General features: G+C 62.7%; 110 protein-coding genes and 2 tRNA genes (2 of these 112 cut by a window edge). 75 read left to right on the forward strand and 37 right to left on the reverse strand.

What is annotated here, in order from left to right:
- Window positions 1-885, reverse strand: partial view of a dihydroxy-acid dehydratase gene (gene ilvD / locus ACBG85_RS11590; RefSeq protein ID WP_007729361.1) — the beginning only. Its footprint begins 957 nt before the window's first position; the window shows 885 of its 1,842 coding nt (coding positions 1-885); its start codon is at window positions 883-885; its stop codon lies off the left edge, out of view.
- Window positions 886-957: 72 nt separating this feature from the next.
- Window positions 958-1,479: a PH domain-containing protein gene (locus ACBG85_RS11595; RefSeq protein WP_030535410.1), complete on the reverse strand. Its 522-nt coding sequence runs from the start codon at window positions 1,477-1,479 to the stop codon at window positions 958-960.
- 266 nt (window positions 1,480-1,745) lie between these two features.
- Between ACBG85_RS11595 and ACBG85_RS11600 the strand changes: the two genes are divergently transcribed.
- The 10 genes from ACBG85_RS11600 (at window position 1,746) to ACBG85_RS11645 (ending at window position 12,527) form a co-directional block, all read left to right on the forward strand.
- A complete protein-coding gene (locus ACBG85_RS11600) occupies window positions 1,746-3,686 on the forward strand; it encodes an acetolactate synthase large subunit (protein ID WP_030535411.1) in 1,941 nt (646 codons plus the stop codon).
- Entirely contained in the window at window positions 3,683-4,186 is a 504-nt protein-coding gene (gene ilvN, locus ACBG85_RS11605) for an acetolactate synthase small subunit (RefSeq protein WP_003944718.1), read from the forward strand. Before ACBG85_RS11600 ends, ilvN begins: the two co-directional genes overlap by 4 nt.
- A 53-nt stretch (window positions 4,187-4,239) precedes the next feature.
- Window positions 4,240-5,241, forward strand: coding sequence for a ketol-acid reductoisomerase (gene ilvC, locus ACBG85_RS11610; protein WP_030535412.1), 1,002 nt, complete (start codon window positions 4,240-4,242; stop codon window positions 5,239-5,241).
- A 250-nt stretch (window positions 5,242-5,491) separates the two neighbouring features.
- Complete coding sequence (gene serA / locus ACBG85_RS11615; protein ID WP_003944758.1) at window positions 5,492-7,084, forward strand: phosphoglycerate dehydrogenase; 1,593 nt, start codon at window positions 5,492-5,494, stop codon at window positions 7,082-7,084.
- A gap of 74 nt (window positions 7,085-7,158) precedes the next feature.
- A complete protein-coding gene (locus ACBG85_RS11620) occupies window positions 7,159-8,172 on the forward strand; it encodes a 3-isopropylmalate dehydrogenase (RefSeq protein ID WP_003944691.1) in 1,014 nt (337 codons plus the stop codon).
- Between the two features lie 84 nt (window positions 8,173-8,256).
- Window positions 8,257-9,030 (forward strand): fumarylacetoacetate hydrolase family protein, encoded by a 774-nt coding sequence (locus ACBG85_RS11625; protein ID WP_003944722.1) that lies wholly within the window; start codon window positions 8,257-8,259, stop codon window positions 9,028-9,030.
- Window positions 9,031-9,420: 390 nt separating this feature from the next.
- Complete coding sequence (locus ACBG85_RS11630) at window positions 9,421-10,581, forward strand: alkane 1-monooxygenase (protein WP_050656958.1); 1,161 nt, start codon at window positions 9,421-9,423, stop codon at window positions 10,579-10,581.
- Window positions 10,582-10,654: 73 nt separating this feature from the next.
- Window positions 10,655-12,130, forward strand: a complete 1,476-nt coding sequence (gene gltX, locus ACBG85_RS11635) for a glutamate--tRNA ligase (RefSeq protein WP_003944712.1) — start codon at window positions 10,655-10,657, stop codon at window positions 12,128-12,130.
- Between the two features lie 156 nt (window positions 12,131-12,286).
- Window positions 12,287-12,358, forward strand: a tRNA-Gln gene (locus ACBG85_RS11640).
- Window positions 12,359-12,454: 96 nt separating this feature from the next.
- Window positions 12,455-12,527, forward strand: a tRNA-Glu gene (locus ACBG85_RS11645).
- 139 nt (window positions 12,528-12,666) lie between these two features.
- On the opposite strand, the gene ACBG85_RS11650 is transcribed toward ACBG85_RS11645, so the two are convergent.
- The 3 genes from ACBG85_RS11650 to ACBG85_RS11660 form a co-directional block, all read right to left on the reverse strand.
- Window positions 12,667-12,864: a DUF5302 domain-containing protein gene (locus ACBG85_RS11650; RefSeq protein ID WP_007729345.1), complete on the reverse strand. Its 198-nt coding sequence runs from the start codon at window positions 12,862-12,864 to the stop codon at window positions 12,667-12,669.
- Window positions 12,865-12,947: 83 nt separating this feature from the next.
- Window positions 12,948-13,451, reverse strand: coding sequence for a pyridoxamine 5'-phosphate oxidase family protein (locus tag ACBG85_RS11655; protein ID WP_003944740.1), 504 nt, complete (start codon window positions 13,449-13,451; stop codon window positions 12,948-12,950).
- 55 nt (window positions 13,452-13,506) lie between these two features.
- A complete protein-coding gene (locus ACBG85_RS11660) occupies window positions 13,507-14,208 on the reverse strand; it encodes an IclR family transcriptional regulator (RefSeq protein WP_007729342.1) in 702 nt (233 codons plus the stop codon).
- Window positions 14,209-14,366: 158 nt separating this feature from the next.
- On the opposite strand from ACBG85_RS11660, the gene leuC reads away from it, so the two are divergent.
- From leuC to ACBG85_RS11675, 3 genes are all read left to right on the forward strand, one after another.
- Entirely contained in the window at window positions 14,367-15,788 is a 1,422-nt protein-coding gene (leuC, locus tag ACBG85_RS11665; RefSeq protein WP_003944727.1) for a 3-isopropylmalate dehydratase large subunit, read from the forward strand.
- Window positions 15,789-15,816: 28 nt separating this feature from the next.
- Window positions 15,817-16,425 (forward strand): 3-isopropylmalate dehydratase small subunit, encoded by a 609-nt coding sequence (gene leuD / locus ACBG85_RS11670; protein ID WP_003944724.1) that lies wholly within the window; start codon window positions 15,817-15,819, stop codon window positions 16,423-16,425.
- Between the two features lie 157 nt (window positions 16,426-16,582).
- Window positions 16,583-17,269, forward strand: coding sequence for an HU family DNA-binding protein (locus ACBG85_RS11675; protein ID WP_149357716.1), 687 nt, complete (start codon window positions 16,583-16,585; stop codon window positions 17,267-17,269).
- A 167-nt stretch (window positions 17,270-17,436) separates the two neighbouring features.
- On the opposite strand, the gene ACBG85_RS11680 is transcribed toward ACBG85_RS11675, so the two are convergent.
- The 3 genes from ACBG85_RS11680 to cofC are packed head-to-tail and all read right to left on the reverse strand — an operon-like array spanning window position 17,437 to window position 21,425.
- Complete coding sequence (locus tag ACBG85_RS11680) at window positions 17,437-18,363, reverse strand: bifunctional NUDIX hydrolase/histidine phosphatase family protein (RefSeq protein ID WP_007729338.1); 927 nt, start codon at window positions 18,361-18,363, stop codon at window positions 17,437-17,439.
- Window positions 18,364-18,380: 17 nt separating this feature from the next.
- Window positions 18,381-20,624 carry an RNA degradosome polyphosphate kinase gene (locus ACBG85_RS11685; RefSeq protein ID WP_003942685.1) on the reverse strand — a complete coding sequence of 748 codons (2,244 nt, stop codon included), beginning with the start codon at window positions 20,622-20,624 and terminating at the stop codon, window positions 18,381-18,383.
- A gap of 51 nt (window positions 20,625-20,675) precedes the next feature.
- Entirely contained in the window at window positions 20,676-21,425 is a 750-nt protein-coding gene (gene cofC / locus ACBG85_RS11690) for a 2-phospho-L-lactate guanylyltransferase (protein ID WP_007729336.1), read from the reverse strand.
- A 126-nt stretch (window positions 21,426-21,551) separates the two neighbouring features.
- On the opposite strand from cofC, the gene ACBG85_RS11695 reads away from it, so the two are divergent.
- From ACBG85_RS11695 to ACBG85_RS11705, 3 genes are all read left to right on the forward strand, one after another.
- Window positions 21,552-22,550 carry an NAD(P)H-dependent glycerol-3-phosphate dehydrogenase gene (locus ACBG85_RS11695; RefSeq protein WP_218695159.1) on the forward strand — a complete coding sequence of 333 codons (999 nt, stop codon included), beginning with the start codon at window positions 21,552-21,554 and terminating at the stop codon, window positions 22,548-22,550.
- Window positions 22,547-23,698 carry a cystathionine gamma-lyase gene (locus ACBG85_RS11700; RefSeq protein WP_003942728.1) on the forward strand — a complete coding sequence of 384 codons (1,152 nt, stop codon included), beginning with the start codon at window positions 22,547-22,549 and terminating at the stop codon, window positions 23,696-23,698. The genes ACBG85_RS11695 and ACBG85_RS11700 overlap by 4 nt, the downstream gene beginning before the upstream one ends.
- A gap of 71 nt (window positions 23,699-23,769) precedes the next feature.
- Window positions 23,770-24,876, forward strand: coding sequence for a D-alanine--D-alanine ligase family protein (locus tag ACBG85_RS11705; protein WP_042450837.1), 1,107 nt, complete (start codon window positions 23,770-23,772; stop codon window positions 24,874-24,876).
- Here ACBG85_RS11705 and ACBG85_RS11710 read toward each other — a convergent pair whose 3' ends face one another.
- Entirely contained in the window at window positions 24,877-25,569 is a 693-nt protein-coding gene (locus ACBG85_RS11710) for a DUF3515 domain-containing protein (protein ID WP_007729332.1), read from the reverse strand. It abuts the gene before it with no gap.
- A 77-nt stretch (window positions 25,570-25,646) separates the two neighbouring features.
- On the opposite strand from ACBG85_RS11710, the gene ACBG85_RS11715 reads away from it, so the two are divergent.
- The 3 genes from ACBG85_RS11715 to ACBG85_RS11725 are packed head-to-tail and all read left to right on the forward strand — an operon-like array spanning window position 25,647 to window position 27,898.
- Complete coding sequence (locus ACBG85_RS11715) at window positions 25,647-26,696, forward strand: thiamine-phosphate kinase (protein WP_211920394.1); 1,050 nt, start codon at window positions 25,647-25,649, stop codon at window positions 26,694-26,696.
- Window positions 26,697-26,705: 9 nt separating this feature from the next.
- Window positions 26,706-27,227, forward strand: coding sequence for a gamma carbonic anhydrase family protein (locus ACBG85_RS11720; RefSeq protein ID WP_003942761.1), 522 nt, complete (start codon window positions 26,706-26,708; stop codon window positions 27,225-27,227).
- Window positions 27,227-27,898 carry a uracil-DNA glycosylase gene (locus ACBG85_RS11725; protein WP_020907272.1) on the forward strand — a complete coding sequence of 224 codons (672 nt, stop codon included), beginning with the start codon at window positions 27,227-27,229 and terminating at the stop codon, window positions 27,896-27,898. Before ACBG85_RS11720 ends, ACBG85_RS11725 begins: the two co-directional genes overlap by 1 nt.
- Window positions 27,899-27,964: 66 nt before the next feature.
- On the opposite strand, the gene ACBG85_RS11730 is transcribed toward ACBG85_RS11725, so the two are convergent.
- A complete protein-coding gene (locus tag ACBG85_RS11730) occupies window positions 27,965-28,759 on the reverse strand; it encodes an enoyl-CoA hydratase-related protein (RefSeq protein WP_003942812.1) in 795 nt (264 codons plus the stop codon).
- 145 nt (window positions 28,760-28,904) lie between these two features.
- Window positions 28,905-29,096, reverse strand: coding sequence for a 50S ribosomal protein L28 (gene rpmB / locus ACBG85_RS11735; RefSeq protein ID WP_003942669.1), 192 nt, complete (start codon window positions 29,094-29,096; stop codon window positions 28,905-28,907).
- A gap of 333 nt (window positions 29,097-29,429) precedes the next feature.
- Here rpmB and ACBG85_RS11740 point away from each other — a divergent pair, with 333 nt between their 5' ends.
- From ACBG85_RS11740 to trmD, 24 genes are all read left to right on the forward strand, one after another.
- On the forward strand, window positions 29,430-31,139 hold the full coding sequence (locus tag ACBG85_RS11740) for a DAK2 domain-containing protein (protein WP_003942755.1): 1,710 nt from the start codon (window positions 29,430-29,432) through the stop codon (window positions 31,137-31,139).
- Between the two features lie 73 nt (window positions 31,140-31,212).
- Window positions 31,213-33,474, forward strand: a complete 2,262-nt coding sequence (recG, locus tag ACBG85_RS11745; protein ID WP_003942757.1) for an ATP-dependent DNA helicase RecG — start codon at window positions 31,213-31,215, stop codon at window positions 33,472-33,474.
- Window positions 33,475-33,594: 120 nt separating this feature from the next.
- A complete protein-coding gene (locus tag ACBG85_RS11750) occupies window positions 33,595-36,999 on the forward strand; it encodes a pyruvate carboxylase (RefSeq protein ID WP_073513507.1) in 3,405 nt (1,134 codons plus the stop codon).
- On the forward strand, window positions 36,996-37,562 hold the full coding sequence (gene rsmD / locus ACBG85_RS11755; RefSeq protein ID WP_030535425.1) for a 16S rRNA (guanine(966)-N(2))-methyltransferase RsmD: 567 nt from the start codon (window positions 36,996-36,998) through the stop codon (window positions 37,560-37,562). Before ACBG85_RS11750 ends, rsmD begins: the two co-directional genes overlap by 4 nt.
- On the forward strand, window positions 37,559-38,053 hold the full coding sequence (gene coaD, locus ACBG85_RS11760) for a pantetheine-phosphate adenylyltransferase (protein WP_003942776.1): 495 nt from the start codon (window positions 37,559-37,561) through the stop codon (window positions 38,051-38,053). Before rsmD ends, coaD begins: the two co-directional genes overlap by 4 nt.
- A gap of 131 nt (window positions 38,054-38,184) precedes the next feature.
- Complete coding sequence (locus ACBG85_RS11765) at window positions 38,185-38,946, forward strand: DivIVA domain-containing protein (RefSeq protein ID WP_003942696.1); 762 nt, start codon at window positions 38,185-38,187, stop codon at window positions 38,944-38,946.
- Window positions 38,947-39,135: 189 nt separating this feature from the next.
- Window positions 39,136-39,696 carry a DUF177 domain-containing protein gene (locus tag ACBG85_RS11770; protein WP_007729319.1) on the forward strand — a complete coding sequence of 187 codons (561 nt, stop codon included), beginning with the start codon at window positions 39,136-39,138 and terminating at the stop codon, window positions 39,694-39,696.
- Between the two features lie 2 nt (window positions 39,697-39,698).
- Complete coding sequence (gene rpmF, locus ACBG85_RS11775; protein WP_007729318.1) at window positions 39,699-39,881, forward strand: 50S ribosomal protein L32; 183 nt, start codon at window positions 39,699-39,701, stop codon at window positions 39,879-39,881.
- Between the two features lie 19 nt (window positions 39,882-39,900).
- Window positions 39,901-40,674: a ribonuclease III gene (gene rnc / locus ACBG85_RS11780; protein ID WP_003942759.1), complete on the forward strand. Its 774-nt coding sequence runs from the start codon at window positions 39,901-39,903 to the stop codon at window positions 40,672-40,674.
- A gap of 8 nt (window positions 40,675-40,682) precedes the next feature.
- The gene (mutM, locus tag ACBG85_RS11785) at window positions 40,683-41,552 is read left to right on the forward strand and encodes a bifunctional DNA-formamidopyrimidine glycosylase/DNA-(apurinic or apyrimidinic site) lyase (protein ID WP_003942752.1); all 870 of its coding nucleotides are present in this window, start codon (window positions 40,683-40,685) and stop codon (window positions 41,550-41,552) included.
- Window positions 41,553-41,594: 42 nt separating this feature from the next.
- Window positions 41,595-42,047 (forward strand): OsmC family protein, encoded by a 453-nt coding sequence (locus tag ACBG85_RS11790; protein ID WP_003942740.1) that lies wholly within the window; start codon window positions 41,595-41,597, stop codon window positions 42,045-42,047.
- On the forward strand, window positions 42,047-42,970 hold the full coding sequence (locus tag ACBG85_RS11795) for an SMP-30/gluconolactonase/LRE family protein (RefSeq protein WP_030535426.1): 924 nt from the start codon (window positions 42,047-42,049) through the stop codon (window positions 42,968-42,970). Before ACBG85_RS11790 ends, ACBG85_RS11795 begins: the two co-directional genes overlap by 1 nt.
- A 5-nt stretch (window positions 42,971-42,975) precedes the next feature.
- Window positions 42,976-43,260 carry an acylphosphatase gene (locus tag ACBG85_RS11800; RefSeq protein ID WP_372027535.1) on the forward strand — a complete coding sequence of 95 codons (285 nt, stop codon included), beginning with the start codon at window positions 42,976-42,978 and terminating at the stop codon, window positions 43,258-43,260.
- 26 nt (window positions 43,261-43,286) lie between these two features.
- The gene (gene smc, locus ACBG85_RS11805; protein WP_372027536.1) at window positions 43,287-46,874 is read left to right on the forward strand and encodes a chromosome segregation protein SMC; all 3,588 of its coding nucleotides are present in this window, start codon (window positions 43,287-43,289) and stop codon (window positions 46,872-46,874) included.
- A gap of 42 nt (window positions 46,875-46,916) precedes the next feature.
- Window positions 46,917-48,344, forward strand: a complete 1,428-nt coding sequence (gene ftsY / locus ACBG85_RS11810) for a signal recognition particle-docking protein FtsY (protein WP_030535428.1) — start codon at window positions 46,917-46,919, stop codon at window positions 48,342-48,344.
- Between the two features lie 247 nt (window positions 48,345-48,591).
- Complete coding sequence (locus ACBG85_RS11815; protein ID WP_050656651.1) at window positions 48,592-49,851, forward strand: ammonium transporter; 1,260 nt, start codon at window positions 48,592-48,594, stop codon at window positions 49,849-49,851.
- Between the two features lie 56 nt (window positions 49,852-49,907).
- Window positions 49,908-50,246 carry a P-II family nitrogen regulator gene (locus ACBG85_RS11820; protein WP_003942772.1) on the forward strand — a complete coding sequence of 113 codons (339 nt, stop codon included), beginning with the start codon at window positions 49,908-49,910 and terminating at the stop codon, window positions 50,244-50,246.
- Entirely contained in the window at window positions 50,236-52,743 is a 2,508-nt protein-coding gene (locus ACBG85_RS11825) for a [protein-PII] uridylyltransferase (protein WP_372027846.1), read from the forward strand. Before ACBG85_RS11820 ends, ACBG85_RS11825 begins: the two co-directional genes overlap by 11 nt.
- 115 nt (window positions 52,744-52,858) lie before the next feature.
- A complete protein-coding gene (gene ffh, locus ACBG85_RS11830; RefSeq protein WP_003942713.1) occupies window positions 52,859-54,436 on the forward strand; it encodes a signal recognition particle protein in 1,578 nt (525 codons plus the stop codon).
- A gap of 3 nt (window positions 54,437-54,439) precedes the next feature.
- Entirely contained in the window at window positions 54,440-55,522 is a 1,083-nt protein-coding gene (locus tag ACBG85_RS11835) for an amidohydrolase family protein (protein ID WP_372027538.1), read from the forward strand.
- Between the two features lie 209 nt (window positions 55,523-55,731).
- Window positions 55,732-56,202 carry a 30S ribosomal protein S16 gene (rpsP, locus tag ACBG85_RS11840; protein ID WP_003942818.1) on the forward strand — a complete coding sequence of 157 codons (471 nt, stop codon included), beginning with the start codon at window positions 55,732-55,734 and terminating at the stop codon, window positions 56,200-56,202.
- Window positions 56,199-56,441 (forward strand): RNA-binding protein, encoded by a 243-nt coding sequence (locus tag ACBG85_RS11845; protein ID WP_003939023.1) that lies wholly within the window; start codon window positions 56,199-56,201, stop codon window positions 56,439-56,441. Before rpsP ends, ACBG85_RS11845 begins: the two co-directional genes overlap by 4 nt.
- A 14-nt stretch (window positions 56,442-56,455) precedes the next feature.
- Window positions 56,456-57,028 carry a ribosome maturation factor RimM gene (rimM, locus tag ACBG85_RS11850; RefSeq protein ID WP_050656639.1) on the forward strand — a complete coding sequence of 191 codons (573 nt, stop codon included), beginning with the start codon at window positions 56,456-56,458 and terminating at the stop codon, window positions 57,026-57,028.
- 9 nt (window positions 57,029-57,037) lie between these two features.
- The gene (trmD, locus tag ACBG85_RS11855) at window positions 57,038-57,742 is read left to right on the forward strand and encodes a tRNA (guanosine(37)-N1)-methyltransferase TrmD (RefSeq protein ID WP_003942745.1); all 705 of its coding nucleotides are present in this window, start codon (window positions 57,038-57,040) and stop codon (window positions 57,740-57,742) included.
- Here the strand turns inward: trmD and ACBG85_RS11860 are convergent.
- A complete protein-coding gene (locus tag ACBG85_RS11860) occupies window positions 57,739-58,314 on the reverse strand; it encodes a dihydrofolate reductase family protein (protein WP_372027540.1) in 576 nt (191 codons plus the stop codon). The two genes, trmD and ACBG85_RS11860, sit on opposite strands and share 4 nt — an antisense overlap.
- A 68-nt stretch (window positions 58,315-58,382) precedes the next feature.
- Here ACBG85_RS11860 and ACBG85_RS11865 point away from each other — a divergent pair, with 68 nt between their 5' ends.
- Window positions 58,383-58,961 carry a TetR/AcrR family transcriptional regulator gene (locus tag ACBG85_RS11865; RefSeq protein ID WP_042450812.1) on the forward strand — a complete coding sequence of 193 codons (579 nt, stop codon included), beginning with the start codon at window positions 58,383-58,385 and terminating at the stop codon, window positions 58,959-58,961.
- 4 nt (window positions 58,962-58,965) lie between these two features.
- Here the strand turns inward: ACBG85_RS11865 and ACBG85_RS11870 are convergent, their stop codons facing one another.
- Both ACBG85_RS11870 and ACBG85_RS11875 read right to left on the reverse strand, forming a co-directional pair.
- On the reverse strand, window positions 58,966-59,412 hold the full coding sequence (locus tag ACBG85_RS11870; RefSeq protein ID WP_030535434.1) for a GtrA family protein: 447 nt from the start codon (window positions 59,410-59,412) through the stop codon (window positions 58,966-58,968).
- Complete coding sequence (locus ACBG85_RS11875; protein WP_209921075.1) at window positions 59,409-61,607, reverse strand: hypothetical protein; 2,199 nt, start codon at window positions 61,605-61,607, stop codon at window positions 59,409-59,411. Before ACBG85_RS11875 ends, ACBG85_RS11870 begins: the two co-directional genes overlap by 4 nt.
- A 172-nt stretch (window positions 61,608-61,779) precedes the next feature.
- Here ACBG85_RS11875 and ACBG85_RS11880 point away from each other — a divergent pair, with 172 nt between their 5' ends.
- Both ACBG85_RS11880 and rffA read left to right on the forward strand, forming a co-directional pair.
- Window positions 61,780-62,766, forward strand: coding sequence for a glycosyltransferase (locus tag ACBG85_RS11880; RefSeq protein WP_003942691.1), 987 nt, complete (start codon window positions 61,780-61,782; stop codon window positions 62,764-62,766).
- On the forward strand, window positions 62,756-63,898 hold the full coding sequence (gene rffA / locus ACBG85_RS11885) for a dTDP-4-amino-4,6-dideoxygalactose transaminase (protein WP_003942806.1): 1,143 nt from the start codon (window positions 62,756-62,758) through the stop codon (window positions 63,896-63,898). The genes ACBG85_RS11880 and rffA overlap by 11 nt, the downstream gene beginning before the upstream one ends.
- A gap of 26 nt (window positions 63,899-63,924) precedes the next feature.
- On the opposite strand, the gene ACBG85_RS11890 is transcribed toward rffA, so the two are convergent.
- Window positions 63,925-64,911 (reverse strand): serine hydrolase, encoded by a 987-nt coding sequence (locus tag ACBG85_RS11890; RefSeq protein WP_007729299.1) that lies wholly within the window; start codon window positions 64,909-64,911, stop codon window positions 63,925-63,927.
- 75 nt (window positions 64,912-64,986) lie between these two features.
- On the opposite strand from ACBG85_RS11890, the gene ACBG85_RS11895 reads away from it, so the two are divergent.
- The 6 genes from ACBG85_RS11895 to ACBG85_RS11920 all read left to right on the forward strand — a co-directional run bounded on the left by ACBG85_RS11895 (window position 64,987) and on the right by ACBG85_RS11920 (window position 70,682).
- Complete coding sequence (locus tag ACBG85_RS11895) at window positions 64,987-67,326, forward strand: Tex family protein (protein ID WP_007729297.1); 2,340 nt, start codon at window positions 64,987-64,989, stop codon at window positions 67,324-67,326.
- Between the two features lie 104 nt (window positions 67,327-67,430).
- Entirely contained in the window at window positions 67,431-68,318 is an 888-nt protein-coding gene (locus tag ACBG85_RS11900; RefSeq protein WP_003942742.1) for a hypothetical protein, read from the forward strand.
- Window positions 68,319-68,407: 89 nt separating this feature from the next.
- A complete protein-coding gene (gene rplS / locus ACBG85_RS11905; protein WP_003942791.1) occupies window positions 68,408-68,749 on the forward strand; it encodes a 50S ribosomal protein L19 in 342 nt (113 codons plus the stop codon).
- A gap of 55 nt (window positions 68,750-68,804) precedes the next feature.
- Window positions 68,805-69,608: a signal peptidase I gene (gene lepB, locus ACBG85_RS11910; protein ID WP_003942787.1), complete on the forward strand. Its 804-nt coding sequence runs from the start codon at window positions 68,805-68,807 to the stop codon at window positions 69,606-69,608.
- Between the two features lie 50 nt (window positions 69,609-69,658).
- A complete protein-coding gene (locus tag ACBG85_RS11915; protein WP_019747972.1) occupies window positions 69,659-70,339 on the forward strand; it encodes a ribonuclease HII in 681 nt (226 codons plus the stop codon).
- 37 nt (window positions 70,340-70,376) lie between these two features.
- Window positions 70,377-70,682 carry a DUF2469 domain-containing protein gene (locus ACBG85_RS11920; protein WP_003942715.1) on the forward strand — a complete coding sequence of 102 codons (306 nt, stop codon included), beginning with the start codon at window positions 70,377-70,379 and terminating at the stop codon, window positions 70,680-70,682.
- 84 nt (window positions 70,683-70,766) lie between these two features.
- Here ACBG85_RS11920 and ACBG85_RS11925 read toward each other — a convergent pair whose 3' ends face one another.
- The 3 genes from ACBG85_RS11925 to ACBG85_RS11935 form a co-directional block, all read right to left on the reverse strand.
- Complete coding sequence (locus ACBG85_RS11925; protein ID WP_372027545.1) at window positions 70,767-71,948, reverse strand: RtcB family protein; 1,182 nt, start codon at window positions 71,946-71,948, stop codon at window positions 70,767-70,769.
- Window positions 71,949-72,045: 97 nt separating this feature from the next.
- Window positions 72,046-72,264 (reverse strand): hypothetical protein, encoded by a 219-nt coding sequence (locus ACBG85_RS11930; RefSeq protein ID WP_003942716.1) that lies wholly within the window; start codon window positions 72,262-72,264, stop codon window positions 72,046-72,048.
- Window positions 72,265-72,345: 81 nt separating this feature from the next.
- A complete protein-coding gene (locus ACBG85_RS11935; RefSeq protein WP_372027546.1) occupies window positions 72,346-73,353 on the reverse strand; it encodes an iron-siderophore ABC transporter substrate-binding protein in 1,008 nt (335 codons plus the stop codon).
- Between the two features lie 251 nt (window positions 73,354-73,604).
- On the opposite strand from ACBG85_RS11935, the gene ACBG85_RS11940 reads away from it, so the two are divergent.
- A complete protein-coding gene (locus tag ACBG85_RS11940; RefSeq protein WP_372027548.1) occupies window positions 73,605-74,303 on the forward strand; it encodes an AraC family transcriptional regulator in 699 nt (232 codons plus the stop codon).
- Window positions 74,304-74,418: 115 nt separating this feature from the next.
- Here ACBG85_RS11940 and ACBG85_RS11945 read toward each other — a convergent pair whose 3' ends face one another.
- Window positions 74,419-75,153 carry a hypothetical protein gene (locus tag ACBG85_RS11945; RefSeq protein WP_372027550.1) on the reverse strand — a complete coding sequence of 245 codons (735 nt, stop codon included), beginning with the start codon at window positions 75,151-75,153 and terminating at the stop codon, window positions 74,419-74,421.
- 262 nt (window positions 75,154-75,415) lie between these two features.
- Between ACBG85_RS11945 and ACBG85_RS11950 the strand changes: the two genes are divergently transcribed.
- From ACBG85_RS11950 to ACBG85_RS11970, 5 genes are all read left to right on the forward strand, one after another.
- On the forward strand, window positions 75,416-75,772 hold the full coding sequence (locus tag ACBG85_RS11950) for a YraN family protein (protein WP_037130401.1): 357 nt from the start codon (window positions 75,416-75,418) through the stop codon (window positions 75,770-75,772).
- The gene (locus ACBG85_RS11955) at window positions 75,772-77,280 is read left to right on the forward strand and encodes a YifB family Mg chelatase-like AAA ATPase (protein ID WP_372027552.1); all 1,509 of its coding nucleotides are present in this window, start codon (window positions 75,772-75,774) and stop codon (window positions 77,278-77,280) included. The genes ACBG85_RS11950 and ACBG85_RS11955 overlap by 1 nt, the downstream gene beginning before the upstream one ends.
- Entirely contained in the window at window positions 77,277-78,404 is a 1,128-nt protein-coding gene (dprA, locus tag ACBG85_RS11960) for a DNA-processing protein DprA (protein WP_269609666.1), read from the forward strand. The genes ACBG85_RS11955 and dprA overlap by 4 nt, the downstream gene beginning before the upstream one ends.
- A gap of 461 nt (window positions 78,405-78,865) precedes the next feature.
- Window positions 78,866-79,225 carry an Lsr2 family protein gene (locus ACBG85_RS11965; RefSeq protein ID WP_003942721.1) on the forward strand — a complete coding sequence of 120 codons (360 nt, stop codon included), beginning with the start codon at window positions 78,866-78,868 and terminating at the stop codon, window positions 79,223-79,225.
- Between the two features lie 293 nt (window positions 79,226-79,518).
- Window positions 79,519-80,289: a siderophore-interacting protein gene (locus ACBG85_RS11970; RefSeq protein ID WP_372027554.1), complete on the forward strand. Its 771-nt coding sequence runs from the start codon at window positions 79,519-79,521 to the stop codon at window positions 80,287-80,289.
- Here ACBG85_RS11970 and ACBG85_RS11975 read toward each other — a convergent pair.
- Window positions 80,286-81,458, reverse strand: coding sequence for a multidrug effflux MFS transporter (locus tag ACBG85_RS11975; RefSeq protein WP_193595762.1), 1,173 nt, complete (start codon window positions 81,456-81,458; stop codon window positions 80,286-80,288). The genes ACBG85_RS11970 and ACBG85_RS11975 overlap by 4 nt on opposite strands.
- An 84-nt stretch (window positions 81,459-81,542) precedes the next feature.
- On the opposite strand from ACBG85_RS11975, the gene ACBG85_RS11980 reads away from it, so the two are divergent.
- Window positions 81,543-82,469, forward strand: a complete 927-nt coding sequence (locus ACBG85_RS11980; RefSeq protein WP_003942767.1) for a tyrosine recombinase XerC — start codon at window positions 81,543-81,545, stop codon at window positions 82,467-82,469.
- A 123-nt stretch (window positions 82,470-82,592) separates the two neighbouring features.
- Window positions 82,593-83,702 (forward strand): MinD/ParA family protein, encoded by a 1,110-nt coding sequence (locus ACBG85_RS11985; protein WP_193595384.1) that lies wholly within the window; start codon window positions 82,593-82,595, stop codon window positions 83,700-83,702.
- A 25-nt stretch (window positions 83,703-83,727) separates the two neighbouring features.
- On the opposite strand, the gene ACBG85_RS11990 is transcribed toward ACBG85_RS11985, so the two are convergent.
- A complete protein-coding gene (locus ACBG85_RS11990; RefSeq protein WP_047271297.1) occupies window positions 83,728-84,228 on the reverse strand; it encodes a M23 family metallopeptidase in 501 nt (166 codons plus the stop codon).
- 307 nt (window positions 84,229-84,535) lie between these two features.
- Here ACBG85_RS11990 and rpsB point away from each other — a divergent pair, with 307 nt between their 5' ends.
- The 6 genes from rpsB to ACBG85_RS12020 all read left to right on the forward strand — a co-directional run bounded on the left by rpsB (window position 84,536) and on the right by ACBG85_RS12020 (window position 89,583).
- Entirely contained in the window at window positions 84,536-85,393 is an 858-nt protein-coding gene (rpsB, locus tag ACBG85_RS11995; RefSeq protein ID WP_003942709.1) for a 30S ribosomal protein S2, read from the forward strand.
- A 152-nt stretch (window positions 85,394-85,545) separates the two neighbouring features.
- Window positions 85,546-86,373, forward strand: coding sequence for a translation elongation factor Ts (tsf, locus tag ACBG85_RS12000; protein ID WP_007734877.1), 828 nt, complete (start codon window positions 85,546-85,548; stop codon window positions 86,371-86,373).
- Between the two features lie 200 nt (window positions 86,374-86,573).
- Entirely contained in the window at window positions 86,574-87,302 is a 729-nt protein-coding gene (gene pyrH, locus ACBG85_RS12005) for a UMP kinase (RefSeq protein WP_003942722.1), read from the forward strand.
- Window positions 87,303-87,345: 43 nt separating this feature from the next.
- Entirely contained in the window at window positions 87,346-87,903 is a 558-nt protein-coding gene (gene frr, locus ACBG85_RS12010) for a ribosome recycling factor (protein WP_003942777.1), read from the forward strand.
- 48 nt (window positions 87,904-87,951) lie between these two features.
- Window positions 87,952-88,848, forward strand: coding sequence for a phosphatidate cytidylyltransferase (locus tag ACBG85_RS12015; RefSeq protein ID WP_003942673.1), 897 nt, complete (start codon window positions 87,952-87,954; stop codon window positions 88,846-88,848).
- 6 nt (window positions 88,849-88,854) lie between these two features.
- On the forward strand, window positions 88,855-89,583 hold the full coding sequence (locus ACBG85_RS12020; protein ID WP_372027558.1) for a class I SAM-dependent methyltransferase: 729 nt from the start codon (window positions 88,855-88,857) through the stop codon (window positions 89,581-89,583).
- Between the two features lie 80 nt (window positions 89,584-89,663).
- On the opposite strand, the gene ACBG85_RS12025 is transcribed toward ACBG85_RS12020, so the two are convergent.
- Together ACBG85_RS12025 and ACBG85_RS12030 are read right to left on the reverse strand one after the other, a co-directional pair.
- A complete protein-coding gene (locus ACBG85_RS12025; RefSeq protein WP_030244636.1) occupies window positions 89,664-90,506 on the reverse strand; it encodes a CoA ester lyase in 843 nt (280 codons plus the stop codon).
- Window positions 90,507-90,601: 95 nt separating this feature from the next.
- Entirely contained in the window at window positions 90,602-91,012 is a 411-nt protein-coding gene (locus ACBG85_RS12030) for a lipopolysaccharide assembly LapA domain-containing protein (protein WP_020969349.1), read from the reverse strand.
- Between the two features lie 102 nt (window positions 91,013-91,114).
- Here ACBG85_RS12030 and rlmN point away from each other — a divergent pair, with 102 nt between their 5' ends.
- On the forward strand, window positions 91,115-92,224 hold the full coding sequence (gene rlmN, locus ACBG85_RS12035; RefSeq protein ID WP_003942816.1) for a 23S rRNA (adenine(2503)-C(2))-methyltransferase RlmN: 1,110 nt from the start codon (window positions 91,115-91,117) through the stop codon (window positions 92,222-92,224).
- A gap of 78 nt (window positions 92,225-92,302) precedes the next feature.
- Here rlmN and ACBG85_RS12040 read toward each other — a convergent pair whose 3' ends face one another.
- On the reverse strand, window positions 92,303-92,572 hold the full coding sequence (locus ACBG85_RS12040; RefSeq protein WP_003942762.1) for a DUF2631 domain-containing protein: 270 nt from the start codon (window positions 92,570-92,572) through the stop codon (window positions 92,303-92,305).
- A gap of 120 nt (window positions 92,573-92,692) precedes the next feature.
- Here ACBG85_RS12040 and dxr point away from each other — a divergent pair, with 120 nt between their 5' ends.
- The 5 genes from dxr to ACBG85_RS12065 all read left to right on the forward strand — a co-directional run bounded on the left by dxr (window position 92,693) and on the right by ACBG85_RS12065 (window position 99,152).
- Entirely contained in the window at window positions 92,693-93,850 is a 1,158-nt protein-coding gene (dxr, locus tag ACBG85_RS12045; protein WP_064073702.1) for a 1-deoxy-D-xylulose-5-phosphate reductoisomerase, read from the forward strand.
- Window positions 93,851-93,857: 7 nt separating this feature from the next.
- Complete coding sequence (locus ACBG85_RS12050; RefSeq protein ID WP_007734886.1) at window positions 93,858-95,075, forward strand: RIP metalloprotease; 1,218 nt, start codon at window positions 93,858-93,860, stop codon at window positions 95,073-95,075.
- Between the two features lie 87 nt (window positions 95,076-95,162).
- Window positions 95,163-96,320: a flavodoxin-dependent (E)-4-hydroxy-3-methylbut-2-enyl-diphosphate synthase gene (gene ispG / locus ACBG85_RS12055; RefSeq protein WP_007734888.1), complete on the forward strand. Its 1,158-nt coding sequence runs from the start codon at window positions 95,163-95,165 to the stop codon at window positions 96,318-96,320.
- 111 nt (window positions 96,321-96,431) lie between these two features.
- Window positions 96,432-97,268 carry a GNAT family N-acetyltransferase gene (locus ACBG85_RS12060; protein WP_003942692.1) on the forward strand — a complete coding sequence of 279 codons (837 nt, stop codon included), beginning with the start codon at window positions 96,432-96,434 and terminating at the stop codon, window positions 97,266-97,268.
- A 69-nt stretch (window positions 97,269-97,337) separates the two neighbouring features.
- Window positions 97,338-99,152 (forward strand): penicillin-binding transpeptidase domain-containing protein, encoded by a 1,815-nt coding sequence (locus ACBG85_RS12065; protein WP_214514394.1) that lies wholly within the window; start codon window positions 97,338-97,340, stop codon window positions 99,150-99,152.
- Window positions 99,153-99,156: 4 nt separating this feature from the next.
- On the opposite strand, the gene ACBG85_RS12070 is transcribed toward ACBG85_RS12065, so the two are convergent.
- Window positions 99,157-99,966: a LuxR C-terminal-related transcriptional regulator gene (locus ACBG85_RS12070; RefSeq protein WP_042450799.1), complete on the reverse strand. Its 810-nt coding sequence runs from the start codon at window positions 99,964-99,966 to the stop codon at window positions 99,157-99,159.
- Window positions 99,967-100,144: 178 nt separating this feature from the next.
- Here ACBG85_RS12070 and ACBG85_RS12075 point away from each other — a divergent pair, with 178 nt between their 5' ends.
- Window positions 100,145-101,767 carry an AMP-binding protein gene (locus tag ACBG85_RS12075; protein WP_003942743.1) on the forward strand — a complete coding sequence of 541 codons (1,623 nt, stop codon included), beginning with the start codon at window positions 100,145-100,147 and terminating at the stop codon, window positions 101,765-101,767.
- Window positions 101,768-101,823: 56 nt separating this feature from the next.
- On the opposite strand, the gene ACBG85_RS12080 is transcribed toward ACBG85_RS12075, so the two are convergent.
- Genes ACBG85_RS12080 through ACBG85_RS12105 form a run of 6 tightly spaced genes read right to left on the reverse strand, consistent with a single transcriptional unit; the run spans window position 101,824 to window position 107,566 of the window.
- Entirely contained in the window at window positions 101,824-102,609 is a 786-nt protein-coding gene (locus ACBG85_RS12080; protein WP_058226319.1) for an ABC transporter permease, read from the reverse strand.
- Complete coding sequence (locus tag ACBG85_RS12085) at window positions 102,584-103,486, reverse strand: 2-aminoethylphosphonate ABC transporter permease subunit (RefSeq protein ID WP_214514393.1); 903 nt, start codon at window positions 103,484-103,486, stop codon at window positions 102,584-102,586. Before ACBG85_RS12085 ends, ACBG85_RS12080 begins: the two co-directional genes overlap by 26 nt.
- Window positions 103,483-104,658 carry an ABC transporter ATP-binding protein gene (locus ACBG85_RS12090; RefSeq protein ID WP_162113634.1) on the reverse strand — a complete coding sequence of 392 codons (1,176 nt, stop codon included), beginning with the start codon at window positions 104,656-104,658 and terminating at the stop codon, window positions 103,483-103,485. The genes ACBG85_RS12085 and ACBG85_RS12090 overlap by 4 nt, the downstream gene beginning before the upstream one ends.
- Window positions 104,659-104,660: 2 nt before the next feature.
- Complete coding sequence (locus ACBG85_RS12095; protein WP_372027561.1) at window positions 104,661-105,710, reverse strand: 2-aminoethylphosphonate ABC transporter substrate-binding protein; 1,050 nt, start codon at window positions 105,708-105,710, stop codon at window positions 104,661-104,663.
- Between the two features lie 25 nt (window positions 105,711-105,735).
- The gene (locus ACBG85_RS12100; protein ID WP_372027563.1) at window positions 105,736-106,413 is read right to left on the reverse strand and encodes a phosphonatase-like hydrolase; all 678 of its coding nucleotides are present in this window, start codon (window positions 106,411-106,413) and stop codon (window positions 105,736-105,738) included.
- 25 nt (window positions 106,414-106,438) lie between these two features.
- Window positions 106,439-107,566 carry a TIGR03364 family FAD-dependent oxidoreductase gene (locus ACBG85_RS12105; protein ID WP_007734899.1) on the reverse strand — a complete coding sequence of 376 codons (1,128 nt, stop codon included), beginning with the start codon at window positions 107,564-107,566 and terminating at the stop codon, window positions 106,439-106,441.
- Between the two features lie 96 nt (window positions 107,567-107,662).
- On the opposite strand from ACBG85_RS12105, the gene ACBG85_RS12110 reads away from it, so the two are divergent.
- Both ACBG85_RS12110 and ACBG85_RS12115 read left to right on the forward strand, forming a co-directional pair.
- Window positions 107,663-108,406 carry a GntR family transcriptional regulator gene (locus ACBG85_RS12110; RefSeq protein WP_007734901.1) on the forward strand — a complete coding sequence of 248 codons (744 nt, stop codon included), beginning with the start codon at window positions 107,663-107,665 and terminating at the stop codon, window positions 108,404-108,406.
- A 102-nt stretch (window positions 108,407-108,508) separates the two neighbouring features.
- Window positions 108,509-109,360 carry an SDR family oxidoreductase gene (locus ACBG85_RS12115; RefSeq protein WP_058226315.1) on the forward strand — a complete coding sequence of 284 codons (852 nt, stop codon included), beginning with the start codon at window positions 108,509-108,511 and terminating at the stop codon, window positions 109,358-109,360.
- Window positions 109,361-109,375: 15 nt separating this feature from the next.
- Here the strand turns inward: ACBG85_RS12115 and ACBG85_RS12120 are convergent, their stop codons facing one another.
- The 6 genes from ACBG85_RS12120 to ACBG85_RS12145 all read right to left on the reverse strand — a co-directional run.
- A complete protein-coding gene (locus tag ACBG85_RS12120) occupies window positions 109,376-110,503 on the reverse strand; it encodes an NAD(P)/FAD-dependent oxidoreductase (protein WP_058226314.1) in 1,128 nt (375 codons plus the stop codon).
- Window positions 110,504-110,512: 9 nt separating this feature from the next.
- On the reverse strand, window positions 110,513-111,199 hold the full coding sequence (locus ACBG85_RS12125; RefSeq protein ID WP_372027566.1) for a TetR/AcrR family transcriptional regulator C-terminal domain-containing protein: 687 nt from the start codon (window positions 111,197-111,199) through the stop codon (window positions 110,513-110,515).
- A gap of 305 nt (window positions 111,200-111,504) precedes the next feature.
- The gene (locus ACBG85_RS12130; protein WP_372027568.1) at window positions 111,505-112,650 is read right to left on the reverse strand and encodes a serine hydrolase domain-containing protein; all 1,146 of its coding nucleotides are present in this window, start codon (window positions 112,648-112,650) and stop codon (window positions 111,505-111,507) included.
- 126 nt (window positions 112,651-112,776) lie between these two features.
- A complete protein-coding gene (locus ACBG85_RS12135) occupies window positions 112,777-113,682 on the reverse strand; it encodes a hypothetical protein (protein WP_230691733.1) in 906 nt (301 codons plus the stop codon).
- A gap of 126 nt (window positions 113,683-113,808) precedes the next feature.
- The gene (locus tag ACBG85_RS12140; protein WP_047271324.1) at window positions 113,809-115,167 is read right to left on the reverse strand and encodes an L-serine ammonia-lyase; all 1,359 of its coding nucleotides are present in this window, start codon (window positions 115,165-115,167) and stop codon (window positions 113,809-113,811) included.
- Window positions 115,164-115,343: the 3' portion of an amidohydrolase gene (locus tag ACBG85_RS12145; RefSeq protein ID WP_372027569.1), read on the reverse strand. Its footprint extends 1,035 nt past the window's final position; only the last 180 of its 1,215 coding nucleotides appear in the window; its start codon lies off the right edge, out of view; the stop codon is at window positions 115,164-115,166. The genes ACBG85_RS12140 and ACBG85_RS12145 overlap by 4 nt, the downstream gene beginning before the upstream one ends.

Consider the following 115,343-nt stretch of genomic DNA (forward strand, 5'->3'; position numbering starts at 1 on the left):
CTCGCCTTCCTGCGCCGCAGCCAGCGTGTGCAAGACGGTGTTGGTGGAACCGCCCATGGCGACGTCGAGAGCCATCGCGTTGCGGAACGCTGCCGGGGTCGCGATGTTGCGTGGCAGCACCGACTCGTCGCCGTCGCGGTAGTACTTGAGGGCAGCCTCGACCACGGTGGTGCCCGCACGAGAGAAGAGTGCGTGACGAGCCTTGTGAGTTGCCAGCGTGGAGCCGTTGCCCGGCAATGCGAGGCCGAGGGCCTCCGTCAGGCAGTTCATGGAATTGGCGGTGAACATTCCGGAGCAGGACCCGCATGTCGGGCACGCGCTGCGCTCGACCTCGTCGAGGCCCTCGTCGGACACGGCATCGTTGGCAGAGGCGGAGATCGCGGTGATGAGGTCGGTGGGGGCTTGGGCCACGCCGCCGACGACCACTGCCTTACCGGCCTCCATCGGACCGCCGGAGACGAAGACGGTCGGGATGTTGAGACGCATTGCAGCGTTGAGCATGCCGGGAGTGATCTTGTCGCAGTTGGAGATACACACCAGTGCGTCGGCCGTGTGGGCGTTTGCCATGTACTCGACCGAGTCGGCGATGATCTCGCGGCTCGGGAGCGAGTAGAGCATTCCGCCGTGGCCCATTGCGATGCCGTCGTCGACTGCGATGGTGTGGAACTCACGAGCGACGCCGCCGGCCGCACTGATGGCCTCGGCAACGATCTCGCCCACGTTCTTGAGATGCACGTGGCCGGGTACGAACTGGGTGTACGAGTTCGCTACGGCGACGATCGGCTTTCCGAAGTCGGAATCCGTCATTCCTGTGGCGCGCCACAGGGATCGGGCTCCGGCAGCATTACGTCCGATGGTGGTGGTGCGTGACCTCAACGGGGGCATGGGCGTGTTCCTTATGTGATCGTTGCTGGTCCACTCAAATAGAAGCGAGGGCCTTTCAACGCTACTCGCGTGCTACGGGCGCTTCTCTTCGGGCTGGTCCTGTGTGTTCTCGGCGACCTCGGATTCTGCTTCTGCTTCTGCAGCTGCTTCTTCCTCTTCGGCTTCCTTGGCGGCGAAGGCTTCTGCGGCGGATGCGTAGGGATCGGTGATGCGGCCACCGCTGGCGATCGCGATCTCGGGAAGCCTGACGAAGCTGACCGCAGGCAGGGTCACCTCGGTTCCGTCGGTGAGTTCCGCGCGCGCCCAACTCCGCTTCGGGAAGCGGAAACCCTTGACGTCGTCCCAGGCGAGGGTGCGCTTGGAGAACGTCGAGCGGACCTCGAGGCCGTCAGGGCTGACGGTGGTGCGCAGTCGCGCGACGAGATAGACGGCGATGATCGGAAGGATCAGCAACCAGCTGAAGGCGACGGGCCACCCGAAGATCGGGAAGCTGACCGCGAACAGAAGGAACGCGCACGCCATGTAAGCGAGCTGCGAAATGCGGATGACGTGCCGAAGTGGTTTCGGCGTGTGGGATGATTGAGCCGGTGGCACGGGCTGCTGCGAAGTTGACACCTCTACATCTTCGCATTGCAGCCGATGTATCTCAGATTCTGGGACGGTCGACTCACCAAGTTTGCCGTTCGCGACTAGCGCCTCTACTGTCGAGTGCGTGAAACAGAATGAGTTGCTCGTAATCGGCCGGCGCGTCGTCGCCTGAGTCGATTTCTCAACTCACCAGATAACGACGCGCCACCCTCGCTCAGCAGATGCTGACGGGGGTTTTTTGTTGCCCGGAGCCAGAATCAGAGGATTTCCCAGTGAGCGCACCAACAGCACGGCCTCAACCCACGCCGCGCAAGTCAGGGACACCGAGCCCGACAACCGCGGCTGCCGCAACCCAGACGGCCAACCGTCGCCAGCTCCCGCCTGAGCGGGTAACCGGCGCGCAGTCTGTGGTTCGAGCCCTCGAAGAGCTCGAGGTCGACACGGTATTCGGCATTCCCGGCGGTGCCGTGCTCCCGGTTTACGACCCACTCTTCGATTCGGTCAAGGTTCGCCACGTGCTCGTGCGCCACGAGCAGGGTGCAGGCCACGCTGCCACCGGTTACGCCCAGGCGACCGGCAAGGTCGGCGTCTGCATGGCTACCTCGGGTCCCGGTGCGACCAACCTGGTCACGCCGCTGGCCGACGCGCAGATGGACTCCGTTCCGATCGTGGCGATCACCGGACAGGTGGCGCGCTCGCTGATCGGTACCGACGGCTTCCAGGAAGCCGACATCTCAGGCATCACGATGCCGGTCACCAAGCACAACTTCCTGATCACCGACGCGATCGACATCCCGCGCATCATGGCCGAGGCCTTCTACCTCGCGGCCAGCGGTCGCCCCGGCGCCGTCCTGGTCGATATCCCCAAGGACATCCTGCAGTCGCAGACCACGTTCTCGTGGCCGCCGGAGATGCGTCTGCCGGGCTACCGCCCGGTGACCAAGCCGCACGGCAAGCAGGTTCGTGAAGCTGCACGTCTGATCGCCGACGCCAAGTCGCCGGTTCTGTACGTCGGTGGCGGCGTCATCAAGTCCGACTCCTCGCCGGAGCTGCTCGAATTGGCCGAGCTGACCGGTATCCCCGTCGTCACCACGCTGATGGCCCGCGGCGCGTTCCCGGACAGTCACGACCTCAACTGCGGTATGCCGGGAATGCACGGCACCGTTGCCGCAGTCGCCGCTCTGCAGCGTAGCGATCTACTGATCACCCTCGGTGCGCGTTTCGACGACCGCGTGACCGGTCAGCTGAATTCCTTCGCGCCCGACGCCAAGGTCATCCATGCCGACATCGACCCGGCCGAGATCGGCAAGAACCGCTACGCGGACGTCCCGATCGTGGGCGACTGCAAAGAGGTCATCACCGAACTCATCGAGGCGATCCGTGCCGACATGGCCACGGGCACCACGTTCGACCTCACCGAGTGGTGGGCGTACCTGAACGACATCCGTCGTACGTACCCGCTGAGCTACGACCGTCCCACCGACGGTCAGCTGAGCCCGGAGTACGTGATCCAGACCGTCGGCAAGCTCGCCGGACCGGATGCCATCTACTGCGCCGGCGTCGGTCAGCACCAGATGTGGGCCGCGCAGTTCGTCGGCTACGAGAAGCCGCGCACGTGGCTCAACTCGGGCGGGCTCGGCACCATGGGGTACGCGGTTCCCGCAGCCATGGGCGCCAAGATGGGCATGCCCGACACCGAGGTGTGGGCGATCGACGGCGACGGCTGCTTCCAGATGACCAATCAGGAACTCGCAACCTGCGCACTCGAAGGTATTCCGATCAAGGTTGCCCTCATCAACAACGGCAACCTCGGCATGGTGCGCCAGTGGCAGACACTCTTCTACGAAGAGCGCTACTCCAACACCAACCTCGGAACGCACGGCGCCATCCGCATCCCGGACTTCGTGAAGCTCGCAGAAGCATTGGGCTGCCACGGAATTCGTGTCGAGCGTGAAGAAGATGTCGAAGCTGCGATCCGTGAGGCGCAGTCCATCAACGACAAGCCTGTCGTGATCGACTTCATCGTCACCGCCGACGCACAGGTGTGGCCGATGGTCGCTGCCGGAACGAGCAACGACGAAATCATGGCGGCCCGGGGCATCCGGCCGCTGTTCGACGACGACGAGGCAGTTGCCGAGCCCGCCGTCATCCACGAAGCCATGTCACGCGAGCAAGCCGGACCCGCCGCGGGCACAGGGGAGGATCAGAAGTGAGCACCAGTCACACCCTCAGTGTTCTCGTCGAGGACAAGCCAGGCGTGCTGGCTCGCGTCTCCGCACTTTTCTCCCGCCGCGGATTCAACATCGAATCCCTTGCGGTGGGCGGAACCGAGATCCCCGAGATCTCACGTATGACCATCGTCGTCACGGTCGACGAGTTCCCTCTCGAGCAGGTGACGAAGCAGCTCAACAAGCTGATCAACGTCATCAAGATCGTCGAGCAGGACGGTGAAGCATCCGTCGCTCGCGAGCTCGTGCTCATCAAGGTGCGCGCTGATGCAAGCGTGCGCACGCAGGTCATCGAAACGGTGAACCTGTTCCGCGCCAAGGTGATCGACGTCTCTCCGGAGTCCGTCACCATCGAGGCGACCGGTACTCGGTCCAAGCTGGATGCACTGCTGCGGATGCTTGATCCGTACGGTATCCGGGAGATCGTTCAGTCCGGGGTCGTGGCAGTCGGTCGAGGGCCGAAGTCGATCACGGCCACCCGCTAGTACTTTTAGACACGTAAAAATCCAAGGAGAGGTTGAGAACTGTGGCAGTCGAGATGTTCTACGACGACGATGCCGATCTGTCGATCATTCAGGGCCGCAAGGTTGCTGTGATCGGCTACGGAAGCCAGGGCCACGCCCATTCGCTGAGCCTGCGTGACTCGGGCGTCGATGTGCGCATCGGCCTCAAGGAAGGCTCGAAGTCGCGTGAGAAGGCTGAAGAGCAGGGGCTGACGGTCGGTACGCCGGCAGAGGTTTCCGAGTGGGCCGACGTCATCATGGTGCTCGCACCTGACACCGCGCAGGCGAGCATTTTCACCAATGACATCGAGCCGAACCTCAAGGACGGCGACGCGCTGTTCTTCGGTCACGGCCTGAACATTCACTTCGACCTGATCAAGGCTCCGGAGTTCGTCACCGTCGGCATGGTCGCCCCCAAGGGCCCCGGCCACCTGGTGCGTCGTCAGTTCGTCGACGGCAAGGGCGTTCCCGCGCTCATCGCCATCGACCAGGATCCCAAGGGTGAAGGCCAGGCTCTCGCTCTGTCCTACGCCAAGGGCATCGGCGGAACCCGCGCAGGCGTCATCAAGACCACGTTCAAGGAAGAGACCGAGACGGACCTCTTCGGCGAGCAGGCCGTGCTCTGCGGCGGCACCGAGGAACTGGTCAAGACCGGTTTCGAGGTCATGGTCGAGGCCGGCTACGCACCCGAGATGGCGTACTTCGAGGTTCTGCACGAGCTCAAGCTCATCGTCGACCTCATGTACGAGGGTGGCATCGCCCGCATGAACTACTCGGTGTCCGACACCGCTGAGTTCGGTGGATACCTCTCCGGCCCGCGCGTCATCGACGCCGACACCAAGGAGCGCATGAAGGCGATCCTGGCCGACATCCAGTCCGGCGAGTTCACCCGTCGTCTGGTTGCCAACGTCGAGAACGGCAACACCGAGCTCGAGGGCCTGCGCAAGGCCAACGCCGAGCACCCCATCGAGGTCACCGGCAAGAAGCTGCGCGACCTGATGAGCTGGGTCGATCGTCCGATCACCGAAACCGCGTAATTCGCAGTTTCACGCTCCACGTCTCCACTGGCCTGATGCCGCGCCGGTTCAATTACGTTGAACCAGCGCGGCATTGGGCCGGAGTCGTTTTCCGGGTCGTCTGAGTCCGGATTCATATTCCGTCGAGAATTTGCCCGCGAAAGTGTCCACTATGTGGTATTGCCTACCGCGTTGTGGATTCCAAGTGAGCGCGCACTAAACTATCGGTGGTTAAACCACCTTCACACCCACCTAATCAGGGAGTTTGCACGTGAGCCAGCCTGGCCGTCCCGTTGTTCTGATCGCCGACAAGCTCGCGCCGTCCACAGTCGAGGCGCTCGGTGACGGTGTGGAGGTGCGTTGGGTCGACGGACCCGACCGCCCGGCGCTGCTCGCCGCGGTACCCGAGGCCGACGCGATTCTCGTCCGTTCCGCCACTACCGTCGACGCCGAGGTTCTGGCTGCCGGCACCAAGCTGAAGATCATCGGCCGCGCCGGTGTCGGCCTGGACAACGTCGAGATCCCCGCGGCCACCGAGCGCGGCGTGATGGTCGTCAACGCACCGACCTCCAACATTCACTCCGCTGCCGAGCACGCTGTCGCGCTCCTCATGTCGACCGCTCGCCAGATTCCCGCAGCAGACAAGACCCTGCGTGAGAACACCTGGAAGCGAAGCAAGTTCAACGGTGTCGAGATCCTCGGCAAGACCGTCGGTGTCGTCGGACTCGGCCGCATCGGCCAGCTCTTCGCGCAGCGTCTCGCTGCGTTCGAGACCACGATCATCGCGTACGACCCCTACCTGCCCGCAGCGCGCGCAGCGCAGCTCGGCATCGAACTGGTCACCATCGACGAGCTCGTCGAGCGCGCCGACTTCATCTCCGTGCACCTGCCCAAGACCAAGGAAACGGCCGGCCTGATCAACGCCGAGCGCCTCGCCAAGGCCAAGGACGGCGTCATCATCGTCAACGCCGCTCGCGGTGGTCTGATCGACGAAGATGCGCTCTACGACGCACTCGTCTCCGGCAAGGTCCGAGGCGCCGGTCTCGACGTGTTCAGCACCGAGCCGTGCACCGATTCCAAGCTTTTCGAGCTCGACAACGTCGTTGTCACCCCGCACCTCGGAGCATCGACGTCCGAGGCTCAGGACCGCGCAGGTATCGACGTGGCCAAGAGTGTTCTCCTCGCTCTGGCAGGCGAATTCGTTCCCGAGGCTGTCAACGTCTCCGGCGGCCCCGTGGGCGAAGAAGTTGCTCCGTGGCTCGAGCTCGTCCGCAAGCTCGGTCTCCTCGCTGCGACGTTGTCGCCCGAAGCTGTGCAGACCGTGCAGGTTGTCGCCACCGGCGAGCTGTCTGCCGAAACCGTCGACATCCTCGGCCTGGCTGCACTGCGCGGCGTGTTCTCCGCCAGCAGCGATGAGGCTGTCACGTTCGTCAACGCTCCGGCACTGGCCGAGCAGCGCGGCGTGACCGTGTCGGTCGAGAAGCACTCCGAGGCTCTTGCTCACCGCAGCGCGGTCGAGGTGCGTGCAGTTGCCGCCGACGGCACGGTCACGTCGGTCACGGGCGCACTCACCGGTCTGCAGCAGGTCGAGAAGATCGTCAACATCAACGGACGCAGCTTCGACCTGCGCGCCGAGGGCCACAACATCGTCGTTCACTACAGCGATCGCCCGGGCGTTCTCGGTGTCCTCGGCACCGTCCTCGGAAACGCGGGCGTCGACATCCTCGCAGCAGCACTGAGCCAGGATGCCGAAGGCGAAGGCGCAACTGTCATCTTGCGCGTCGATCGCGTCGTCGGTGACGCCGAGGTCGAGGCAATCGTCTCGCAGCTCGACGCTCGCGTCGCCCAGGTCGACCTTTCCTGATTGTTTTTGCTGTGCGCCTTTATCAACCGCCCGCGGTTGATAAAGGCGCACAGTTCTACTGAGATGAGGACTCCATGAAGCTTGCGGTCATTCCGGGTGACGGAATCGGCGTCGAGGTCACTGCCGAGGCGCTCAAGGTGCTCGGCAAGTTGGTTCCGGATCTGGAAACCACCGAATACGATCTCGGTGCCCGTCGCTACAACGCCACCGGCGAGTTGCTCCCGGCGGACGAGCTGGACCAGATTCGTCAGCACGACGCAATTCTGTTGGGCGCCATCGGTGATCCGCGGATCGTCGCACCCGGCATCCTCGAGCGTGGTCTGCTGCTGAACATGCGCTTCCAGCTCGATCATCACGTGAATCTTCGTCCCGCACAGCTGTATCCGGGTGCGCTGTCGCCGTTGGCGGCCCAGCCGGAGATCGACTTCGTCGTGGTTCGTGAAGGCACCGAGGGTCCGTACACCGGAAACGGTGGAGCGATCCGCGTCGGCACCGATCACGAGATCGCAACCGAGGTGTCGATCAATACCTGGTTCGGTGCCGAGCGCGTGGTGCGTTACGCATTTGCCTTGGCGCAGACCCGGTCCAAGCACCTCACCTTGATTCACAAGACCAACGTGCTCTCCAACGCGGGCGCAATCTGGACGCGTGCAATCGAGACCGTCGGTGCCGAGTTCCCGGACGTCGAAACCGCGTACTGCCACATCGACGCGGCCACGATCTACATGGTCACCGACCCGTCGCGCTTCGACGTGATCGTCACGGACAACCTCTTCGGTGACATCATCACCGACCTCGCCGGCGCCGTAACCGGTGGCATCGGTTTGGCCGCAAGCGGAAACATCGACGCGTCGGGTACCAATCCGTCGATGTTCGAGCCCGTTCACGGCAGTGCTCCGGACATCGCAGGCAAGGGGATCGCCGACCCCACTGCCGCGATCCTCTCGGCCGCACTGCTTCTTCGCCATCTCGGACGCGAGGACGACGCCGCTCGGGTCGAGGCTGTGGTCGCTGCCGACCTGGCTACCCGCGGCGAAGGTCCCATCTCCACAACGGAGATCGGCGACCGGATCACTGCAGCGCTGTAAGGAATTCTTTCACGAGACTGACGCGCGTGAGCCTTTCGGCTTGCGCGCGTCAGTCGTTTCCGGCACCCCGATAGACTGGCCGGCATGCGTCTTGGTCGAATTGCCAGTCCCGATGGTGTTGCGTTCGTCAGTATCGAAGGTGAAGAGGATGCCCTCGTCGCCAAGGAAATTGCGGAGCACCCGTTCGGGAACCCCACATTTACCGGCCGAAGTTGGCCGCTCGCCGATGTTCGTCTGCTGGCTCCGATTCTCGCCAGCAAGGTGATCTGCATCGGCAAGAATTATGCAGATCACATCGCGGAGATGGGCGGAGAGGCTCCCGCGGACCCCGTGATCTTCCTCAAGCCAAACACGTCCATAGTTGGCCCGGGTGCCCCGATCGTCTTGCCTCCCACCTCGAACGAGGTGCACTTCGAGGGTGAACTCGCGGTCGTCATCGGTCAACCGTGCAAGGACGTTCCGGCGGCGAAGGCGTTGAGCGTGGTCCTCGGTTACACGATCGCCAACGACGTGTCGGCGCGAGATCATCAGCGTCACGACGGGCAGTGGACGCGCGCGAAGGGCCACGACACTTTCTGCCCACTCGGCCCCTGGATCGAAACCAGTCTGGATGCGTCCGACGTCGATATCAAGACCGAGGTGAACGGCCAGGTCAAGCAGGACAGCAGCACGGCTTTTCTCCTCCACGACATTCCGAAGATCATCGAGTGGATCTCGGCGGTGATGACTCTCTTGCCTGGCGACGTCATCCTCACCGGCACCCCCGCCGGAGTAGGCCCGATCGTCGACGGCGATTCCGTGTCGGTCACGGTCTCGGGGATCGGCACGCTCACGAACCCGGTGACCGCCAAGAGCTGATCTGACCCGGTTCGTTCAGTCACGCGACTACGGAGGCCCCATCCAACCGGATGGGGCCTCCGTCGTGGTGTGAGGTCGAGAGGTGTCTGTCGCAGAAAAGTTGCAAGATGGTAACTATCGCCAGTGGATTGATCGGGATTGCCAACCGACTCGAAGAAATCAGGCTCCGGGACTGACCTGCGGGTTTCATGACCCAGGCGAAGCTTCGCCTCTGATCCTCCTGGCGTTATGTCGGATTTGGCCAGGTTGGGAGAGTTCGCCATACGGTTTGCTGTCGCGGCCCGTAACAGACCAAATTCCCTGAAATGTAACGCTGAGCAGTAGGGTGACCGATAACTGGATAGAAGCCGATGGGGCAATCGAGTGGATTGCGCAGAAACGTGGTGATACATGACGACCTTCGCGGAAGCCTCCCGGACAGCGGCAGGGCAAGCGCGGAACGGGCAGCGGCCGGTGTGGCGAGACAAGAAGCGCTACCTGTGGCCACTGGGTTTGCTGGTTCCTCTCAGCCCGTTCGCTGCGTGGTTCCTGGTCGACAAATTCAGTCTCGGGCTCTTCTGGGCCATCGGGGCGTGGCTGATCGTCATCGTCATTCCCCTGATCGATCTCCTGGCGGGCGAGGACGGCAACAGCCCACCGGACGAAGCGATCCCTGAATTGCAAGAGGATCGTTTCTACCGCTGGTGCACGTACTTGTTCCTGCCCCTCCAATACGTCGGGCTGGTGTTCGTCGCGTGGTGCTGGGTGAACGCGCCGATGGCGGCGGGGGAGAAGTTCGCGCTCGCGATGACTGCCGGCGTGGTTGCCGGTGTGGGGATCAACGCGGCGCATGAATTGGGGCACAAGAGTGAGAAGCTCGAGAAGTGGCTCGCGAAAGTAGCGCTCGCGCAGTCCTTCTACGGCCATTTCTACGTCGAACACAACCATGGTCACCACGTCCGCGTCGCGACGCCGGAGGATCCGGCCAGCTCACGGTACAAGGAAAACTTCTGGTTCTTCTTGCCTCGCAGCGTCATCGGCGGCCTGCGCTCGGGATGGCGGATCGAAAGCGCTCGTCTGAGGCGTCAGCGGAGACGGACGTGGAGTTACCGCAACAACATCCTGAACGCGTGGGCGATGAGTGTGGTTCTGTTCGGCAGTCTGATCGCCGCGTTCGGCTGGGAAATTGCGCCGTGGCTCGCCGTTCAGGCAATTGCAGGCTTCACGTTCCTCGAGACCGCCAACTATCTCGAGCATTACGGCTTGCTACGTGCGAAGCGGCCTGACGGCTCGTACGTCCGGTGCTCGCCCGAGGACAGCTGGAACAGCGACCACGTCGTCAGCAATCTGTTCCTCTATCAACTTCAGCGTCACAGCGACCATCACGCGAATCCGCGTCTGCGGTACCAGAGCCTGCGAAGTGCGGCCGAAGCGCCGCAACTTCCAGCGGGTTACGCAGTCATGATCGTCTGCGCGTGGGTGCCGCCGCTGTGGCGAAAGGTCATGGACAAGCGACTGCTGGCCTACTACGACGGCGACATGACACGCATCAACGTCCTGCCGGGTAAGTGATCGGCCGGATGGAGGAAGCGCTGCCGGACTAACCTGTAGTACGACCATCCATCATCGCCGAGCCAAGTGAGCCATGACCAACAGCGAAGTACGCGTCCGTTTCTGTCCGTCACCCACCGGAACCCCGCACGTGGGTTTGGTGCGCACCGCCTTGTTCAACTGGGCATTCGCACGACACCACGGCGGCACATTCGTGTTCCGTATCGAAGACACCGATGCGCAGCGCGACAGTGAAGAGTCCTACCAGGCCATCCTCGACGCCCTCCGCTGGTTGGGGCTCAATTGGGACGAAGGCCCGGAGGTCGGTGGGCCGCACGCACCGTATCGCCAGTCCGAGCGTCGCGACCTGCATCTCGACGTTGTTGCCAAGTTGCTGGCCGCGGGCGAGGCCTACGAGTCCTACTCGACCAACGAGGAGGTCGAAGCGCGACACAAGGCGGCCGGACGCGATCCGAAGCTCGGATACGACAACTTCGATCGCGAGCTCAGCGACGAGCAGCGCGCTGCCTATATCGCCGAGGGGCGCAAGCCCGTCGTCCGCCTCCGGATGCCCGATCATGATCTGACCTGGAACGACCTGGTGCGGGGCGAGACCACGTTCAAGGCAGGCACCGTTCCGGACTTCGCGCTGACTCGCGGCAACGGCATTCCGCTGTACACCTTGGTCAACCCGGTCGACGACGCGTTGATGAAGATCACCCATGTACTGCGCGGCGAAGATCTTCTGTCCTCGACTCCGCGTCAGCTCGCGTTGTACGAGGCATTGATTCGTATCGGTGTCGCCGATTTCACACCGTCGTTCGGGCACTTGCCTTTCGTGATGGGTCAGGGCAACAAGAAGCTTTCCAAGCGCGATCCCGAGTCCAACCTCTTCATCCACCGCGATCGGGGCTTCATTCCCGAGGGATTGCTGAACTACCTGGCTCTGCTCGGGTGGAGCATCGCCGACGATCACGATGTCTTCTCGCTCGACGAGATGGTTGCGGCCTTCGACGTCTCCAAGGTCAACTCCAATCCTGCCCGCTTCGACCAGAAGAAGGCCGACGCGATCAATGCCGAGCACATTCGTCTGCTCGAGCCGGCCGACTTCGCCGGTCGTCTGAAGTCGTTCCTGGTGGAGCACGGACACATCGGCGCCGACGTCGACGAAGCCACGTTCACTGTTGCGGCGGACCTCGTGCAGACGCGCATCGTCGTCCTGTCCGACGCGTGGGATCTGCTGAAATTCCTGTTCGTCGACGAGGCGTCGTTTGCTCTCGATCCGGCCGCGGCGGCAAAGAACTTGAAGGAAGATGCCGGTCCGGTTCTGGACGCGTCTCTTGCGGCGCTCGATGCCATCTCAGAGTGGTCGGCGGCCAGTATCGAGGAAGCACTCAAGAAGGCCCTCATCGAGGATCTGGAGCTCAAACCGCGTAAGGCCTTCGCTCCGGTTCGGGTCGCGATCACGGGCTCTCACATCAGCCCTCCGCTGTACGAGTCGATGGAATTGCTCGGTCGTGAGGTCTCGCTCGCTCGGTTGCGCGCCGGTAGGGCAGCGGTAACCGCCTAGATCGGACGGTCTTCCGGCCGAAAATGAAGCAAAAACCTCCTGTGACCATACGATTTGGTATTTGGGGCAGGGGTACTGGTAATCTTCTTTTCGGCCGGAGACGAGCCGCCGAGCACAACAGCGAAGCGGATCGAGCAAGGCTGGTGAGCAAGACCTTGGGGTATGGTGTAATTGGCAACACAGCGGTTTCTGGTACCGCCATTCTAGGTTCGAGTCCTGGTACCCCAGCGGAAATCCGGTCGATTTTGTGGCCGGACTCAGACAAGCTAAGCTTGCTGAGCATCCAAGAGCAAGACTGAAATACCACGTTTAAAAGCGTGTCCTGGCCCCGTCGTCTAGCGGCCTAGGACGCCGCCCTCTCAAGGCGGTAGCGCGGGTTCGAATCCCGTCGGGGCTACAAAGGAAAGACCCTCCGATCATTGATCGGGGGGTCTTTTCGTATGTGCGGGAAATGTATCCGGCGATGCGAAAAACGATCACCCCCAGTCGAATTCGACTGGGGGTGATCGTCATCTCACTCTGTTGTCCGCGATCGGTTATCCGCTCTTACGGCGGAACTCTCGCTTGTGATCGGCCGGGCCATGCGTGTTGTGGACCTTGGACTGTCCGTCGCGATGGTCGGTCGATTTGGCGTTCTGATGATTCTTCCGTTCGAGGGCCTCACGGAACTTTCGTTTGGTTTCCTCCGATTGGGATTCGGGTTCGGACGGGGTGTTGCTGTCGAGATCGCTCATATGCTCACTCCTTGTTGTTGGGCCTGTTGGTGAAACTACGCCGGCCCGAATTCGATTGCTCGTGATTTTTCCGCTCACGAATCTCAGGGCTGCGGCGGCGGTGCGGTAGAGCCGGAAAGAGGCATCGCAGGCATCCCGAGCTTGCGGTGATCCCACGAACGAGTTCGATCGGGAACGAACCGTACCGCGACGCGCTTGTGGAGCATCGCGTCGACGGCCGGGCGGAGATCGTCGGTGTACGGGCCCGTGTACCGCTCCCAGACGCTGATTCCCACAGCGAAGAGGGCTTCCGGATCTTCGACGATGACCCCGGTACCCTCCATCGAGACTCCTCGGAGCGTGTCGTACGTCTGACCGTCTTCGATCAGGACGGACATTCGGGCGTCCCGGCGAAGATTGACGGCCTTCTGCGACTTGGCTTTGGTCTCGAACCAGATTTCGCCGTCGACTATCGCGAACCACATCGCGATCAGGTGAGGCATTCCGTCGGCGCTCAACGTCGCCATCGTTGCCGTACGGCTCTTTTCGACGAAGCTCGAGATTTCGGCCTCGGTCATCGTGATCTGACTACGCTGCTTTCCTGCCATGGTCGCGTCGTACTCCTACGTGCTCGAGGATCTGAAGGCCTTACTGTGTCACGAATTACAGACGCTTGTGGAGCGCTTCGGCAGCTGCGAGAAGGTCCGCCGCCCAGCGGGCTCCCGGTCGTCTACCCATCCGATCGATGGGGCCGGAGACCGAAATCGCGGCAATGACAGCGCCTGCCGAGTCTCGGACGGGAGCCGCGACGCTGGCGACACCGGGCTCACGTTCGGCCGCGCTCTGTGCCCAGCCGCGCCGGCGAACCTCGAGGAGCACTCGTTCGCCGAACGACGCATCGGCGAGGACGGTCCGTTGGGTTTGTGGATCTGCCCATGCGAGAAGGACCTTGGCGCCGGATCCGGCGTTCATCGGCAGTCGGGCTCCGACGAGCACCGTGTCACGCAGGCCGGTCGGTGGTTCCATCGACGCGACGCAGATGCGTTGTGTGCCTTCGCGACGGTACAGCTGGACGCTTTCGCCGGTGATTTCGCGAAGGCGGGGGAGGATGAGTCCGGCCGCAGCAATGAGTGGATCATTAGCGGTGGCAGCGAGTTCGGCGAGTCCGGGCCCTGGGCACCACTGACCGTCCGAGTCGCGAGTGAGGAGTCGATGGACTTCGAGACCGACGGCGAGTCTATGGGCGGTCGCGCGCGGCAAACCGGTTCGTGCACAGAGTTCGGTGAGGCTGCACGGTTCCTCAGCTACTGCATGAAGCACGCCCATTGCTTTGTCCAGGACGCCGATGCCGCTATGCTGTCTCATAGGTCGATACCAGTTTCTCGCATAGTGGGATGCTACCGCATTTCCTGGAGGGATAGCGCATTTCCTCGGGACAGTCTGCATCTGCTGTGAAGGCTGGGGACCTACTTCACGCGCGGCGGGCCAGCCCGTAGTCCGCCGACGCGAGGCTACGTACAGAGGTGGAAGACATGGCACAGAAAGCACGCACTCTCGCCGAGAAGGTGTGGGACGACCACGTTGTCGTGAAAGGGGAGGGGCAGGATCCCGACCTCATCTACATCGATCTCCACCTCGTTCACGAAGTGACGAGCCCCCAGGCATTCGACGGACTTCGCCTGGCGGGACGCCAGTTGCGCCGTCCCGATCTGACGATCGCCACCGAAGACCACAACGTTCCGACGATCGACATCGACAAGCCGATCGCAGATCCCGTGTCCAAGACTCAGGTCGACACCTTGCGCCGAAATTGCGAGGAGTTCGGAGTTCGCTTGCACCGCATGGGCGATCTCGATCAGGGCATCGTGCATGTGGTCGGACCGCAGCTCGGCCTGACGCAGCCCGGAACCACCGTGGTGTGCGGCGACAGTCATACGTCGACGCACGGCGCATTCGGTGCGCTCGCAATGGGAATCGGCACCAGCGAGGTCGAGCATGTGATGGCAACGCAGACATTGTCGTTGCGCCCCTTCAAGACCATGGCGATCACGGTCGACGGCGAGCTGCCTCCCGGCGTCACGAGCAAGGACTTGATCCTCGCAGTCATCGCCAAGATCGGCACCGGCGGCGGCCAGGGCTACGTACTGGAGTACCGCGGCGAGGCCATTCGCAAACTGTCGATGGAAGCTCGTATGACCATCTGCAACATGTCGATCGAGGCCGGAGCCCGCGCGGGCATGATCGCACCGGACGAGACCACTTACGAGTTCATCAAGGGCCGTCCGCATGCACCGTCCGGCGCAGAGTGGGACGAAGCCGTCGCCGCGTGGGAGTTGCTCAAGACCGACGAGGGCGCGGAATTCGACAACGAGGTTCACATCGACGCAAGCGCATTGACGCCTTTCGTCACGTGGGGAACCAATCCGGGACAGGGTGCGCCGCTCGGCGACCGTGTGCCTGATCCCGAACTGATCGTCGACGAGAGCGAGCGTCAGGCAGCCGAGAAGGCGCTCACCTACATGGGTCTCGACGCCGGTATGCCGCTTCGGGATGTTTCTGTCGACACCGTGTTCGTCGGTTCGTGCACCAACGGACGCATCGAAGACCTGCGCGCAGTGGCGGAGGTGCTCGAGGGTCGCCATGTGGCAGAGGGCGTTCGGATGCTCATCGTTCCCGGCTCGATGCGGGTGCGGGCTCAAGCCGAAAGCGAAGGTCTCGGTGAAATCTTCACAGCGGCAGGGGCTGAATGGCGCCAGGCCGGTTGCTCGATGTGCTTGGGAATGAACCCTGACCAGCTTGCTCCCGGCGAGCGTTCGGCATCGACGTCCAACCGGAATTTCGAAGGCCGACAGGGTAAAGGTGGCCGGACCCATCTGGTTTCCCCGCTCGTCGCGGCTGCCACGGCGGTCCGCGGAACGCTCTCGGCACCGGCCGATCTGGTCTGACCCACTTACCATCTCGAGGAGAATTTCGATGGAATCCTTTACCACGCACAAGGGTATCGGCGTCCCGCTGCGACGCTCGAATGTCGATACCGACCAGATCATCCCTGCCGTGTACCTGAAACGGGTGACGCGCACCGGATTCGAGGACGGACTGTTTGCAGGCTGGCGTACCGACCCCAACTTCATTCTCAATCTGGCTCCGTACGACAAGGGAAGTGTCCTCGTGGCCGGTCCCGATTTCGGCACGGGCTCTTCGCGTGAGCATGCCGTGTGGGCTCTCTCCGACTTCGGATTTCGGGTCGTCATCGCATCCCGGTTCGCCGACATCTTCCGCGGAAACGCCGGAAAAGCCGGTCTCGTAGCGGCACAGGTCGAGCAGAGCGACGTCGAATTGCTCTGGAAGTTGCTCGAAGAGCAGCCCGGACTGGAATTGACAGTAGATCTCGAGAATCGGACCGTCAGCGCCGGAACTACGGTGGTGCCGTTCAATATTGACGACTACACACGGTGGCGTCTGCTGGAGGGTCTCGACGACATCGGACTGACATTGCGGCAGGTAGACGCGATTTCCGAGTTCGAAAAGTCAAGGCCTTCATGGAAACCGACTACCCTTCCAGCCCGAATTTCGCAGGGCTGAACCGAAATCCGCAACTCCGCGCGGGAAGAGAAATAGGTCACCATTTCGCAGTCACGTTGAATGAGAATTGGCGTGGCACATAGACTCTTGCCGTTATCAGGTTTACCGTGGTTCTCAGTCGGTCCGACGGTGGACCACAATTAGCGGAGGAATTTCAATGAACAAGGCAGAGCTCATCGATGTTCTGACTGAAAAGCTGGGTTCGGACAGGCGCACAGCGACCGACGCAGTGGAGCACGTCGTGGACACCATCGTCCGCGCCGTCCACCGTGGCGAGAGCGTGACCATCACCGGCTTCGGAGTCTTCGAGCAGCGTCGTCGTGCAGCACGTGTTGCACGCAACCCGCGTACGGGCGAGACCGTCAAGGTCAAGCCGACGTCGGTTCCGGCTTTCCGTCCGGGTGCGCAGTTCAAGGCTGTTATCGCTGGTGGACAGAAGCTTCCGGCCACCGGCCCGGCAGTCAAGCGTGGCGTAGCAGCACCGGCCACCAAGGCTGCAGCCAAGAAGGCTGCTGCCAAGAAGACCGCAGCCAAGAAGGCTCCGGCCAAGAAGGCTCCGGCCAAGACCGCAGCCAAGAAGACGGTTGCCGCGAAGGCTCCCGCCAAGAAGGCTCCGGCCAAGACCGCAGCCAAGAAGACGGTTGCCGCGAAGGCTCCCGCCAAGAAGGCTCCGGCCAAGACCGCAGCCAAGAAGACGGTTGCCACCAAGGCTCCCGCCAAGAAGGCTCCGGCCAAGACCGCAGCCAAGGCTCCGGCCAAGAAGGCTCCGGCCAAGAAGGCCCCCGCCAAGACCGCAGCCAAGAAGGCTCCGGCCAAGAAGGCTCCGGCCAAGCGCGCAAAGTAGTCGCGTTCGGGTGAAAAACCCGATGCCGTAAGACAAAGAGGTGCAGCCGCGGATCAGATCCGCGGCTGCACCTCTTTTTTGCTGTCTGGGAGAAGTGTGAATTCTCCTGTGTTTCAGTGCTTTGCAAAACTACCGAATCGAGCTGGGTGTCGGTTGGTCCAAATCCCTCAGGAGTTGGCGACTTTGGGGAGCGGGCTGTCGAGGTGATCCGCGGCTACCAGACGGCCGTCGAGGAACGAGAGCACCCAAGTGCTCGCCTTACGGTTGCGCGCCGAGGGCAGTGTTACACCGGCCGTATCAGCCCACCAGCGCATCAAATCGGGGATGACGCCTCCTTGGCTGCAGATTACGGGAGTGCCCTCCAGCGCGGCGATCTGCAGCGCACGCGCCCTGGCGGCGTCGGGATCGGCCTCGTAACCTTCTTCGGTCAGAAGAGGTTCCGTCGAAATCTCTACACCCAATGCCTCCGCCAATGGCATCACAGTGTCGATGCAGCGCGTACGGTCAGCCGCGAAAACCGAATCGGCTCCGAAGATTTTCAGCTGTTCGACCAAGGCGGCGGATTGCTCTTTGCCCTTGGCGTCGAGTGGACGCACATTGTCGTCGCCCTTGTATCGCTTACGGCTTCCAGCTTTTGCGTGGCGGACGAGTAATACCGTTTTCGTGTCAGGCCGAAGGGAAACGAAGCGGCGAAGAATCATTCGATCCATCGGGTAGGAAAGATGATCGGCTACCTCGGTGACCGGAAGCCAATAGAGAACATCCACTTCGCTATTCGGCCCGAAATCTCCGTCCACTGCTTCGGCCGACCAGTATTCGACCCGTTTGAGTTTGCGATGTCCCGGGATCGGGTACGTCACGCCACCGAGGTGCCTTCCGAAACGTCCAGTGATCGAGGTCTCTTCGCGGACCTCGCGAACTGCTGCGGTCAAGAAGGTCTCGCCGGGATCGAGCTTTCCTTTGGGGAATGACCAGTCGTCGTACTTCGGTCGATGTACGACGGCGATCTCGATGGCGGAAGGATCCTGAGGAGCCTTCCGCCACAGAACCGCGCCTGCGGCAAAGATGTTGGCTTTGACCGGCTTGTCGCTCATTGTGTGATCCGAGCCCGTCAAGACCCGCTGGCGGTGCGGCTGCGCATCAACGACTGTTGATGCTCACGTACGTCCTCACCGCGTTCGGGGGCAGCGACCCAACTCCCGTCCGGATGCAGTACCCAGCAGCGAGTTCGGGGATCGAGCGCGGAGTCGAAGATGTCACCGAGTTGCTTCGACAGTTTCGGGTCCTTGACCTGCACCATGACCTCGACGCGGCGATCGAGGTTGCGGTGCATCATGTCTGCGCTGCCGATCCAGAATTCGTCGGCCGAGCGGAAATGGAACATTCGCGAGTGTTCGAGGAAGCGTCCGAGAATGGAACGTACTTCGATGTTTTCGCTGAGGCCGGGAACGCCCGGCTTGAGCGCGCAGATTCCGCGGACCACTATCTCGACGGGGATACCGGCCTTGGATGCGCGGTACAATGCGTCGATGACCTGCTCGTCGACCAATGCGTTGGCCTTCAAGCGGATACCGGCATCGCGGCCTGCGAGCTTGTGAGCGATCTCGTTGTCGATCCGCTCGATGATCCCGCGGCGAACCCCGTACGGCGCTACGAGAAGGTTGCGGTAGCTCGTCTTTCGGGAGTATCCGGTCAGCGAGTTGAAGAGGTCGGTGAGGTCTGCACCGATCTCCGGTGCTGCGGTGAGCAATCCGACGTCCTCGTACATGCGCGCGGTCTTCGGGTTGTAGTTGCCCGTGCCGATGTGGCAGTAACGACGAATGGTCGAGCCCTCTCGCCTGACGACGAGGCACGTCTTGCAGTGAGTCTTGAGACCGACGAGACCGTAGACGACGTGAACGCCGGCCTGCTCGAGTTTGCGTGCCCACTTGATGTTGGCCTGCTCGTCGAAGCGGGCCTTGATCTCCACCAGCGCGACAACCTGCTTGCCGGCTTCGGCGGCGTCGATCAGTGCGTTGACGATGGGGGAGTCGCCGGAAGTGCGGTACAGGGTCTGCTTGATCGCGAGCACCTGGGGGTCGGCGGCGGCCTGTTCGATGAAGCGTTGAACGCTTGTGGAAAACGAGTCGTATGGGTGGTGGACGAGCACGTCGCCTTCGCGCAGGGTCGAGAACACGCTCTTCGGAGTCTCGCGTTCACCGAACGCCGGATGCGTCGCCGGGACGAACGGAGCGTCTTTGAGAGCCGGGCGGTCGACGGCGTAAACCTGCCAGAGGCAGGACAAGTCGAGGAGACCGGAAACCTCGATCACGTCGGCCGGATCGACGTCGAGTTCACGCAGAAGCAGTTCGAGCATGTGCTCGGTCATGTCGTCGGCAACTTCGAGGCGGACGGGTGAACCGAAACGACGACGCGCCAATTCACGTTCGAGTGCCTGCAGCAGATCCTCGTCCCGATCTTCTTCGACCTCGAAATCGGCGTTGCGTGTGATTCGGAAAGCGTGATGTTCGACGATTTCCATTCCAGGGAACAGCACGTCCAGATGAGCCGAAATCAGTTCTTCCATCGGGAGGAAAGAATCGATGGTGGACGAAGATGTCGTGCTCTTGACTCGCACGAACCGGCCGACGTTGTCGGGAACCTTGACGCGAGCGAAGTGTTCGCCGCGGGTGACGGAGTCCTTCACTGTCACGGCGAGGTTGAGGCTCAGTCCGCTGATGTAGGGGAACGGGTGAGCGTGATCGACTGCCAACGGCGTCAGTACCGGGAAGACCTGCTCGTGGAAATGCGCCGAGAGTCGGCCGTGATCGTCGGCGCTGAGGTCGGCCCATCGAACGATTGAAATGCCTTCTGCCGCCAGGGCAGGGCGGACCGAGTCGAGAAACACGTGCGCGTGCTTGTCGGCGAGTTCCTGGGTGCGACGCGCGATGAGCGCCAATTGTTCGCGTGGGGAGAGGCCGTCGGCGGACCTGACCGACAGTCCCGTCTCGTCGCGGCGCTTGAGTCCGGCGACCCGGACCATGAAAAATTCGTCGAGATTGGAAGCGAAGATGGCGAGGAACTTTGCGCGTTCGAGCAACGGCAGTGACTCGTCGGCGGCCAATGCGAGAACACGGGCATTGAAATCGAGCCAGCTGAGTTCGCGGTTGAGGTAACGATCCTCGGGAAGTCCGACGAGCAATTCGGGTAGCTCTGCCTTGGTAGCTGCAGGGGGAGCGCCCGGGATGTTGGTGGCGACCGCGACGGCCTGAGATCGCGGCGAGGTGGCCGCGCCGTTCTCGTGGCGGCCGGAGCTGTGGTCTCCGTCCGACTGGTCTTCGGAAATACGGTTTTCGAGTGCTTCGCCATTGCTCACTCGTCGATCATCCCCCACAATCGCGCGGTCCGACAATCGATGAAAGAAAATTCATCGACTGTTCGACGGCGTGGCCTTGAGTCTGGTCAACGAAGCCGATGTCGCGGGGCCTACTCCCAGTGCTCTCACAGTGCCGAGATCGGCATGGGTGTCGACGTCGGTGCGCAGTCCCGGCCATTGGCCATTGAGTGGACGAGCACCTGAATTGGCATGTCCAAGTGCGGATTCCGGCCCGAACCGAGGGTCGAGTGCGCTTTCGCCGCACGCAAACAATGCGGAAGTGCCGGTGCCGTGGTGATCGACGACGACTGAACGTCCGCCGCTTCGGGCCGCGGCCACGGCCTCCGTCAGTTCGCTCGGTTGCATCGCGGGCAAGTCCGCTTGCAGCACAACGAGGTCGACCACTCCGCGCTTGGCTCGGATATCGGCGGCCGCTGCACTCAACGCCGCGTTGAGGGTTTCCTCCGTGCGCGGTGTTGCGCCGTTGGTTCGGGCGGCGTCGGGAGCTGGATCGGCGTAGACCGTCACGCCTACGGAATATGCAAGGGCGGCAACGGTGGGGTCCGGGGTGACCACTGTGACGCTGTCGATGGCCGAGACGGCTGCAACTGTGGCGAGGGTGTCGTGAAGCATGGCCAACACGAGGTCTGCACGCGCGTCCGAGTCGAGTTCGCCCGCGAGGCGGGACTTGGCCGATCTCAAGGACTTGACGGCCACTATCGCATGCATGGGGCGTTCGATCTCCGTGCGCGCATGCGGTGTCTCCACGGCGTGTGGGTACGGGGGTTCCGCGCTGTCCATCCCTCGATCTTGCCAGTCATCACGCTCGGTGTCCGCGGCTGCCCACCGCAGTGCACCACAGGCGATACTCTGTGCAGACGATTTTTCTGGCGGCGACCCGCTTCGCCGGGTAGACGGGGTGAGCGTGTGAGTAAGGCAGCTGTATTGGGCGCAGGTTCGTGGGGAACGGCGTTGGCGAAGGTGATGGCCGAGGCCGGAACCGACGTGACGATGTGGGCCAGGCGTGAAGAGGTCGCGAAGCGCATCGACACCACGCACGAGAACAGCGACTATCTGCCAGGCATTGCTTTGCCTTCGTCGATTCGCGCGACCCACCACCACGAGGAGGCGATGGCAGGTGCTGACTTCATCGTGCTGGCGGTTCCCTCGCAGTCGCTACGAGCAAACCTGGAGCAGTGGAAAGGCTCGATCGGACCCGATGCGACTCTGCTGAGTCTGGCCAAGGGAATCGAGACCGGGACGCTCATGCGCATGAGCCAGGTCATCGTGTCGGTGACCGGCGTGGAACCGGGGCGCGTCGCGGTGCTCTCGGGCCCGAACCTTGCACACGAGATCGCCGGCGGGCAGCCCGCGGCGACGGTGATCGCCTGTTCGGATTCCTCGCGTGCCCTCGCTCTCCAGGATGCTTGTGCTACCGGCTATTTCAGGCCGTACACCAACTCCGACGTCATCGGATGCGAGATCGGTGGTGCGTGTAAGAACGTGATCGCGCTGGCCTGCGGCATGGCCGCCGGCAGTGGATTCGGCGACAACACGGTTGCCAGCATCATCACCCGTGGGCTCGCCGAGACGATTCGTCTCGGCGTTGCGCTCGGCGCCAAGGCGTCGACTCTTGCAGGCTTGGCGGGCGTCGGTGACCTGGTAGCGACCTGCACGTCCGAGTTGTCGCGAAACCGGACGTTCGGAGAGCGGCTCGGACGAGGCGGGTCGATGGAGTCGGCACAGACGGCAACCAACGGTCAGGTCGCCGAGGGCGTGAAGTCGTGCACGTCGGTACGCGCACTCGCTGCCGGATACGACGTGGAGATGCCGTTGACCGACGCGGTCCACCGGGTGTGCCACGAAGGCATGGCCGTCAGCGATGCGATCGGTCAGTTGCTCGGACGCCGGACGAAGCCGGAATGAGTGAAATCGGTGTGGGTCGCTTCGAGGATTACGGGGATTCGACGCGCAGCGTGAGCGCCGTCGCGCGCGAACACGCCGCGGGTCAGCCCATGCAACTGGGCCCGATATTCGCTGCGCCGTACCAACTTTCGGCGGACGAAGGTTCCGAGTCCGATACCTATGCACGTGCATCGAACCCGGGTTGGCGCGGACTCGAATCCGCGCTCGCGGCGCTCGAGAGAGCGGACCACGCCCTCGTCATGGGATCGGGGATGTCCGCGATCACCGCTACCTTGCGCAGCGTCCTCGTCGCGGGGGATACCGTCGTCGTGCCCTCGGACGGGTACTACCAAGTGCGGTTGTACGCGAACGAGCGCCTCGCGCCGTTGGGAATCACCGTTCGCGAGGTTTCGACTCTGCAGATGGGCGACGCGAGCTTCGTAGATCTGCTCGACGCGTCACCGGGCCGCGTGGTCGTCGTCGCCGAGACGCCGTCCAACCCGGTGCTGGACGTGGTCGACCTTCGCGTGCTCGCCGACGTGTGCCACCGTTCGGGTGCGCTGCTGATCGTCGACAACACGACCGCGACACCGCTGGGTCAGCGCCCGCTCGAATTGGGTGCCGACGTCGTGGTGGCCAGCGGTACCAAGGCTCTCAGCGGGCACAGTGACCTCCTGATGGGTTACGTCGCCACCTCCGATGCGGCAGTGAGTCGGCGAATCGAGCGTGAGCGACTTCTCTCGGGAACGGTGCTCGGCCCCTTCGAGACGTGGCTTGCGCACCGGAGCCTCGGCACGGCAGGCCTGCGATTCGGGCGTCAGTGCGACAACGCGCTGGCGCTTGCCGAGATGTTGGTAAATCACAAAGCAGTCCGGTCCGTTCGTTACCCCGGCCTTCGCGGTGACCCGTCCTATGCAACGGCATCCGGTCAGATGAATCGATTCGGCGGATTGGTGAGCGTCGAGTTGGATTCGGCTCAGGCCTTCCACTCGTTCGTCGAAGCGAGCGCTCTCGTCACGGCTGCTACCAGCTTCGGCGGGATCCACACGACGGCGGATCGCCGTGCGCGTTGGGGCGATCCGGTCAGTGCGGGGTTTGTCCGAATCGCTTGTGGCATCGAGGACACCGCCGATCTCCTGGCCGACATCGAGCGCGCACTCGACGCGTAAACGGGCCGGGTCGACGAAATCGGTCCGGCCCGATCGCGTGCCGCAGTCGATTCGGCGGTACGGTTTGACGCGTGAACAGCAGTCGTACCCGCGTGGCCGTGATCTTCGGTGGCCGGAGCAATGAGCATTCAGTGTCCTGTGTTTCCGCCGGAAGCGTCCTGAGCAACCTCGACCCCGATCGGTACGACGTCGTACCGATCGGCATCACCGTCGACGGTTCCTGGGTGCTCGGTTCGAGCGACCCCAGTTCCCTCGCGATCAGCGGGCGCGCGCTGCCGTCGGTCGACAAAGACGGAACGTCGGTGGTCCTCAGCGCGGACCCCACCCGCGAGGGCGAGGTCATCTCCTTCGACGGCTCCGACGCCGGTGCTGTGCTCGCGTCGGTCGACGTCGTGTTCCCCGTTCTTCATGGGGCTTACGGCGAAGACGGCACGATCCAGGGTCTGCTCGAACTTGCCGGGGTTCCGTACGTCGGACCCGGAGTTCTGGCCAGCGCCGCCGGCATGGACAAAGAGTTCACGAAGAAGCTTCTTGCTGCTGAAGGACTTCCCGTCGGAGTGCAGGTCGTGCTTCGACCGGGAACCGCAACGCTGACCGAAGAGCAGAAGGCGGAATTGGGCCTTCCGGTTTTCGTCAAGCCCGCTCGTGGAGGCTCGTCCATCGGCATCACTCGGGTGAGCAATTGGGACGGTCTGGACGGGGCGATCGCTCATGCACGCCTGCACGATCCCAAGGTGATCGTCGAAGGCGCGATCATCGGCCGCGAGGTGGAATGCGGCGTCCTCGAATTCCCGAACGGCGACGTCAAGGCGAGTGTGGTCGCCGAGATCCGGATGCCGGATTCCGACGCCGATTCGGACGCATTCTACGACTTCGACACCAAGTACCTCGACGACGTCTGTGAATTCGACATCCCCGCGAAACTCGACGAGTCGGTGAGCGACCAGATTCGAGAGCTTGCTGTCCGCGCGTTCAAGGCACTCGATTGCCAGGGACTCTCGCGGGTCGATTTCTTCGTCACGGCTGACGGCCCGGTGATCAACGAGATCAACACGATGCCCGGGTTCACTTCCATCTCGATGTACCCGAAGATGTGGAACGCCACCGGAATCGATTACCGCACTTTGATTTCGACTCTGGTCGACACCGCCGTCGCTCGCGGCACCGGCCTTCGCTGATCAGGGAACCGCGACCGGCGCCGGGTCGAGAGGCTTCTGTTCGAGAGTCGCCGTGATGGTGTCGGAGATTTCCTGAATCGGCGTCGGACCGGTCCCGTCGGGGATCGTGATACCGATGTATTCACCGCGGTCTACGGCAAACCAAGTGCTCGCCGCCAAACCGATGTCGGTTCCCGAGACCTGGAACCACTGGACACCGTTCACAACCTGTAGTGCTGCAGCCTGGTCGAACTCGGACGGACGGTCGAGTCCGCAGCGCAAGACGATCGGCTCTCCTTCGCTGCGCTGCCACGCTGCCGCACCGGCCGGAGCAGGTTCTACCAATTCGGCTTTCGTGAAGTCGTCGATCTTGTCGGGGAGCGCGCCGAGAAGGGAAACGCAGGCCGGCGACTCCGCTGCCGGTGCCGGCACGGGTCCCAATGCAACCGGCGAGAGTTCAGCGTTGTTTCCCGCGACGACGGCCGCGATCACTACTCCGACGATCAGGGCTACCGGGAGTGCGATGGCGGTGGCGATCAGCGCCGGACTGCGGCGCTCTGACGGATCGTCGTCGCCGTCGGGGTCGATGTCGGCGTTGTCTGCGGTGGAGGTGTTTTCTGCCATGCTCAGTTCTTCGCTCGGGTCCTGGTCCAGTCGATCAGCGGTCTTGTCACTTCTGAGAGCATGTCGGTGAATCGGTAGGATTGCCGACACACGCGTGAGCTTGCAGAAGCATTCACGACCACAGCTAGAAGGTACCGCAGGCCGCTTACGAGCGAATTGCGTCGGCATTGGAGAGACTCATCGCATCATCGGAGTTCACTGCATCATCAGAGTTCACTGCGTCATCGGAGTTCGGGTCGGAGCCCACTGTCGAGCAGGTGGGGGAGTTCGACGTGATCGCGCGATCTCTTCTCGGCCGAATCCAACCGGTCACCACTGAATTGGGGCCGGGTGACGATGCCGCCATCGTGACTTCCGGAGACGGCCGTGTGGTTGTCTCGTCCGACATGTTGGTCGAAGGTCGACATTTCCGAATGGATTGGTCTTCACCACGCGACATCGGCCGGAAGGCAGTGGCACAGAACGCTGCTGATGTGGTCTCGATGGGAGCGCGGCCGACGGCCTTCACGGTGTCTCTGGGGTGCCCGCCTTCGACACCCGTCGACGTGGTCGACGCAATCTCCGCGGGAATCTGGGACGCGGCAACCGATCTGGGCGCCGGTGTGGTCGGCGGTGACCTGGTCCAGTCACCGGTGATCGTGGTGTCGGTGACCGTGCTCGGCGATCTCGGTGGCCGTGCGGCAGTTCTGCGTTCGGGAGCAAAGATCGGTGACAAGATCGCGGTCGCCGGGTTGTTCGGTTGCTCGGCAGCAGGGTTGGCACTACTGCTCGACGAAGCCGTACTGCTCGACAAGCCCGCAAACTTTCCAGATTTGCTTGCCTCCCATCGCGTTCCGAATCCGCCGTATCAATCGGCATGGGACGCCGCAGAATCAGCACATTCCATGACGGACGTGTCCGACGGATTGATCGCGGACCTTCGACATCTCGCAGAGGCCTCGCACGTGCGGTTCGACATCTTCTCGGCTGCGGTTCCGACCTCACCGGATGTCGCATCGGCGGCCGAGGCGCTCGACGTCGATCCGCTGGACTGGATCCTCTCCGGTGGTGAAGATCACGGATTTGCAGCAACTTTCGGGCCTGAGGTCGAGATTCCGTCGGGTTGGATCGTGATCGGTGAGGTTGCCGCCGGTTCGGGCGTGAGCGTCGACGGTTCGCTTCGCGAGAGCGGCGGGGGCTGGCACAGCTTTTCGACCACCGGTACCACCGCGGTATAGGTTGCTTTCATGGCTGTATACGCACTTGGAGACAGAGTTCCGGACATTCACCCGGACGCATACGTCCACCCGGACGCGGTGGTGATCGGCGCCGTGACTCTCGCAGCGGGTACCTCGATCTGGCCGCAAGCGGTATTGCGTGGTGACTACGGAACCATTTCGGTGGGAATCGGATCGAACATCCAGGACGGAACCGTCATCCATTGCACCGCCGTCGATGCGACTGTCATCGGTTCCGGTTGCGTCGTGGGCCACAACGCGCACATCGAGGGATCGACCATCGAGGACCATTGCCTGATCGCGTCGGGGTCAGTTGTTCTCAACGGAACGGTGATCGGGACGGGGTCGATCGTCGCCGCTGGTGCGGTGGTGGCCAACAAGATGCAGGTTCCGCCGCGCAGCATGGCACTCGGTGTCCCCGCCAAGGTCCGTGCGGGATACGAGGTTCCGCTCGGTCACCTCGACGGCAACGTCAAGATGTACGCAGCCAATGCGGCGTACTACCGCGACGCGTTGCGCAGGCTCGACTGATGGCGCCGCTTGCAGAGATCGTCGATCCAGGGTGGGCGCGGGCACTCGAACCGGTCTCGGAGCAGATCTCCGCGATGGGTAAGTTCTTGCGCGAAGAGATCGCTGCGGGACGGGAGTATCTGCCTGCGGGAGAGAACGTCTTGCGTGCATTCACGAATCCGTTCGACGACGTTCGGGTGCTCATCGTCGGTCAAGACCCCTATCCGACGCCCGGTCATGCTGTCGGGTTGAGCTTTTCGGTTGCCCCGGACGTGCGGCCGGTTCCGCGAAGTCTCGGTAATATCTACAAGGAGTATCACCAGGATCTCGGGTTGCCGATACCGCCGAACGGCGATCTGACGCCGTGGTCGAAACAAGGTGTGCTGCTTCTCAATCGCGTACTCACCGTGCAGCCGGGTCAAGCCGCTTCTCATCGTAAGAAGGGCTGGGAGCCGGTGACCGAGCAGGCTATCCGCGCTTTGGTGGCGCGGTCGTCACCGATGGTGGCGATCTTGTGGGGTCGTGACGCGGCCACTCTCGCGCCGATGCTGGGCGACACACCGATCATCGAATCAGCGCACCCGTCACCGCTTTCGGCTTCGCGCGGGTTCTTCGGTTCGCGCCCGTTCAGTCGTGCGAACGAACTCTTGACCGGACTCGGAGCTGACCCGGTGGACTGGAATCTGGGCTGATCGATCAGCGTCTGCACTCACCCGGCATGCCGAACGTCGTGACACGACATTCGGCATGCCAGCTGACTAGGCCTGCTTTGCGGAAGTGAAATCGGGCCGACGCTTGTCGACGAACGCGTCGACGCCCTCGCGTCCGATCGGGCTGTTCGCTGCGATGGCGATGGACGCGGCTTCGGCGTCGAGTTGCTCGGCGAGCGAGTTCGTCCGCGACGAACGCAGCAGTGCTTTGATTCCCGAGTACGACGTACTCGGTCCGTTGGCCAGAGCGCGGGCGAGGCGAGCTGCCTCTTCTTGGACCTCGTCGTCACCGACGAGTCGGGTGAGGATCCCCAGGCGGACGGCTTCGTCGCCACCGATCACCGAATCGTTGAGAAGAATCTCGCGAGCGCGTGCCACGCCGACGATGCGTGGAAGCGTCCACGACATTCCGCCGTCCGGGGTGAAACCGATGGAGGGGTACGCGGGGCGAAGCTTGGTGCCGGTGCCGCCGATTGCGACGTCGGCGAGGCAGACCAGGCTCATTCCGGCGCCGGCAGCCCATCCGTGGACCCCGGCCACCACTGGAGCGGTCGCAGCGTCGAGCGCGCGAACGAACACGTGGAAGACGCGGGCAACCTCGGCCACGTACTCGCCGCGGTCAGGGGCTGCGGCGAACGCACGGACGTTGCCGCCGGCACAGAAGTTTGCGCCTTCGCCGACCAGAAGGATGCTCCCGATGTCGTTTCCGACTGTCTCGAGCGCCTGCGCGCCCTGAACCAGTCCTTCGTCGTCGAGGGAGGTGCCGTTGGCGGCGGTGGAAATGGTGATGCGGAGTACGCCCTCGTCGAGGGTCACTTTGCTCAGGTCATCGATGGAAGTCACTCAACGCACATTACGGGTGTCCGACAGCCATACGAAACACGGGGACACATAGATACAGCCACATAGATACAGCCACATAGATACAGCTCTGCCCCCGTCACCGAAGTGACGGGGGCAGAGCCTGCAATAGTTTGTGCTCGGGCAATCAGCCCCGAGCGACCTTGCCTGCCTTCAGGCAGGAGGTGCACACGTTGACCTTACGGGTGTTACCCGGGGCAACCTCGGTACGAACAGACTGAATGTTCGGGTTCCAGCGACGATTGGTACGCCGGTGCGAGTGCGAGACCGACTTACCGAAGCCGGGCCCCTTGGCGCATACGTCGCAGACGGCAGCCATAGTCGCGAACTCCTTGTTAGAAATGAATATTGAAGTGGTTACCCTACACGGTAGGGCAGCCAGAATTACAATCCGAATATACTCGACTTCGAACCGATCCTTGACCGCTCACTGTGCAGTCGAACGTGAAAACAGTCAATCAGCAACAAACAAAGTGCAGCATTATTTCGTGTAGCCCGTTCGAGGCAACCGTGTAAGAGTAACCGCTTCCGGCCCGAATGGCCAAACCGCCCGGTAATGACGGTTGCGCAGAAGCGTCGGACTACCCTCGACTGCACCGATCACCGATCTCTTTTTCATCGTCAGTCTTTCCATCGTCGAGGGGAACCGTCAGTGGGGGAAGTGCAACGCGTCGCCGAGGAAGCGGAATCCGTCGCGGACGGACATCTGCTGCGGCGCTGGGCCCGCCGGGCGGTCGACAGCCTCCAGAAACGTCGCGGTGAGATCAACAGCCTCAACGTCTTTCCCATCCCTGATTCGGATACCGGCACCAATCTGCTGTTCACGATGCGGGCTGCACTCGATTCCGCCGAGACGATCGAGGACGACGTCCGCAGTGCGGGCCGCGTCGCCAACGCTCTGGCTCGGGGCGCCGTGTCCGGTGCTCGCGGTAATTCCGGAGTGATCCTCTCCCAGGTGATCCGGGGCATCGCCGAGAGCGTTCAAGGTGAGCACATCGACGGCCGAAGCTTCGCGAACTCGCTGACCACGGCGACGACGCTGGCCTCTCGGGCTGTCTCCGATCTGGTGGAAGGCACCATCGTCACGGTATTGCGCGCATCGGGAGAAGCAGCGCAGGAGTGCGTCGACACCAGGACACCGAGCGGCGAGGATCTTGCATCCGTGGTTGCCGCCGCTGCCGACGCCGCTGCGGTCGCACTGAACAAGACGCCGGAGCAACTGGACGTTCTCGCGTCCGCCGGGGTGGTCGATGCCGGGGGATTCGGTCTGGTTCTGATCCTCGACGCTTTTGTCGAGGTGCTGACCGGGAAGCCGCAGGTTCGCGAAGATCTGGGGACGCCGGACCCGAGGTCGAGCGCAGTTGTCGACGTCAGCGCATTCGATCACGATTGGGCTCACAAGAGCCCGATCGAATGTGGTGATCACTCGGAACAGGATTTCGAGGTCATGTACCTCGTCGACGACTCCGACGACGATCGCATGACGGCGCTGCGCACGCGGCTGTCCGTCCTCGGAGATTCGACGGTCATCGTCAGCGACGGTTTCGGCGGCTGGTCGGTGCACGTGCATTGCTGCGATGCCGGTGCAGCCGTGGAAGCCGGCCTCGAGGCCGGGAAGGTTCACGGTATTCGCATCAGCAGTTTTCTCGTCGACGAACGCGACCAGTTGGTGGCACGGGCGGAGAGGCGATTCCCCGGGGCCGGCGCGCGCGGCGTACTGGCCGTCGTTGCCGGTGACAGCGCGGCGGCGTTGTTCGAGAGTGAGGGTGCGACGGTTCTTCGGTGCGACGATGCGCCGGTGACACGCGCACAACTGCTCGGCCGCATTCGTCAGATGGAACGCAGCGAAGTTCTGGTGCTTCCGAACGGAGCTTTGACCGCTCAGGAACTCGTCGCAGTCAGTGCCGCTGCACGCGATCCGCTTCACCAGGTTCTGCTGCTGTCGACGTCGTCGATGGTCCAGGGCCTGGCAGCACTTGCCGTTCACGACCCTCAGCGCAACGTCGCCGACGACGGCTTCACGATGTCCGAGGCGGCGGCCGCCACGCGCTGGGGATCGTTGCGGATCGCGGTCGAGCGTTCGCTGACCTACGTCGGGACATGTGATCCGGGTGACGCGATCGGTCTGATGGGGCACGAGGTGGTGCTCATCGGTCCCGACGTCGCGGAGTCGAGTGCGCGACTGGTCGACCTCGCGCTCGGATCCGGCGGCGAACTCGTGACCCTACTCATGGGCGCCGACGCGCCGGACGACCTGGCCGGGCAGCTCGAGGCGCACGTCGTCGCGCACCACCCGGGCGTCGACGTGCTCGTCTATCAGGGTGATCAGCCGGGTGACCTGTTCCAGTTGGGTGTGGAGTGATCGAACCTGGTCTGTCGGTGACTGCTGATATACGAACACATGTGCTTACCGCGACACTGTGCTGGAGGAACTGATGGCGACGCTCGCCGACCCACTCGATCGGCTGCTGGGAAAGAAGACCGCGGACGCGCTCGACGAGGCGTTCGAGATCCGCACCGTCGAGGACCTGCTGCGTCACTACCCACACCGGTACGCGTCGGCAGGCAAGGAACTCGCCGAGAAGGAGCCGCCCGAGGGTGAGCACATCACCATCATCGCGCGGGTGGCGTCGGCCGCCGTCGTGAAGATGAAGAACCGTCCGGGGCAGATGTTGCGAGTATCGCTGGCGACTGATTCGCAGACCGTCGACGTCACGTTCTTCAACCCGCAGAAGGTGCGGCACGTCATCAAGCCCGGCGTTCGGGCGATGTTCTCCGGGACGGTGAAGTACTTCCGCGGCAAGTGGTCTCTCACTCATCCGAGCTACCTGATTCTCCCGGAACCTCGTGTCGGCGAAGAGGATTCGGTAGTTCCGCTTGCATCCATCAAGGGGGCCGGTGACCTTGCGGGCCTGGCTCGCGCAAATCAGGATCCCGGCGCCGAACTCGATCTGTCCGTCTTCGATCGCGCATTGATCCCGCTGTACCCGGCGACCCGCGAGGTCGAGAGCTGGACCATCATGCGGTGCGTGCGGCAAGTGCTCGACCAACTCGATCCGATCGAGGAGCCGTTGCCCGCCGAGACTCGGGCCGAGCACGGATTCATCGGTTTGGACGAGGCGCTGCGCACCGTTCACCTGCCAGATACCAAGGAAGACATCGAACGAGCACAGGATCGTCTGCGTTTCGACGAGGCGCTGTCTCTGCAGTTGGTCCTCGCGATGCGTCGTCACGACAATTCCGAGCGTGTGGCTCCGGCCTGCGCTCCGGTCGCCGGCGGGATCGCGGACCAGTTCGAGGAGATGCTCCCGTTCACTCTGACGGAGGGACAGCAAGCAGTCGCGGAGGAGATCTCCACCGACCTTGCCCGCCCACACCCGATGAGCCGCCTTCTTCAGGGCGAGGTCGGGTCAGGCAAGACGATCGTGGCTCTGCGCGCGATGCTGCAGGTCGTCGATGCGGGTTATCAGTGCGCGTTGCTCGCACCCACCGAGGTCCTGGCAAATCAGCACGCGCGATCACTGCGCAAGATGATGGGCTCGCTGGCTGCAGGTGGTGAACTCGGTTCTGCCGAACATTCCACCCGTATCGCCCTTCTTACCGGCTCGCTGCCTGTCGCTGCGAAGCGCGCAGCGCTGCTCGAAGCCGTGACCGGCGACGCCGGGATCGTCATCGGTACCCATGCGCTCATTCAGGACAACGTCGAGTTCTTCAACCTCGGCATGGTTGTCGTCGACGAGCAACACCGCTTCGGCGTCGAGCAACGTGATCAGTTGCGATCACGTGCCCGTGAAGGACTGAGTCCGCATCTGCTGGTGATGACGGCAACGCCGATTCCGCGAACCATCGCCATGACCGTGCTCGGCGACCTCGAGGTCTCGACCCTGCGAGAGCTTCCACGTGGGCGAACCCCGATCAAGAGCAGTGTCGTGCCCGCGAAGCAGAAGCCGCAGTGGGTCGATCGCGCATGGGAACGAATCCGTGAGGACGTCGCCGACGGCCGTCAGGCGTATGTCGTGTGCTCGCGGATCGGTGACGGCGAGCAGGGTGCAGGCGAAGATCAGTTCACCGAGGAGAAGCAGCCCGAGACCAAGTCGGCGGTTGACGTCTTCGAAGAGCTGTCGAGTGGTCCGCTGGCCGATCTGCGAGTCGGGTTGCTGCACGGTCGACTGCCTTCCGACGAAAAGGACGTGGTGATGAGCGCGTTCAACGTCGGTGACATCGACGTCCTCGTCTGTACGACCGTTGTCGAAGTCGGTGTCGACGTTCCGAACGCGACGGTGATGGTGATCGTCGACGCCGAGCGGTTCGGCGTCAGTCAGCTCCATCAGTTGCGTGGCCGCGTCGGTCGAGGGAAACATCAGGGACTGTGCATCCTCGTCACCGGAAGCAATCCCGGGGGACCGGCGTACGAGCGGCTCTCGGCGGTGGCAGCGACCAACGACGGGTTCGAACTGGCTCAACTCGACCTCGCGACCAGACGTGAAGGAGACATCCTCGGTGCGGCGCAGTCGGGCACAACCTCGAATCTGCGGCTGCTTTCCCTCATGGCCCATGGAGACATCCTCGAGTCCGCCAGGGAGTTCGCTCAGGGAATCGTCGACTCCGATCCGTCGCTCGACGGTCATCCCGCCCTCGCTTCCATGGTGACCGCTGCCCTGGACTCCGACCGGATCGAGTACCTCGAGAAGTCGTGAAGGGTATGACGACAAGCTGAAATCGAATAGCACGAGGACCGCCGGGTTGGTTTCTCGATTCAGTCCGAAATATGAGACTCCGCATGTAGACGCAAGATGAAATCGGGGTAGTTTTCTCGAATGTTCTCCAAAGTGCTCGTCGCGAACCGCGGCGAAATTGCGATCCGTGCCTTCCGCGCCGCCTACGAACTAGGTGCCGGAACCGTCGCGGTGTTCCCGTACGAGGATCGGAATTCGATCCACCGTCTCAAGGCAGACGAGAGCTACCAGATCGGGGAGAAGGGTCACCCCGTTCGCGCGTATCTCTCGGTCGAGGAAATCGTCGCCGCCGCCAAGAGCGCCGGAGCCGACGCCATCTACCCCGGTTACGGCTTCCTCTCCGAGAACCCGGACTTGTCGGCGGCGTGTGCCGAGGCAGGCATCAAGTTCGTCGGCCCGTCTGCCGAGATCCTCGAGTTGACCGGAAACAAGGCTCGGGCCATCGCAGCGGCAAAGGCCGCCGGTCTCCCGGTGCTCGCGTCTTCGGAGCCGTCAGCGGACATCGACGAGTTGCTCGCAGCCGCCGAGGACATGACCTTCCCGCTCTTCGTCAAGGCTGTCGCAGGCGGCGGTGGGCGCGGAATGCGCCGTGTTGCGGAGCGCTCACAGCTCAAGGAATCGATCGAAGCCGCAGCGCGCGAAGCGGAATCGGCCTTCGGCGATTCGACGGTCTTCCTCGAGCAGGCCGTCATCGACCCCCGGCACATCGAAGTGCAGATCCTCGCCGACGAGCAGGGCAACGTCATCCACCTCTTCGAGCGTGACTGCTCGCTGCAACGTCGCCACCAGAAGGTGATCGAGCTCGCTCCGGCGCCCAATCTCTCGGAAGAGTTGCGTGCCAAGATCTGTGCCGACGCCGTCGCCTTCGCGAAGGAGATCGGATACACGTGCGCGGGCACCGTCGAGTTCCTTCTCGACAAGCGCGGCAACCACGTCTTCATCGAGATGAACCCGCGAATTCAGGTCGAGCACACTGTCACCGAAGAAGTGACGGACGTGGACCTGGTCCAGTCGCAGCTCAAGATCGCGTCCGGTTCGACGCTTGCAGAACTTGGTCTGTCACAGGAGACGATCAAGCTTCGCGGCGCGGCGCTGCAGTGCCGCATCACGACCGAGGATCCGGCAAACGGATTCCGCCCGGACACCGGCCGTATCACCGCGTACCGCACCCCGGGCGGAGCCGGTATCCGCTTGGACGGTGGCGCCACACTCGGCGCCGAGGTCGGAGCGTACTTCGATTCCATGCTGGTCAAACTCACTTGTCGCGGTCGCGACCTCGAAGCCGCTGTGGCGAGAGCTCGCCGCGCGGTCACCGAGTTCCGCATTCGTGGTGTCTCGACCAACATTCCGTTCCTGCAGGCGGTTCTCGACGACCCGGACTTCCGGGCGGGACGCGTGACAACCTCCTTCATCGAGGAACGTCCTCAGCTGCTGACTCTGCGTTCTTCGGCAGACCGCGGCACGAAGATCCTGACCTACCTCGCGGATGTGACTGTCAACAAGCCGCACGGGGAGCGGCCCTCGGCGGTGTACCCGCAGGACAAGCTGCCCAAGATCGATCTTTCGACGCCTCCTCCTGCCGGTAGCCGTCAGCGCCTGCTCGAACTCGGACCCGAAGGTTTCGCGAAGGCACTGCGTGAGCAGAAGGCCGTCGGCGTCACCGACACCACCTTCCGTGACGCGCACCAGTCGTTGTTGGCCACGCGAGTTCGGACCAGCGGACTGCTCGGAGTAGCCGGGCACGTTGCGCGGTTGACGCCGGAACTGCTCTCGATCGAAGCCTGGGGCGGCGCGACCTATGATGTGGGACTTCGCTTCCTGCACGAGGATCCGTGGTACCGGCTCGCCGCACTCCGCGAGGCGATCCCGAACATCTGCCTTCAGATGCTTCTTCGCGGCCGAAACACGGTGGGCTACACGCCGTATCCCGAAAAGGTCACGCGCGCATTCGTTCAGGAAGCCACCGACACCGGTATCGACATCTTCCGAATCTTCGACGCGCTCAACAACGTCGACCAGATGCGGCCTGCCATCGACGCGGTGCGTGAGACCGGAACGGCCCTCGCGGAGGTGGCGCTGAGCTACACCGGTGATCTGTCGGATCCGAACGAAACTCTGTACACGCTCGACTACTACCTGAAGTTGGCCGAAGAGATCGTCGATGCCGGCGCTCACGTGCTCGCGATCAAGGACATGGCAGGCCTGCTGCGCGCTCCGGCAGCTACCAAGCTGGTGACCGCGCTACGCAGCAACTTCGATCTGCCGGTTCACGTTCACACGCACGACACTCCCGGTGGACAGCTGGCGACGTACTTCGCCGCTTGGCAGGCGGGCGCCGACGCAGTCGACGGTGCTTCCGCGGCACTGGCCGGAACCACCAGCCAGCCTGCGCTCTCGGCCATCGTCGCCGCTGCCGCGCACTCCGAGTTCGACACCGGACTGAACCTGCAGAACGTGTGCGACCTCGAGCCGTACTGGGAGGCGCTGCGAAAGGTGTACGCGCCGTTCGAATCCGGATTGCCGGCGCCGACGGGTCGCGTGTACACGCACGAGATTCCGGGAGGCCAGCTCTCCAACCTCCGGACCCAGGCCGTTGCTCTCGGTCTCGGCGACCGGTTCGAAGAGGTCGAAGCCAAGTACGCCGACGCGGACCGCATGCTCGGGCATCTCGTGAAGGTGACGCCGTCGTCGAAGGTCGTCGGCGACCTCGCCCTCCACCTTGTCGGCGCCGGCGTGCCTTCGGAGGAGTTTGCCGCAGATCCGGCGAAGTTCGACATTCCCGACTCCGTGGTGGGCTTCCTGCGCGGTGAACTCGGTACGCCTCCCGGTGGTTGGCCGGAACCGTTCCGCAGCAAGGCACTCGAAGGACGTGGCCAGGCCAAGCCCGAAGCGACGTTGTCCGCTGAGGACGAGGTGCTGCTCGAGGGCTCGTCGAAGGACCGTCAGGCGACGCTGAATCGTCTGCTGTTCCCCGGCCCGACAAAGGAATTCCTCGAACACCGCGAGAAGTACGGTGACACGTCGCGGCTTTCGGCGAACCAGTTCTTCTACGGTTTGCGGCGCGGCGACGAACACCGCGTCGAGTTGGCTCCCGGCGTTGAGCTGATCATCGGTCTCGAAGCGATCTCCGAGCCCGACGAGCGCGGCTACCGCACTGTCATGTGCATCCTGAACGGCCAATTGCGCCCGGTCTCGATCCGCGATCGCTCCATTGCCAGTGACGTACCGGTGGCGGAGAAGGCCGACAAGAACAACCCGGGCCACGTGGCGGCACCGTTCGCGGGCGTCGTGACGCTCGCGGTGAAGGAAGGCCAGAAGATCGAGGCCGGCGACACCGTGGCCACGATCGAAGCAATGAAGATGGAAGCGGCGATCACCTCGCCGCGCGCCGGCGTCGTCTCTCGGATCGCGATCAGCTCCGTCCAACAGGTCGAGGGCGGAGACCTGCTGGTAGTCGTCTCGACGGGGGAGAGCGCCGCAGAGTGACACGCATCATCTCGGGACTCGCGGGCGGTCGACGCCTGCGAGTCCCGCCGAGCGGCACCCGTCCGACGTCGGATCGGGTTCGTGAGGCGCTGTTCAGTGCTCTCGAAGCGCGCATCGATCTCGAAGGGTGCGCGGTTCTCGACCTCTTTGCGGGTTCGGGTGCTCTCGGCCTCGAGGCGCTCTCGCGGGGAGCCGAGCACGTTGTTCTCGTGGAATCGGATGCCAAGGCTGCTGCCGTCATCAAGGCGAACATCGGCACTGTCGCGTTGCCTGGGGCGACGGTTCGCGCAGCTCCGGTTGCGGCCGTGGTCTCGGGTCCGAGCGCGCGTGAATACGACATCGTGATCGCGGACCCACCGTATGCGGTGACCGACGAGGCCGTCGTGTCCATGCTCACCGATCTGCAGGCCAACAAATGGGTGGGGGAGGGCACGATCGTGGTACTCGAACGATCGTCGCGCTCGCCGGAGACCGTGTGGCCTCAGGGCTACGAGCCGATCAAGGCCAAGAACTACGGTGAAGCCCGCATCGAGCTGGCCACCTGCTACGGTCTGGACTCATGACTGGCGCCGTCTGCCCCGGATCCTTCGACCCTGTGACCAACGGTCACCTCGACGTAATCGGAAGAGTTGCTGCGCAATTCGACGAGGTCGTGGTCACCGTGCTGATCAACAAGAGCAAGCGTGGCATGTTCACGATCGACGAGCGGATCGAGATGCTCGAAGACGCGACGAGTCACCTGCCCAACGTTCGCGTCACGTCGTGGCACGGATTGTTGGTCGACTACGCGAAACAAGAAGGTCTCAGCGCGATCGTCAAGGGTCTGCGCGGCGCGAACGACTTCGATTACGAGCTGCAGATGGCTCAGATGAATCAGAAGCTCACGGGCGTCGACACACTGTTCGTCGCCACGAATCCGACGTACAGCTACCTGTCGAGTTCTCTGGTGAAGGAAGTCGCGACTTTCGGCGGCGACGTCTCCGACATGTTGCCGGCCAAAGTGCATTCTCGGCTACTCGCACGTATCGCCGAGCGAGCAGCCGAAAACAGCTGATCCCCGACACACCGACCACGACGACACCCCGTTGGCCGTTCTTCCGGCAAACTTGGACAGGAACGGGCACAGGTCCGAGTGGACCGGTGACGATGTGGGCCGATTTCGGCCGGTAGAGATTGGGGTTGCTTGTGTACCGCGTATTCGAGGCACTGGACGAACTGGTCGCAATTGTCGAAGAGGCGCGCGGTGTTCCCATGACCGCAGGGTGTGTTGTGCCTCGCGGTGACGTACTCGAGCTACTCGACGACGTCCGGGACGCAATTCCGAGCGAGCTGGACGACGCTCAGGACGTCCTCGATCATCGCGACAAATTGGTCGGTGACGCGCGAGCAAACGCCGAGAAGACGGTCAGCAGCGCCAATGCCGAGGCAACCTCGACTGTGGAGAACGCACGCGACGACGCCGACCGGATTCTGTCCGATGCCAAGGCTCAGGCCGATCGCATGGTTGCCGAAGCGCGTGCGCACGCCGATCAGTTGGTCGAGGACGCCGAAGCAGAAGCGGAACGGACCGTCACCGACGGCCGTCGTGAGTACGAGGCCGTCACCGGACGGGCGCGTGCCGAGGCCGATCGGATGATCGAGTCCGGCCAGGCCTCGTACGAACATTCGGTGGCGGAGGGAACGGCGGAGCAGGCTCGTCTGGTGTCGCAGACCGAGGTTGTCCAGTCAGCTCACGCGGAATCCGCGCGAGTGATCGACGCCGCTCATGCCGAGTCCGACAGGATGCGTTCAGAGTGTGACCTGTACGTGGACACCAAGTTGGCCGAGTTCGAAGAGTTCCTCACCGGAACGGTTCGATCGGTCGGGCGTGGTCGTCAACAGCTTCGAACGGGTTCGGGGGTTCCCGACTACCAGGACGACGATCGTCGTTCCGAGCGGCGCCGATAGAGCAGACAAGTCAGTCGAGGGTGGGTCGTCCGATATGGGGCGGCCCACTTTTTCGTGGATCGAATTGGGATTTGCCTTGTAGCTGCCGTATTGTGGAGTGGTTGCCCATACCAGTTTCAACAGTTAGGTGAGTTCTCTTTGTCAACGCATCGTCGTAGTTCGTCGCATCAGTCAAGTGATGCGGGATTTTTGCTGGACACGGTCAAGCTCGGTCGTCGTCCAGGGTCGATGCGTACCGTCGAGAGAACAATTCAGTCCCCGAACCGTATCGGTCTCGATCTGATCGCGATCGAAGCGGGCGCGGACATAGATCTCGATCTTCGTCTCGAAGCAGTGTCCGAAGGCGTTCTCGTCACCGGAAACGTGCACGCACCCACCAAGGGTGAATGCTCGCGGTGCCTTGAACCTTTCACCGACACCGTGGACATCTATCTCACGGAGTTGTTCGCTTACCCGGACAGCACCACCGAGGAGACGACGGAAGAGGGAGAGGTCTACGCGGTCGAAGACGACGAAATCGACCTCGAACCGGTCATCGTCGATGCAGTCGGGCTGGCGCTTCCGCTCCAGCCTCTGTGCAGTGACGATTGCCTGGGATTGTGCTCAGAATGTGGCATTCGCCTGGCGATTGCGGAATCTGGGCATGGGCATGACATACTTGATCCTCGCTGGGCTGGTCTCGCGGCCAAATTTGGCGTGGAATCAAACACCAGCGAAAATCTTGTGATCACCGAAGCCGAGGAGAAGTAGAAGTGGCTGTCCCCAAGCGCAAAATGTCGCGATCCAACACGCGGTCGCGTCGTAGCCAGTGGAAGACCACTGTGCCCACCCTCGTTACCTGCCCCAACCGTGGCTGTGGCGAGCAGACCCTTCCCCACATCGCATGCCCGTCATGCGGTACGTACAAGGGCCGCCAGGTAACCGCTGCTGTCTAGTTCTCCCCGGAGAAAGACTATGACGAGCGAAAATACAGTTTCAGCCGCCGGCGGCGAGGGCAATCACGACAAGCTCCTCGCCGCTGTCGGCGTAGATATAGAGCCCGGTCTTCTGACCCTGGCCCTCACGCACCGCTCGTACGCGTACGAGAACGGCGGACTGCCCACGAACGAGCGCCTCGAGTTCCTCGGGGATTCCGTTCTCGGCGTCACGGTGACCGAAAATCTCTACCTGTCCCACCCGGACAAATCCGAAGGTGATCTGGCGAAGATCCGTGCCAGCGTGGTCAACATGCATGCACTCGCCGAGGTTGCCAGGACTCTGGGTGAAGGTGGACTCGGAGCACACCTGCTGCTGGGTAAGGGCGAGGAAATGACGGGCGGCCGTGACAAGCCGTCCATTCTCGCCGACGGTATGGAGTCGATTCTCGGCGCCATCCACCTGCAGCACGGCATCGAGACTGCGCGACGCGTCGTCCTCGATCTGTTCGACGATCTCCTCACTCGCGCACCGCTTCTGGGCGCGGGTCTGGATTGGAAGACGAGTCTGCAGGAACTGACCGCAGAACACGGTGCCGGAGTTCCCGTTTACGAGATCACCGCCACAGGACCCGATCACGACAAGGAATTCACGGCCACCGTTCTCATCAGTGGCAAACCCTTGGGTGTCGGTGTCGGTCGTTCCAAGAAGGAAGCCGAGCAGAAGGCAGCAAGTTCGGCATGGAAGACGATGTCGGAGAATGCCGCTGCTACCGCAGTCGCTGCTGACGACACGCCTGATCTTGCCGGCTGAGTTCACTCTTGCCTGAGCTTCCCGAAGTCGAAGTCGTTCGCCGCGGCCTACAGTCTCATGCTGTAGGTGCGGCGATCGAGGCCGTCGAGGTACTCCATCCCCGCGCGATCAGGCGCCACATTCTCGGGTCCGAGGACTTGATCGGCCAACTCACCGGGCAGACCATCGCTTCGGCAGAGCGTCGCGGCAAGTACCTGTGGCTGGTTCTCGAGCCTGCCGGTGTCGGACTGGTGGTTCATCTCGGGATGAGCGGACAGATGCTGGTCCAACCCCCGACAGTCGACTGGGAAAAGCACCTACGCATTCGGTTGGCCCTCGATTCCGGGGCCGATCTTCGATTCGTCGATCAGCGGACCTTCGGTGGCTGGTCGATTTCACCCCTCGTCGAGGTCGACGGAACGATGCTGCCCGAGTCGGTGGCGCACATCGCCCGCGATCCCATGGATGCGGCGTTCGATCTCGAATCCGTCGTGAAAGTCCTGCGGGGCAAGCACACCGAGATCAAGCGCGCGATTCTTGACCAGACGGTGGTCTCCGGAATCGGAAACATCTACGCCGACGAATCATTGTGGCGCGCCAAGATTCACGGCAACCGAATCGCCGAAACGCTTACCAGGCCCAAACTTCGAGAACTGTTGACCGCGGCACACTCGGTGATGGGTGAAGCGCTCGATCAGGGCGGTACGTCCTTCGACGCGCTGTACGTGAACGTCAACGGGGAATCGGGCTACTTCGACCGGTCGCTGTCGGCGTACGGGCAGGAAAACCTCCCGTGCCCGCGATGCGGCGCGCCGATCAAGCGTGAGAAGTTCATGAATCGATCGTCGTTCAGTTGCCCGCGGTGCCAGCCGACCCCGAGGGCACGGCGAATCGCCTAGGTCTCCCGCCCCTTCGGTTCGGCGGAGTGGCAAGATTGCGTCATGGCTGAACAGACTCCCGACACCACTGCAACCGCCCCGGCTCACACGGAGCTTTGGGTCGAACGAACCGGAACCCGCCTCTACACCGGCAAGAGTTCGCGCGGCGCAGAGGTTCTCATCGGCTCCGAATCGGTGCCAGGAGTCTTCACGCCCGGCGAACTCCTCAAAATTGCACTGGCCGCATGCACGGGGATGAGCTCCGACTTCCCGATCTCGCGCCGGCTCGGTGACAACTACGACGCGACGGTCCGAGTGTCCGGAGCCGCCGATCGTGAAAACGAGGTCTACCCGCAGCTCGACGAGGTCCTCGAGCTCGATCTCAGCGAGTTGGATGCCGAGGCACAGCAGCGCCTCATCACTCTCGTCGAGCGTTCCGTGGACAAGGTATGCACGGTCGGGCGCACGCTCAAGGCCGGAACCAAGGTCACTCTGTCGTTCGACACGGAAGCCTGATGTTCCGCGCCGGCAGCGTTGTCGCTGCGATCGCACTGGGTTCCGTTGTGGCGCTGAATGCTCCAGCGCAGGCCTCGGTCCCGGCCGACGGCTCGGCCGGTAGTTGCGGCACATGGACGTCGAGCGTCGTGACGACTGGTGCCGGAATGCTCGAGAACCTCGAATTCGACGGCAACGGATCGATGGTGTTGTCGCAGTCGGCTCTGATCGGGCCGGGTGCACTGCTGAAAGTGGCGCCGGACGGAACACGGACAACTTTGGTCGGTGACGTCACCGGACCCGGCGGTCTGGTCGCGCGTGAGGGATCCGTGTACTTCACCACGGGCAACTCGACTGTCTCGGGACTGTTCGGAATCGCCGACGGCAGCCTCCGCAAGGTCGACGTCGCAGACGGGTCGGTGACAACGATCGCCGACGGTCTGGTGATGCCGAACGGGCTTGTGCAGCTGGACGATAACCGTTTCCTCACTGCCCGCACACTCACCAGGCCGGGGCTCACGGTCGTCAACAGTGACGGAAGCAGTTCGATCGTTCGTGAAGACCTCGGCACCGTCGACGGCCTCGCACGCTCCGGTTCGACGATCTACGTGAGCACGACCTTCGACATGGTCACCGCCGTCCACATCCTCGACGCAAACGATCTGGGCGGGCCGGTGCGAACGATCACGCTCCCCGGGTTCGGTCCGGCAAACATGGCGGACGATCTGACCGTCGGACCGGACGGCGCGTTGTACGTCGCATTCAATGCAGGCGGCAAAGTTGTTCGCGTCGATCCGGATTCGGGATCTTCGTGTGAGATCGCCTCGGGTCTGCCGTTCACATCTGCGGTCAAGTTCGGCGCCGGACCGGGCTGGGATCCCAACGCGCTCTACACCACCGGATTCCTGGGTGACGTTCACCGTCTCGAACGTGTGGCGGGCTGAGCGTCATGGCTGAAGCAGCGCCTGTGCGGTTGACGGCGTGGGTTCACGGATACGTTCAAGGCGTCGGGTTCCGGTGGTGGACCAGGGCCCGCGCTCTCGAACTCGGATTGATCGGATATGCGTCCAATCAGCGTGACGGTCGAGTGCTCGTCGTGGCGGAAGGCCAACGCACGCGGCTCGAGCGATTGGTGGAGCTGCTGCGCTCCGGCACTACCCCGGGCACGGTGGATCTCGTGGTCGACAGCTGGGACACCGCCAGGGGCGACCTGACAGGGTTCGTCGAACGCTGACCGGTTTGGCGGTAAAGTTTCCCCCCATGCACCTCAAGAGTCTGACACTCAAGGGATTCAAATCCTTTGCGTCGGCAACGACTCTTCGGTTCGAGCCGGGAATTACCTGTGTGGTCGGCCCGAACGGCTCGGGTAAATCCAACGTCGTCGATGCGTTGACCTGGGTGATGGGCGAGCAGGGCGCCAAGGCCCTGCGCGGCGGCAAGATGGAAGATGTCATCTTTGCCGGCACCTCCGGCCGCGCGCCGCTGGGCCGCGCCGAGGTGACCTTGACCATCGACAACGCCGACGGGGCGCTCCCGATCGAGTACTCCGAGGTGTCGATCACGCGCCGCATGTTCCGCGACGGCGCGGGGGAGTACGAGATCAACGGCTCGTCCTGCCGTCTGATGGACGTCCAGGAACTGCTCAGCGACTCCGGCATCGGCCGCGAAATGCATGTCATCGTCGGGCAGGGACGGCTCGCCGCGATCCTCGAATCCCGTCCCGAAGATCGACGCGCCTTCATCGAAGAAGCCGCGGGAGTCCTCAAACATCGCCGCCGCAAGGAAAAAGCGGTGCGCAAACTCGATTCCATGCAGGCCAATCTCGCTCGCCTCAGTGACCTCACCGCGGAACTGCGTCGGCAACTCAAACCGCTGGGACGCCAAGCCGAGGTTGCTCGGCGAGCACAGACGGTCCAGGCTGACCTGCGTGATGCAAAGATGCGTCTGGCCGCTGACGATCTGGTGACCCGTCGAAACCAGTTGAACGACCAGGCACAGGACGAGAAAGCGGCCCGTGAACAGCACAACCAGGTGGCGGCTGCGCTCGACGAGGCCAACCTCGAACTCGGGCGCCAGGAGCAAGCTCTCGCTCGTCTGACTCCGGGATCGGAAGCCGCTGCGCAGAGTTGGTTCCAGCTTTCCGCGCTTGCCGAACGCGTGAACGCCACTGTGCGCATCGCCCGCGAGCGTGCGCGTCATCTCGACTCCGAACCCGTCGGCAACCGCGGCCAGGACCCGGACGAGATGGAGGCGCGCGCCGAACGTCTTGCTGCCGAGGAGGCCGAACTCCTCGAAGGCGTTGAAATCGCGCGAGCGGCCTCGGAAGCTGCTCGGGACCAGCTCGCAGCCACCGAAGATGCTGCAGCAGAAGCGGAACGGGCGCACATGGCGGAAGTTCGTGCCGTCGCCGACCGCCGTGAAGGTCTTGCTCGACTCTCCGGTCAGGTCGACACTCTGCGTACCCGCGTCGAATCCGTCGACGCGGAAGTGTCTCGGCTGACCGAGGCGATCGACGAGGCTCGTCTGCGTGGCGATGCCGCACAGGCCGAGTTCGACACGGTGCAAGAAAGCATCGGGGACCTCGACGCCGGTGAAGTCGGCCTCGATACCAATCACGAACGCGCCATCGAGGCTCTCGAGATGATCGACGCGCGCGTCGAAGAGCTTCGTGAGGAAGAAAAAACGAGCGGGCAACGCATCGCTTCGCTCCGGGCGCGCATCGAGGCACTGTCGATGGGTTTGCAGCGCAAGGACGGTGGCGGCTGGCTGCTCGAACACCGCGGCGACGACGGCATCACCTCGCTGGTCGGATTGATTCACGTCGAACCCGGCTACGAGGCCGCGATCGCTGCCGCGATGGGGCCGGCGGCGGACGCCGTCGTGGCGCAGTCGCTGGACTCTGCTCGTTCCGCTGTCACAGCACTGGCCGATCAGGACGGTGGACGTGCATCACTGATCGTGAGCGGTGAACCGGCGATCAAGCGCGAGGCCGAGATCGCGCCGGGTAGTCGTCCGGCCGTCGACGTCATCGACTGCCCTGACGAGTTGCGTGCCGGATTGACCGCCATCCTCGATGGCGTCGTCCTGGTCGAGACTCTCGATGACGCGATTCGAGTTGTTGCTGACCACAAGGGAATTCGCGCAGTGACGCGTTCTGGCGATCTGCACGGTTCGGGGTGGATGATCGGTGGCTCGGATCGGCAACCGAGCACGCTCGAGGTGCAGGCGGCGATCGACGCGTCAGCAGCGGAACTGGCGGCAACGGAGAGCCGATCCGAGGAACTCGACGCGGCGCTGTCCGGCGCTCTGGCCGAACAGGCCGCCCGACGCGAGACCGCGGAGCAAACTTTGGCCGCGCTCAACGAGTCGGACGCCGCCATGTCCGCCATCTACGAGCAGTTGGGCAGATTGGGGCAGGCAGCACGAGTCGCCCACGCGGAATCCGAGCGGTTGACCGCCCAGCGAGTGCGTGCCGAGGAGGGCCGCGGTGAGTCGCTGACAAAGCTCGCGGATCTGGAGGAACGTCTGCGCGTCGCCGAAACAGACGGCAGTGCACCGGGACACCGTGCGGAATCGACCGCTGCCGATCGCGAAATGGCCGCAGCAGCGCTCGCCGAAGTGCGCATCGTCGAAATGGATGCTCGCCTTGCCGTGCGCACCGCCGAAGAGCGTGCGGAATCCGTACGCGGAAAGGCCGATTCGCTTCGGCGTGCGGCCGCCGCGGAACGAGAAGCGCGGATTCGCGCCGAGCGGGCTCTGCGCGCCAGAGCGCACGCTGCGGAAGTTGCAGCTGCCGTCGCCGAGTCGGGACAGCGCGTGGCGGCCGAACTCGAGACCGTCGTCGCCGCGGCTCTTGCTCACCGCGACGAGTTGGCTCGGGCCCGCACCGAGTGCACGGCCAAGCTGGATCAGGTCCGCGAGACAGTCCGAGCACTGACTGGACAACTCGCTTCGCTCACCGACGCCGTCCACCGCGACGAGGTAGCGAAGGCACAGGCAGCGCTGCGCATCGAACAACTCGAGGAGTCGATCCTCGATCAGTACGGTATCGGCCTCGACGATCTGATCGCCGAGTACGGGCCCGAGGTCGAACTGCCGCCGACCGCTCTCGAAATCGAGGAGTACGAGCAGGCCAAGGAGCGTGGGGAGCAGGTCACCGCCCCCGCTCCGCTTCCGTACGACCGCGCGACTCAGGAACGGCGCGCCAAGCGGGCCGAGAAGGACCTCGCCACTCTCGGCAAGGTCAATCCGCTGGCGCTCGAGGAATTCGCAGCTCTCGAGGAGCGGTACACCTTCCTCTCCACTCAACTCGAGGACGTCAAGACCGCACGCAAGGACCTTCTTGCTGTGGTCGCAGACGTCGACGCACGAATTCTGCAGGTGTTCACCGAGGCCTATGCCGACGTCGAGCGTGAGTTCGTGGGAGTGTTCGAGAAATTGTTCCCCGGGGGAGAAGGGCGGCTGGTCCTCACCGATCCCTCGGACATGCTCACCACCGGCATCGAAGTCGAGGCGCGTCCGCCCGGTAAGAAGGTCAAGCGGTTGTCGTTGCTGTCGGGCGGCGAGAAGTCGTTGACCGCGGTGGCCATGCTGGTCGCGATCTTCCGGGCACGCCCGTCCCCGTTCTACGTGATGGACGAAGTCGAGGCGGCGTTGGACGACACCAACCTGCGGCGGCTGATCGGACTCTTCGAACAATTGCGGGAGAAGTCGCAGTTGATCGTGATCACTCACCAGAAACCGACGATGGAAATCGCCGATGCGTTGTACGGCGTCAGCATGCGCGGCGACGGCATCACCACCGTGATTTCGCAGCGACTTCGCGGTCAAGACATGGCCTCGACGTAAGCCCTGCTCACTTTCCGGGTCGGAGCCTGAAACAATGGGCCGGTGACTACCCAGGCTTGGATCATCATCGCGGCTGTAGCGGCCGTACTACTCGTCGTTCTCGTTGCCGGATTCCTGCGCTACCGCAAGGGGCAGGTATCGCTGAAGGCACCCGAGACGAAGCCGGAGCTCGGCGCCCCCGAGAAGGACAAGTCAGGCGGCTACAAGGCCGGTGGCGGGTTCAACTTCAGTCAGGGGTCGACGGCAACGGCGCCACCTCCGGTGGTTCCGACACCGCCGGTCGCCGAGATGCCGCCCGTCGTCGAAGAACCTGTCGTCGAAAAACCGATCGTCGAAGAACCGGTTGCGGAGAAGCCGGCCGTTGTCGAGGAGCCGGTTGTCGAAGAACCCGCTGTTGTCGAGGAACCGGTTGTCGAAGAGCCGGTAATCGAAAAGCCGGTCGTAGAAGAACCAGCGGTAGCAGAACCTGTTGTCGAAGAACCTGTCGTTCCCGAACCTGTCGTCGTTCCCGCGCCAGTCGAGCCTGCACCGCGCGTGCTGGACGAGATCGACCCGACCGAGGGTCGGTTGGACCGACTGCGCGGGCGCCTTTCCCGCTCGCAGTCAGCAGTCGGCAAGAGCTTGCTGGGTCTGCTCGGTGGCGGCGATCTGGACGAGGACTCGTGGGAAGAAGTCGAGGACACCCTCCTCATCGCAGACCTCGGCTCCGCGACCACGGAAAAAGTCGTCACGAAGCTTCGTGAGCAGATGGCGGCCCGCAGCGTCCGGACCGAGGCTGCCGCCCGCGCCCTTCTGCGCGAGGTGTTGATCGCCGAACTGCGTCCCGAACTGGACCGCTCCATCCGCGCATTGCCGCACGATGATCACCCGGCTGTTCTGCTCGTCGTCGGCGTCAACGGGACCGGCAAGACAACGACCACCGGCAAGCTGGCTCGCGTGCTCGTCGCCGACGGTCGTCGCGTCGTGCTCGGTGCCGCGGACACGTTCCGCGCCGCCGCCGCCGATCAGCTCCAGACGTGGGCCGAGCGTGTCGGCGCTGAAGTTGTTCGTGGCAAGGAGGGTGGCGATCCCGCTGCGATTGCCTTCGACGCGGTCTCACGGGGCATCGCGGACGGCGTCGACGTGGTCCTGATCGACACCGCCGGCCGTCTGCACACCAAGACCGGTCTGATGGACGAGCTCGGCAAGGTCAAGCGGGTTATCGAGAAGAAGGCCTCGGTCGACGACGTTCTGCTGGTTCTCGATGCGACGGTCGGCCAGAACGGACTGGCGCAGGCTCGAGTGTTCGCGGAGGTCGTGGACATCACCGGCGTCGTACTGACCAAGCTGGACGGAACCGCCAAGGGCGGAATCGTCTTCCAGGTTCAGCATGAACTGGGTGTGCCGGTGAAGTTGGTCGGTCTCGGTGAAGGTGCCGACGACCTGGCGCCCTTCGAGCCGGGTGCGTTCGTCGACGCCCTCCTGGGCTGACGCCCCCGTGCGCCTTTTCGGTAGCGCGAACTACCAAAAAGGCGCACAGGGTTGGTAGAACCCCCTGGCGAAACCTGTTTGCAACAAAGTTGGGCAATTGGTTCACGTCTGCGAAACGCGACAGCGCCATGGACGAAACACCAGCCCAGCACTCTTCTCCTTAACGACGTGCTGCCCGGCACGTGCGACTAGGAGGTAGTAAGTGAGTACCGACGATTTGTTGGCGAACTCCGGTAACGCCGCATGGATGCTGATGGCTGCATCTCTGGTCTTGCTGATGACACCCGGCCTCGCTTTCTTCTACGGCGGGATGTCTCGGTCCAAGTCCGTCCTGAACATGATGATGATGTCCTTCGGGGCCATGGCCGTCATCGGCGTCATCTACGTTCTGTGGGGATGGTCGATGTCCTACGGCTCTGAGAACATCGGGGGCATTTTTGCCAACCCGTTCGAGTTCTTCGGCCTCAAGAACAGCATCACCGATGCTGACGGCAACTTCATCGCCGGCGCCTGGGGCTACCCCAACGTCATCGACATCGCGTTCCAGGTGACATTCGCGATCATCACCACCGCCCTCATCAGTGGTGCCCTGGCCGAGCGGGTCAAGTTCGGCACCTGGCTCCTGTTCTCGGGTATCTGGGTCACCGTCGTCTACTTCCCGCTCGCACACATGGTGTGGGGCGGCGGACTCCTCTCGGGCTCCGAGGACGGCATCGCGGCAAAGCTCTTCGGCACCACGGTCAACGACGACGGAGTCACCGTCGCCAACGTCGCTCCGATCGACTTCGCCGGTGGCACAGTCGTTCACATCAACGCGGGTATGGCCGGTCTGGTCCTCGCACTCATCGTCGGCAAGCGTCTCGGCTTCGGCAAGACCGCCTTCCGTCCGCACAACCTGCCCTTCGTGATGCTCGGCGCCGCACTCCTCTGGTTCGGTTGGTTCGGCTTCAACGCCGGCTCGGCATTCGCCGCCGACGGTAACGCCGGTCTCGCCTGGGTCAACACGACCACCGCGACGTGTGCCGCAGTCCTGGCCTGGCTCGCTACCGAGCGTATTCGTGACGGCCACGCCACCAGCCTCGGCGCAGCGTCCGGTGCGGTCGCCGGTCTGGTCGCCATCACCCCTGCTGCCGGTGCGCTCAACCCGGTCGGTTCCATCTTCCTCGGCGCAATAGCCGGCATCCTGTCCGCTCTCGCAGTCGGCCTGAAGTTCCGCTTCGGCTTCGACGACTCGCTCGACGTCGTCGGTGTTCACCTTGTCTCCGGCCTGTGGGGCACGATCGGTATCGGATTCTTCGGCACCGCAACCGGCCTCTTCTACGGCGGCGACTACAAGCAACTGGTGGTTCAGATCGTGATCGCACTCGCAGCACTCGTCTTCACCGGCGTTCTGACGACGATCATCGGCTTCGCACTCAAGCCCCTGGGCTGGCGAATCTCGGCCGAGGACGAGGCACGCGGCATCGATGAGACCGAACACGCAGAGACCGCATACGACCTCGCGTGATCAGCACGTGATTAAAGTGAATTCAGGCACTTCAGAGTTTGGAAAGGGATGAGCACATGAAGCTGATCACAGCAATCGTCAAGCCGTTCACGCTCGAGGACGTCAAGACCGGACTCGAGCAGGCCGGAGTGCTGGGTATGACAGTCAGCGAAGTTCAGGGCTACGGCCGACAGAAGGGCCACACCGAGGTGTACCGAGGCGCGGAGTACTCCGTGGACTTCGTACCCAAGGTCCGGGTCGAGGTCGTCGTCGACGACGCGGCCGTTGACAAGGTGGTCGAGGTGATCGTCGAGGCCGCTCGAACCGGCAAGATCGGTGACGGCAAGGTGTGGGTCTCGCCAGTCGAGTCGGTCATCCGGGTTCGCACCGGGGAACGCGGTGGCGATGCACTCTGACCCGAAAGGGTCCGAGAACTTCGGCCCTGGTTCCGTCGCGAAAGCGACGGGGCCAGGGCCGGTCTCGTCAGGGGGATCCGACGAAGCTGCGGACCTGGCCCGCGCACGCAAGGCCCTACTCACCGGAGGCGTCAAGAACAGGAGGCTCGACGCCCCCGCGCTGCGACATGCACTGGTCGATCTGCACGAATTCTGGTTGACCACCAAGGGGACCGAACTGGGCATCAAACCGGATTGTGGGTTTGCCATCGTCGCCGTGGGTGGTCTCGGCCGACGCGAACTGCTGCCGTATTCCGATCTCGATCTGATTCTGCTGCACGACGACATGGACCCGGCGGTCGTGGCCCAGGTCGCGGACAGCCTGTGGTACCCGCTGTGGGACGCGCACATCAAACTCGACCACAGCGTGCGGACGCTTCCGCAGGCGCTTCAGGTTGCGGCCACCGACATGACGGCAGCACTCGGAATGCTCGAAGCACGCCACATTGCCGGCGACGTGGAGCTGAGCAACCTGTTGATCAGTGGTGTCCGACGACAGTGGCGCATGGACATCCGCAGCCGATTCGACGAATTGATCACCCAGACCCGTACGAGGTGGGAGCGCAGCGGCGAGATCGCCCATCGCGCCGAACCGGATCTCAAGAGCGGTCGTGGCGGGCTGCGAGACGTCCAACTGCTCAACGCCCTGTCCATCGCGCAATTGACCGACGGGATGCCGGGGCTGGGACCCAACTCGCCCGGCGGCGGTCTGGCACTTGCGCACAGGCGGTTGCTCGACGTGCGCACCGAACTTCACCGCGTTGCCGGTCGCGCCCGCGACCAACTGCGAGCACAGGACGCCGACGAGATCGGTGCGGCGCTACGGATCGGTGATCGCTTCGATCTGGCGCGACTTCTCAGCGAATCGGCGCGCACCATCAGCTATTCGGTCGACGTCGGTATCCGTACCGCCGGAAACTCCTTGCCCCGGCGTGGTTTGTCGCGGCTGCGTCGCGCGCCGGTGCGACGGCCACTGGACGAGGGCGTCGTCGAGCATGCCGGCGAAGTAGTTCTGGCGCGCGATGCGAGACCGAAGAAGGATCCCGGTCTGGTGATGCGGGTCGCGGCAGCGGCGGCCACCAACGGCATGCCGATCTCCGCGTCGACGCTCAATCGCCTGGCCGACAATGCCCCCGAATTGCGTGAGCCGTGGCCGAAAAATGCAGTCAACGATCTCTTGGTCGTGCTGGGTTCGGGATCGCGTGCGGTTCCGGTGATCGAGGCGATGGACCGGACCGGGCTCTGGGGTCGACTCCTGCCGGAGTGGGGGACCATTCGCGATCTTCCGCCGCGCGACGCCGTCCACACGTGGACGGTGGATCGGCACCTGGTCGAAACCGCCGCGTATGCAAGCGGATTCACCACTCGCGTCGCTCGGCCGGATCTGCTCATGCTCGGTGCGTTGATCCACGACATCGGGAAGGGGCGAGGGGGAGACCACAGCGTCGTCGGTGCCGAATTGGCCACCGCGATCGGAAATCGCTTGGGACTCTGGCCTTCCGACGTCGCGACGTTGACGGCGATGGTGCGCTACCACTTGCTGTTGCCGGAAACCGCCACCCGTCGCGACCTCGACGATCCGGCAACGGTGCAGCGAGTGGTCGACGCACTCGAGGGAGACGGGACCCTTCTCGATCTCCTGCATTCGTTGGCGGAAGCGGATTCGCTGGCCACCGGGCCTGGTGTCTGGGGCGACTGGAAGTCGTCGTTGATCGGCGAGCTGGTGCGTCGTTGTCGTTTGCTGATGGCAGGGGAGGAGCTCCCGCAACCCGATCCACTCGCTCCCGAGCAATTGGCCATCGCCGAGGAGGGCGGGGTTCACGTCTCGCTCGTTCCGGCCGAGAATGCGCACACCTACGTCGTGACCGTCATCGCGCCCGACGCTCCCGGGCTGCTGTCTCGGGCTGCCGGAGTTCTGGCGCTGCAGTCCTTGCGGGTGCATTCCGCATCGCTGGGGTCGCATGCAGGTTCGGCGGTCAACTCGTTTGTCGTGACGCCGAGGTTCGGCACACCCCCGCAGGCGGTGCTGCTCCGGCAGGAATTGATCCGGGCTTCGGCCGGTGAACTGAATTTGCTCGAACTTCTCGACGCGAAGGACGAGGAGGCACGGGCAGAGCAGTGGGACGACCCGATCCAGACCAACAAGGATTCCGCGGTTCCAGTGCTCTATGCGCAGGCGCCACCGCGGGTCATCTGGTTCGACGCGCCCGGTGACGGTCAGGCGATCCTCGAATTGCGTACCGAGGACCGCGTCGGCCTGCTCTGCCGACTGGCCGCAGCACTCGAACACAGTGGAGCCGACATCCGGTGGGCGAAGGTCGCCACCTTGGGTTCCTCGGTGGTCGACGCGTTCTGCCTCGACTTCGGTGAGGCCGATACCCGCGCGGCGCGAGAGCGCGTCGAGGAGGCGGTGCTGGCGGTGGTTCCGGTGCCACAACCCAAGAAGAAAGGGGATTGACGGACCGGTTTCGGCAGTTACGCCCGCATCGGCTGGGATCGGTGCGGGCGTAGCGGCTAGGCTGGTGCCCGAGAATATCCACGGCTAACTCGCACGACCTTCAGGAGCGCACTCGGTGTTCGAATCCCTTTCCGACAGATTGACCGGATCTCTCAAGGATCTGCGTGGCAAGGGTCGTCTGTCCGGCGCCGACATCGACGCTACGGCCCGCGAGATCCGCCTTGCCCTGCTCGAGGCCGACGTCGCGCTTCCCGTAGTGCGCAGCTTCATCGCCAAGATCAAGGAACGCGCCAAGGGCGCCGAGGTCTCGGGTGCACTGAACCCGGCTCAGCAGGTCGTCAAGATCGTCAACGAAGAACTGGTCGAGGTTCTCGGCGGCGAAACTCGTCGACTGCAGTTCGCCAAGACGCCGCCGACGGTCATCATGTTGGCCGGTCTGCAGGGTTCCGGTAAGACCACGCTGGCCGGAAAGTTGGCCAAGTGGCTCAAGGATCAGGGGCACACGCCCCTCCTCGTCGCCTGTGACCTTCAGCGTCCCGGCGCCGTCACTCAGCTTCAGATCGTCGGTGAGCGTGCAGGCGCCGCAGTCTTCGCGCCGCACCCCGGCACCTCCATCGGCGGCGGCGAGAACGCACTGGGCGTTTCCGCAGCCGACCCCGTCGAGGTCGCCCGCGCCGGCGTCGAAGAAGCACGCAACAAGCATTACGACGTCGTGATCGTCGACACCGCCGGTCGCCTCGGTATCGACTCGGAGCTGATGGCGCAGGCCGCCGGTATCCGTGACGCCGTCAACCCGGACGAGACCATCTTCGTCCTCGACGCCATGATCGGTCAGGACGCGGTCAGCACGGCCGACGCTTTCCGTGAGGGAGTCGGCATCACCGGTGTCGTCCTCACCAAGCTCGACGGCGACGCCCGCGGTGGTGCCGCGCTGAGCGTCCGCGAGGTCACCGGCCAGCCGATCCTCTTCGCGTCCACCGGCGAGAAGCTCGAAGACTTCGACGTCTTCCATCCCGATCGCATGGCCAGCCGGATCCTCGGCATGGGCGACGTCCTGAGCCTCATCGAGCAGGCCGAGCAGGTGTTCGACGCCGATCAGGCCGAAGCGACCGCAGCGAAGATCGGTTCCGGTCAGCTCACCCTCGAAGACTTCCTCGATCAGATGATGGCCGTCCGCAAGATGGGCCCGATCGGCAACCTCCTCGGTATGTTGCCGGGTGCAGGCGGCATGAAGGACGCGCTTGCCAACGTCGACGAGAAGCAACTCGATCGCATTCAGGCCATCATCCGCGGTATGACGCCGGCCGAGCGCGACGATCCGAAGATCATCAACGCCTCACGCAGACTGCGCATCGCGAACGGTTCGGGCGTCAAGGTTTCCGACGTCAACCAGTTGGTGGACCGTTTCTTCGAAGCCCGCAAGATGATGGCTGCCATGGCCGGCCGTATGGGTATGCCCGGCGCGCGTAAGCAGGTTCGCAGCAAGAAGGGCAAGAAGGGCAAGAAGGGCGGCAAGGGCCCGACGCAGCCCAAGATGCGCGGAGGATTCCCCGGCATGGGCGGATTCCCGGGTATGCCCGGCGGAATGCCGGCCGGTATGCCCGACCTGTCGAACATGCCCAAGGGTCTCGATCAGTTGCCGCCCGGACTGGAAGGCATCGATCTCTCCCAGCTCAAGCTGCCCAAGAAGTAGTCGGTGGCTGCGCTTCATCTGCGGGGTATCGGTCTGCCCGATGCCGAGCCGATCGAATTGTGGATCGTCGACGGGCTGATCTCCTTCGAGCCGGTGTCCGGTGCGGAGACGATCGTCGAATCGGGTTGGATCACACCGGGTCTCGTGGATGCGCACTGTCACGTCGGTATCCGCTACGGCGGTGGCGGCGGCGAAACCGTCGACGGCTTGCTGGGGCAGGCGAAGACCGAACGTGACGCGGGCGTGCTGTTGCTTCGTGACGCCGGATCGCCGGTCGACACCAGGTTCATCGACGAGCGCCTCGATCTGCCGCGGATCATTCGCGCAGGCCAGCACATCGCAGCACCGAAGCGGTACATCCCGGGCCTGCCGGTCGACCTGGACGACGAATCTCAGTTGCCGGCCGAGGTGGTGCGTCAGGCACGCGCCGGTGACGGTTGGGTCAAGCTCGTCGGGGACTGGATCGATCGTTCCATCGGTGACCTCGCCCCGTTGTGGAGCGACGAGATTCTGGTCGAGGCCATCGCTGCCGCCCATGCCGAAGGCGCAAGGGTCACCGCTCACGTCTTTGCCGAGGATGCTCTGCCCGGCCTGATCAACGCCGGCATCGACTGCATCGAGCACGGCACCGGATTGACGGACGCAACCATCGAGTTGATGGTCGCTCACGGCACGGCCTTGGTTCCGACGCTGATCAACATCGCAACTTTCCCCGAGATCGCGGACTCCGCCACGCGGTATCCGATCTACGCGGCGCACATGCGGGATCTGCACGCTCGTCCACATCGGACGATCGGTGCCGCTCACGAGGCCGGGATTCCGATCTATGCCGGAACGGATGCCGGCGGATCGATCAGGCACGGGCGGATCGCCGACGAGATCGCCGAACTCGAAGTTGCCGGTTTGACGGCGCATCAGGCGCTGGGCGCAGGCTGCTGGGACGCGCGGAGTTGGTTGGGTGCGCAGGGGATCGAAGAAGGAGCGCCCGCCGACCTGGTGGTTTATTCCGAAGATCCGCGCGGAAACCCCGATGTGCTCGCGAAGCCGATGCGTGTGATCCTCCGCGGAACCCCCGTGAGCGGTTAGGGAGTCCCCGCTCTCTCGAAGCGCGCACAGGGTGGTTTCCGAACGAGCCCACCCATCTGGCACAATGGACCATTGTTCGTCGCAACCGGTTACGTACCGCTGCGACGGTCACAGGATAGAGGCAAAACCGGGCTCACAAATCGTGTGGGTCGCTGAATTGCACGTGACATGCGCAGCACTGTTGTGCGCGCTGAAGGAGAACTGCAGCTGTGGCTGTCAAAATCAAGCTCACCCGCCTCGGCAAGATCCGCAACGCTCAGTACCGCGTTGTCATCGCCGACTCGCGCACCCGTCGTGACGGCCGTGCGATCGAGACCATCGGCAAGTACCACCCCAAGGAAGAGCCCTCGCTGATCGACATCGATTCCGAGCGCGCTCAGTACTGGCTGTCCGTGGGCGCACAGCCCACCGAGCCCGTCGAGGCACTCCTCAAGATCACCGGTGACTGGCAGAAGTTCAAGGGCCTGCCGGGCACCGAAGGCACCCTGCGCGTCAAGGAAGCCAAGCCCACCAAGCTCGAGCTCTTCCAGGCTGCGCTCGCGCAGGCCGAGAACGAGCCGGTTGCAGAAGCAATCACCCCCAAGAAGAAGAAGGCTGCAAAGGCTGACGAGGCCAAGGCAGAAGACACCGCGGCTGACGCCGAGGCTCCCGCTGCAGACGCCGAGGCTGCTGACAAGTGAGTGCCGTCGTCGCTGATGCGGTAGAGCATCTCGTGCGTGGCATCGTCGCCAATCCCGACGATGTGCGTGTCGAGCTGATCACCGGACGTCGGGGACGGACCGTCGAGGTGCACGTGCACCCCGACGATCTCGGCAAGGTCATCGGTCGGGGTGGTCGCACGGCGACCGCTCTGCGGACCTTGGTCTCCGGCATCGGTGGCCGCGGTATCCGTGTTGATGTCGTCGACACCGATCAGTAGACGGCAGTAAACAGGTGGAACTCGTAGTCGGTCGTGTCGCGAAGTCGCATGGCATCAAAGGTGAATTGGTAGTCGAGGTTCGTACAGACGAGCCCGAGGATCGTTTTGCCGTAGGTTCCGTGCTGCGTGGGCGCAAGCCGCGCGAGTCCACACTGAAGTCGTACACAGTGGAAGCCGCCCGGGATCATTCCGGGCGGCTTCTGCTGCGCCTGGAAGGCGTCAGTGACCGTGGCGACGCAGATGCGTTGCGCGGCACACTGTTTGTCATCGACAGTTCCGAACTCGAGCCTTCGGATGATCCGGACGAGTTCTACGATCACGAACTCGAAGGACTGAAGGTCGTCCTCACGGACGGCACCGAGATCGGTTCGGTCATCGAGGTATTGCATTCCGCCGCAGGCGAATTGCTATCGATTCGCCGCGCCGGTGAGACGTCCGGTGAATTGCTGATCCCGTTTGTCGCAGCCATCGTCACCTCGGTGTCGATCGCCGACGGCGTCGTGGTGATCGAGCCCCCCGAGGGACTGCTCGACCCGGACTTCGGTGACAAGTCGAACAGCGACAATTCGAACGCCGACAGCGACTGATCGCTTGTCATGCGTCTCGATGTAGTCACCATCTTTCCCGAGTATCTCGAACCGCTTCGTGCTGCCTTGCTGGGCAAGGCAATCGAACGCGGCTTGATCTCGGTCGACGTCCACGATCTGCGGTCGTGGACCCATGACGTACACAAAGCCGTCGACGATTCCCCGTATGGCGGCGGACCCGGCATGGTCATGAAACCCACCGTATGGGGCCCGGCACTGGACGACGTGATCGGGCGCTCCGATTCTTCCGGCCCCGATGATGCCGAGACCATTCTGGTGGTGCCCACTCCCGCCGGCGTTCCGTTCACCCAGGAGACCGCGCACCGCTGGTCCAACGCCAAGCACCTCGTCTTCGCCTGCGGCCGATACGAAGGTATCGATCAACGGGTTTTCGACGACGCCGCCAAGCGGGTCAGAGTCGAAGAAGTCAGCATCGGCGATTACGTCCTGATCGGCGGCGAAGCAGCCGTGCTGGTGATGGTCGAGGCTGTCGTGCGACTGATGCCCGGCGTTCTCGGCAATCAGCTTTCACACCAAGAGGATTCGTTTTCCGACGGCCTTCTCGAAGGGCCTAGCTACACTCGCCCGGCTGTGTGGCGCGACCTCGAAGTTCCGCCGGTGCTTCTCTCCGGTGATCACGCGAAGATCAAAGCGTGGCGCCATGAGCAGTCGCTGCAGCGCACGGCCGAGCGTCGACCGGATCTTCTTCCTTAGGTATTTCGCTTCAACCAGGTGATGCTTGCGCCGTCGTCGAGCGATTCGGTTGCAGTCGGTGTGAACGGTGTCGGCTCGAAGTTACCTCTGATCATCGGTATGCCTGCGCCGGCGACTACCGGATACCTCTTGATGATCAACTCGTCGATCTCCGGTAGTAGTTCGCCGGCGAGAGTTCCGCCGCCACACAGCCAGATATCTTGTCCTTCTTCCTCTTTCAGAGATCTGACTACCCCAAGCGGATCGGCGCGAACGATGGTGACGGGGGGATCCTCGGCGTCAGGGATGGTTGTGGAGACGACGAACTGACGCAGGTGCGCGAAGGGGCTTTTCACTCCGGCGGCCAGCCCGGGCTCGTAGGAGCCGCGGCCAATGACGACCGTGTCGAAGGTCCTGTTGGGCGCGTCCTCGATTCCGAGAGCGGGCCGCACATGCGTTGGCACGGTTTCAGGATATCGATCGCATATCCAGGCCGTGATCTGTTCGGAGACCGGGAGGAAATCGAATTCGCCACCAGGCCCCGCGATGTATCCGTCGAGGGAAGCTCCCACGTAGTACACAAGCTTTCGCATATAACGCTCCGTTCGTAGTACTATGTTTGTAGTGGTTTAACTTAGGGTCGTGTCAGGAGTGATGTCAAGTGCGAAAGAACCCGGAACGCCGGCTTGCCCTGATCGACGCGGCAATCGAGGTGTTGGCCCGAGAGGGTGCTCGAGGCTTGACGTTTCGAGCCGTCGACGCCCAGGCAGCAGTGCCGAACGGGACAGCGTCGAACTACTTCTCCAATCGCGACGACCTGCTCACTCAAGCGGGTGGCCGGATCTACGAGCGACTGATTCCGGAGGACCTCGAAGGGATGATCGATCCCGTCAACGGCACCGATCGTGAGCGCCTGGTGACGCTCATGCTCGACGTGGTCGAGCGCGTCACCTCGTTCGGAACGGGTTTCCTCGCGCTCATGGAGTTGCGACTGGAGGCGACGCGTCGACCGGACCTGCGAGCGGTGCTGACCGTCCGCATCCGAGAAGACTTCGATCTGAACGTAGCCAATCATCTGGCGTCGGGCGTGCCGGGTGATGCGATGACCGTTCGCCTGCTCTATTTGTCGCTGAACTGGCTCGCACTGGATCGACTCACATTGCCGGACCTGTTCGGAGAGGAAGATATTCGGACGATCGTCGAGGCGGCGGTGGATCGAGCGTTACCCCGCGAATCGTAGAAGGTCAGTGTCGTTCGGCAGGCTTGCGGCGGAACGAGAAGTATCGATGACCGAAGAAGCTCACACCGGCGACGATCAGCATGACAACCGCCTGGGCGGGAAGCGGCGGGGCATGCAGAATCGACACCGCGATTGTTCCGAGTATCAGATTCAGCACCAGGCCACCGGAATTGACGACGATGAACGCTCCCAGGTCGCGTGCCACATGTCCGCGGACGCGGAAAACGAGAGTCCGATGCAGAACGAAAGCGATGAGGACGCTGATGGAGTACGCGCCGATCACAGCCACTTGATACAGATCCTTGTTGTCGAGGATCAGTGTCCAGATCACGAAGAGCACGTATCCGATCGCCGTATTAGCCACTCCGACAATGGCAAATGCGATGGGTTGATGCTTGACCACCCGAAGCAGTGGGCCGGGATTCTCGGGTGATGCGATGTCTTCGGTCATGAAGACTCGGTTTTCACGGTGTTGATCCCGTCCTTGCGTCGGGTCCGCAGATACATCCACTCGAGCACGCCGAGTCCGAGGACTCCGGCGACCATCGAAGCGCCGCCGACCTTCCATCCCGGGGGACGCCACGTCAGGACAAGCTCTGCGTCCTTCGTCCCGGCGGGAATGTCCACGGTGACAAAGGACTTCGCGACGACGTCGATCGGGACAGGCTGACCGTCGATGCTCGCCCGATATCCGGGCCAGCCGAGCCGTGCGAACACAACCTTGCCGCCGGTCTCCGAACTGACACGAAGGGTGCTCGACATGTTCGATTCCGCGGTCGAAACAGCTTCGACGCCACGGGTATCGGCGATGCGGCCGTTTCGTGTCGAGACGGGGCCGTCGACGCGTTCGAGCACGGAGATGTAGTTCTCGTGACCGGGGTAGTCCACCCATGTCCACCCGTCGGGAGCCGGGTTCTTGCGTGCATCGGGGTAGAGAGCGTTCTGAAGTACGACGCGGTCCACGTTCATCAGGTCGACGATGGTGCGGCCGGTGGTGGGTTCGACGGTGAATGCGCGCCGAAAGGCGTCGGGGCAGACGCTCATGTCCCAGCGCATGCAGAGCAGATCACCGAAGTAGAAGTGCCCGTTGGGGGTGTAGCCGCTGGTGTAGGTCAGTTCGAGGTCTTTGGGGTAGTTGCCGAAAGCCAGGGAACCGTACGCTCCGTCGAGGGTTTTGTCCCCGGGTGCGATGAGTGCACGGTCGCCCAGTTGCAGTGTCGTGCCGTCGAAGTCGGGGAAGGCCTCTTTCATCTCCGAGCGGGATTCGGGCAGGTTCCAGCTCATCGGGGTTGGTTGCGCGGCCCGAACCTGGGCGTAGGCGATGGGGGAGACCGCGACGATCGCTACGAGGCATGCGAAAGCAGTGCCTTTGGTACGGCCGAGCCAGACCATCGCGGCGCCGAGTGCGGCAACGAGCAGGGCTGAGATCACATGCCATTTCGCGAGCCCGGGAGCTGCCGAGGCTGACCGAATCAGAAGCAGGCCCACGAGGATTCCCGCTGCAACGCAGCGCCCGCGCAACTTGTCGGTCGTGGCGTAACGCCCGAGCAGGATGCACACCAGAAGCAGGAGTCCGATGGCCACCATCGGAAGCACGCGAGCGGGCCACCGCAGTGGGCCGATCGTGCTCGGCCCGGCAGTCCACATGAGGACGGCGACCGTGAAGATCCCGACGGCGGTCAATTCGCGTGCCGCGGCGCGTGCCTTGCCCCAGTCGATGAATGCCAGGGCGGGTATGAGGAACCAGGCGATGTAGACCATGGGCATGGTCTGGATGTATCCCCACCACGAGGTGAACGCGGGCATCGTGCTCGGCAGGCTCGCGTTCAGCGATTCCGACCACGGGACGGCGAGGAATGCGTCGTTCTTGACTTCGGATGCACCGCGCCAGGTGACGTCCGCGGTGAGCAGGCTCGGCAGATACGTCGCGAGACCGGCCAGAGCGGCACACGCGGACACCGCCAGAAGCCGCAGTGACGGCAGCCAACGCCGCTGATAGACAACTTCGCCGATTGCGACCGCGCCGATCATCAAGCCGGATTCGACTGCGGGGAAAACATATTGGACCGACATCGCGAGATACAAGAACACGAAGGTCGGGATCGGACCGCTCTTACCTCGGGCGTAGCGGATTGCCGACGCCCACGCCTGAACCATCCAGGCAGTGCCGGTGAAGGCAGTCATCCAACTGGCCGAGTCGAAGAACAGCAGGAAACCGGTGAACGGAATCGAGACGCCGGCGACGGCAGCCCACGTGGGCTTCGAGCCGTACTCGAGGCAGATCCGATAGACGCCGAGTGCAAGGATGATCGCGAAGATCAACTTCACGATCGTCGCGTACAACGCCAGGTTGTCGAAGGACGGTGCGATCAGGTCGATCAGGAGTTGCGGTGGATTGAGAAGGCCTGCTTCCTCGATCGCGTAGTTGCCCGCCATCCAGTTCTCGGGGACGAGCACCGGGAGGTGTCCTTCTCGCAGACTGCGGCCGAGCATGACCCACAGCGGCGCGTATTGGGACTCGGTGTCGTCGGTGTAGAAGTGACGAGCATTCGCGAGCACCACGGCCAGATAACCGGCGATGACACCGATCGCCGTGACGGCGCCCCACTTGTACACGTCTGCCCGGGCGAGAGTGCGAGTTTCCACCACGAGTTCCAGACCTTAACAGGGCAGGTGGGGCGTACGGAGACGCGAGCGCGTCACGCGCCGCCGGCATCCGAAGTCAAGACATCTCTGCGTGTTAAAGTTCGCGACGGTGTGGGCCCGATCGTGCCTGTCTCTCGGCGCCAGTCGAGCCCCCTGAAGGGAGTGGAAGCGAGTGCACTCGATTTCCGTCGTAGTGCCCGTTTATCAGGGCGAAAAGACGATCACGGCGCTCGTCGAGGAGTTGGACGGCCTGGGCACACCGAGTGCGACGCCCGGTGGTGCGCAGTTCTCCGTCGACGAGATCGTGCTGGTTCACGACAACGGCCCGGACCGCTCCGACGTCGTGTTACTCGAATTGGAGCGCCGTTTCGAGCAGGTGCGTGTCGTGTGGCTCAGCCGCAACTACGGCCAGGACGCGGCGACCATCGCCGGCATGGCCGCTGCAACTGGACAGTGGATCGTGACGATGGACGAGGACGGCCAGCACGACCCGGTGCACATCGGGGCTTTCCTCGACACCGCGCTGACGGAGCGATCCGATCTCGTGTATTCCAAACCCACGAACACACGCCCGCACGGATTCTTGCGGAACCTGACCTCGCGCGGCGCAAAGATCGTCTTGGCGACGGTATTCGCGTTCCCTGATTCGACGAGATTCGAAAGTTACCGCCTGATCCGCGGTGACATCGGCCGACAGTTGGCCGGCGTCGCGGCCAACGGCGTGTATCTGGACGTTGCGCTGACGTGGGTTGTCGGTAACACGGCCACGGCGCCGGTGACACTTCGAGCCGAAGGCCGCGAAGAATCCGGGTACAACTACCGCCGTTTGTTCTCGTTGTTCTGGAAGATGGTGTTGTGTAGCGGAACACGCGGTCTGCGGCTGGTCAGCCTGCTCGGAGTCACCCTGGCGTCGGCCGGTGTGATCATGGCCGCGGTGATCTTCATCGGGGCCATGACCGGCGACAACAACGATCCCGAAGGATGGGCGTCGATCATCATGGCGCTGTTGGTCTGTTCGGGTGCGATCCTGTTCTCGCTCGGACTCATTGCCGAATATCTCGGTGTGGCACTGCACGTCCTTGTCGGAAAGCCGCTGTATCTGACTGTCGACTCCCCGCGGCCCGGAACCTCGATCGATCGGCGTAGTCGTGAGCACTGATCGCATCATCTTCTCCCGCCCCTATCGGGCATCGAACGAATTGTCGAATCTGGCAACGGTTCTGGAGTCCGACCACATTCACGGTGACGGACGTTTCACCAAGTCCGCGACTGCAGCGCTCAAGGCGATCACCGGATCCACGCATGCTCTGCTGACCACCTCGTGCACGCATGCACTCGAATTGGGTGCGCTGCTGCTCGAATTGGGCCCGGGCGACGAGGTAATAGTTCCGAGCTTCGCGTTCAGTTCGGCGGCAACCGCCGTCGCGTTGCGCGGGGCCACTGTTGTTTTCGTCGACATCGATCCGAGTACCGGCAACATCGACCCGGCGTGCGTCGCGGCGGCGATCACCGAACGCACCAAAGCTGTACTGGTCATGCATTACGGCGGAGTCGCCGCGGACATGGAACCTCTCCTCGACCTCGCGGAACTCCACGGCGTTGCGTTGATCGAAGACAACGCTCACGGACTCGGCGGAAAGTGGCGCGGGCGCTCGCTCGGCACCATCGGAACAATCGGAACGCAGAGTTTTCACGACACCAAGAACGTTCACTGCGGTGAGGGCGGCGCGCTGTTGCTCTCTGACGATCAGTTGATGACTCGCGCCGAAATCATCCGTGAGAAGGGGACCGACCGTGCGCGTTTCCTGCGCGGCCAGGTCGACAAGTATTCGTGGCAGGACATCGGGTCGAGTTATCTGCCCAGTGAACTCAATGCCGCCGTCCTCGACGCACAACTCTCCGAGTTCGACGCGATTCAGGCGGCCAGGCATCGCGTCTGGGATGCCTACAGCGTGAGTCTGGGCGAGTGGGCGGCCGCGAACGGTGTCGTGCCCATGGCGGTGCCCGATGATCGCGAGCACACTGCGCACCTGTTCTATCTCAAGATGCCGACCGAAGAGAGCCGTGACGGCTTGATTCGGCACCTTGCCGGTGACGGAATCGTGGCGCCGTTCCACTACGTTCCGCTCGATACGAGTGCGGCCGGTGTGCGCTACGGACGAACACCGCAGCCGTGCGTGCGTAGTGCCGAGTTCTCCGCGTCGATCCTTCGACTGCCGCTGTGGCCCATGCTCACGTTCGAACAACAGGACCGGGTCATCGGTTCGGTGCTCGAGTACAAGCAGGCTTGAGGACGAACACGACCGCGTGGATCGACTCAGGGCCCGGAAGCTTCGGGCATCGCCGAATCCGCGGTCGTGGATGCCGCTGCCCAGTCGTCGATGCTTCCGCTCGGGAAGAGAATCTGCGTGACGCCGGTGACCGTGTCGCGAGCGTGCAATGCACTTTCGTCGTCGACGGCATCGGTGAACGAGGTGTCGGGATAGAAGCTGTCCTCATCCGTGTACTGGACGTCTTCTCGCGAACCGATTGCGATGATGTATCGGTTGTCGTCACCGACGATGCCGGTGGACAGATGGATCCACTTGTCCTCGACACAGCACATCCAGCCCTGTTTGACTCCTATGACGGGCTCGCCGAACAAGGCCTCGGGCAGGCCGAATCTCTGGTCGTAACCGTCGGTTCCTTCGGGAGTGGATTGCCGCAGGTACTCGACGAACTGCTCGACCCGTTCAGGTCCGAGTTGATCGGAGTCGTCGAGGACACCGCTGTAGAAGGTGACCAGGTCACGTGTCGTGGTCTCGGTGTTCCACCACATTCCGTCCCAGGGCGGCGTCGTCGCGGTCAGTGCATAACGCTCGGCGACGCGGGTGATCACCTCTTGGCCGCCGACCTCGTCCCACAGGAGGTTGGCTGCGGTGTCGTCGGAGGATTCGAGCATCGCCGCCATGAGGGTGCGATCGTCGTCCGTGATGGGTCGCTCACCGCGCGCATCCTGATGAAGTAGATCCTCGGCGATGAAAAGTTTTGCCACCGAGGCTGTTTCGATCTGCTGGTCACCGGCGACGTCGAGGTACTTGTCCGAGGAGCGGTCGAGGATGGCGATGGAGACGTCCGCACCACGCCCGAGCGCAGCTACCTGAGCCTGTCCCAGACGGCCGTCGAGGGTCTCGGCTACCGGAACATTGGTGTCGGGAAAGGCGGGGGTCTGCATCGGATCATCCGGGTTCTGTCCACCGCTGCACGAAGCCGCAAAAGTAACTGCGGCCACCATTGCGGCAATCCGGACGTACCGCGTACTCATTTGTTTCCCCCGGTAGCCCTGACACGGCACTGTTGCCGATCTTCTTGTCTCAGGATAGCGGTAGGGTCGGATCTCGTGATTCTCAAGACCGTGAACCAGCGCATTGCCGAGGAACTCGACGTCCGCGAAGGCCAGGTTGCAGCAGCAGTCGACCTTCTCGACGGCGGAGCCACGGTGCCCTTCATCGCCCGGTACCGCAAGGAAGTCACCGGCACGCTCGACGACGCCCAGCTGCGACTCCTGGACGAGCGGCTGCGGTATCTCCGCGAGCTCGACGACCGTCGTGACGCCGTGCTCACGGAGATCGACTCTCAGGGCAAACTCGACGATCAACTGCGCGGTCAGATCATGCTGGCCGAGACGAAAGCGCGGCTGGAGGACATCTACCTCCCCTTCAAGCCGAAGCGGCGCACCAAGGCGCAGATCGCCCGCGAGGCCGGCCACGAGCCCGTCGCCGATGCTCTCATCGGAGATCCCACCACCGATCCCGCGAAGTATTCGGACGAGCAGCTCGACGGTGCCCGGTCGATCCTCGTCGAGCGCTTCGCCGAGGACGCCGATCTGGTCGGTGAATTGCGTGAGCTGATGTGGAATCGCGGCCAGGTCGTCTCCTCGGTCCGCAAGGGCAAGGAAACCGATGGCTCGAAGTTTGCTGACTACTTCGAGTTCTCGGAACCGTTCTCCAAATTGCCCTCGCACCGCATCCTCGCCGTCCTGCGCGGCGAGAAGGAAGAAGTGCTGTCGCTCAACATGGCGGCAGACACCGAAGAACTCGCGCCGGGGGAGCGCACGGTCTACGAAGGCCGCATCGCGTCGCGGTTCGAGATCGCCGACCGTGGTCGGGCCGCCGACGGGTGGCTTCTCGACACCGTCAAGTGGGCGTGGAAGACGAAGTTCGCCGTCACGCTCGGTATCGACACTCGGATGCGTCTGCGGCAGTCGGCCGAAAAGGACGCCGTCGACGTCTTCGCCACCAACCTCAAGGATCTACTCCTCGCAGCTCCCGCCGGCGCCCGACCCACCATGGGACTCGACCCCGGATTCCGCACCGGAACGAAGGTTGCCGTCGTCGACGGAACCGGCAAAGTTGTTGCCTACGAGACGATTTACCCGCACCAGCCGCAGAACAAGTGGGACGCGGCTCTCGCGACGCTTGCCGGACTGGTCGCCGAACACGGCGTCGAACTGATCGCCATCGGCAACGGCACGGCCTCACGCGAGACCGACACGCTCGCTACCGAACTGATCAAGAAGACCGGCGCGCCCAACCTGACCAAGATCGTCGTCTCCGAGGCAGGCGCATCGGTGTACTCGGCTTCGGCCTACGCGTCGCAGGAACTTCCCGACCTCGACGTCTCGATTCGCGGTGCGGTGTCCATTGCGCGTCGCTTGCAGGATCCGTTGGCGGAGTTGGTCAAGATCGATCCCAAGTCCATCGGCGTCGGTCAGTACCAGCACGACATCACCGAATCGCTGCTCTCGCGTTCCCTCGACGCCGTCGTCGAGGATGCCGTCAACTCGGTCGGCGTCGACGTCAACACCGCGTCCGTGCCGCTGCTTGCTCGGGTGTCCGGAATTGCAGGATCCCTTGCAGAGAGCATCGTCGCGCATCGGGACCAGAACGGTCCGTTCAAATCCCGCAAGGGTCTCAAGGATGTCTCCCGCCTGGGACCCAAGGCATTCGAGCAGTGCGCAGGCTTCCTGCGGATCACCGACGGCGACGACCCTCTCGACGCGTCGAGCGTCCACCCGGAGGCATATCCGGTGGTTCGCAAGATCGTCGCGAGTGCAGGCGGGGACGTGCGCACCGTGATCGGAAACTCGCAGGCACTTCGATCGGTCAAGGCGTCCGACTACGTCGACGAGCGATTCGGTCTACCGACCGTCACCGACATCATCTCCGAGTTGGAGAAGCCGGGACGAGATCCACGACCCGAATTCAAGACCGCAACCTTTGCCGCAGGTATCGAGAAGGTCGCGCATCTCAAGCCCGGCATGACCCTCGAAGGCGTGGTCACCAACGTCGCAGCCTTCGGTGCCTTCGTCGACATCGGAGTTCATCAGGACGGTCTGGTTCACGTCTCGGCGATGTCACACAACTTCGTCAAGGACCCACGCGAGGTCGTCAAGTCAGGTGACGTCGTCAAGGTGAAGGTCCTCGAAGTGGACGAGGCACGCCAACGCATCGGGCTGACGCTTCGTCTCGACGACGAGGTGGGAGCGCCCCGCAAGTCCGAAGGCCAGCGAGGTGGGCAACCCCAGCGTCAGGGCCAGCCGCAGGGCCAGCGTCAGGGGCAGGGTCAGCAACGAGGAAATGGCGGACGCCAGGGCGGACGCGAGCAGCGACCGGACAACCGCGCGCCTGCTGCCGGGTCGATGGCCGACGCTCTGCGCAAGGCGGGCTTCGGCAAGTAAATCCGTCCGCCGGGTTTTCGAAGTCCGTATCGTCACAATCGAGTCGGTTGGCGGTATGAACCCGATCAGGGTCGGATCATGAATTCGGTGAAGGGAGGACAGTGATGCGGGAGTGGCTCGAGCGCGAGATCATCGCCCATGGCCGATTGCCGTTGCTGTTCTTCCTGCTCGGGTTCCTGTCCGCCTTCCTTTTCATCCGCCTCAGCGTCCGGATGATTCGCGCGCAAGTGAAATGGTGGCCGGGCAACATCGCGCCCGGAGGCCAGCATGTGCATCACGTCGTGTTCGGTGTGATCGCCATGATGATCTCCGGTGGTGCGTTGATCGCGGTCTACGTCGATGGTTCGCAGACCACCGGTGCCGTCCTGGCGGCGATCTTCGGTATGGGTGCGGCGTTGGTGCTCGACGAGTTCGCACTGATCTTCTATCTGAAGGACGTGTACTGGTCCGAACAAGGTCGGACCTCGGTGGATGCGGTCTTCGTCGCGATCGCCGTGACCGGCCTGGTGCTGCTGGGTTTCCGCCCGCTCGAACTTCTCGACGTCGCCGGATTCCGTGAAGAACGCGATCCGTGGATCAAGTTGGTCTTCGTTTTCGTCGCGTTGATCAACTTCGCCTTGGCAGCCATCGTGATTCTCAAGGGGAAGATCTGGACGGGGCTCGTCGGTCTGTTCGTTTTCCCGTTGCTGGTAATCGGAGCGGTCCGCCTGAGCCGGCCGGGTGCGCCGTGGGCTCGCTGGCGGTACACGCGCAAGCCTAAACGGATGAACCGCGCGCTCGAGCGTGAGCGGAAGTGGCGGCGACCGGTCATCAGGGCCAAGATCTACGTCCAGGATCTGATAGCCGGATCGCCGAGCGTCGAACATGCGATGACCGCGGCCGAGCAGGAACTGGACCACACCATCCACGCAGCTCCGCCGCCACCGATTTCCCCGCTGGTATCCGCGTCTGGCACAATGGACGGGTTGCCTGGACCAGGCAGCAGCACTTGATCTGGGCACGAACCAGACGAGCGCCGTTTCGGGAGACCGAAACGCGTGCCGCTCGGTTCCTCTGCTCCTGCGAAATACAAGGATGACATATGAACACCCTGGACTTCCTGGACAAAAAGTCGCTCCGCGACGACATCCCCGAGTTCCGTCCCGGCGACACGCTCAACGTGAACGTCAAGGTTATCGAAGGCTCCAAGGAGCGCGTGCAGGTCTTCAAGGGCGTCGTTATTCGTCGCCAGGGCGGCGGCGTTCGCGAGACCTTCACCGTCCGTAAGGTCTCCTTCGGCGTCGGCGTCGAGCGCACCTTCCCGGTTCACAGCCCCACGCTGGCCTCCATCGAGGTTCTGACCCGCGGTGACGTCCGTCGCGCCAAGCTGTACTACCTCCGTGAGCTTCGTGGCAAGAAGGCGAAGATCAAGGAAAAGCGCTGATCTTTCCGATGAGCCCGGCACCGCGTACGCGCGGTGTCGGGCTAATCTGGTTTCTGTGGCAGATTCTTCGAAGGAGCAGGCATTGTCGTCCGGACCCGAGAATCACGAGGGATCAAGCGGTTCCGCGGAACCGACCTCACATCGGCCGCAGAAGAAACAGCGATCGTTTCTGCGAGAACTCCCTGTTCTGATCGGCGTAGCGCTGGTACTCAGCATCGTCCTTCAGGCATTTGTCTTCAGAGTTTTTCTCATCCCATCCGAGTCGATGGAACCGACACTGCACGGCTGTGCAGGATGTACCGGTGACCGCATCGTGGTGGAGAAGATCGGATACCGCTTCGGCGATCCGGAACCCGGCGACGTCGTCGTCTTCAAGGGACCCGATTCGTGGAACACGAAATATGTGTCCAATCGGTCCGACAACGTTGTCGTCCGCGGCATTCAAGAGGTCGGTTCGTGGGTCGGCCTCGTTCCGCCGGACGAGAACGACTTGGTCAAGCGAGTGATCGCTACCGGCGGCCAGACCGTCGAATGCTGCGACGATCAGGGCCGAGTCCTGGTCGATGGCAAGCCGCTCGACGAGCCGTACATCAAGATGGATTTCCCGTTCACCCCGGGAACACAGACGTGTGACACCGAACTGAAGTCGGGCCGCTGCTTCGGGCCGATCACCGTTCCCGAGGGCCACGTGTGGGTCATGGGTGACAACCGCAGCAATTCCGCCGACTCGCGCTACCACGTCGACGACGAGTTCCAGGGAACCGTCCCGATCGACAACATCATCGGTCAAGCTCGTTTCATCGTCCTTCCCCCGTCGCGAATGGGCGGCATCGATGCGCCTGATATTCAGGGCAATTGAGTTGTCGGACCGCACACATGGATTCGCGTAGTTCCGAGTAGGCAGAGACAGTGAGTAGTTGGCCCCCTCGCGTTGTCATTCGCAGATCGGCAGGTCTGCGGACGATGGAGTCTGCGTTGGCGCGAACCGGACTCGGTCCGGTGGCCGGCGTCGACGAGGCCGGGCGCGGAGCGTGCGCTGGTCCACTTGTCATTGCAGCGTGTGTCCTGGCGCCGAAACCGCAAGCAGCCCTCGCGCGGCTCGACGATTCGAAGAAGCTGACCGAACGTGCGCGCGAGGAGCTTTTCCCGGCGATCAAGCGCTTGGCGTTGGCGTGGAGTGTCGTTTCGGTACCCGCTGCGGAAGTCGATCAGATCGGTATCCACGTCGCCAACATCGAGGGGATGCGTCGAGCAGTCGCGGGCCTCGATCTCGAACCGGGCTACGTTCTCACCGACGGATTTCGGGTTCCGGGTCTGACGGCTCCGTCGCTACCAGTTATCGGCGGTGACGGCGCCGCTGCATGCATCGCCGCGGCGAGCGTTCTCGCGAAGGTGACCCGAGATCGTGTGATGACCGAGATGGACGACACTCATCCGGGATACGGCTTCGCGATTCACAAGGGATACAGCACGCCACTGCACATGGACGCACTCGACGAGCTGGGGCCGTGCCCCGAGCACCGCATGACCTATGCCAACGTGGTGGCTGCGGGAGTCCGGTTGGAACAACGCGCGGGCCGTACGGGATGATGGACGTTCAGACGAACTGGGAGGACTGGCTAAACCGATGAGTGCCGAGGATCTCGAGAAGTACGAAACCGAGATGGAGCTGTCGCTCTACCGTGAATACCGGGACATCGTCGGACAGTTCTCCTACGTCGTGGAGACCGAACGACGTTTCTACCTGGCCAACACGGTCGAGTTGCTGCCCCACAATTCAGACGGGGAGATCTACTTCGAGCTGCGGATGTCCGACGCCTGGGTGTGGGACATGTACCGCCCGGCGCGATTCGTGAAATACGTACGCGTCGTGACCTTCAAGGACGTCAACATCGAAGAGCTGGACAAGCCGGATCTGCGCCTTCCTGACTGATCTGCGCTTGCCGGACTGATCTCGACAACGAAGTGCCCCGCCGATATCGGCGGGGCACTTCGTATTTCGCGGAGTTGTGCGGGGTCAGTTGCACTTGACGTTCACAATCTGACGCAGCGTGTGTCGAATCTCGACCAAGTCCTTCGCGTCGTCCATCACGACGTCGATGTCCTTGTACGCACCCGGGATCTCGTCGAGGAACGCCGCGGAACGCTTGTATTCGATGCCGACCATTGCCTTGTCGAGATCTTCGATGGTGAAGGTCTTGCGTGCCTGGTTACGTCCGTACACCCGACCCGCGCCGTGGGGGCTGGACTTGAACGACGGTACGTTTCCCTTCCCGACGACGACGTAACTCGCCGTCCCCATCGAACCGGGGATGAGCCCGGGCGTGCCCTCGTCTGCCTTGATCGCACCCTTACGGCTCAGCCACACACCCCTGCCCATGTGGAACTCCTTCTGGGTGAAGTTGTGGTGGCAGTTGATCCGCTCGACTTCGTCGATGATCGCGGGCTTGCCGTCTCCCATGAAGTGCGCGAAGTCCTTCACGACGCGGTCCATCATCTCTTCGCGGTTGAGCAGAGCGAAGTGCTGAGCCCAGTTGAGATCGGTGATGTACGAGTCGAATTCGGGTGTCTTCTCGACCAGGTAGGCAAGATCCGGATCGGGAAGGTTGATGTACCACCGCTCGCACAAGTCCTTGGCGATCTTGATGTGATGCTGCGCGAGCTTGTTTCCGATACCGCGGCTTCCCGAGTGCAGGAACAGCCAGACGCCGTCGCTTTCATCGAGTGTCACCTCGATGAAGTGGTTACCAGAGCCCAGCGTTCCGAGCTGAAACCTCCAGTTGTTCTTGAACTTGTCGTAGAAGGCCAGGCGATCGCCCGCCATTGCCTCGAGTTCTGCGATGCGGATTTTCGCCGTGTCGCTCAGCGTCTTGTTGTAGACACCTGCCGAGAGCGGAACGGAGCGTTCGATGCTGTGGCGAAGTACGCTCAGGTCGCGGCCTTGAAGGTCGCGTGCGTTGAACTGGGTTTTGACCGCGATCATTCCGCAGCCGATATCGACTCCGACGGCGGCGGGCATGATTGCGCCTTCCGTCGGAATGACCGAACCCACCGTCGCTCCCGCACCGAGGTGCGCATCCGGCATCAATGCCAGATGTGGACGGACAAAAGGCATCTGGGACGTGCGCAGCGCTTGCTCCCGAGTGTTTTCGTCGAGTATCGATGCCCAGTTCCACAACCTCTTGGTGATCTTCTCCATCAGATTTCTCCCACATAGTTCACAGCCGAACCGATCGGTCCGGTGTGTCGTGCAGGAATGACCATGCGCTCGGTCAGTGGTTGTGTGCAACCCCTTTTCAGGTTCGCAGGCCGTCTGCGAGTTCGTAGATTCGTCCGACGTACTTCTCCTGGAAGGCTTTTCGGGCAGCATCTGCTTGTTGCCGTGCGCCCATCTGGGAGTAGAGGTACTCGAGATGAACCAAACTCTCGCCGATGTCGACGCGTCGCTGGTCGAGAACCGTCAGCTCGTCGACCAGTCGAGCCAGATCTAACGCGGTGTCCGGTACCTCGTCCATGGTGATCCTCGATGTCCGTGAGTGCTTCCTGACCCCGAGGCTAACACTCTTCGAACATATTTTCGATACCTGCTCTGTTGTTTACTTCGACAACGTGGCTGTCAGTTGGTCGATGGCATACGGAATGCTCAGGACGGTATTGCCGGACATCGCCGCGCCGACTGGGGGATCTGCGGTGTACCGCACGACTATCGCATTTCCGCTCTTCACGGCGGGTAGTCGCTGGTAGAGCGTGTTGTTGGCGAGGGCCTTCTCTCCCTCTGGATCGGCCATCACGATCAAACGATCAACGGGTTCGAGGATGTCGTATCGCTCGTTCGGCAGCCAGTCGCCGAACTGGTCGCCGACGAATGCGTCGACGGTCGCAGGGAGGGTGAACCCGAGTGACGAGAGGAAAATGCCGCGTGGGTCGTGCGACGAGAACGCGTATCCATCGGGAGTGTCGAGGTTGACGATCGTTGCGGTTTGCCCGGAAAACTCCGGGTGTGCAGCGCGAGCGGTGGCAAACGCGTTTTCGGTATCCGTGATCAGTTGCTGAGCTTGTGGTTCTTTGCCGAGGGCGCGCCCGGCGGTGAGTGTCATGTCGGTCCACGGCGTTGTGTATGCGTCGTAGTCCTTGCTCTGCGCGACAGTCGGCGCAATCGAGGTCAGCTTCTTGTAGGTCTCCGTGTCGATGTCGGCGTACAGCGCGAGGATCAGATCTGGTGCGAGGGAGGCGATTTGCTCGAAGTTGAAGTCTCCGCCGCTGTTGATGTAGGTCGGAGTCTTTCCTTTCCAGTAGTCCTTCGTCCACGGCCAGCTTTCATCCATGCCGGAGCCCCACCATTCGGCCATTCCGACGGGTTCAACCCCCAGGGCAAGCAGTGGTTCGTGATCGGTGTATCCGAGTGTGACGACGCGCTGTGGTGCGGCGTCGATTGTCGTCGAACCCAGTGCGTGCTCAATCGTCACGGGGAATGCGTCGTTGGTCTGGAGCGCTGATGCGGTGTCGACGCCTTGCGAGGTTCCGCAGGCGGTCGAGAACCCGATGATCGCGGCCGTAGTGAGTAGGGCGGCGAGGATTCGGGTGCTACGTGAGGGCACGTGCATGCTCCTTCGGGGTGGTGGGCGAATGATCTGAGTTCCGCATGAAGTAATGAACTGGTAGCGTCGGCAATAAAGTGAGGCTAACCTTTGCGGAATCGTCGGTCCATCCTTCCGGATGGACTCGGATACGCCCAGAAAGACGCGAAATGTCCACTATCGAGTACTCGACTCGCCCAAAGTCATTGCTAGCGCTGCCCGATAGTCGCGGACGGACATTCAAAGATTTTCAGGTTTACGCCAACGTAGTCGAGGGCGTGACCGCGTACGGGGCTCACCGCCACCCGGAGCATCAGATCGCCTGGATGAGTGAAGGGACGATGCAGATCGCCGCCGGGGGCAATGTGTGGCACCTGCACAGCGAGCACTTGGTCTGGTTGCCGGGCACCGTTCTCCACGACATGACGCTTCTGTCGGCGGGATGCATGATCGCGGCCTATGCGCGTCCGGATCTACGCCCTGGCGGGCCCAGGTGGACTCAGCCACTGGTTCTCGAAGTCGATGCTTTGTCCGCTCAATTGCTGCGCCATCTCGCAGATCGGACCATCGACGATGCTCGGCGGTTGATGAGTCAGGAGTTGCTCTACGACATTCTTGCTGCCGCGCCCGAACGGCACGACGTCCTCGCGGTTCCTCGTAATGCTGCGGCGAGTTCGGTTTCTGCACGGATCCTCGCCGATCCGGCAGACTCACGGACGCTGGGGGAGTGGGCGGGTGAACTCGGGGTCAGTTCCAAGACCTTGATGCGCGCCTTTGTTGCCGATACCGGGATTACCTTCGGACAGTGGCGGACTCGCGCCCGAATGTATGCGTCGCTCGAGATGCTCGCGCGGGGTGAGGGTGTCAACGACGTTGCCCCGCAGGTGGGTTACCGAACCAGTAGCGGGTTCATCGCCGCATTTCGGGAAACCTTCGGTACAACGCCGGCCCGGTACGGCGGAAAGCTGACGCGGTGATTTGCTGATGATTTCTTGAACTCGGTTGACGGCAAAGCTTTGTTCGGCAACGTAGAAATGGGCCGAGCTACCAGCATCTGCTGGTAGCTCGGCCCATTTACTAATCTGAACTGAGTCAGCTCATGTTGCCGAGCACATTGCCCAGGACACCGCTGATGACATTGGTCATCGACCCCTGCGGGTCGGTCAGGGAGCCGAATACCTGGCCCGATCCGGAGTTGAGTGAGCCGAAGCCCATGTCCTCGAGGCTTCCGGCGCCCGCCTCGACGGGGTTCGGCTGCCGGATGGTGACGCAGACGCCCATCGGATTGATGTTCCAGTCGCCCGCCGCCAGCACAATGTTGGTGCCGGCGCCGCTGTCGAGCTGCGCGCCTACAACTGCGTTATCGGGAACTTTGTAGGTGGTTTCCAAAGCGATGACGCCGCCGCCCGCAGTGGTCCATCCGCCGCCCTTTGCCACCACGGAGTTGTTGCCGACGACGACGGTCTTGGTGACGTCGTCCCACTTCTGGTCGCCGATAAGCCATTTGACGTTCAGGCGAGCCTTGACCAGCTGGAATCCTGCCGGGTGGAAATCGCGGATCTGATTGACGAGTGCTCCCGAACCGGAAACCTTTGTCAGGTAGGTGACCGTCTGTCCCGGGGCGACCTTGCCGTCGCCGACAACCTCCTTGCTGACGGTGTACGGCGTCCCGAGGGAACCGGCCCAACTGTCGGTGACCGACTGGTTGAGCGCGCATGCCGGTGCTGCTTGCGCCACCGAGGCTCCAAGTCCAACAGTGACGCCGGCGGCGATGAGAACGAGGGATGTAGTGGTTGCTACTGCGTGGCGAAGTGAGCGGCGGGCCATGTAGAACTCCATTCAGCGGGGTGCGTGACGGTTTGAGCAAAACTGTAACTAGTTCTACTGGACTTTCGTCCAAGATGTGGCTGATTTCAGAAAATTGTCAGGTTTCGGGTCGCCGTTGGTGTGTCGCGCTGCCGAATTCCACAGGTTCCGAGTTGTGAACAGGTTGTTTTCGGATGGCTTGGTTTTGTGGTGGTGGGTTGAGGGTGGTGGTTGGGACGCGTTTCGTATGGGCGGGCGCGGGGTGTGAGTGGTGGGGGCTGCGATGGCGAGGAATATGGCGTTGGGGGCTCGGGGCGAGGATGTGGCTGTCGAGTTCCTGATTGATGCGGGTTTGGAGATTGTCGAACGCAATTGGCGTTGTCGGTACGGCGAGTTGGATGTTGTTGCGACGTCCGGTGATCGAATTGTGTTCGTGGAGGTGAAGACTCGCTCTGGTGTCGGGTACGGGAGTCCGGCGGAGTCCGTGACGTTCGCGAAGCAGCGTCGGATTCGGGTGTTGGCGATGCAGTGGCTCACTGATTCGGGTCGGTCGTGGTCGAGGGTGCGTTTTGATGTGGTGGCGGTGTTGATCGGCCGGGACGGCGTGCCTTCGGTCGAGCATTTTGTGGATGCGTTCTGATGGCGTTGGGGCGGGCGCATTCTGTTGCGGTCAGTGGTGTGGACGGGCAGATCGTGGAGATCGAGGCGGATATCGGGCGCGGGTTGCCTGCGGTGCATTTGGTGGGGCTGCCTGATACGGCGTTGCACGAGTCGCGTGATCGGATTCGGGCCGCGGTGACCAATTCTGGTGAGGAGTGGCCGGATAGCAAGGTGATTTTGGCGTTGTCGCCGGCGACATTGCCGAAGGTGGGCAGTGTTTACGATTTGGCTTTGTCGTTGTCGGTTCTCGATGCGGCGAAGAAGTTGCCGCGGAAGTTGTTGCGGGAGACTGTCTTTTTGGGGGAGTTGGCGCTCGACGGTCGACTGCGGACGGTGCGTGGCGTGTTGCCTGCGGTGCTTGCGGCGAAGCGGGCGGGGTGGGGGACTGTGGTGGTTCCGACTCGGGCGTTGGCTGAGGCGGGCTTGGTGAAGGGGATCGAGGTGTTGGGTGCCGATGATTTGTCTGCGGTGATCGGCTGGTTGCGTGGGGAGTTGGCGCTGGCTGTTCCTGATGTTTTCGAGCGTGCTGGTGTGGTGGCGGTGCGGGATTTGAGTGAGGTTGTCGGGCAGACGGATGCTCGGTGGGCGATCGAGGTTGCTGCGGCGGGTGCGCATCATTTGATGTTGACGGGTCCGCCGGGGATCGGGAAAACGATGTTGGCGCAGAGGCTTCCGGGGATTCTTCCGCCGTTGACGGAGGGGGAGTCGTTGGAGGTGACGGCGATTCATTCGGTGGCGGGGGTGTTGCCGGAGGCTCGGCCGTTGATCGATATGCCGCCTTTCATTGCGCCGCATCACAGTTCGTCGGTCAGTTCGCTGGTGGGTGGTGGTAGTGGGATGGCTCGTCCTGGTGCGGTCAGCCGCGCCCATCGCGGCGTGCTGTTTCTCGACGAATGTGCCGAGATCGGGGTGAAGGTGCTCGAAGCGCTACGCACACCACTCGAAGACGGGGAAGTGCGAATCGCCCGGCGGGACGGAGTTGCTCGGTACCCGGCGCGGTTCCAGCTGATCCTGGCCGCGAATCCGTGCCCATGCGCGCCGCCGCGAGACGCGGACTGCGTCTGCGCACCCGCGGCGCGTCGCCGTTACCTGGGGAAATTGTCTGGCCCGTTGTTGGACCGAGTCGACATCAGGGTCCGGATGCAGGCGGTAGCAACCGGAGCGCTGATCGACGAAGTGGGGGAAAGCACCAGCGATGTTCGTGCGCGCGTGGCGGCGGCTCGAGACACTGCAGCCCAGCGGTGGAGTGAGTACGGGTGGCGGACCAACGCGGAGGTACCAGGGCCGGCGTTGAGACAGAAGTTCAGACTCTCGCGTGCAGCGCTGGCACCGGTGGAACGGGCGCTGCGTAAAGGTGTCATCACTGCTCGTGGGGCGGACCGAGCGTTGCGGGTTGCCTGGAGTGTCGCTGATCTGGCAGGTGAGCCGATGCCCGGACCAGACCAAGTTGTCACCGCACTCGACTTTCGAGACAGGGGATTCCAATGACTGCACACGATCCACGACTACTCGCTTGGGCATATCTGTCCCGCGTCGTGCAGGGTCCTAGCGCGTATATGTCCATGTTGATCGACGAGCTCGGGGTCGAAGAAACTGCGAGGGCGGTTCGCAACGGCGATCTGCCACCCGCGATCGAGGAGAAGACGCGAGCCCGCGCTCACATCGACACAGCCCAACGAGACCTCGACCTGATGGAGGCGATGGGTGGCAGACTTGTAACACCGAACTGCGCCGATTGGCCGGCGTGGCGAATGCTTTCCTTTGACGGACTCGATCCCTCCGGGGGTGAGACGGCGCCATTTGTGTTGTGGGTGTTGGGGTCCGGGGATTTGGTTGATCTGACCGAGAGATCGGTTGGAATTGTGGGCACGCGGGCATCTACTGCGTACGGCGAACACGTGACGGCAGAGATTGCCGGTGACCTCGCTGTCGACGGATGGACCGTGATTTCCGGGGCGGCCTTCGGTATCGACGGGGCCGCGCACCGCGCTGCATTGGGCGTAGGTGGAAACACACTGGCTGTCTTGGCCTGTGGGGTGGACCGGGCGTATCCGTCAGGGCATGCGCGACTACTCAAACAGATAGCGAGTTCGGGTGCAGTGATAAGTGAATATCCGCCGGGCACAACACCTGCAAAGTTCCGGTTTCTGGCAAGGAATCGACTGGTAGCTGCGTTGTCGGACGGAGTAGTGGTGGTCGAGGCGGGTTGGCGCAGTGGTGCACGCAATACCGCCAATTGGGCTCGGAAGTTAGGCCGTCCCGTGATGGCGGTGCCCGGACCGGTTACCTCGGCATCGTCGACCGGATGTCACCGGATGATCCGCGAAGGTGAAGCGCAACTCGTTTCCAATGCCGTGGATGTAGTCGAAGCGTCAGGCCCATTTGGTGTCGGGGATTCCGCGGAGGATGCAGCCGCGACGCGTGACATCGACGCATTGCGAGGCAATTCTCGATTGGTATACGAAGCATTGCCGGGAACGGGGTCTCGCAGTACGCGTGAGTTGTCCGAGGAATCGGGATTGCTCATAGCTCAGGTTCGTGCCACTCTTCCTCTGCTCGAACTGGAGGGATTTGCAAGTTCTGATTCCAGTGGTTGGTTTCGGACGCGGTAGTACGTGAACTACTTCTGCGCCCGTCAGACCATGCGTGGCGATGCTCACTAATCGTTTGCGAAGACCGTGAATCGTCAATACCCGCAGCGCATCGGAAATGCCACGTCAGGGCTATTTTTCACGAATTTGCTCGACTGTGTGCAATGTAATTCTCGATGCGTTTCGCCGACCCGACCTGCAAGTTCGACGGGTCTCAGGAAAGCCTCAGGTCAATGTGCATGGAAGTCCGATTAGTCTGGATCACGATGACGGCGGGCATTGATTGACACCCGGCATCCGAGGGATGAATGTGTAGAATTTTCAGGGTCGTGTTCGTTCGAGGCAATGCCGCTAACCCGCTGCTAATTCGGACCATTGAGTCTGTTCGGAAACGGTGAAGGCTTTCGAACTTCTTTTGTTCATCAACGCTCTATCTGTGTATTGTGAAGGAGAATTGAATCGATCATTGAAAGAGGAGTGCAATGGCTGAGAAGCTGATTCGGCAACTCATCGACGACCTTGATGGTAAGCCGATTGACGATGGATTCGGTGATCGAATTGAGTTCTCTTACCAGGGAACGGATTACGTGATCGATCTGCGCGCCACCAATGCAGAGAAGTTCGACGCTGCGGTGAAGCCGTTCGTCGAGGCTGCTGCGAAGGTGAGCGGGAAGCGCGGCAAGAAGGCTCAGGCTGCATCTCCGCAGGCCACATCAGGTTCCGGACGCTCCAAGGAGACGCTCCAGGCCATCCGTGACTGGGCAGGTAAGAACGGTTACGAAGTTGCTCCGCGTGGGCGTATCAAAGCGGAAATCATCGACGCTTTCGACGCTGCACACTAGATTGAATTAAATACACCTCTGGCTCTCGGCGAACTCGCCGGGAGCCAGAGGTGTATTTTACTGTTGCTTTGCCGAGTTCTCGGACAGCTTTGTCCGACAGGTCGTCCGTGTGAAGCAGATCAGATAATTCGTCTAAACAGCACCGAATTTACCCAGCAGATTGGTCGGTTTCTTCCGCTCTGTACAAAGGTCGACAGAGCGCTGCGTGGAGTCGCCGGCGAGGTATTTCGCCCTCGTGCTGCAATTGTCGTGTACATTAGTTAGGTAACACTAACTTTCGGAAGGATCTTTCTGTGGCCAAGCCGACAACTGCATTGACGGTTCTGCGGACCGAACAATTGACCCCCCATATGGTACGAGTGTTTCTCGGGGGACCAGGTTTCGAGTCGTTCACTCCCAGCGAATACAGCGATTCCTATGTAAAGATCGAATTCGGCACTCGTGATCAGCCGACACTGCGCACCTACACGATTCGATCGTACGATCTTGATGCCAAAGAGATTGCAATCGATTTTGTCGTCCACGGCGACATGGGTGTTGCAGGTCCGTGGGCCGCGTCAGTTCAGCCGGGCGCTGAGATTACCCTGCGGGGACCAGGTGGCGCGTTTTCGCCGTCACCAACCGCTGATTGGTATCTCTTCGTCGGAGACGAGACCGCAATACCCGCTATTTCCGCGTCGATAGCGCGATTGGCGCCGAATGCGGTCGGCTACGCCGTTGTCGAAGTCGGGGGACCGGAAGACGAAATCGCGCTCGATGCCCCAGAAGGTATTGCCGTGACCTGGCTGCATCGCGGGGCATCGTCCGACGCGGTCGGCGAAGAATTGGCGGGCGACAACGCTCCGGTTGTCGCCGCGGTCAAGGCGCTCGAGTGGTTGCCGGGCGAACCGCACGTGTTCATTCACGGTGAAGCGCAAGCCGTCATGCACAACCTCCGGCCGTACATTCGCAAGGAACGAAATGTCCCGGCGTCGGCTGCTTCTATTTCCGGCTATTGGCGTCGTGGTCGCACCGAAGAGGGCTTCCGGGTCTGGAAGTCCGAACTCGCTGCGGCCGAAAACTAACTCGCGGCGGCCGTGCCGCGAGTCAGCAACACGAGCGCAACGGCCGCGAGAACTCCGAAGGTGGGAATTGCGATTGCCATCGGAACTGCCGTGTCTTCTCCCGCAATTCCCACCAACGGCGAAACCAGCGCCGCCAAGCCGAACTGGCCCGCTCCCATCAGCGCTGAACCGGTCCCGGCTGCGTTGGTGACCTCTCCTTGGGCGAGAGCGGTCGCATTGCCCATGATGAACCCGATGCTCGAAATTGCCACGAACAGTGGGACCAAGATCAACCAGGTATTCGTGGAACTGAAAACCACGCTGGTGCAGAACAATACGGCGCCGCCCATGAGGAGTAGGCACACCCCGAATCGCAGCAGCGTGCGTGCTCCGACGCGACCGAGCAGGCGAGTGGTGATCATCGCTGCCGTGACCATTCCGGTGGCGTTCACTGCGAACACGATCGAGAATTGTGACGGACTCAGCCCGAGAACGTTCTGAACGACGAACGGTGACGCGGAGATGTACGCGAACAAGGCGCCGAATCCGAAGACGAATGCGAGCGCATATCCGAGGTAGTGCCGATTGCGGACCACGTATCGCAGATTCGAGATCAGGGCCTTCAATCCGCCGCCGTGGCGTCGCTCGGGCGGAAGTGTCTCGGGAACGAGCAAAACGACACCAGCCACCATTACAGCGCCCGCGACCGCCAGGACCCAGAAGATCCCGCGCCATCCGACGGGGCCGAGAAGTGCGCCGCCGATCAGTGGCGCGACCACGGGAGCGATACCGCCGATGATCATCATGATGCTGAAGAGCTTCGCTGCGTCGTCGCCACGCGCTCGGTCGGCAATACAAGCGCGGGCAAGAACGATGGCAGCGCCTCCACTCAAGCCCTGGACGAGTCGTGCACCGATGAGAAACTCGATGTTCGGCGCCACCGCGCATGCCGCGCCGCTCAGTGCCGTGATGATTGTCGCGGCCAGCAGTATTCGTCGCCTGCCAAGTCCGTCGGAGATCGGACCGATGATCAGCTGGCCGATTCCGAGGCCTGCCATGAAGGTGGTCAGCGTGAGCTGAACGCTGGCCGCAGTAGTGTCGAGTGCATCCGCCATCAACGGTAGGCCGGGCAGGTACATGTCGATGGACAGTGGAGCGATTGCGGAAATCAGTGCCAGTACGCACAACATCTTCAGAGGAATTGCTCGATTCACCGATCAACCCTATCGGCGAGGGAGCTTGCGGTTTCAATCGCGGCGAGCGAGCGTGTGTTCATGACTGACGCATTGCCGGCGAGCTTGAGCGTTCACCTCGATGCGTATGCCGAGCACCTCCGACTGAGCCGAGGCCGGTCGGAACACACGATCCGCGCCTACGTCGGTGACGCGCGGGCATTGCTGACCCATTTCTCCGCGGGTTCGGAGAATGCAGATCTCGACCGCCTCGACCTAAGTGTCATGCGTTCGTGGTTGGCCGCCCAGAATGCCGTAGGAACAGCCCGTACGACGGTAGCTCGACGGGCTTCTTCGGCGCGTGGGTTCACTGCGTGGCTCGCGCAGACCGGACGCATTTCCGTCGACCCGGGCACACGTCTGGCGGCTCCACCCGCTCGCCGGACGCTGCCGACGGTGCTGCGTCAGAGTCAGGCCCTCGACGCAATGGATGCGGCGGAAAGCGGTGCGCAGCAACAAGAGCCGCTCGCCCTGCGAGACCGACTCATCGTGGAATTGTTGTACTCCACCGGAATTCGCGTCGGCGAGTTGTGTGGACTGGACGTCGAGTCGGTCGATGCCGATCGACGTTTGCTTCGTGTTCTCGGCAAGGGGAACAAGGAGCGGTCGGTGCCATACGGCCTGCCCGCAGAATCGGCACTGAACGGCTGGCTGGAGCACGGACGACCCGCGCTGTGTTCGGATCGGTCCGGGCGAGCGTTGCTCCTCGGAGTTCGAGGCGGCCGGCTCGATCAGCGTCAGGCGCGTTCGGTGGTCCACGAAACCATGGCTGCAATTCCAGGGGCTCCCGACATGGGTCCGCACGGGCTTCGGCACTCGGCTGCGACACATTTGCTGGAGGGTGGTGCGGACCTTCGTGTGGTCCAAGAACTCCTCGGTCATGCGAGTTTGGCGACCACTCAGCTGTACACGCACGTGTCGGTCGAACGGCTTCGATCCGTCCACGATCAGGCCCATCCGCGCGCCTGATTTGTGGAGCGACGCGAGTTCTCGGCCGGTATTTGGTAGCGTCGCAGCTCAGAAGAGTGAACAATCGGCAAAGTTCGATCGTCGTGTCGAGACACTCGATTACATGCGATATCCGGGGGATTCGTGAACCGCCAAGATGTGAAGCACCTGCCGAACAGCGGCCAACCAGCCTGGCTGTCCGAATCGCCGCAACCGGCTCCCGGGCCGGCGCCGACGCCGGAGCCTGTGGCGCGACTGCAAGAGGTCTGGTCCGCGCCACCGCCACCGTCGAGCCAACAGCAGGTGACAAACCAGGATCTGGTTGCCGAAGCTTTACTGAAACGCCCGAAACGGACGCCGCGTGGCGGCTGGCGTAGGGGATTGCATCGTGCGACCGGAGGTGTGGTCAATCTGGGGGATTCGACCAACGAACAGCGCAACCGTGCACTGGCCGCCCGAATCGAGCAGCCGATCCGCAACGACTACCGAGTCGCTCTGCTCTCGCTCAAAGGGGGCGTGGGCAAGACGACGGTCACGGTCGGACTCGGTGCGACGTTTGCTTCGCTGCGTGGTGACTGCGTCGTGGCGGTTGACGCCAATCCCGATTTCGGGACTTTGGCACAACGTGTTCCGCTGCAGACCAATTCGACAGTGCGCGATCTGATTGCTGCTAGACCGGACATAAAGAGCTATTCGGACGTTCGAGTGCACACATCCCAGTCGTCGAGTCGTCTCGAGGTGCTGGCGAGTGAGCAGGATCCGGCGATTTCGGAGGCATTCAGCGAGGCCGACTATCGCCAGGTCATCGACATCTTGCAGGTCTACTACAACATCATCCTCACTGATTGCGGTACCGGGATCATGCACTCGGCGATGAACGGCGTTCTCGATCTTGCCAATTCGTTGGTTCTGGTCAGTTCGCCGGCAATCGACGGAGCGCGCAGTGCAGCGGCAACGCTCGACTGGCTTCAGTTGCACGGATACGGCCATCTGGTCGAGCGGACCGTCGTCGTCATCAGCGCCGCCAGACCAGGGTCGAGCGTCATCGACATGGACGCGTTGGTGGACTATTTCATGCGTCGATGCCGCGCCGTCGAGGTCATTCCTTTCGACGAGCATCTCGCGGAGGGGTCGGTGATGGACCTCGAATTGATGCGACCGGCCACCAGACGAGCGTTCATGGAACTGGCAGCGATGGTGGCCGACGACTTCGCGGACGCTGTGGGTCGGCACGCCGTTTCCGAGTGGCACTGATTCTGCGACCGATTTCTGCGACCGATCAGCCTCCTTTCAATGGCTTGAGCCTGAGCGGTTGCGACCGAACCAGTCCGAGTGGATCGAGATACTCGCGTCCTCTGCGCAAGCCCCAGTGCAAACATGCTTCGACAGCGCACCCTTCGTGCCCGGTTTCGAGGGTTCCGATCACTGACCTGGCTGCGACGCGTTCACCTGTGCGAACGACTGCGGTGACGGGTTCGTAGGTCGTGCGTAGGCCGCCGGAATGATCGATCGACACCGTCGGCTTTCCGGCGACCACTCCCGCGAACACCACGATGCCGTCACCGGCCGCGAGGACGGATTGGCCGGCGCTGCCGCCGAGATCGACCCCGCGATGACCCGGCAGCCAGTTCTCGGCCGGTTTGTCGAAAGCGCGTTCCACGTGCGGCCGAGGAGCGAGCGGCCAGTCGAATCGCGTGTCTGCTGACGCCGTGCCTACGGCGACACAGCAGGAGATCACGGCGAAGGCCACGCCTCGTCGAGCTCCGCGCAACATCGTCATTCCTTGATCTTGCGTGGAGTAGCGCACGCTTCAATGCAGATCAGACGGGTAATCCACAAGGTAGCCGCCGATCCACAACCGCCGGTTCGGTCTGTTGCTTCCGGGGTGGTTATGGCATCGGGGGACGAGGACGTACACTTGTCGAGCGGTCTGTGCTCGCACAGTCCGACTTCGCGCGCCCGCGCACGTTTTCCGGCCTCGGCTGGTCCTGGTTCTCACGAAACAGGTCCGACGGCCGTGCGGGTGCCAGGGCAGGGATCACCCGATCGCCTGCATCAACCGGATTGAAAGTTTGAGGTACACAGCCATGGCTGTCGTAACCATGAAGCAGATGCTCGATAGTGGAACCCACTTCGGACATCAGACCCGTCGCTGGAACCCGAAGATGAAGCGATTCATCTTGACCGACCGCAACGGCATCTACATCATCGACCTCCAGCAGACGCTGACGTACATCGACAAGGCGTACGAGTTCGTCAAGGAGACCGTTGCCCACGGCGGCACCGTTCTCTTCGTCGGTACCAAGAAGCAGGCGCAGGAGTCCATCGCTTCCGAAGCGACTCGCGTCGGAATGCCCTACGTTAACCAGCGTTGGCTCGGCGGCATGCTCACCAACTTCACCACCGTTCACAAGCGTCTGCTTCGCCTCAAGGAGCTCGAGGCAATGGAGCAGACCGGTGGATTCGAAGGTCGCACCAAGAAGGAAATCCTCATGCTCACGCGTGAGATGACCAAGCTGGATCGCACCCTCGGTGGTATCCGCGACATGGCCAAGGTTCCTTCCGCGGTGTGGATCGTCGACACCAACAAGGAGCACCTGGCAGTTGCCGAGGCTCGCAAGCTGAACATCCCGGTCATCGCGATCCTGGACACCAACTGCGACCCCGACCTCGTCGACTACCCGATCCCGGGCAACGACGACGCCATCCGTTCCGCAGCACTGCTGACCAAGGTTGTCGCTTCCGCGGTTGCCGAAGGTGTGCAGGCACGTGCAGGACTGAGCGCCGACAAGGACGCGAAGCCCGAAGCCGGCGCAGGCGAGCCCCTCGCCGAGTGGGAGCAGGAACTGCTCTCGCAGGCAGCTCCGGCCGCAGAGGCTGAGGCAGCTCCGGCTGCAGAGGCTGAGGCAGCCCCCGCCGCAGAGGCACCGGCTACCGAGGCCTGATTCGTTGAAACCGGCCCTGACCAAGAGTTCTTTTGGTCAGGGCCGTTTCACCGTTAGGCCCGAGCACCACCGTCAGGCCGTGCTTCACCGTTAGGCCGTGCTTCACCGTTAGTCCTAGGTCCGAAATAGACACATGAGGAGGCTCGCTAATCATGGCGAACTACACCGCCGCTGACGTCAAGCGGCTCCGTGAGCTCACCGGCTCCGGAATGATGGCATGTAAGAACGCACTCGCAGATGCAGACGGCGATTTCGACAAGGCCGTCGAGCAGCTGCGCATCAAGGGCGCGAAGGATGTCGGAAAGCGCGCAGAGCGCACCACCGCTGAGGGTCTCGTCGTCGCCAAGGACGGCGTCATGATCGAGATCAACTGCGAGACCGACTTCGTCGCCAAGAACGACGAGTTCATCAAGCTGGCCGACGAGATCGTGACCGTCGCTGCTGCTGGTAAGCCTGCTGACCTCGACGCTCTCAAGGCGCTCGAGCTCGACGGCAAGACCATCGACACCGTCATTGCGGAGCAGTCCGCGAAGATCGGTGAGAAGCTCGAACTGAGCCGCGTCGCTTCCTTCGACGGCCCCGTTGCCGTTTACCTGCACAAGCGCAGCTCCGACTTGCCGCCCGCTGTCGGCGTTCTCGTCGAGTACACCGGTGAAGGCGATGCTGCTGCTGAGGCCGCTCGCGGCGCTGCAATGCAGGTCGCAGCACTCAAGGCGAAGTACGTCACGCGTGACGAGGTTCCCGAGGAGATCGTCGCTTCCGAGCGTCACATCGCCGAAGAGACCGCCCGCGCAGAAGGCAAGCCCGAGCAGGCACTGCCGAAGATCATCGAAGGCCGCGTCAACGGTTACTTCAAGGACGTCGTTCTGACCGAGCAGTCTTCGGTCACGGACTCCAAGAAGACCGTCAAGGCGATCCTCGACGAGGCAGGCGTGACCATCAAGCGCTTCGTGCGTTTCGAGGTCGGCGCCTCCGCTTAATTCGGAGCCCGCACACATGGACCCCGCCTGAAGAGCATTTGCTCTACCGGCGGGGTCTACGTGTACCTGGGGCCTCCGATGAGGCAGGATGAGAGTGCCTCGGGACGAGTCCCGGGGGCTTTCCTATGCCGCGGTGTCCGATTCGGCGGCAGAAGAAGAATGAAGGACCTACAAGGTCTTGTATCGAACTGAGGAGAACAATGTCCGAACCAGCCAACGAACGTCCAGGATTCAAGCGGGTCCTGCTCAAACTCGGCGGCGAAATGTTCGGAGGCGGCAAAGTCGGTCTCGATCCCGACGTGGTCACCAAGGTGGCTGAGCAGATCGCAGAGGTCGTTCGATCGGGCGTACAGGTTGCAGTGGTCATCGGCGGCGGAAACTTCTTCCGCGGAGCGGAATTGCAGCAGCGTGGCCTCGATCGCGCGCGCTCCGACTACATGGGCATGCTAGGCACCGTCATGAACTGCCTCGCTCTGCAGGATTTCCTGGAGAAGGCGGGCGTCGATTCTCGCGTGCAGACGGCCATCACCATGGGCCAGGTCGCCGAGCCGTACCTCCCCCTTCGCGCACGCAGGCACCTCGAGAAGGGGCGCGTAGTCATCTTCGGTGCCGGGATGGGTATGCCCTACTTCTCGACTGACACCACTGCTGCGCAGCGCGCGCTGGAGATCGGTGCCGAGGTAGTGCTGATGGCCAAGGCTGTCGACGGCGTCTACTCGGCCGACCCGCGTCTCGACCCGGACGCGACGATGTACGAACAGATCACGCACCGTGAGGTCATCGAACGTGAGCTCAAGGTCGCGGACGCGACGGCATTCAGCCTGTGCATGGACAACTCGATGCCGATGATGGTGTTCAACCTCCTCACCGAAGGAAACATCGCTCGCGCGGTGTCCGGTGAGAAGATCGGCACCCTGATCAAGTCGTGAGTGACACCCAAAAAATGATGCAGAACAACATGGAGGAACAGCCGTGATCGATGAAGCGCTCTTCGAGGCAGAAGAGAAGATGGAAAAGGCTGTCACGGTAGCCAAGGACGATCTCGGCTCGGTTCGCACCGGACGCGCGAACCCCGGTATGTTCTCGCGCATCGTGATCGACTACTACGGTTCGATCACGCCGATCACGCAGCTCGCGAGCATCAACGTCCCCGAGGCCCGCATGGTCATCGTCAAGCCGTACGAGGCTTCGCAGCTCAACGCGATCGAGACGGCGATCCGCAACTCGGATCTCGGTGTGAACCCGTCCAACGACGGCAGCATCATCCGCATTTCGGTTCCGCAGCTCACGGAAGAGCGTCGACGTGAACTGGTGAAGCAGGCCAAGTCCAAGGGCGAGGATTCGAAGGTCACGCTGCGCAACATCCGCCGCAAGGCGATGGACGAACTCGGCCGGATCCAGAAGGACGGTGAAGCCGGCGAGGACGAGGTCGGTCGCGCAGAGAAAGAACTCGACAAGACGACGGCGAAGTACGTGCACACGGTCGAGGAACTCGTCAAGCACAAGGAAGCAGAGTTGATGGAGGTATAGCCTCCTCATTTGCAGTGTTTGTCGTCGGGAGTAGATCAGGGAGTTTGGGTGCACGCACAAGAGGGAACCGCCGGTGGTCCCGTCACGGACGGGCCTACGGGCGGCGCTGAGGGCGCGCAACCGCCGAAGTCGAAGGCGGGCAGGAACCTACCTGCCGCCATCGGCGTCGGAGCTGGCCTCGGCGCCTTGGTCATCGGCACTTTGATCTTCCTGCCCCCCGGATGGATCGCCGTCGTTGCGATCGCGATGTTCATCGCGACGTGGGAGGTCACCACGCGGCTTCGTGAAGCCGACATCGAGGTGCCGCGAATTCCGCTTCTCGTCGGCGGGCAAGCCACGATCTGGCTCGGCTGGCCGTGGGGACCGGTCGGGGTGCTCAGCGGATTCACCGCGACCGTCCTGGTATGCATGGTGTGGCGGTTGTTCGACCACGGCCTCAAGGCGACCCCGAAGAACTTCCTGAGAGACACCTCCATCACGGTGTTCGTTCTGGCGTGGATCCCGCTGTTGGCGTCATTCGGTGCGTTGATGGTGCTCGAAGACGACGGCCCCGGTCGCGTCTTCGTCCTGATGATCGGTGTCGTGTGCTCCGACATCGGCGGCTACGCGGCTGGAGTGCTGTTCGGGAAGCACCCGATGGTGCCGGCTGTGAGCCCGAAGAAGTCCTGGGAAGGATTCGTCGGCTCCCTCATTTTCTGCGTCATCGGCAGTCTGCTTTCGGTGACGTTGATACTCGACGCGAATTCGATGATCGGCGTCCTGCTCGGTGTCGTCCTGGTGGTAGTCGCGACGGTCGGCGACCTGATCGAATCGCAGATCAAGCGTGAACTCGGCATCAAGGACATGGGAACCTTGCTTCCCGGCCACGGCGGAATCATGGACCGCCTGGATTCACTCCTGCCGTCGGCATTTGTCACCTGGCTGATTCTGTACGCACTCGTCTGATTTCTCGTGCGTGATTTTTTCTCCGGCCGATCCAAGCCCATTCCCAGTCCGAACATCTGGCATTGGCCGGACGTCTACGAGGTCGAGAACCGCGCGCAGGACGTCGACGGTTCCCTCTGGGCCGCGATGGGAGCCCAGGTCGACTGGTCTGGACGCGATGTCGTCGATGTCGGCTGTGGGGCAGGGTTCCATCTACCGGAGTTCGCTCGTACTGCCCGTCGTGTTGTCGGAGTGGAGCCGCATGCACCGCTGGTGAAGTCCGCACGGGAACGAACCCGCGATTCGGCATCGATCGACGTAGTCCAGGGTTCAGCAGAGTCCACGGGTCTGGTGGATGCTTCAGTCGATCTCGTCCATGCCCGTACGGCGTACTTCTTCGGAAAAGGCTGCGGCCCGGGAATTCGTGAAGCAATGCGCATCCTGAGGCCCGGGGGAGCCCTGCTGATCGTGGATCTCGATGTGAGCGCCGGCCCGTACGGGGAGTGGATGAGGGCGGATCTGCCCAAATACGATCCCGCGGCGGTCGAAGCGTTCTTCGAGGCTCAAGGATTCTCGCTCACGCGCGTCGACACCCGGTGGGAGTTCGAGAATCGAGACGATATGCGGCGGGTGCTCGGAATCGAATTCACCGAGAAGACTGCCGAGCGTGCGTTCTCGCAAGTAACAGGGCTTGCCTTCACGGTGCGATACCGAATCCATGTTCGGTCCAAACCACGATCACTCGAACTTGCGTGAAAGGCGGGCTCGAAAGACGAACGTCAGGCGCTCCGACTTGAGCGCCTGACGTTTTCTGCACCGATTCAGTAGTAAAAAAATCAGTGATCGGTGGGGATGTGGAACAGGGTGGCGAGCTTGTGAATCTTCTTCGCCTTGGCGAGCTTGGGCAGGTCGCTGCCGTCGCGCACGCGTGAGCCGTCTTCGCCGAGATCGTCGATGACATTCTGAGCCCAGATCGCGTCGGCCACGGATGGACTCAGTCCCGCGTTGACGGGGGCAGTCTGCGCGGTGGTCATGCAGAGTTTGCCGGCCATACCGAGTGACAAGGTGATCGCACAGTCTCGGGCGAGCAGATCCAGATCGGGGCCGAGCGTGGGACCGTCGATCGGCGGAGCGATGCGTGCCGCGCGGCTGGCGATGGTGAGCCGCGAACGCGGGTACGACATCGACGTGGGGGAGTCGTCCATCCCAGTGTCGCGCCGGAAGTCGCCGCTGCCGAATGCGAGACGGAAGATGCCGTCTGTGCGTGCGATCTCGGGCGCAGCCTCGAGTCCCACCGCGGATTCGACGAGAGCAAGAATCTTGGTGCCTTCGGGAAGTCGCTCGGCCGTGGCGTCGGCCTGCTGACCGCTTTCGGTCTTTGCGAGCATGACACCCTCGAGTCCGGGGAGGCCCGCGAGTGCGGCCAGATCCTCTTCCCAGAACGGTGTCGTGGCGTCGTTGATCCGAACCCAGGCGTGATTGTGTTCGCTCAGGAATGCGGCGACGTCGCGGCGGGCCGCCGGTTTGTTGGGTGCGGTGACGGCATCCTCGAGGTCGAGAATGACGGCGTCGGCCGCACTCGCGAGTGCGGCGTCGAAGGTGTCCGGTTTGGACGCGGGGACGAGGAGCCAGGATCTTGCCTGCTGTGGGGCAATTCGCGAGGTCACAGGTCTCTCCATGTGAGTAGTCACATCAGGGCCTTTCCGGTGATTTCCACGACATCAATGATGCCTGCTGGCCCATCGATCGACCCAATTGCGTAACTAGATTTCAGTCACATCTGCCGCTTCGCTGCGCGCCGGATCTGAATGATGCGAACCCCGCCTGCCAACGCCATGATCAATGCGCCCGCGATCGCGGAGAGCAGGATCGTGATTCCGAGCGGAAAGTCGATCTGCCAGGCGAGGATCTTGACGGAGACGCTCTCGAGGTTCTGCAGGATGAACACCAGCAGTAAGATCAGCACAATTGCGCCTATGACCAGGCCAACCCAGGTCGTCGCAGCTCTGGTTCGGTCGGTGACCGACGTTCCGGTCGGCACCGGTTCAGGCGTCGGTGTCGGTTCCGGATCGTGTTTTTCCACTGCCTTGTCCTCGCCCACCTTCGGAAGTTCCGGATCGGGACCGAAACCGTCGGCTGGGCCGTACACGGGGGAATTCGACGGATCCTCTGGTGTGGTTGACATGACATGATCATCACTCAACCTGCGCGAAGTTGCACGGGTAATCCGGCCACAATCGGGTGGCAGTGGGGTAGCACCCCAAAACAATGGGACAATGGTGTAACTATGGCTGCCTCTCTTCCCCTCGTTTTCACTGCACCCAAGCGCGGAATGCCTCCACGGCACCTCGCCGATCTCGATTCCGCCGAGCGCAAAGAAGCGGTGAAAGAGCTCGGCCTTCCGGCTTTCCGGGCCGATCAGCTGGCGCGTCAGTACTACGCGCGGCTCGAAGCCGATCCGGAGAAGATGACCGATCTCCCCGCATCGGTGCGCGAGAAGGTTGGGGAGTCGCTGTTCCCGACCTTGTTGACCCCGATCAAGCACCTCGCGTGCGATTCGGGCGACACTCGCAAGACCCTGTGGAAGGCACATGACGGAACGCTGCTCGAAAGCGTCTTGATGCGCTATCCCGACCGGGCAACACTTTGCATCTCGAGTCAGGCAGGCTGCGGAATGGCCTGCCCGTTCTGTGCGACGGGTCAGGGCGGCCTCGACCGCAACCTCTCGACCGCCGAGATCGTCGATCAGGTTCGCGAGGCAGCGGCTGCCATGCGCGACGGTGAAGTTGCCGGCGGCCCCGGACGCCTCTCGAACGTCGTGTTCATGGGTATGGGCGAGCCTTTGGCGAACTACAAGCGCGTGGTGGCAGCGGTACGACGGATCACCTCGCCTGCACCCGACGGCCTCGGCCTGTCTCAGCGGTCCGTCACGGTCTCGACCGTCGGCCTCGCTCCCGCTATCCGCAAGCTCGCTGACGAAGGCCTGAGCGTCACGCTGGCGGTATCGCTGCACACACCGGACGACGAACTGCGCGACACTCTTGTCCCGGTCAACAATCGCTGGTCAGTGTCGGAGGTACTTCAGGCTGCCCGGTACTACGCAGACAAGACCGGTCGCCGTGTGTCCATCGAGTACGCGATGATCAAGAACGTCAACGATCAGCCGTGGCGCGCGGACATGCTGGGCAAGAAGCTGAAGAAAGCACTCGGCGGGTTGGTGCACGTCAACCTGATTCCGCTCAACCCGACTCCGGGCAGCGAGTGGGACGCGAGCCCCAAGGACGTCGAGCGTGAGTTCGTGCGTCGGGTCATCGCCCAGGGCGTCTCGTGCACGGTGCGCGATACGCGCGGTCAGGAAATCGCCGCAGCCTGTGGCCAGCTGGCAGCCGAGAACTGAAACGTTCCAGGCCTGAAACACGTAAAGAGAAGGCCTCCACGAACTTTCGTTCGTGGAGGCCTTCTCTTTGTCAGGTTTCTAGCGCGGGCGGCGACGGATGACGATGTCGCGGACCAGAATGAAGATCATCAATCCGGCGGTGCCGATGAGCCACAGATCCTCGACCTTGCCGTGATGGTTTCCGATCATCATCAGAAGCAGGAATATTGCGAAGAACCATCCGAGGAAACGGAAAAACTTGAGTCCTTCACCACTCCACCCCCATGCGGCAGAGGGAACCTCGGCCTCATCGACGTGCGAGACCACGACGGGGGCGCTGGACTTGACGTCCAACTGGGTATCGGCCACGGTCGATCCTCCTGCTCATTCGGTTGCACTACTGCCCAATATGGTGACATACGACTGCCTGTCGTACGTAGTTGGGCGTCGATAAGGTTGTTCTCAGGTGTTATCAGGAACAATGGGCGAGTGCAGGAAACCACACGTACCCGCGTCCTCCTCCTCGGCAGTACCGGTTCGATCGGTACCCAAGCGCTGGAGGTCATCGCTGCCAACCCCGACCGTTTCGAAGTAGTCGGTCTTGCAGCGGGCGGCAACAACGTCGAGTTGTTGGCCGAACAGATTCGTGCAACCGGCGTCACGGACGTCGCCGTCGCCGATCCTGCAGCGGCATCGGCGCTGGAATCGGTAACCGCCCGTTCGGGACCGAGCGCCGTGACGGAACTGGTTCGGGACAGCGGTGCCGATGTTGTCCTCAATGCGCTCGTCGGTTCTTTGGGACTCGAACCGACACTGGCGGCTTTGAACTCGGGAGCGCGCCTGGCGCTGGCGAACAAGGAATCGCTTGTCGCCGGCGGAGCGCTGGTGACGAAAGCCGCCGCCCCCGGTCAGATCGTGCCGGTCGACTCGGAGCATTCGGCGCTTGCCCAGTGCCTACGTGGTGGAACAGGCGACGAGGTGGCCCGGTTGGTTCTCACCGCTTCGGGTGGGCCGTTCCGTGGCTGGAGCGCCGAGGAGCTCGAAAGTGTGAATCCGGCTCAGGCAAAAGCGCACCCCACCTGGTCGATGGGCCCCATGAACACCCTCAACTCGGCAACTCTGGTCAACAAGGGCCTCGAGTTGATCGAGACGAACCTGCTGTTCGGGATCGACTACGACCGCATCGACGTCACCGTGCATCCGCAATCGATCGTGCACTCCATGGTGACCTTCTTCGACGGATCGACGCTGGCACAGGCGAGTCCACCGGACATGAAGCTCCCGATCGCTCTCGCTCTCGGCTGGCCGGACCGCATCGAAGGTGCGGCGTCGGCATGCGACTTCACCACCGCCTCCACCTGGGAATTCGAGCCGCTCGATTCGTCGGTGTTCCCAGCCGTCGATCTGGCGCGAAGCGCAGGAAAATCCGGAGGTTGCTTCACCGCGATCTACAACGCGGCCAACGAAGTGGCGGCTCAGGCATTCCTCGACGGTGTCATTTCCTTCCCGGCGATCGTCCGCACGGTGGCTGCTGTTCTCGACGATGCAGGTCAATGGTCCGCAGAACCGGTTACCGTGGACGACGTTCTGGCCGCAGACGGCTGGGCACGCACACGAGCGCGTCAGCTCGTGAAGCAGGAGGGCTAGAGCTTTCATGGTTTTTGCACTGGGCGTAGTGCTGTTTGCCCTCGGCATCGGCGTGTCCATCGCCCTGCACGAAGCCGGTCACATGTGGACGGCCAAGGCTTTGGGAATGAAGGTTCGCCGCTACTACATCGGCTTCGGACCGAAAATCTTCTCGTTCCGTCGAGGTGAGACCGAGTACGGCCTCAAGGCGCTGCCGCTGGGCGGATTCTGCGACATCGCGGGCATGACGGCCCTCGACGAGATGACGCCTGAAGAAGAGCCGCACGCGATGTACAAGAAGGCGGCGTGGAAGCGCGTCGTCGTCATGTCCGGCGGTATCGCGATGAACTTCATTCTCGGGTTCCTCCTGATCTACGCATTGCTCCTCGGTTGGGGTCGAACCAGTACGGAGCCGGCACCGCCTGTTGTCAAGGGCGTGACGTGTGTTGCTCCGACGCAGCTCGGACAGGATCAGGGGTGGAAACTCGCGGATTGCACCGGTACCGGCCCGGCGGAGGCAGCCGGAATTGCTGCCGGCGATCGGATCGTCGCGGTGGACGGTCAACCGACGGACACTTTCGCCAAGGTTTCCGCGGCGATCCGCGACAAGTCCGGGACAGTCACGCTCACAGTCGAGCGCGGCGACGAGACTGTTCAAGTTCCGGTCGACGTATCGCCGGTTGAGCGTTACGTAGCCAAAGACGGCAGCACAACGCCGGAACTGGCAAAGGTAGGCGCTGTCGGAATTGAGGGTGTCAGCAATCTGATCGAGTACAACGCGCTCACTGCTGTTCCGGCCGCCTTCGACTTCACCGGCCAGATCATGGTCGACTCGGTAAAGGCGTTGGCTGACATTCCGTCGAAGGTGGGGGCTCTGTGGGAGTCGATCACGGGCGGCGAACGCGCCCAGGACACACCGATCAGCGTGGTTGGTGCCAGCGTGATCGGCGGTGAAGCGGCGGACCGTGCACAGTGGGCGACGTTCGTCGGACTGCTCGCATCGATCAACTTCTTCCTCGGTGTTTTCAACATTCTGCCGCTGTTGCCGCTCGACGGCGGTCACATCGCGGTGGTCTTCTACGAGAAGATCCGTGATTGGTTCCGCGCCCGCCGAGGCTTGATTCCCGGCGGCCCGGTCGACTACACCAGACTCCTTCCGATTACTTACGTATTCATCGTGATCGGTGGCGCGTTCATGTTGCTGACACTCACGGCTGACATCGTCAATCCGATCAAGATCTTCTGACCGTGTGAGAAGGGTGACGGTTGCCGCGCGGTAGTGCGGCGATCGCCCGGCTAAACTTGCAGTGAAGCTATGAAAGAAGGCACAGACGTGACCATCCCTATCGGACTGGGAATGCCCTCGGCACCCGCAGCGATTCTTGCTCCTCGACGCAAGACACGGCAGCTGCAGGTCGGCACGGTAGGTGTGGGCAGCGATTTCCCCATCTCGGTGCAGTCCATGTGCACCACGAAGACGCACGACGTCAATGCAACGCTGCAGCAGATCGCGGAACTGACCGCGTCCGGTTGCGACATCGTTCGTGTCGCCTGCCCGCGTCAGGAAGACGCGGACGCGTTGTCGATCATTGCGAAGAAGAGCCAGATCCCGGTTATCGCCGACATCCACTTCCAGCCGCGCTACATCTTCGCGGCAATCGATGCGGGATGCGCTGCGGTGCGCGTCAATCCGGGCAACATCAAGGAATTCGACGGCCGTGTCAAAGAGGTGGCCAAGGCTGCCGGTGACGCAGGCATTCCGATCCGTATCGGTGTCAACGCGGGATCGCTCGATCCTCGGTTGATGGAGAAGTACGGCAAGGCGACGCCCGAAGCGTTGGTCGAGTCCGCGCTGTGGGAGGCCGGGTTGTTCGAAGAGCACGGCTTCGGTGACATCAAGATCTCCGTCAAGCACAACGATCCGGTGATCATGGTCGAGGCTTACCGCCAACTCGCCGCCAAATGCGATTACCCGTTGCACCTCGGCGTCACGGAGGCAGGGCCGGCGTTTCAGGGCACGATCAAGTCCGCGGTCGCCTTCGGTGCGCTGCTCGCGGAGGGTATCGGCGACACGATCCGGGTTTCGCTCTCGGCCCCGCCGGCCGAGGAAATCAAGGTCGGTAACCAGATTCTGCAGTCTCTGAACCTGCGTCCCCGCAAGCTCGAGATCGTCTCTTGCCCCTCGTGTGGCCGTGCACAGGTCGATGTCTACACGCTTGCCGACGAGGTCTCCGCCGGCCTCGAAGGCATGGAGATTCCGCTGCGCGTGGCAGTCATGGGTTGCGTCGTGAACGGACCGGGTGAAGCGCGTGAGGCCGACCTCGGTGTGGCGTCCGGCAACGGCAAGGGCCAGATCTTCGTCAAGGGCAAGGTCATCAAGACGGTGCCCGAGGCGCAGATCGTCGAGACGTTGATCGAAGAGGCGATGAAAATTGCCGAAAGCATGGAGGGTGACGCCTCGGAGGGTGCGCCGGTCGTCACCGTGAGTTGAGTGATTGCCGGATGAATCTTCCCCGTCGGTGTCAGGTTCGTGGCAATCTGAGTGCATCATGATCGGGTAGTGATATTCGTGGACGCGCAGTCGAGTCGAGGGGGTTGACGGATGCTCAAACTCCTCGGAGCCAAGCAGGTCGGAAGTCGAGATCTCGAAGACGTCCGACGGGTACTCGACGCCGATCCGGTGGCGGCCTGCATGATTGCCGCGCGCGTCGAAGAATGCGGCGTCGACCCACGAATGATTCACGGCGAGCTGTGGAGTCGAGGCGGGCCGTTGTCCTCACTGTGCTTTGCCGGGGCGAATCTGGTTCCGCTTCGAGGCGATCCGGATGACATTCGGGCATTCGCCGACCGTGCCTGTCGGATTCCGCGCATGTGCTCGTCGGTGGTCGGCCGCGCCGAATTGGCGTTGCCGCTGTGGGAGATGCTCGAGCTCGACTGGGGAACTGCGCGGGAGGTGCGCCCCGAACAGCCGTTGCTCGCGGTTTCCGAGCCGCTGGCGTGCCCGTCGGATCCACTGGTCCGGCAGGTTCGCTCGGACGAACTCGAGATCTATCTGCCTGCCGCGATCGCGATGTTCATCGAAGAGGTCGGAGTCGACCCGCGTGCCAACGACGGTGGGCGCGGATACCGGCACCGTGTCGCTAGCCTGATCGCCGCTGGTCGAGCGTGGGCGCACATCGAGGACGGCCAGGTCGTTTTCAAGGCGGAGGTCGGTTCGATGTCTGCTCGCTGTGGCCAGATCCAGGGTGTGTGGGTCAACCCGGAATTTCGTGGGCAGGGCTTCGGCGTGACCGGTACAGCGGCTGTAGCGGAGTCGATCATGGCGACCGGTCGCATTGCGAGCCTGTACGTCAACAGCTTCAATACGATTGCGCGGTCGACCTATTCGCGGGTGGGGTTCCGACAGGTCGCGACCTTCTCGACGGTGCTGCTCGACTGACCGTACAAGCTGCGTGCAATGGTCGCGCCTACGCTGGGTGGAGCATTTGTCGCCCTACTATGGGGCTCGATGAACACTCGGCATTTCTCTCGTAGTCGCTCGGCCCAACTGTTGGCCTCCTGCACCGTGATTTTCTTGGCGGTGGGGATCAGCTCGTGTACTCCGAAACCCGCCGGCCCCGAGCCCGTCGCGCAGCAGTTCCTGAGTGCGTTCGGTGACAGGGATTTCGACGAGGCAGCAAAACTGACGGACCGGCCTGATTCCGCGGGTCCTGTATTGAGTGACACCTGGGATGCGCTCCAGGCCGAGTCGATGACTGCCGAGACGACGTCGGTGAAGATGAACGGTGACACAGCGACGGTCGGCTACACCTACGAGTGGCACCTTCCGAAAGACCGTGTGTGGACGTACGACGGCGAGCTGCAGATGGGACGCAAGGACGGTGACTGGTCCGTCCGGTGGAGTTCGACGGACGTTCATCCGCGCCTCGGTGACAAGCAGACGATGTCGTTGCGGGCAACCGCGGCGCCGCGAGCGCGGGTCAACGAGCATTCGGGCACGGATGTCCTGGTGCCGGGAATTGTCTACCGAGTGAAGTTCGATCGCTCCAAGAGCAACGACATCATCGGTTCCGCGAACAGTCTCGCAAGTGTTCTCGGTCGGTTCGATTCTTCGCTGACGGGTCAATCGATCGCCGAATCCTCGACGGCCGTCAAGGGCGACTATCTGGTGACCCGCCTGCGCAGTGACGACTACGACCAGGTATCGGCGCAACTGGGAGCCATCTCGGGAGTATCTGTCTCGGACGAATCGGATCTCGTCTCGACGGACCCGGAGTTCGCGCCTGACCTTCTCGGGCAGATCAAGAAGACGATCATCGACGAGGTCGACGGCAAAGCCGGCTGGAGTGTCGTCACGGTCAACCAGAACGGCGTCGACACCGATGTGCTGACCGAGACTGCGCCGCAACCTGTTCCGTCGTTCAGTATCAGTTTGGACCGCAACATTCAGATCGCTGCTCAGCGTGCCGTGAACGTGAACAAGGATCAGGCGATGATGGTGGTCATCGAACCGTCGAGTGGGGCGATCCTGGCTGTCGCACAGAACAAGGCAGCAGACCGCGACGGACCGGTCGCGACGATGGGTCAGTACCCGCCCGGTTCGACGTTCAAGATCATCACGGCAGGCGCCGCAATTTCGACCGGTCAGGCGACCCCCGACACGATGGTGCCATGTCCTGGCCGGATCGAGATCGGTGAGCGCAGCGTCCCCAACTACAACGAGTTCTCACTCGGCACGGTGCCGATGGCAACGGCCTTCGCGCGTTCGTGCAACACGTCCTTCGCCAAGCTGGCCAGCGAGATGCAACCAGACACGTTGACCACTGCCGCAGCGCAGTTCGGCATCGGCCAGGACTACAACGTGGTGGGATTGCCGATCGATTCCGGTTCGGTGCCGCCGGCGTCGGACCTGGTGCAGCGGACCGAAGACGGGTTCGGTCAGGGAAAGGTCGTGGTCAGTCCGTTCGGAATGGCGATGGCAGCGGCGACGGTCGCGAACGGTTCGACTCCGGTGCCGCAACTGATTTCAGGGCGCGAAACCACCATCGACGGCGAGCGCCCGGCGATCTCGCCCGCCATGGTCGACGGCCTGCGCGGAATGATGCGACTCGTGGTCACCAGCGGTACTGCAGAACGCGTCGAAGATCAGGGTGAGGTGTACGGCAAGACCGGGGAAGCCGAGGTCGAAGGGGGATCGCACGCGTGGTTCGTCGGCTATCGCGGGAACCTGGCCTTCGCGACTCTGGTTGTGCGGGGCGGAAGTTCGGACAACGCCGTCGCAGTCACCCGCGACATGCTCACCGCCCTGCCTGAAGGCTACTGACCCGTCAGGGGAGCAGTCCCAACCTCCGGGCGGTCACCACGGCTTCGTGGCGTGAGCTCGCGTCCAGCTTTCCCATCGCGCTTCGCAGATAGCTCTTGACTGTTTCAGGGCGAAGGGAAAGCCGTTGGCCGGCTTCGATGTTGGTGCAGCCGAGTGCGACCTGAGAGAGAACATCCACTTCACGCGGTGTGAGCGTGACGTCGGATTCGGCGTCGGCGGTGGGACGCAGCAGGTTGGCCAAACGCTGGGAGAGTCCGCGGAGTTTGGTCTGCAAGTCGGTGTCGGTGACGGTCTGGGCGACACTGCGTAGTTCGGCGTGGACTCCGCGGATCTCTTCCGAAGACATACCGTCGGCGGTAGTCGCGGCGGCGGCCTGCAGTAGTTGCAGGCGACGATCGACTTCGTCGCGGATGGCGAACTCCATCCCGAGACGCCGGGATGCGCCGACCATGACGTCTGCTGTGCGGTCACCCAACGGAGCGGAATCGCGGATCGCGGCGTAGAGCACAGCGCGCGATTTTCCCGAAACCATGACCGGAACGGCGATGATCGAATGCAGGCCCTCGCTGAGAACAGGACGGTCGAAGTGATGAGTGATGGACTGCGAATTGCCGTAATCGTTGACGGTGATCGGTGAACCCTGGGCTACGACGCGTCCGCCCATGCCCGAGCGCGGCGGGATGGCCAAGCCCTTGAGGTTGTTGGTGCGGGTGCCGACGAATTCGCTCAGGTGCAGGGTTCCGTCCTGGACCTCGCCTCCGAACAGCACGGGAACAACGCCCTGAGCTGCGATTGTTCGGAGTTCACCTCGCATTGCGTCCCCGTCGCGGGGGCGCAGAAGTGACGAAGCATGTCGGTTCACGCAGGTACCCCTTTCTGGGGGTAGTGAAGTTCTCTTGTGAGCTAGATCATAGGGGGTGAACAGTACGTATGACGAGCCGCCAACGTAACCGGTCGGGCCAACCATACGACGATCGATAAGGAGCAAGTTGATGAGCACCGATCCCACCGCACGGGTGCGCGAGCTGCTGGACCAGTACGACACCCCGCATGCCAGCGCCGCAGAATTGCTCTGCGATCGGCATCCCGCGGATGGCGTTGCATTCACCGTCGTCGAGGCAGACCTTAGCTCGGTGGACCTCACTTACGGTCATCTACGTGAGCAGTCGGCGCGTTTCGCGGCAGCTCTGGCCGACCTCGGAGTCGAGCCGGGTGACAACGTCGCGACCTTGATGGGTAAGTCTGCGGACCTGGTGGTCGCGCTCCTCGGAATCTGGCGCCGCGGAGCGGTCCACGTGCCCTTGTTCACGGCGTTCGCTTCGCCGGCCATCGCTTTCCGCTTGACGGCCAGTGGCGCGAAGGTGGTCATTTCCGACGCCAATCAGCTCGAGAAGCTCGCGCCGGGAGAGGACATCCCCGCCGACGCAGCGTGGCAGGTCATCGTCGCGGGCGGCGCGGCCGGTGACGAGTTGGACTTCGACGCACTTGTCGCAGCTCAGGATGCCGAAGACCCGAAGGGCGCTGCTCAGGCAGTCGGCGGCAACGCACCGATGGTGCAGTTGTTCACCAGTGGCACCACGGGAACACCCAAGGGCGTGCCGGTTCCGGTGCGCGCGCTCGCCTCGTTCCACGCATACCAGGAGTTCGGCCTCGACGTCCGAGAGGACGACGTGTTCTGGAACGCCGCAGACCCGGGCTGGGCGTACGGGCTGTACTACGCGTTGCTCGGCCCGCTTGCCGCCGGCACGCGAAGCTTGCTGCTGCACGCCGGATTCTCCGCGCCGCTGACGTGGCAGATCATCGAGAAGTTCGGTGTCACCAATTTTGCCGCCGCTCCGACTGTCTACCGCAGTCTGCGTGCCGACAAGGCTCCCGTTCCGGAAGGCATCTCGCTGCGCCGCGCTTCCTCGGCCGGTGAGCCCTTGACTCCGGATGTTGTTGCGTGGTCGAAGAACTCGTTGGGCGTCGAGGTCCGTGATCACTACGGCCAGACCGAGCACGGCATGTTCATCGTCAACGCCTGGGCCGACGGACTTCGCGACGATGTCCGTCCCGGATCCATGGGTCGTCCGTTGCCGGGTTGGTCTGCCGCTGTGCTGGAAGACAATTCGGATGACATTGCACCGGCCCGCACTCAGGGCCGCGTGGCGATCGATACTCACAACAGCCCGTTGATGTGGTTCACCGGGTACGTCGATGCGCCGGAGAAGACGAAGCAGCGATTCAGCGAAGACGGCCGCTGGTACATCACCGGTGATGCGGGAATGACGGACGAGGACGGATTCTTCTTCTTCTCCTCGCGCGACGACGACGTCATCATCATGGCGGGCTACCGCATCGGTCCCTTCGACGTCGAGAGCGTGCTGGTCATGCACGAGCACGTCATCGAGGCCGCCGTGGTGGGCATGCCCGACGAGTTGCGCGGTGAGGTTCTCGAGGCGTTCGTCGTTCTTCGCGAAGGCGTCGACGGCGACGACGAACTCGAGAAGGAACTGCAGACGTTGGTGAAGAAGAAGTTCGCCGCGCACGCGTACCCACGCACGGTGCACTTTGTTCCGAACCTGCCCAAGACCCCGAGTGGCAAGGTTCAGCGGTACATCTTGCGGAAGGGATAAACCCCTGCTGTGCGCCTTTATTAACCCCCGGCGGTTAATAAAGGCGCACAGCAAGGTCAGCGCCGACGAATTCTGCCGACCACCATGAGGGCGACCAGGGTGACTGCAAGCAGCAGTGTCGTATTTGCTGCGGCAAGAAATACCTGGCCACGGTCGGTGAGTCCGAAGATGCTGACCGGCAAGGTCTTCCATGTCGCCGGGTAGACCATGACCGTTGCGCCCAGCTCACCCATCGACAGTGCGATGGAAAGCCCGGCGGCCGCACCCAACGCTGGGAGCAGCAGCGGTAGCGTTACCCGTGTCAGCACCCGCACCGGGCCGGCGCCGAGTGATTCGGCAGCTTGACGGTAGGCGGGATCGAGCCGTTCGAGCGCGGCCGATACGGAACTGAAGGCAAAGGCAAGCACCAAAACCGTGTGAGCGAGAATCACGATCCACTTGGTGCCGCCGAGCAGTAGCGGGCGCTCGTTGAAAGTGATGAGCAGACCCAAGCCGATCGCGACCGACGGAACCGCAATCGGTAAATGGAATACGGCATCGGTGATGCGCCGCAGCCACATCGGTGCCTCACGCGCGGCCAGCGCGGCCCACGTTCCGACGATCAATGCCAATGCCCCCGCGATGAATGCAGTCTGCAAACTGACGATCAGGCTGGCGAAGTTCTCGTCGGACAGCGCCGTGGAGAAGTTCTTGCCGCCGAGATTCGACGGAAGTGGACCGGTCCACGATCCGGCCAAGGCAGCCGCGACGACGGTGGCGATGGGCGCGACAAAAACCACCGCGACGACCAGGGTGAAGAATCCGAGTACGAGGGCCCTAGAGCTTCGTGTCCACAGCAGCACGGCTGCCTCCCATCAATCTGTTGAAGGTGAATCGGTAGAGGCAGTACAGGCCGAGTGAGAGTGCGACCTGGACCGTCGCGATCACTGCTGCGCCGGGCAAGTCGAAGGTGACAATGCCGCGGGTGTAGATGAGGACCGGCAGAGTTACGACGTCTTTAGCCCCGGTGAAGAGCACGATGCCGAATTCATTCAGCGTCATCAGAAGCACGAGCGATCCACTGGCCAGGAGGGCCGGCCACGCTTCCGGCATCACCACCTGCCGCAGAACTCGGACGGGTGACGCGCCGAGACTGGCTGCCACGTCGAGTTGTTCACGCGGAATCTGGGTGAACGCTGCCAATAGTGGACGCACGACAAAGGGTGTGAAGAAAGTGATTTCGGCCGCGATCACACCGAACGGAGTGTTGAGGAAATTCAGTGGGCCGCTCGCATCGCCGGTGATGCGGACGATCAAGGCGTTGACGGCGCCGGCTGTCCCGTACAGGAACGTGAACGCCAGCGTGATCAGGAAAGACGGCAGGGCGAGCACCGTGTCGATCAATCGCCCCACCACCTTGGATCCGGCGAACGGAACGAAGGCAAGCACCAAGGCGAGGAAGGTTCCCAGGATCAGGCAACCCAGGGTCGACGCCACGGCGATTTGGATGGTCCGCCAGAGCGCGGTTCTGAACAGTTCCGAACCGAGCACCGAAGACCACGTGGACAACCCGGTGCCATCTGCGGTGCTCAGAGATTCCGTGAGGACACGTGCGGTGGGATAGACAGCAAACACGAGGACAAGAAGCAGTGGTGGCAGCGTCCAGCCGATCCGGCGCCACGGGATCGGGTCTTTGTGCTGGGGCGCAGCGGTTTCGGGGCGTTCCAGGGTTGTCGTCATGGGTGGCGATCCGCCGGAACCAGGACACTGCCGTCCGTGGGCAGGACGACGCCCACTTCGGTGTCGACCGGTCGTTCGTCGTGCCCTGGAACATCCGCGTCGACGCGGACATCGTCGAGGCCACGTACAGCCAGCGTCAGACGCGTCGTGGAACCGCGCCAGACGCTCGAGACGATGCGCGCCGGGAATGATCCTCGTGCGCCGAGGCCGGTTACGGCTACCGCGTGTGGACGAACACACAGGTAGGCGTCCATGTCGGACTCCCATTCGATGTGCCCGATCTCGGGCTGCGGGGCGTGAGCAGTGAACGGCGTGCCACCGATCGAGACCAGCGCGGAGGTGCCGATAACGCGTGTGACGGTGCAGGGCAGCAGGTTGGCACCCCCGAGGAACGCCGCGGTGAAGCTGGACGGCGGACGTTTCCACAAGGTCTCAGCGGTGTCGATGTCCGCGAGTCTGGCGTTGCGCATCACTGCGATTCGGTCTGCGAGCGCCAGGGCTTCACTCTGATCGTGCGTCACGTAGAGCATGGCTGTGTCAGGTAGTGCTGCGCGCAGTCTCGCCAGTTCGCCGAGCATGCTCTCGCGAAGTTGAGCATCCAGGGCGGCCAGTGGTTCGTCGAGGAGGAGTACTCCAGGGCGAATTGCCAACGCTCGGGCAATGGCGATTCGCTGCTGTTGACCGCCGGAAAGTTCACGGGGAAGCCGCTTTCCGTACGCCGACATCCCGACCATGTCGAGGGCTTCGGCCACGCGAGTGCCGATCTCCGACCGCGGCACGCGATGGGCTCGGAGTCCGAAGGCTACGTTTTCGGATACTCGCATGTGCGGGAAGAGAGCGTACGACTGGACGACGACGCCGATACCGCGTCGTGCGGGAGGCAGATTGGTGATGTCTCGGGTGCCGAGCTTGACGGAACCGGACGTGGGGCGGACAAATCCCGCGAGGGCCTTCAGGGCGGTCGACTTGCCGGATCCACTGGGCCCCAGCAGTGCCACAGTTTCACCCGGCGCCACTCGTAGATTGAAATCGACGAGTGCATGGGTTGCGGTCTTCCCGCGGCCGTAGGCGACGTTCACACGATCGAACGTGATGGCCGGAGCGGAATGTTCGATCGCTCCGTGAACACCGACGGTCTCGGGGAGCGTCCGCCCCAGTCTGGTTCTTGCCATGATCAGCTCCCGGTGGCTTTCTGGTAAGCGGCGATGTCGGCGTCGAGCGAGCTGAGGACGTCGTTCCAGTTCGGGGTCCACACGTTGACGCCCTGCAGAACTCCGGAAGGCGTGTTCTTGTCGGTGGATTCACCGGCAGCGCTTCGGACGTCCTCGCGGACCGATACGCCGAGTGCATCGGTGGCGACGGTCTTCTGGGATTCTTCGGAGAGCAGGAACTCCATCAACTTCTTGGCTTGTTCGCTGCTCGGTGCGCTCTTGGTGAGGCCCATTACGTAGGGCAGTGCAATGGTGGTGCGAGTGCCGTCGGCTCCAGCGGGGAAGAAGATGTCGAACTTCGATCCGTCGTCGGCGATGGAGGCGAGGTTCATCTGGACGTCACCGTTGGCGACCAGCAGCTCTCCGTTACTGACCTTGGGCTGGAGCTTTCCGGTGGAGGACGACGGCCCGACATTGTTGGCCTGGAGCTTTCCGAGGTAGTCGAGTGCTCCTTCCTTACCCATCAGGTGCTGGAGCAGCAAGAGCACCGCGGTACCGTCGCCGGCCTGGCCGGGCGTGGAGTACTGCAACTTGCCCTTGAACTGGTCAGTGAGCAGATCGTCCCAAGATTGTGGGGCGGGTGATGCAGTCGGATTGGCGATGAACGAGAGGTAATTCTCGACGACGGGTACGTACTTGCCGGCGTCGTCCTTCTCGTCGGTAGGAACGGCGGAGGTGTCGATTCCGCTGGGCTCGAGCAGACCTTGGGCGTCGGCCTTCTGGATGAACGGGGGCAGCGTGATGATCACGTCTGCCTGTGGGTTGGACTGCTCCTTTTCGACGCGGGAGACGACCTCGCCGGATCCGGCTTCCACGAGGTTGACGGCGATACCGGTCTGCGCGGTGAAGGCGTCGAATCTTCCCTTGTACCAACCGGACAGGCCGTCGGCGCTGTAGACGGTGACGGTCTCGGTATCTGATCCGGCAGCAGTGCCGGTGCCACCGCAGGCAGTGGTGAACGAAAGGACGGACACGGCGAGAGCGGCCGCAGCGATGCTCGGGCGTAGACGCATGACGATTCCTTTTTCGGAGGTGAGATCAGGAGTGGGTGAGGAGTTCGGCGAACTCCGTCACGGACGGGACGATGTGGGTGGCTCCGGCGTCGCGAAGCTGTTGCTCGTCGTGTGCGCCGGTCAGAGTTCCGGCGACGACGGATGCGCCGGAACGAATGCCGCTGAGCACGTCGTTGGACGTGTCGCCGAGTACGCCGATCTGGTGGACGTCGTCGATCGAAAGTTTGAGCAGGGCAGTCAGAATCAGGTCCGGGTACGGGCGACCGCGACCGGCCTCGGCGGGGGAGAGGGTGAGATCGGCGAGGGTTTCCCAGCCGAGCGCGACGAGGAGTTTGTCCTGCGTCGATCGGCTGAACCCGGTGGTCAAGGCAACTTTGATGCCGGCCTCGCGCAAAGTGGTGATGGCTTTCTCGGCGCCGGGGATAGGCTCCGCCAGGCCCTGGTCGATGAGGGAGTCGTACGTGGTTTCGAAGGCCGCGTTCGCGGCCTGGGCGCGGTCTTCGTCACCGATGATCGCCCGGAACACGACGATCTTCGACTGGCCCATCGTGTCGAGGACGTACTGGCGAGCGGCGTCGGCTTCCGGGCCTTCGGCGGGCAGTCCGCCGGCTTCAGCGGCGGCAGCGAAGGCGCGAAGAACCAGTCCGTCGTCGGCGACGGTGGTGCCGGCCATGTCGAGAACGGCAAGGGTGATCGGAGACATGAGAAGTCTTTCTTGTCGGAGAGATTCAGAGACCGAGCTGGTCGGCGGTTTGTTCCGCCAGTGCCGGGCCGAGCGTCATACCGCGGCCACCGGGGCCGGCAACCACCCAGACGTTGTCGGCGGCTTGTGCGCGGTGAACAAGTTGTGAGGGGTCGATGCACTGGCTGTAGACGCCCGCCCAACGCTTGACGATTGGCGGAAGATCGCGTCCCAGAAGTGTTTCCACGACTCCGGACAGATGGCGATAGGGCGCCTCGTCGACATCGAAGTCGAAGGGTTCCTCGTATTCGTGGGTGTCGCCGATGGTCAGCCCGCCGTGCAAGCGCTGCACGCACAGGAGTTGCATGCGGTGCTCCTCGGCAGTCGGTTCCTGCGGCTGCACTGTGCGGAGGTGATCGAGGGCAGATCCGGCGAAACCGGGGTAGTAGCGGAAGCTGTCACCGTCAGCGATTGCGGTGGTGAGCTTTTCGCCGAGTGGGGCGCTCTGCATCATCTGCAGGCGCACACGGCGCAACGGGAGATCGCCGGCGAGATCGCGAGCCAATCCGCCGAGTGTTGCTCCGGGGCAGACGATCACGAGATCGGCGTCGAAGCTGCGACCGTGGTCGTCGCGGATGTGTGCGCCGGAGGTGGTCGTCGTGATCTCGCGGGCTTCCGTTCCGGCGTGGAAAGTGTAACGGCCGGTGGATTCGAGGTAAGAACGGATGGCGGGGAGCGCTTGCCGTGACTCGACAGCGGCGTCCAGCGTGCAGTGCAGTCCGCCGAGAAACTTGCCCCGGAGCGCGGGGTTGACGACGCGAACGGCGTCGGGATCCAGAAGCGCGAACCCTCGGTTGTCGGCGTCCGGCCGAGAGAACGCTTCCTGCGCGACCGCGACCTCCTCCTCGGTGCGCATGAGGGTGATGGAGCCGGCTGGGCGGTATCCGACGCCGGGGACACGGGCGGCAAGGTCTGCCCACAGTTCGCGCGAGCGCAGCGCAGCTTCGAGTTCGTGCGGGGCTCGCCCGGATACCCAGACGAGGCCGAAGTTCCGTACCGTGGCACCGCGGGCTTCGGGCTCACGTTCGAGATGGATGACGTCGTGTCCCCGACGGATTGCCTCGTCGGCGTGCGCCGTTCCGAGGATCCCTCCGCCCACAATCAAAATTCGCATGTAGAGATAGTGACGTTTGGTCTAGACCAATAGGGGGAATCGAGACGAACTCCAGGTTAACAATTGGTATAGACCGAATTCTTGTACGCTTGCGCCATGAATCAGCAGACGTCCACCGGGCCGGGGACCTCGAGCGTCGTGATCGAACCGGAGTTGAAGTACTACCGGGTGCGCACCGAGATCGAGACCATTCTCAGTGGGCTCGAGGAGGGCGACGCAGTCCCGTCCGAGCGGGAATTGGCGGCGCGGTTCACAGTCGCTCGCGAGACGGTCCGTCAAGCGCTTCGTGATCTTCTTGTCGAAGGGCGAATCGAGCGGCGGGGGCGGGGCACTGTCGTCGCGAGTCCGAAGTTGGTTCAGCCGCTATCGATTCGTTCCTATACCGAGGGTGCTCTGAGCGCTGGGCGAGTGCCCAGTCGTAAGGTTGTGACCTTCGAACGAATGTCGGCCGACGACGGTCTCGCCACGGAATTGGGTATCGAACCAGGTGACAGCGTCGTTCATCTCGAGCGTGTTCTCTTCGCCGACGGAGAGAAGATCGGACTCGAATCAACGTTCTTGCCGGACAGCAGGTTCGGTGAGATGCTCGACGCTTTCGATGCGACGACGTCGCTGTACGCGGCTATCCGTTCCATCGGCGTGGTCTTTGCCTCCGCAACCGAACGGATCGAGACGGTGCTCGCTTCACCGCGGGAGGCAACGCTCGTCGAGTCCACCACCTCGATGCCGATGCTTCTATTGCACCGGACGTCTGTCGACCCGGATGGTGTGCCGATCGAGCGGGTTCGCTCGCTCTACCGCGGCGACCGCATTGCCTTCTTGACGACTCTTCGCGAGTAGGAGGGGCGTCGAGGGGGTCTGCTGTTACCGGGAACGATAGGCACTCCCAGGCCCGTGGAATCTGTTCTGTACTGGACTCCATCAAACGGGAGGACAGTGAACATGGGTGACAAGAAGGTCTGGTTCGTAACCGGCGCAGGCCGGGGGATGGGAGTCGATATTGCTCAGGCGGCTCTTGCCGCCGGGCACGCGGTGGTGGCAACGGGGCGTGATGCGGACCGTGTTTCTGCAGCGATCGGTGCGCATGACGACCTGTTGGTGATTGCCTTGGACATCACCGACGAACAAGCCGCATATGCTGCGGTGGACACGGCAGTTGCACGATTTGGTGGAATCGATGTACTGGTGAACAACGCCGGAAACTTCTACGCCGGGTTCTTCGAGGTTGTCAGTCCGGCGCAACTTCGCGCTCAGATGGAGACCAACTTTTTCGGGCCGATCAATGTGACACGGGCGGTGTTGCCGGTAATGCGTAGGCAACGGAGTGGACGTGTCGTGACTGTCAGCTCGCTTGCGGGCCTGGTTGGTCAGGAGTTTTGCGCAGCCTACGCGGCGTCGAAGTTTGCGCTGGAGGGTTGGATGGAATCATTGCAATTCGATGTCGAACCGTACGGAATCGGGACGATGATCGTGGAGCCGGGATTCTTCCGGACCGAACTGCTTGTCGAGGGTGCGTCGTCGGTCTGGCCGGAATTGTCGATAGACGATTACGACGCTCGGACCGGCGAGACCGTCGAAGCGTGGAAGAGTATGAACGGTGCCCAGGGCGGGGATCCGGTGAAACTTGCCGCGGCACTTGTGGCACTTGTCGATTCGCCGCTACCCCCACGTCGTTGGGTCGCCGGTGCCGATGCAGTGTCCGTGGTCGAGCAGAAAGCCCACCAACTACTCGATCAAGTTGAAGCCCATCGCGGTTTGTCCTCGTCGCTTGCCCACGTGGACGTGACGACCTGATCCGAGTTTGTCAGGTCACGGGAGTGAGGTGAACATGTCCACGAGCCCCTGGGGTGCGTTCTCGCCGAAGCACATGTCCAGTCCATCAGCGGACTGTTGTGCCGCCGCGGCGCTGCGTGGGAAGAGTCGCTCTTCGTAGACAGCTAGCCCTTCCTCCGTGCTGCTGTGCGAAGCGATCGCCTGGCCGAGTTCCGCGCCGTCGAGCATTGCCAGGTTCGCACCCTCTCCGGCAAACGGCGACATAACGTGTGCCGCGTCCCCGAGCAGAGTGACCCCGGGAGTACGGCTCCAACTGTGGCCGATGGGAAGGGCATGGATGGGGCGAGGGGTCAGCGAGCTGTCGGCTTCGACGATCAGTGAACGCAGTGACTCGTCCCAGTCCGAGAAGTGTTCCAGCAGAACCTTCTTCGCGATGTGATCGTCGGAGAAGTCGACACTCGCTGCCCAGCTCTCGGGAACTCGGAGGGCGGCATAGATGTGCAGACTGTTGTCGGTCTCACGGTGGGCAAGGAAGCCCTTGTCGGCACTGAGTGCGAACATCATTCCGCCGCCGACGGTTTCAGCGGCATCCACGTGCTGGTTGTCGGCGTCGTGAAGGTCGAACTCCACGAAAGATATTCCGGTGTACGCAGGAGTGTCGTTTGAAACCAATGGACGGATTTTCGACCACGCACCGTCGGCGCCGACCAGGAGATCGGTGGTGAAGTGGGTTCCATCCGCGAGGTGAACTTCGTGTCGACCATCCGGCAACGGATGAGCACTGCGGACCTTGGCTCCCCAGTGGATTGTTTCCTTCGGAATTGAGCTGAGCAGTAGGTCACGCAGCTGGCCGCGGTCGATTTCCGGGCGGTCGCCGTCTCCGGTGTCCTGCTCGCTCAGGTGCACGACGGCATTTCGATCGAGGACGCGTGTCTCTTCCCCGCCTTGATGAACGAGGGCGCGGAACTCCTCATAGAGGCCGGCGGCACGAAGCGCGATCTGACCCGAGTCTTCGTGGATGTCGAGCATCCCGCCTTGAGTTCTGGCTGTCGGTCCGGATTCGAGATCGAATACCGCCGAATCGATTCCGCGGAGATGGAGGACTCGGGCGAGGGTGAGGCCACCGAGGCCGGCGCCGATGATTGCGATGGGGTAGTGGTTCATGGTGGGTTCCTAAGAAGTGAGTGGGGTGTTCTCGATGCCCGTGATGAGCGTGCGGAATCCCCAGGAGAGGCGCGCGGTGGGTTCACCGGCAAGTAGAGCTGTTGCATGGCCTGCGACGAGTGGGTGCGTCTGCGGGTTTGCGTTCTGGATTGCGTCGGTCAACGCGCTCCATCGGGCATCCGCGTCGGCGGAATTGTTCGGCGCAGAGTGTTCGGCGGCAGTGGACGTCGCGTACTGCAGTAGCAAGTCCACGCCCCACGCGGCCTGACCTGGAGGGACTTCGCCTTCGTCGAGCAATGCCAGCAGGCGCTCGAGCAGGCGCACGTAGTGAACTCCGCTGGGCCGGGAAACGAGAGCCGACTGGGCGAGACCGGGATGATCGAACAGCACGGCCGTGTACGAGGTCAACACCCGTTCAAGGCGAGCTTGCCAAGTGCCGGAGGAATTTTCGGCGAGGTCCACGACTCCGAGGAGTTCGTCGAGAACCGCGGCATGCAGTTCGACTGTGTTGCGCACGTACACATACATCGATGCCGGCCCGGTGTCGAGTTCGAGGGCGAGTCGACGCATCGTCAATTTCTGCAAGCCCTCCGACCGCAAGATTTCCACCGCGGTACTGACGATGCCCTCGCGTGTCAGAGCGGGTTTGGCCGGACGATTGCGACGGCTCGACGTACCTGTTGGCTGAGTGGGCATGATTTCACCGTACACGAACATGTTCGTAACGAACATGTTCGTTGGATCACGCACTGAACGTCCACCCTGTGCGGAGCCATATCGGGAGCGGTGGGTTACATGCCTGAACCGCCGGAGAGCATTGCGATCGTCAGTAGGATGCCACCCACAATCCCCACGAGCGGGCTGTCGCTGTCGAGAAGCCAGTCGTTCAACGATCCCATGAGTGCCTCTTTCGGGTTTCGATCTGTCGACGGTCGAGCCTATCGACAGATCGAAACCCGAGATGTCACTTTCGTCCGAATTGTCGATCGGACCCGAGGTGATCAGCCGTAGACGTTGCCCGGGCTGATCAACTTGGTGATCGGCACCATCAAAGCGCTGGTCAGGTCGGTCTCTCCGTCGATGTCGGTGTTGATGAAGACGACCAGGGTGGTGTCCTTCTCGGGCAGGTAGACCGAGACTGTTTTGTAGCCGGGCAGGCTTCCGTTGTGACCGATCCAGCCGCCGCTGTTGAACAATCCGAGTCCGTACCCGGAGTTGTCGTCCCCTTCGCCCAGGGGCTCGGTGTGCAGGCGCTGCTTCTGAGTGTCGTCGGCGAGGAGATCGCCCTTGGCCAAGGCCGGAACCCAGATGCGCATGTCGTCCAACGACGAGATCATTGCGCCCGCGGCGCCTCCCCACGACGGGTTCCAGTCCGTTGCTGCGGTCACGGATTCGTCGAGTGTTTGGTTGGTGTATCCCTGTGCGTGGGGGTTCGGGAACGCGTTGGTGGTGGGAAAGCTGGTGTGCTCCATTCCGAGTGGTGTGGTGATCTTGGTGTCGATGACGTCCGACAGTGTTGAGCCGGTGACCTTCTCGACGACCATGCCGAGCAGAAGGGTGTTGGTATTCGAGTAGTCGACAGTGGTTCCTGGTCGAATTTGGAGTGGGAGGTCCTTGACGTATCCGAAGAGCTCTTCGGATGTGAATGATCGGCGAGGGTCGGAAAGAACATCCATGACAAACTGTTCGGACGTCGTGTAGGCCACGAGGCCGCTGCGCATCCCCGCCAGCTGGCGCAGGCTGATCGCATCGCCTTCCATGACGCCGTCGACGTACTTGGAGATCGGATCATCGAGACCGATCTTTCCCTCGTCGACCAATTGCAGCAGGGCGGTCACGGTAAATGTTTTGGTGACGCTACCGATCCGGTGGTAGAAGTCGGTTTCCATCGGCGCTTTGGTTGCCGTATCCGAGACTCCTGCAACCTTGACGTAGTTGCCGTCGGGCCCCCAAATGCCCACCATCGCACCGGGAATCCCGGTCGAATTCACCGCTGCGTCGACGATCGAATCGAGCTGGTCGGTGATGGTCGAGTCCATGATCTTGTCGGATGTGTCTGTGGATTTGTCCGTGCTGCAGCTGATTACAGCTCCAACCATGGCGCTGCACAGGCCGACAAGCAGGATGCGTCTTGCTCCGGTTTTCATGAGTCGAACTCTGCCTGCCCGAGGGCACTCACACATCGACCCCGGGTACGGCAGACGCAGTCCCCAGGTACCTCCTCAACCGGTACCGGGGGACTACGGAACCCTGGCCTGAACCCTTGACTTGGGTCAGAGTCCGCCGTTGAAGAACGCCGCCAGCGCGGGTGCCGGGTCTGCCGCGGTGCCCATATTTGCTACGCCGACAACGATCAATCCCAGCGTGAACAGTGCAGCGAGAAGACCGATCGACCCCGACACGAATCTCGTCCGTCGCTCGGATCGCGCCGTTCTCGCGAAGCGTGCCCACACGACCACAGTCACGATCAGTGATATTGCTGCCGCGATCAGCGCGATCACCGCCATGGCCAAGTGATACCGCGCGAAGTCGCTGATCATCAGTTCGAGGACAGGGCTTTGCTGGTTTCCGGTGCCCGTCGACTGAGCGAGCTGTTGGCGGACCTGCCCGACAGTGTCGCCAGGTGCCCCATCCGCCTGGGCCACGGGCAACATCGAGATCAGCGAAGAGAAGGGTGCAACGACACCTTGGATATTTGCCATCACGAGTACCGAGGAAAACATCGCGAGGAGCGTGACCAGCCCTCCCGCCGAGACGAATGCGAGTTTCTTTCCAGCCGTCAGAGGGCCGGCGTTCACGAACGACGCCTTGAGCATCCGGCCGAGTGCGAGCAGAACCGTCAGCAGGATTACCGCGATCACGGCCTTGGCCACGTGGTACCGCAGCCAGTAGTCGACAGCGGACTCCAAGCTCGGCGAGAAGGCTTGGACACCGGAACTCCAGTATTCGACGAACGCGGCGCGGACCGTCTCGACGAGTTCGCCCTGGTCTGCGTACCCATCACCCGGCCTACTCGTCAGCATGCCCGGGGCGAGAACGAAGGCAGCGGAGAAACCGGCGACCAGCGCGATCAACGCGGCGATCTTGCGACCTGAGGACTGCGTCGAGCGCGACGGCCCCGCAGTGTTGTGCCGTGAAGAATTGTGCAGTGGGATTCCTCCAGCGTGATGAGCGATCATCTGGTCACCGTCCACAAAGTCATGTCACCGAGTGTAGAAATCGGTACACCGGACTTCATCGTTCGAGAGGATGATATTTCCGGCGACGGCGTCCGCCCGCCCTCGCCGCTGCCGTCGACATCCTCCTCAGCACTCGACGACATTGACGGCGAGCCCGCCTTCACTGGTTTCCTTGTAACGCACGGACATGTCGTTTCCGGTTTGGCGCATGGTTTCGATGACGGTATCGAGGCTCACCACATGCGTCCCGTCGCCGAGGTATGCGAGCTGAGCTGCGGTGACTGCAGTCGAGGCGGCTACGGCATTTCGTTCGATGCATGGGATTTGGACCAGGCCACCAACCGGATCGCAGGTCAGCCCCAGATGGTGTTCCATGGCAATCTCAGCTGCATTCTCGATTTGTCGTGGCGATCCGCCCATGACAGCGCACAAGCCGGCTGCCGCCATCGCGCAGGCAGCTCCGACCTCGCCTTGGCACCCCGCCTCCGCGCCCGAGATCGAGGCATTCGCCTTGATGATCGATCCGATTGCGGCAGCGGTGAGGAGAAAGGTTCGAACGTCGTGAACACCGGCGCCCGCCGCACGTATGTGGTGGTATAGCACTGCCGGCACGATGCCTGCGGCACCGTTCGTCGGAGCCGTTACCACGCGGCCACCTGCTGCATTTTCTTCGTTGACCGCCATGGCGTAGACGGTCAGCCACTCGCGTGAGGAGGGTGCGCAGTTACGTTGTTCCAGTTGAATGTTCGCAGACCGTGCTCTTCGGCGAACTCCGAGACGCCCGGGCAATACACCTTCGGTCTGGGTGCCGCGTTCGATGCATGCGCGCATCGCGGACCAGATCGCGTCGATGCCGGTGAATGCCCGATCCTGGCCGTGTATCGCGATTTCGTCCGACAGTGCCAACTCGGCGATAGTTCCGGAGCCGCATTCCGCCAGTAGCTCTTTCGCGGTTCGATAGCGTGAGTTGATCGAATGCGCGCTTGCTTGCGTCTCCGTTCCGGCACGCAGTACGAATCCGCCACCGATCGACAGATATGTACTCGTACAGACGATTTCGCGACCGCTGAAGGCGGTCAGTGTCATCGAGTTGGGGTGCCCGTGACGGCGAACGAGCGGCTCGAACACCATGTCCTCGTGAGTGAACACAACGTGCCCGAGTGAGCCGCCGACGAGCTTCACCGATCCGCCGTCCGAGAGCTCGGCCCAACGCCCGTGAACGTCGTTCGGCTCGCACGTTTCAGGATCCAACCCACGAAGTCCCGCGATCACCGCGTCGGGAGTGCAGTGCCCTATTCCGGTGGCGGCGAGAGAGCCGTGCAGATTGCAGCGAATTCGGTCGACCGACGCGGTCAATCCGGCGTCGGAGAGCTCGCCGACAAAAGTGCGGGCGGCTCGCATCGGACCGACCGTGTGTGAACTGGAGGGCCCGATGCCGATGGAGAAGAATTCGAGCGCGGAAACATAGACGCCGGTGGTGCTCATTCGGCGCTCGTGACGGTAGTCGCTCCTGACTCGCGCTGGACCGCAATCGTCAGGAGGTTGGAGCGCGAGTCCCCGGTGGCGGCTCGGATCACAGTGCGTGCCATTGCAATTGCTCCGTGCAGAACAGCTTCGTCGCCCGCTGCGGAGCGGGCATCAGCGGCAAACTCGATCGTGTG

Origin of the sequence: Rhodococcus sp. NyZ502 (assembly GCF_041464245.1) — a bacterium.
Lineage (GTDB): Bacteria > Actinomycetota > Actinomycetes > Mycobacteriales > Mycobacteriaceae > Rhodococcus_F > Rhodococcus_F qingshengii.

Bases quoted from the DNA above. Each gene is read 5' to 3' on its own strand.
- ilvC (WP_030535412.1), top strand. From the start codon at position 4,240: ATGTTCTACGACGACGATGCCGATCTGTCGATCATTCAGGGCCGCAAG.
- ACBG85_RS11620 (WP_003944691.1), top strand. From the start codon at position 7,159: ATGAAGCTTGCGGTCATTCCGGGTGACGGAATCGGCGTCGAGGTCACT.
- ACBG85_RS11625 (WP_003944722.1), top strand. From the start codon at position 8,257: ATGCGTCTTGGTCGAATTGCCAGTCCCGATGGTGTTGCGTTCGTCAGT.
- ACBG85_RS11630 (WP_050656958.1), top strand. From the start codon at position 9,421: ATGACGACCTTCGCGGAAGCCTCCCGGACAGCGGCAGGGCAAGCGCGG.
- gltX (WP_003944712.1), top strand. From the start codon at position 10,655: ATGACCAACAGCGAAGTACGCGTCCGTTTCTGTCCGTCACCCACCGGA.
- ACBG85_RS11650 (WP_007729345.1), bottom strand. From the start codon at position 12,864: ATGAGCGATCTCGACAGCAACACCCCGTCCGAACCCGAATCCCAATCG.
- ACBG85_RS11655 (WP_003944740.1), bottom strand. From the start codon at position 13,451: ATGGCAGGAAAGCAGCGTAGTCAGATCACGATGACCGAGGCCGAAATC.
- ACBG85_RS11660 (WP_007729342.1), bottom strand. From the start codon at position 14,208: ATGAGACAGCATAGCGGCATCGGCGTCCTGGACAAAGCAATGGGCGTG.
- leuD (WP_003944724.1), top strand. From the start codon at position 15,817: ATGGAATCCTTTACCACGCACAAGGGTATCGGCGTCCCGCTGCGACGC.
- ACBG85_RS11675 (WP_149357716.1), top strand. From the start codon at position 16,583: ATGAACAAGGCAGAGCTCATCGATGTTCTGACTGAAAAGCTGGGTTCG.
- ACBG85_RS11680 (WP_007729338.1), bottom strand. From the start codon at position 18,363: ATGAGCGACAAGCCGGTCAAAGCCAACATCTTTGCCGCAGGCGCGGTT.
- cofC (WP_007729336.1), bottom strand. From the start codon at position 21,425: ATGGACAGCGCGGAACCCCCGTACCCACACGCCGTGGAGACACCGCAT.
- ACBG85_RS11700 (WP_003942728.1), top strand. From the start codon at position 22,547: ATGAGTGAAATCGGTGTGGGTCGCTTCGAGGATTACGGGGATTCGACG.
- ACBG85_RS11720 (WP_003942761.1), top strand. From the start codon at position 26,706: ATGGCTGTATACGCACTTGGAGACAGAGTTCCGGACATTCACCCGGAC.
- ACBG85_RS11725 (WP_020907272.1), top strand. From the start codon at position 27,227: ATGGCGCCGCTTGCAGAGATCGTCGATCCAGGGTGGGCGCGGGCACTC.
- rpmB (WP_003942669.1), bottom strand. From the start codon at position 29,096: ATGGCTGCCGTCTGCGACGTATGCGCCAAGGGGCCCGGCTTCGGTAAG.
- recG (WP_003942757.1), top strand. From the start codon at position 31,213: ATGGCGACGCTCGCCGACCCACTCGATCGGCTGCTGGGAAAGAAGACC.
- ACBG85_RS11750 (WP_073513507.1), top strand. From the start codon at position 33,595: ATGTTCTCCAAAGTGCTCGTCGCGAACCGCGGCGAAATTGCGATCCGT.
- coaD (WP_003942776.1), top strand. From the start codon at position 37,559: ATGACTGGCGCCGTCTGCCCCGGATCCTTCGACCCTGTGACCAACGGT.
- rnc (WP_003942759.1), top strand. From the start codon at position 39,901: ATGACGAGCGAAAATACAGTTTCAGCCGCCGGCGGCGAGGGCAATCAC.
- ACBG85_RS11790 (WP_003942740.1), top strand. From the start codon at position 41,595: ATGGCTGAACAGACTCCCGACACCACTGCAACCGCCCCGGCTCACACG.
- ACBG85_RS11795 (WP_030535426.1), top strand. From the start codon at position 42,047: ATGTTCCGCGCCGGCAGCGTTGTCGCTGCGATCGCACTGGGTTCCGTT.
- ACBG85_RS11800 (WP_372027535.1), top strand. From the start codon at position 42,976: ATGGCTGAAGCAGCGCCTGTGCGGTTGACGGCGTGGGTTCACGGATAC.
- smc (WP_372027536.1), top strand. From the start codon at position 43,287: ATGCACCTCAAGAGTCTGACACTCAAGGGATTCAAATCCTTTGCGTCG.
- ACBG85_RS11815 (WP_050656651.1), top strand. From the start codon at position 48,592: ATGCTGATGGCTGCATCTCTGGTCTTGCTGATGACACCCGGCCTCGCT.
- ACBG85_RS11820 (WP_003942772.1), top strand. From the start codon at position 49,908: ATGAAGCTGATCACAGCAATCGTCAAGCCGTTCACGCTCGAGGACGTC.
- ACBG85_RS11825 (WP_372027846.1), top strand. From the start codon at position 50,236: ATGCACTCTGACCCGAAAGGGTCCGAGAACTTCGGCCCTGGTTCCGTC.
- trmD (WP_003942745.1), top strand. From the start codon at position 57,038: ATGCGTCTCGATGTAGTCACCATCTTTCCCGAGTATCTCGAACCGCTT.
- ACBG85_RS11860 (WP_372027540.1), bottom strand. From the start codon at position 58,314: ATGCGAAAGCTTGTGTACTACGTGGGAGCTTCCCTCGACGGATACATC.
- ACBG85_RS11870 (WP_030535434.1), bottom strand. From the start codon at position 59,412: ATGACCGAAGACATCGCATCACCCGAGAATCCCGGCCCACTGCTTCGG.
- ACBG85_RS11890 (WP_007729299.1), bottom strand. From the start codon at position 64,911: ATGAGTACGCGGTACGTCCGGATTGCCGCAATGGTGGCCGCAGTTACT.
- ACBG85_RS11900 (WP_003942742.1), top strand. From the start codon at position 67,431: ATGCGGGAGTGGCTCGAGCGCGAGATCATCGCCCATGGCCGATTGCCG.
- rplS (WP_003942791.1), top strand. From the start codon at position 68,408: ATGAACACCCTGGACTTCCTGGACAAAAAGTCGCTCCGCGACGACATC.
- ACBG85_RS11920 (WP_003942715.1), top strand. From the start codon at position 70,377: ATGAGTGCCGAGGATCTCGAGAAGTACGAAACCGAGATGGAGCTGTCG.
- ACBG85_RS11925 (WP_372027545.1), bottom strand. From the start codon at position 71,948: ATGGAGAAGATCACCAAGAGGTTGTGGAACTGGGCATCGATACTCGAC.
- ACBG85_RS11930 (WP_003942716.1), bottom strand. From the start codon at position 72,264: ATGGACGAGGTACCGGACACCGCGTTAGATCTGGCTCGACTGGTCGAC.
- ACBG85_RS11935 (WP_372027546.1), bottom strand. From the start codon at position 73,353: ATGCACGTGCCCTCACGTAGCACCCGAATCCTCGCCGCCCTACTCACT.
- ACBG85_RS11945 (WP_372027550.1), bottom strand. From the start codon at position 75,153: ATGGCCCGCCGCTCACTTCGCCACGCAGTAGCAACCACTACATCCCTC.
- ACBG85_RS11950 (WP_037130401.1), top strand. From the start codon at position 75,416: ATGGCGAGGAATATGGCGTTGGGGGCTCGGGGCGAGGATGTGGCTGTC.
- ACBG85_RS11955 (WP_372027552.1), top strand. From the start codon at position 75,772: ATGGCGTTGGGGCGGGCGCATTCTGTTGCGGTCAGTGGTGTGGACGGG.
- dprA (WP_269609666.1), top strand. From the start codon at position 77,277: ATGACTGCACACGATCCACGACTACTCGCTTGGGCATATCTGTCCCGC.
- ACBG85_RS11965 (WP_003942721.1), top strand. From the start codon at position 78,866: ATGGCTGAGAAGCTGATTCGGCAACTCATCGACGACCTTGATGGTAAG.
- ACBG85_RS11975 (WP_193595762.1), bottom strand. From the start codon at position 81,458: ATGTTGTGCGTACTGGCACTGATTTCCGCAATCGCTCCACTGTCCATC.
- ACBG85_RS11980 (WP_003942767.1), top strand. From the start codon at position 81,543: ATGACTGACGCATTGCCGGCGAGCTTGAGCGTTCACCTCGATGCGTAT.
- ACBG85_RS11990 (WP_047271297.1), bottom strand. From the start codon at position 84,228: ATGACGATGTTGCGCGGAGCTCGACGAGGCGTGGCCTTCGCCGTGATC.
- rpsB (WP_003942709.1), top strand. From the start codon at position 84,536: ATGGCTGTCGTAACCATGAAGCAGATGCTCGATAGTGGAACCCACTTC.
- tsf (WP_007734877.1), top strand. From the start codon at position 85,546: ATGGCGAACTACACCGCCGCTGACGTCAAGCGGCTCCGTGAGCTCACC.
- pyrH (WP_003942722.1), top strand. From the start codon at position 86,574: ATGTCCGAACCAGCCAACGAACGTCCAGGATTCAAGCGGGTCCTGCTC.
- ACBG85_RS12025 (WP_030244636.1), bottom strand. From the start codon at position 90,506: ATGGAGAGACCTGTGACCTCGCGAATTGCCCCACAGCAGGCAAGATCC.
- ACBG85_RS12030 (WP_020969349.1), bottom strand. From the start codon at position 91,012: ATGTCAACCACACCAGAGGATCCGTCGAATTCCCCCGTGTACGGCCCA.
- rlmN (WP_003942816.1), top strand. From the start codon at position 91,115: ATGGCTGCCTCTCTTCCCCTCGTTTTCACTGCACCCAAGCGCGGAATG.
- ACBG85_RS12050 (WP_007734886.1), top strand. From the start codon at position 93,858: ATGGTTTTTGCACTGGGCGTAGTGCTGTTTGCCCTCGGCATCGGCGTG.
- ACBG85_RS12060 (WP_003942692.1), top strand. From the start codon at position 96,432: ATGCTCAAACTCCTCGGAGCCAAGCAGGTCGGAAGTCGAGATCTCGAA.
- ACBG85_RS12065 (WP_214514394.1), top strand. From the start codon at position 97,338: ATGAACACTCGGCATTTCTCTCGTAGTCGCTCGGCCCAACTGTTGGCC.
- ACBG85_RS12070 (WP_042450799.1), bottom strand. From the start codon at position 99,966: ATGCGAGGTGAACTCCGAACAATCGCAGCTCAGGGCGTTGTTCCCGTG.
- ACBG85_RS12075 (WP_003942743.1), top strand. From the start codon at position 100,145: ATGAGCACCGATCCCACCGCACGGGTGCGCGAGCTGCTGGACCAGTAC.
- ACBG85_RS12085 (WP_214514393.1), bottom strand. From the start codon at position 103,486: ATGACGACAACCCTGGAACGCCCCGAAACCGCTGCGCCCCAGCACAAA.
- ACBG85_RS12090 (WP_162113634.1), bottom strand. From the start codon at position 104,658: ATGGCAAGAACCAGACTGGGGCGGACGCTCCCCGAGACCGTCGGTGTT.
- ACBG85_RS12095 (WP_372027561.1), bottom strand. From the start codon at position 105,710: ATGCGTCTACGCCCGAGCATCGCTGCGGCCGCTCTCGCCGTGTCCGTC.
- ACBG85_RS12100 (WP_372027563.1), bottom strand. From the start codon at position 106,413: ATGTCTCCGATCACCCTTGCCGTTCTCGACATGGCCGGCACCACCGTC.
- ACBG85_RS12105 (WP_007734899.1), bottom strand. From the start codon at position 107,566: ATGCGAATTTTGATTGTGGGCGGAGGGATCCTCGGAACGGCGCACGCC.
- ACBG85_RS12110 (WP_007734901.1), top strand. From the start codon at position 107,663: ATGAATCAGCAGACGTCCACCGGGCCGGGGACCTCGAGCGTCGTGATC.
- ACBG85_RS12115 (WP_058226315.1), top strand. From the start codon at position 108,509: ATGGGTGACAAGAAGGTCTGGTTCGTAACCGGCGCAGGCCGGGGGATG.
- ACBG85_RS12120 (WP_058226314.1), bottom strand. From the start codon at position 110,503: ATGAACCACTACCCCATCGCAATCATCGGCGCCGGCCTCGGTGGCCTC.
- ACBG85_RS12125 (WP_372027566.1), bottom strand. From the start codon at position 111,199: ATGCCCACTCAGCCAACAGGTACGTCGAGCCGTCGCAATCGTCCGGCC.
- ACBG85_RS12130 (WP_372027568.1), bottom strand. From the start codon at position 112,650: ATGAAAACCGGAGCAAGACGCATCCTGCTTGTCGGCCTGTGCAGCGCC.
- ACBG85_RS12135 (WP_230691733.1), bottom strand. From the start codon at position 113,682: ATGATCGCTCATCACGCTGGAGGAATCCCACTGCACAATTCTTCACGG.
- ACBG85_RS12140 (WP_047271324.1), bottom strand. From the start codon at position 115,167: ATGAGCACCACCGGCGTCTATGTTTCCGCGCTCGAATTCTTCTCCATC.